123 protein-coding genes, 5 tRNA genes and 3 pseudogenes (1 of these 131 cut by a window edge) are annotated in these 111724 nt (G+C 45.5%); 62 read left to right on the top strand and 69 right to left on the bottom strand.

Annotated features, from left to right (window positions below):
- From ABIO93_RS20890 to ABIO93_RS20830, 13 genes are all read right to left on the bottom strand, one after another.
- Nucleotides 1-310: the 5' portion of a TldD/PmbA family protein gene (locus tag ABIO93_RS20890; RefSeq protein ID WP_348071225.1), read on the bottom strand. 1028 nt of this gene lie to the left of the window's left edge; 310 of the gene's 1338 nt are visible here — the first part of the coding sequence; its start codon is at nt 308-310; the stop codon falls past the left edge of the window.
- 84 nt (nt 311-394) lie between these two features.
- Nucleotides 395-2032 (bottom strand): TldD/PmbA family protein, encoded by a 1638-nt coding sequence (locus ABIO93_RS20885; RefSeq protein WP_348071223.1) that lies wholly within the window; start codon nt 2030-2032, stop codon nt 395-397.
- A 139-nt stretch (nt 2033-2171) separates the two neighbouring features.
- Nucleotides 2172-3488, bottom strand: coding sequence for a TldD/PmbA family protein (locus ABIO93_RS20880; protein ID WP_348071221.1), 1317 nt, complete (start codon nt 3486-3488; stop codon nt 2172-2174).
- A 49-nt stretch (nt 3489-3537) separates the two neighbouring features.
- On the bottom strand, nt 3538-5181 hold the full coding sequence (locus tag ABIO93_RS20875; RefSeq protein WP_348071219.1) for a TldD/PmbA family protein: 1644 nt from the start codon (nt 5179-5181) through the stop codon (nt 3538-3540).
- A 183-nt stretch (nt 5182-5364) separates the two neighbouring features.
- Nucleotides 5365-5721 carry a response regulator gene (locus ABIO93_RS20870; protein WP_348071217.1) on the bottom strand — a complete coding sequence of 119 codons (357 nt, stop codon included), beginning with the start codon at nt 5719-5721 and terminating at the stop codon, nt 5365-5367.
- Between the two features lie 127 nt (nt 5722-5848).
- Nucleotides 5849-6631 carry an alpha/beta hydrolase gene (locus ABIO93_RS20865; protein ID WP_348071215.1) on the bottom strand — a complete coding sequence of 261 codons (783 nt, stop codon included), beginning with the start codon at nt 6629-6631 and terminating at the stop codon, nt 5849-5851.
- Nucleotides 6632-6723: 92 nt separating this feature from the next.
- Nucleotides 6724-7188, bottom strand: a complete 465-nt coding sequence (locus tag ABIO93_RS20860; protein ID WP_348071213.1) for an SRPBCC family protein — start codon at nt 7186-7188, stop codon at nt 6724-6726.
- Nucleotides 7178-7510, bottom strand: coding sequence for a metalloregulator ArsR/SmtB family transcription factor (locus tag ABIO93_RS20855; protein ID WP_348071211.1), 333 nt, complete (start codon nt 7508-7510; stop codon nt 7178-7180). The genes ABIO93_RS20860 and ABIO93_RS20855 overlap by 11 nt, the downstream gene beginning before the upstream one ends.
- Before the next feature lie 121 nt (nt 7511-7631).
- On the bottom strand, nt 7632-9326 hold the full coding sequence (locus ABIO93_RS20850) for a hypothetical protein (RefSeq protein WP_348071209.1): 1695 nt from the start codon (nt 9324-9326) through the stop codon (nt 7632-7634).
- A 220-nt stretch (nt 9327-9546) separates the two neighbouring features.
- Nucleotides 9547-9633 (bottom strand) — tRNA-OTHER (locus ABIO93_RS20845).
- Between the two features lie 47 nt (nt 9634-9680).
- Nucleotides 9681-9754: transfer RNA gene (locus ABIO93_RS20840), tRNA-Arg, on the bottom strand.
- Nucleotides 9755-9811: 57 nt separating this feature from the next.
- Nucleotides 9812-9885: transfer RNA gene (locus tag ABIO93_RS20835), tRNA-Pro, on the bottom strand.
- Between the two features lie 64 nt (nt 9886-9949).
- Nucleotides 9950-10036: transfer RNA gene (locus ABIO93_RS20830), tRNA-Ser, on the bottom strand.
- A gap of 129 nt (nt 10037-10165) precedes the next feature.
- Here ABIO93_RS20830 and ABIO93_RS20825 point away from each other — a divergent pair.
- From ABIO93_RS20825 to ABIO93_RS20770, 12 genes are all read left to right on the top strand, one after another.
- Nucleotides 10166-11128, top strand: a complete 963-nt coding sequence (locus ABIO93_RS20825; RefSeq protein WP_348071207.1) for a VWA domain-containing protein — start codon at nt 10166-10168, stop codon at nt 11126-11128.
- Nucleotides 11129-11167: 39 nt separating this feature from the next.
- Complete coding sequence (locus tag ABIO93_RS20820) at nt 11168-11887, top strand: hypothetical protein (RefSeq protein ID WP_348071205.1); 720 nt, start codon at nt 11168-11170, stop codon at nt 11885-11887.
- 16 nt (nt 11888-11903) lie between these two features.
- Nucleotides 11904-12836 carry a phosphoribosylaminoimidazolesuccinocarboxamide synthase gene (locus ABIO93_RS20815; protein WP_348071203.1) on the top strand — a complete coding sequence of 311 codons (933 nt, stop codon included), beginning with the start codon at nt 11904-11906 and terminating at the stop codon, nt 12834-12836.
- Nucleotides 12837-12893: 57 nt separating this feature from the next.
- Nucleotides 12894-13316, top strand: a complete 423-nt coding sequence (locus ABIO93_RS20810; RefSeq protein WP_348071201.1) for an STAS domain-containing protein — start codon at nt 12894-12896, stop codon at nt 13314-13316.
- Between the two features lie 408 nt (nt 13317-13724).
- Nucleotides 13725-18299: a glutamate synthase large subunit gene (gene gltB / locus ABIO93_RS20805; protein WP_348071199.1), complete on the top strand. Its 4575-nt coding sequence runs from the start codon at nt 13725-13727 to the stop codon at nt 18297-18299.
- Between the two features lie 63 nt (nt 18300-18362).
- The gene (locus tag ABIO93_RS20800) at nt 18363-19871 is read left to right on the top strand and encodes a glutamate synthase subunit beta (protein WP_348071197.1); all 1509 of its coding nucleotides are present in this window, start codon (nt 18363-18365) and stop codon (nt 19869-19871) included.
- Nucleotides 19872-19999: 128 nt separating this feature from the next.
- On the top strand, nt 20000-20623 hold the full coding sequence (locus tag ABIO93_RS20795; protein WP_348071195.1) for a polysaccharide deacetylase family protein: 624 nt from the start codon (nt 20000-20002) through the stop codon (nt 20621-20623).
- A gap of 15 nt (nt 20624-20638) precedes the next feature.
- Complete coding sequence (locus ABIO93_RS20790) at nt 20639-21640, top strand: glycosyltransferase (protein WP_348071193.1); 1002 nt, start codon at nt 20639-20641, stop codon at nt 21638-21640.
- A gap of 4 nt (nt 21641-21644) precedes the next feature.
- Nucleotides 21645-22415, top strand: a complete 771-nt coding sequence (locus tag ABIO93_RS20785) for a TatD family hydrolase (protein WP_348071191.1) — start codon at nt 21645-21647, stop codon at nt 22413-22415.
- Nucleotides 22412-23485 carry an asparaginase gene (locus ABIO93_RS20780; protein ID WP_348071189.1) on the top strand — a complete coding sequence of 358 codons (1074 nt, stop codon included), beginning with the start codon at nt 22412-22414 and terminating at the stop codon, nt 23483-23485. Before ABIO93_RS20785 ends, ABIO93_RS20780 begins: the two co-directional genes overlap by 4 nt.
- 93 nt (nt 23486-23578) lie before the next feature.
- Nucleotides 23579-23665, top strand: a tRNA-Ser gene (locus tag ABIO93_RS20775).
- 88 nt (nt 23666-23753) lie between these two features.
- Entirely contained in the window at nt 23754-24890 is a 1137-nt protein-coding gene (locus tag ABIO93_RS20770) for a site-specific integrase (protein WP_348071187.1), read from the top strand.
- Between the two features lie 432 nt (nt 24891-25322).
- Here the strand turns inward: ABIO93_RS20770 and ABIO93_RS20765 are convergent, their stop codons facing one another.
- The 18 genes from ABIO93_RS20765 to ABIO93_RS20680 form a co-directional block, all read right to left on the bottom strand.
- The gene (locus tag ABIO93_RS20765) at nt 25323-27440 is read right to left on the bottom strand and encodes a hypothetical protein (protein ID WP_348071185.1); all 2118 of its coding nucleotides are present in this window, start codon (nt 27438-27440) and stop codon (nt 25323-25325) included.
- A gap of 33 nt (nt 27441-27473) precedes the next feature.
- Nucleotides 27474-29987, bottom strand: a complete 2514-nt coding sequence (locus ABIO93_RS20760) for a right-handed parallel beta-helix repeat-containing protein (RefSeq protein WP_348071183.1) — start codon at nt 29985-29987, stop codon at nt 27474-27476.
- A 26-nt stretch (nt 29988-30013) separates the two neighbouring features.
- Nucleotides 30014-30229, bottom strand: coding sequence for a hypothetical protein (locus tag ABIO93_RS20755; RefSeq protein WP_348071181.1), 216 nt, complete (start codon nt 30227-30229; stop codon nt 30014-30016).
- The gene (locus ABIO93_RS20750) at nt 30226-30603 is read right to left on the bottom strand and encodes a hypothetical protein (RefSeq protein WP_348071179.1); all 378 of its coding nucleotides are present in this window, start codon (nt 30601-30603) and stop codon (nt 30226-30228) included. Before ABIO93_RS20750 ends, ABIO93_RS20755 begins: the two co-directional genes overlap by 4 nt.
- 138 nt (nt 30604-30741) lie before the next feature.
- Entirely contained in the window at nt 30742-31308 is a 567-nt protein-coding gene (locus ABIO93_RS20745; RefSeq protein ID WP_348071175.1) for an N-acetylmuramoyl-L-alanine amidase, read from the bottom strand.
- On the bottom strand, nt 31308-31844 hold the full coding sequence (locus ABIO93_RS20740; protein ID WP_348071173.1) for a phage holin family protein: 537 nt from the start codon (nt 31842-31844) through the stop codon (nt 31308-31310). Before ABIO93_RS20740 ends, ABIO93_RS20745 begins: the two co-directional genes overlap by 1 nt.
- Nucleotides 31841-32371: a lysozyme gene (locus ABIO93_RS20735; RefSeq protein WP_348071171.1), complete on the bottom strand. Its 531-nt coding sequence runs from the start codon at nt 32369-32371 to the stop codon at nt 31841-31843. The genes ABIO93_RS20740 and ABIO93_RS20735 overlap by 4 nt, the downstream gene beginning before the upstream one ends.
- 5 nt (nt 32372-32376) lie before the next feature.
- Nucleotides 32377-32736, bottom strand: coding sequence for a hypothetical protein (locus tag ABIO93_RS20730; RefSeq protein WP_348071169.1), 360 nt, complete (start codon nt 32734-32736; stop codon nt 32377-32379).
- Nucleotides 32733-33164, bottom strand: coding sequence for a hypothetical protein (locus ABIO93_RS20725; RefSeq protein WP_348071167.1), 432 nt, complete (start codon nt 33162-33164; stop codon nt 32733-32735). Before ABIO93_RS20725 ends, ABIO93_RS20730 begins: the two co-directional genes overlap by 4 nt.
- A gap of 26 nt (nt 33165-33190) precedes the next feature.
- Nucleotides 33191-33451 carry a hypothetical protein gene (locus tag ABIO93_RS20720; RefSeq protein WP_348071165.1) on the bottom strand — a complete coding sequence of 87 codons (261 nt, stop codon included), beginning with the start codon at nt 33449-33451 and terminating at the stop codon, nt 33191-33193.
- 28 nt (nt 33452-33479) lie between these two features.
- On the bottom strand, nt 33480-34025 hold the full coding sequence (locus ABIO93_RS20715; protein ID WP_348071163.1) for a hypothetical protein: 546 nt from the start codon (nt 34023-34025) through the stop codon (nt 33480-33482).
- A gap of 90 nt (nt 34026-34115) precedes the next feature.
- Complete coding sequence (locus ABIO93_RS20710) at nt 34116-34292, bottom strand: hypothetical protein (RefSeq protein WP_348071162.1); 177 nt, start codon at nt 34290-34292, stop codon at nt 34116-34118.
- Between the two features lie 123 nt (nt 34293-34415).
- Nucleotides 34416-35021 (bottom strand): hypothetical protein, encoded by a 606-nt coding sequence (locus tag ABIO93_RS20705; RefSeq protein ID WP_348071160.1) that lies wholly within the window; start codon nt 35019-35021, stop codon nt 34416-34418.
- Nucleotides 35022-35058: 37 nt separating this feature from the next.
- Nucleotides 35059-35409, bottom strand: a complete 351-nt coding sequence (locus ABIO93_RS20700) for a hypothetical protein (protein WP_348071158.1) — start codon at nt 35407-35409, stop codon at nt 35059-35061.
- 4 nt (nt 35410-35413) lie between these two features.
- A complete protein-coding gene (locus ABIO93_RS20695) occupies nt 35414-35872 on the bottom strand; it encodes a hypothetical protein (RefSeq protein ID WP_348071156.1) in 459 nt (152 codons plus the stop codon).
- Nucleotides 35869-36450, bottom strand: coding sequence for a hypothetical protein (locus ABIO93_RS20690; protein WP_348071154.1), 582 nt, complete (start codon nt 36448-36450; stop codon nt 35869-35871). The genes ABIO93_RS20695 and ABIO93_RS20690 overlap by 4 nt, the downstream gene beginning before the upstream one ends.
- Nucleotides 36450-37049 carry a hypothetical protein gene (locus ABIO93_RS20685; RefSeq protein WP_348071152.1) on the bottom strand — a complete coding sequence of 200 codons (600 nt, stop codon included), beginning with the start codon at nt 37047-37049 and terminating at the stop codon, nt 36450-36452. The genes ABIO93_RS20690 and ABIO93_RS20685 overlap by 1 nt, the downstream gene beginning before the upstream one ends.
- Nucleotides 37046-37543: a hypothetical protein gene (locus ABIO93_RS20680; RefSeq protein ID WP_348071150.1), complete on the bottom strand. Its 498-nt coding sequence runs from the start codon at nt 37541-37543 to the stop codon at nt 37046-37048. Before ABIO93_RS20680 ends, ABIO93_RS20685 begins: the two co-directional genes overlap by 4 nt.
- Before the next feature lie 188 nt (nt 37544-37731).
- On the opposite strand from ABIO93_RS20680, the gene ABIO93_RS20675 reads away from it, so the two are divergent.
- Entirely contained in the window at nt 37732-37905 is a 174-nt protein-coding gene (locus ABIO93_RS20675) for a hypothetical protein (protein WP_348071148.1), read from the top strand.
- Between the two features lie 779 nt (nt 37906-38684).
- On the opposite strand, the gene ABIO93_RS20670 is transcribed toward ABIO93_RS20675, so the two are convergent.
- From ABIO93_RS20670 to ABIO93_RS20620, 11 genes are all read right to left on the bottom strand, one after another.
- Nucleotides 38685-39200, bottom strand: coding sequence for a hypothetical protein (locus tag ABIO93_RS20670; protein ID WP_348071146.1), 516 nt, complete (start codon nt 39198-39200; stop codon nt 38685-38687).
- A gap of 72 nt (nt 39201-39272) precedes the next feature.
- Nucleotides 39273-39593: a single-stranded DNA-binding protein gene (locus ABIO93_RS20665; RefSeq protein ID WP_348071144.1), complete on the bottom strand. Its 321-nt coding sequence runs from the start codon at nt 39591-39593 to the stop codon at nt 39273-39275.
- Between the two features lie 28 nt (nt 39594-39621).
- A complete protein-coding gene (locus ABIO93_RS20660) occupies nt 39622-39882 on the bottom strand; it encodes a hypothetical protein (protein ID WP_348071142.1) in 261 nt (86 codons plus the stop codon).
- Between the two features lie 8 nt (nt 39883-39890).
- Entirely contained in the window at nt 39891-40094 is a 204-nt protein-coding gene (locus ABIO93_RS20655; protein ID WP_348071140.1) for a hypothetical protein, read from the bottom strand.
- A gap of 9 nt (nt 40095-40103) precedes the next feature.
- Nucleotides 40104-40238 carry a hypothetical protein gene (locus tag ABIO93_RS20650; RefSeq protein ID WP_348071138.1) on the bottom strand — a complete coding sequence of 45 codons (135 nt, stop codon included), beginning with the start codon at nt 40236-40238 and terminating at the stop codon, nt 40104-40106.
- A gap of 112 nt (nt 40239-40350) precedes the next feature.
- Nucleotides 40351-40524, bottom strand: coding sequence for a hypothetical protein (locus ABIO93_RS20645; protein ID WP_348071136.1), 174 nt, complete (start codon nt 40522-40524; stop codon nt 40351-40353).
- 9 nt (nt 40525-40533) lie between these two features.
- Entirely contained in the window at nt 40534-41823 is a 1290-nt protein-coding gene (locus tag ABIO93_RS20640) for a VapE domain-containing protein (RefSeq protein ID WP_348071134.1), read from the bottom strand.
- Nucleotides 41801-42679, bottom strand: a complete 879-nt coding sequence (locus ABIO93_RS20635; protein ID WP_348071132.1) for a toprim domain-containing protein — start codon at nt 42677-42679, stop codon at nt 41801-41803. The genes ABIO93_RS20640 and ABIO93_RS20635 overlap by 23 nt, the downstream gene beginning before the upstream one ends.
- 20 nt (nt 42680-42699) lie before the next feature.
- Nucleotides 42700-43035 carry a hypothetical protein gene (locus ABIO93_RS20630; RefSeq protein ID WP_348071130.1) on the bottom strand — a complete coding sequence of 112 codons (336 nt, stop codon included), beginning with the start codon at nt 43033-43035 and terminating at the stop codon, nt 42700-42702.
- A 5-nt stretch (nt 43036-43040) separates the two neighbouring features.
- The gene (locus ABIO93_RS20625) at nt 43041-43283 is read right to left on the bottom strand and encodes a hypothetical protein (RefSeq protein ID WP_348071128.1); all 243 of its coding nucleotides are present in this window, start codon (nt 43281-43283) and stop codon (nt 43041-43043) included.
- Between the two features lie 97 nt (nt 43284-43380).
- On the bottom strand, nt 43381-43725 hold the full coding sequence (locus tag ABIO93_RS20620) for a hypothetical protein (RefSeq protein ID WP_348071126.1): 345 nt from the start codon (nt 43723-43725) through the stop codon (nt 43381-43383).
- Between the two features lie 104 nt (nt 43726-43829).
- On the opposite strand from ABIO93_RS20620, the gene ABIO93_RS20615 reads away from it, so the two are divergent.
- From ABIO93_RS20615 to ABIO93_RS20605, 3 genes are all read left to right on the top strand, one after another.
- The gene (locus ABIO93_RS20615) at nt 43830-44219 is read left to right on the top strand and encodes a helix-turn-helix domain-containing protein (RefSeq protein ID WP_348071124.1); all 390 of its coding nucleotides are present in this window, start codon (nt 43830-43832) and stop codon (nt 44217-44219) included.
- Between the two features lie 21 nt (nt 44220-44240).
- A complete protein-coding gene (locus ABIO93_RS20610) occupies nt 44241-44546 on the top strand; it encodes a hypothetical protein (RefSeq protein ID WP_348071122.1) in 306 nt (101 codons plus the stop codon).
- Between the two features lie 633 nt (nt 44547-45179).
- On the top strand, nt 45180-46223 hold the full coding sequence (locus tag ABIO93_RS20605; RefSeq protein ID WP_348071120.1) for an NAD(P)-dependent alcohol dehydrogenase: 1044 nt from the start codon (nt 45180-45182) through the stop codon (nt 46221-46223).
- A gap of 50 nt (nt 46224-46273) precedes the next feature.
- Here the strand turns inward: ABIO93_RS20605 and ABIO93_RS20600 are convergent, their stop codons facing one another.
- The 4 genes from ABIO93_RS20600 to ABIO93_RS20585 all read right to left on the bottom strand — a co-directional run bounded on the left by ABIO93_RS20600 (nt 46274) and on the right by ABIO93_RS20585 (nt 50597).
- Nucleotides 46274-47047, bottom strand: a complete 774-nt coding sequence (locus tag ABIO93_RS20600) for a LytTR family DNA-binding domain-containing protein (protein WP_348071118.1) — start codon at nt 47045-47047, stop codon at nt 46274-46276.
- Nucleotides 47040-48776 (bottom strand): tetratricopeptide repeat protein, encoded by a 1737-nt coding sequence (locus ABIO93_RS20595; RefSeq protein WP_348071116.1) that lies wholly within the window; start codon nt 48774-48776, stop codon nt 47040-47042. The genes ABIO93_RS20600 and ABIO93_RS20595 overlap by 8 nt, the downstream gene beginning before the upstream one ends.
- Nucleotides 48700-49155, bottom strand: a complete 456-nt coding sequence (locus ABIO93_RS20590; RefSeq protein WP_348071114.1) for a hypothetical protein — start codon at nt 49153-49155, stop codon at nt 48700-48702. Before ABIO93_RS20590 ends, ABIO93_RS20595 begins: the two co-directional genes overlap by 77 nt.
- Nucleotides 49156-49289: 134 nt before the next feature.
- The gene (locus ABIO93_RS20585) at nt 49290-50597 is read right to left on the bottom strand and encodes a hypothetical protein (protein ID WP_348071112.1); all 1308 of its coding nucleotides are present in this window, start codon (nt 50595-50597) and stop codon (nt 49290-49292) included.
- A gap of 151 nt (nt 50598-50748) precedes the next feature.
- Between ABIO93_RS20585 and ABIO93_RS20580 the strand changes: the two are divergent.
- The 11 genes and pseudogenes from ABIO93_RS20580 to ABIO93_RS20530 all read left to right on the top strand — a co-directional run.
- Nucleotides 50749-50850: pseudogene (locus ABIO93_RS20580) on the top strand (XRE family transcriptional regulator); the annotation flags it as partial.
- 92 nt (nt 50851-50942) lie between these two features.
- A complete protein-coding gene (locus ABIO93_RS20575; protein ID WP_348071110.1) occupies nt 50943-52901 on the top strand; it encodes a DUF1800 domain-containing protein in 1959 nt (652 codons plus the stop codon).
- A gap of 12 nt (nt 52902-52913) precedes the next feature.
- Nucleotides 52914-54182, top strand: coding sequence for a DUF1501 domain-containing protein (locus tag ABIO93_RS20570; RefSeq protein WP_348071108.1), 1269 nt, complete (start codon nt 52914-52916; stop codon nt 54180-54182).
- A gap of 257 nt (nt 54183-54439) precedes the next feature.
- Nucleotides 54440-55456, top strand: a complete 1017-nt coding sequence (locus ABIO93_RS20565) for a histidine kinase (protein WP_348071106.1) — start codon at nt 54440-54442, stop codon at nt 55454-55456.
- Complete coding sequence (locus ABIO93_RS20560; RefSeq protein ID WP_348071104.1) at nt 55453-56229, top strand: LytTR family DNA-binding domain-containing protein; 777 nt, start codon at nt 55453-55455, stop codon at nt 56227-56229. The genes ABIO93_RS20565 and ABIO93_RS20560 overlap by 4 nt, the downstream gene beginning before the upstream one ends.
- 111 nt (nt 56230-56340) lie before the next feature.
- Entirely contained in the window at nt 56341-57201 is an 861-nt protein-coding gene (locus tag ABIO93_RS20555; RefSeq protein WP_348071102.1) for a sterol desaturase family protein, read from the top strand.
- On the top strand, nt 57198-57590 hold the full coding sequence (locus ABIO93_RS20550) for a hypothetical protein (RefSeq protein ID WP_348071100.1): 393 nt from the start codon (nt 57198-57200) through the stop codon (nt 57588-57590). Before ABIO93_RS20555 ends, ABIO93_RS20550 begins: the two co-directional genes overlap by 4 nt.
- Before the next feature lie 50 nt (nt 57591-57640).
- Nucleotides 57641-58690 carry a hypothetical protein gene (locus ABIO93_RS20545; RefSeq protein ID WP_348071098.1) on the top strand — a complete coding sequence of 350 codons (1050 nt, stop codon included), beginning with the start codon at nt 57641-57643 and terminating at the stop codon, nt 58688-58690.
- Between the two features lie 5 nt (nt 58691-58695).
- On the top strand, nt 58696-59787 hold the full coding sequence (locus tag ABIO93_RS20540; protein WP_348071096.1) for a serine hydrolase domain-containing protein: 1092 nt from the start codon (nt 58696-58698) through the stop codon (nt 59785-59787).
- A 94-nt stretch (nt 59788-59881) separates the two neighbouring features.
- Nucleotides 59882-60160, top strand: a complete 279-nt coding sequence (locus ABIO93_RS20535) for a hypothetical protein (protein ID WP_348071094.1) — start codon at nt 59882-59884, stop codon at nt 60158-60160.
- A 128-nt stretch (nt 60161-60288) separates the two neighbouring features.
- The gene (locus ABIO93_RS20530; protein WP_348071092.1) at nt 60289-60798 is read left to right on the top strand and encodes a VOC family protein; all 510 of its coding nucleotides are present in this window, start codon (nt 60289-60291) and stop codon (nt 60796-60798) included.
- A gap of 1006 nt (nt 60799-61804) precedes the next feature.
- On the opposite strand, the gene ABIO93_RS20525 is transcribed toward ABIO93_RS20530, so the two are convergent.
- Together ABIO93_RS20525 and ABIO93_RS20520 are read right to left on the bottom strand one after the other, a co-directional pair.
- On the bottom strand, nt 61805-63226 hold the full coding sequence (locus ABIO93_RS20525) for an alanine/glycine:cation symporter family protein (protein ID WP_348071091.1): 1422 nt from the start codon (nt 63224-63226) through the stop codon (nt 61805-61807).
- Between the two features lie 201 nt (nt 63227-63427).
- Nucleotides 63428-63589: pseudogene (locus ABIO93_RS20520) on the bottom strand (OmpA family protein); the annotation flags it as partial.
- A gap of 97 nt (nt 63590-63686) precedes the next feature.
- On the opposite strand from ABIO93_RS20520, the gene ABIO93_RS20515 reads away from it, so the two are divergent.
- Nucleotides 63687-64574 carry an alpha/beta hydrolase gene (locus ABIO93_RS20515; protein WP_348071089.1) on the top strand — a complete coding sequence of 296 codons (888 nt, stop codon included), beginning with the start codon at nt 63687-63689 and terminating at the stop codon, nt 64572-64574.
- A gap of 12 nt (nt 64575-64586) precedes the next feature.
- On the opposite strand, the gene ABIO93_RS20510 is transcribed toward ABIO93_RS20515, so the two are convergent.
- Together ABIO93_RS20510 and ABIO93_RS20505 are read right to left on the bottom strand one after the other, a co-directional pair.
- Nucleotides 64587-65075 (bottom strand): YdeI/OmpD-associated family protein, encoded by a 489-nt coding sequence (locus ABIO93_RS20510; protein WP_348071087.1) that lies wholly within the window; start codon nt 65073-65075, stop codon nt 64587-64589.
- 39 nt (nt 65076-65114) lie between these two features.
- On the bottom strand, nt 65115-68996 hold the full coding sequence (locus ABIO93_RS20505) for a response regulator (RefSeq protein WP_348071085.1): 3882 nt from the start codon (nt 68994-68996) through the stop codon (nt 65115-65117).
- A 416-nt stretch (nt 68997-69412) separates the two neighbouring features.
- Here ABIO93_RS20505 and ABIO93_RS20500 point away from each other — a divergent pair, with 416 nt between their 5' ends.
- The 8 genes from ABIO93_RS20500 (at nt 69413) to msrB (ending at nt 74170) form a co-directional block, all read left to right on the top strand.
- Nucleotides 69413-69961 (top strand): YceI family protein, encoded by a 549-nt coding sequence (locus ABIO93_RS20500; protein ID WP_348071083.1) that lies wholly within the window; start codon nt 69413-69415, stop codon nt 69959-69961.
- A gap of 147 nt (nt 69962-70108) precedes the next feature.
- The gene (locus ABIO93_RS20495; RefSeq protein ID WP_348071081.1) at nt 70109-70552 is read left to right on the top strand and encodes a YHS domain-containing (seleno)protein; all 444 of its coding nucleotides are present in this window, start codon (nt 70109-70111) and stop codon (nt 70550-70552) included.
- Between the two features lie 80 nt (nt 70553-70632).
- On the top strand, nt 70633-71370 hold the full coding sequence (locus ABIO93_RS20490) for a hypothetical protein (RefSeq protein ID WP_348071079.1): 738 nt from the start codon (nt 70633-70635) through the stop codon (nt 71368-71370).
- Between the two features lie 25 nt (nt 71371-71395).
- Nucleotides 71396-71824 (top strand): DM13 domain-containing protein, encoded by a 429-nt coding sequence (locus ABIO93_RS20485; RefSeq protein WP_348071077.1) that lies wholly within the window; start codon nt 71396-71398, stop codon nt 71822-71824.
- 77 nt (nt 71825-71901) lie between these two features.
- Nucleotides 71902-72159, top strand: a complete 258-nt coding sequence (locus ABIO93_RS20480) for a DUF1223 domain-containing protein (protein ID WP_348071075.1) — start codon at nt 71902-71904, stop codon at nt 72157-72159.
- On the top strand, nt 72156-72881 hold the full coding sequence (locus ABIO93_RS20475) for a cytochrome b/b6 domain-containing protein (RefSeq protein WP_348071073.1): 726 nt from the start codon (nt 72156-72158) through the stop codon (nt 72879-72881). Before ABIO93_RS20480 ends, ABIO93_RS20475 begins: the two co-directional genes overlap by 4 nt.
- The gene (locus ABIO93_RS20470) at nt 72865-73632 is read left to right on the top strand and encodes a molybdopterin-dependent oxidoreductase (RefSeq protein ID WP_348071071.1); all 768 of its coding nucleotides are present in this window, start codon (nt 72865-72867) and stop codon (nt 73630-73632) included. The genes ABIO93_RS20475 and ABIO93_RS20470 overlap by 17 nt, the downstream gene beginning before the upstream one ends.
- Before the next feature lie 49 nt (nt 73633-73681).
- Nucleotides 73682-74170: a peptide-methionine (R)-S-oxide reductase MsrB gene (msrB, locus tag ABIO93_RS20465; RefSeq protein ID WP_348071069.1), complete on the top strand. Its 489-nt coding sequence runs from the start codon at nt 73682-73684 to the stop codon at nt 74168-74170.
- Between the two features lie 75 nt (nt 74171-74245).
- Here msrB and ABIO93_RS20460 read toward each other — a convergent pair whose 3' ends face one another.
- From ABIO93_RS20460 to ABIO93_RS20450, 3 genes are all read right to left on the bottom strand, one after another.
- On the bottom strand, nt 74246-75088 hold the full coding sequence (locus ABIO93_RS20460; protein WP_348071067.1) for a DUF6544 family protein: 843 nt from the start codon (nt 75086-75088) through the stop codon (nt 74246-74248).
- A 33-nt stretch (nt 75089-75121) separates the two neighbouring features.
- Nucleotides 75122-75583, bottom strand: coding sequence for an alpha amylase C-terminal domain-containing protein (locus tag ABIO93_RS20455; RefSeq protein WP_348071065.1), 462 nt, complete (start codon nt 75581-75583; stop codon nt 75122-75124).
- 142 nt (nt 75584-75725) lie between these two features.
- Entirely contained in the window at nt 75726-76817 is a 1092-nt protein-coding gene (locus tag ABIO93_RS20450) for an exo-alpha-sialidase (protein WP_348071063.1), read from the bottom strand.
- Between ABIO93_RS20450 and ABIO93_RS20445 the strand changes: the two genes are divergently transcribed.
- The 5 genes from ABIO93_RS20445 to ABIO93_RS20425 all read left to right on the top strand — a co-directional run bounded on the left by ABIO93_RS20445 (nt 76805) and on the right by ABIO93_RS20425 (nt 80262).
- On the top strand, nt 76805-77146 hold the full coding sequence (locus ABIO93_RS20445; protein ID WP_348071061.1) for a DUF1016 N-terminal domain-containing protein: 342 nt from the start codon (nt 76805-76807) through the stop codon (nt 77144-77146). The two genes, ABIO93_RS20450 and ABIO93_RS20445, sit on opposite strands and share 13 nt — an antisense overlap.
- Nucleotides 77147-77313: 167 nt before the next feature.
- Nucleotides 77314-78150, top strand: a complete 837-nt coding sequence (locus ABIO93_RS20440; RefSeq protein ID WP_348071059.1) for an AraC family transcriptional regulator — start codon at nt 77314-77316, stop codon at nt 78148-78150.
- An 81-nt stretch (nt 78151-78231) separates the two neighbouring features.
- Nucleotides 78232-79020, top strand: coding sequence for a hypothetical protein (locus ABIO93_RS20435; protein WP_348071057.1), 789 nt, complete (start codon nt 78232-78234; stop codon nt 79018-79020).
- A 16-nt stretch (nt 79021-79036) separates the two neighbouring features.
- Nucleotides 79037-79480, top strand: a complete 444-nt coding sequence (locus ABIO93_RS20430; protein ID WP_348071055.1) for an ester cyclase — start codon at nt 79037-79039, stop codon at nt 79478-79480.
- Nucleotides 79481-79710: 230 nt separating this feature from the next.
- Complete coding sequence (locus tag ABIO93_RS20425) at nt 79711-80262, top strand: dihydrofolate reductase family protein (RefSeq protein WP_348071053.1); 552 nt, start codon at nt 79711-79713, stop codon at nt 80260-80262.
- Nucleotides 80263-80296: 34 nt separating this feature from the next.
- Here the strand turns inward: ABIO93_RS20425 and ABIO93_RS20420 are convergent, their stop codons facing one another.
- On the bottom strand, nt 80297-80728 hold the full coding sequence (locus ABIO93_RS20420; RefSeq protein ID WP_348071051.1) for a DUF1801 domain-containing protein: 432 nt from the start codon (nt 80726-80728) through the stop codon (nt 80297-80299).
- 74 nt (nt 80729-80802) lie between these two features.
- Nucleotides 80803-81369: a dihydrofolate reductase family protein gene (locus ABIO93_RS20415; protein WP_348071049.1), complete on the bottom strand. Its 567-nt coding sequence runs from the start codon at nt 81367-81369 to the stop codon at nt 80803-80805.
- Between the two features lie 235 nt (nt 81370-81604).
- Between ABIO93_RS20415 and ABIO93_RS20410 the strand changes: the two genes are divergently transcribed.
- The 3 genes from ABIO93_RS20410 to ABIO93_RS20400 all read left to right on the top strand — a co-directional run bounded on the left by ABIO93_RS20410 (nt 81605) and on the right by ABIO93_RS20400 (nt 83811).
- Nucleotides 81605-82351 carry a type II CAAX endopeptidase family protein gene (locus tag ABIO93_RS20410; protein ID WP_348071047.1) on the top strand — a complete coding sequence of 249 codons (747 nt, stop codon included), beginning with the start codon at nt 81605-81607 and terminating at the stop codon, nt 82349-82351.
- A gap of 79 nt (nt 82352-82430) precedes the next feature.
- Complete coding sequence (locus ABIO93_RS20405) at nt 82431-83414, top strand: sugar phosphate isomerase/epimerase family protein (protein WP_348071045.1); 984 nt, start codon at nt 82431-82433, stop codon at nt 83412-83414.
- 106 nt (nt 83415-83520) lie between these two features.
- A complete protein-coding gene (locus ABIO93_RS20400; protein WP_348071043.1) occupies nt 83521-83811 on the top strand; it encodes a hypothetical protein in 291 nt (96 codons plus the stop codon).
- 48 nt (nt 83812-83859) lie between these two features.
- Here ABIO93_RS20400 and ABIO93_RS20395 read toward each other — a convergent pair whose 3' ends face one another.
- Nucleotides 83860-84819 (bottom strand): quinone oxidoreductase, encoded by a 960-nt coding sequence (locus ABIO93_RS20395; RefSeq protein ID WP_348071041.1) that lies wholly within the window; start codon nt 84817-84819, stop codon nt 83860-83862.
- Nucleotides 84820-85121: 302 nt separating this feature from the next.
- Here ABIO93_RS20395 and ABIO93_RS20390 point away from each other — a divergent pair, with 302 nt between their 5' ends.
- From ABIO93_RS20390 to ABIO93_RS20370, 5 genes and pseudogenes are all read left to right on the top strand, one after another.
- A complete protein-coding gene (locus ABIO93_RS20390; protein WP_348071039.1) occupies nt 85122-86102 on the top strand; it encodes a hypothetical protein in 981 nt (326 codons plus the stop codon).
- Nucleotides 86103-86325: 223 nt separating this feature from the next.
- On the top strand, nt 86326-86778 hold the full coding sequence (locus ABIO93_RS20385; protein ID WP_348071037.1) for an SRPBCC domain-containing protein: 453 nt from the start codon (nt 86326-86328) through the stop codon (nt 86776-86778).
- Complete coding sequence (locus tag ABIO93_RS20380; protein ID WP_348071035.1) at nt 86759-87082, top strand: metalloregulator ArsR/SmtB family transcription factor; 324 nt, start codon at nt 86759-86761, stop codon at nt 87080-87082. Before ABIO93_RS20385 ends, ABIO93_RS20380 begins: the two co-directional genes overlap by 20 nt.
- Before the next feature lie 15 nt (nt 87083-87097).
- On the top strand, nt 87098-87472 hold the full coding sequence (locus tag ABIO93_RS20375; RefSeq protein ID WP_348071033.1) for a SnoaL-like domain-containing protein: 375 nt from the start codon (nt 87098-87100) through the stop codon (nt 87470-87472).
- Between the two features lie 45 nt (nt 87473-87517).
- Nucleotides 87518-88258, top strand: a pseudogene (locus ABIO93_RS20370) (NAD(P)-binding domain-containing protein); the annotation flags it as partial.
- 31 nt (nt 88259-88289) lie between these two features.
- On the opposite strand, the gene ABIO93_RS20365 reads toward ABIO93_RS20370, so the two are convergent.
- Nucleotides 88290-88763 (bottom strand): DinB family protein, encoded by a 474-nt coding sequence (locus ABIO93_RS20365; RefSeq protein ID WP_348071031.1) that lies wholly within the window; start codon nt 88761-88763, stop codon nt 88290-88292.
- 89 nt (nt 88764-88852) lie between these two features.
- Here ABIO93_RS20365 and ABIO93_RS20360 point away from each other — a divergent pair, with 89 nt between their 5' ends.
- A complete protein-coding gene (locus ABIO93_RS20360; RefSeq protein WP_348071029.1) occupies nt 88853-89098 on the top strand; it encodes a hypothetical protein in 246 nt (81 codons plus the stop codon).
- A 94-nt stretch (nt 89099-89192) separates the two neighbouring features.
- Here ABIO93_RS20360 and ABIO93_RS20355 read toward each other — a convergent pair whose 3' ends face one another.
- Nucleotides 89193-89624 carry a VOC family protein gene (locus ABIO93_RS20355; RefSeq protein WP_348071027.1) on the bottom strand — a complete coding sequence of 144 codons (432 nt, stop codon included), beginning with the start codon at nt 89622-89624 and terminating at the stop codon, nt 89193-89195.
- Nucleotides 89625-89718: 94 nt separating this feature from the next.
- On the opposite strand from ABIO93_RS20355, the gene ABIO93_RS20350 reads away from it, so the two are divergent.
- Complete coding sequence (locus tag ABIO93_RS20350) at nt 89719-90093, top strand: DoxX family protein (RefSeq protein ID WP_348071025.1); 375 nt, start codon at nt 89719-89721, stop codon at nt 90091-90093.
- Here the strand turns inward: ABIO93_RS20350 and ABIO93_RS20345 are convergent.
- Nucleotides 90090-90779: a hypothetical protein gene (locus tag ABIO93_RS20345; protein ID WP_348071023.1), complete on the bottom strand. Its 690-nt coding sequence runs from the start codon at nt 90777-90779 to the stop codon at nt 90090-90092. The two genes, ABIO93_RS20350 and ABIO93_RS20345, sit on opposite strands and share 4 nt — an antisense overlap.
- A 366-nt stretch (nt 90780-91145) precedes the next feature.
- On the opposite strand from ABIO93_RS20345, the gene ABIO93_RS20340 reads away from it, so the two are divergent.
- Nucleotides 91146-91619 (top strand): hypothetical protein, encoded by a 474-nt coding sequence (locus ABIO93_RS20340; RefSeq protein ID WP_348071021.1) that lies wholly within the window; start codon nt 91146-91148, stop codon nt 91617-91619.
- 112 nt (nt 91620-91731) lie between these two features.
- Nucleotides 91732-92358: a hypothetical protein gene (locus ABIO93_RS20335; RefSeq protein ID WP_348071019.1), complete on the top strand. Its 627-nt coding sequence runs from the start codon at nt 91732-91734 to the stop codon at nt 92356-92358.
- A 31-nt stretch (nt 92359-92389) separates the two neighbouring features.
- Here ABIO93_RS20335 and ABIO93_RS20330 read toward each other — a convergent pair whose 3' ends face one another.
- Both ABIO93_RS20330 and ABIO93_RS20325 read right to left on the bottom strand, forming a co-directional pair.
- A complete protein-coding gene (locus tag ABIO93_RS20330; protein ID WP_348071017.1) occupies nt 92390-92560 on the bottom strand; it encodes a hypothetical protein in 171 nt (56 codons plus the stop codon).
- 62 nt (nt 92561-92622) lie between these two features.
- Nucleotides 92623-93450, bottom strand: a complete 828-nt coding sequence (locus ABIO93_RS20325; protein WP_348071015.1) for a GNAT family N-acetyltransferase — start codon at nt 93448-93450, stop codon at nt 92623-92625.
- A 162-nt stretch (nt 93451-93612) separates the two neighbouring features.
- Between ABIO93_RS20325 and ABIO93_RS20320 the strand changes: the two genes are divergently transcribed.
- Together ABIO93_RS20320 and ABIO93_RS20315 are read left to right on the top strand one after the other, a co-directional pair.
- Nucleotides 93613-94494 carry a pirin-like C-terminal cupin domain-containing protein gene (locus ABIO93_RS20320; protein ID WP_348071014.1) on the top strand — a complete coding sequence of 294 codons (882 nt, stop codon included), beginning with the start codon at nt 93613-93615 and terminating at the stop codon, nt 94492-94494.
- 97 nt (nt 94495-94591) lie between these two features.
- Nucleotides 94592-95632: an alpha/beta hydrolase-fold protein gene (locus tag ABIO93_RS20315; RefSeq protein WP_348071012.1), complete on the top strand. Its 1041-nt coding sequence runs from the start codon at nt 94592-94594 to the stop codon at nt 95630-95632.
- A 15-nt stretch (nt 95633-95647) separates the two neighbouring features.
- On the opposite strand, the gene ABIO93_RS20310 is transcribed toward ABIO93_RS20315, so the two are convergent.
- The 5 genes from ABIO93_RS20310 to ABIO93_RS20290 all read right to left on the bottom strand — a co-directional run bounded on the left by ABIO93_RS20310 (nt 95648) and on the right by ABIO93_RS20290 (nt 99387).
- A complete protein-coding gene (locus ABIO93_RS20310) occupies nt 95648-96406 on the bottom strand; it encodes an oxygenase MpaB family protein (RefSeq protein WP_348071010.1) in 759 nt (252 codons plus the stop codon).
- Nucleotides 96403-96804: a DUF2809 domain-containing protein gene (locus ABIO93_RS20305; RefSeq protein ID WP_348071008.1), complete on the bottom strand. Its 402-nt coding sequence runs from the start codon at nt 96802-96804 to the stop codon at nt 96403-96405. Before ABIO93_RS20305 ends, ABIO93_RS20310 begins: the two co-directional genes overlap by 4 nt.
- 123 nt (nt 96805-96927) lie before the next feature.
- Complete coding sequence (locus ABIO93_RS20300) at nt 96928-97332, bottom strand: response regulator (RefSeq protein ID WP_348071006.1); 405 nt, start codon at nt 97330-97332, stop codon at nt 96928-96930.
- Nucleotides 97333-97377: 45 nt separating this feature from the next.
- Nucleotides 97378-97881: a PH domain-containing protein gene (locus ABIO93_RS20295; protein ID WP_348071004.1), complete on the bottom strand. Its 504-nt coding sequence runs from the start codon at nt 97879-97881 to the stop codon at nt 97378-97380.
- 48 nt (nt 97882-97929) lie between these two features.
- Nucleotides 97930-99387 carry a phospholipase gene (locus ABIO93_RS20290; RefSeq protein ID WP_348071002.1) on the bottom strand — a complete coding sequence of 486 codons (1458 nt, stop codon included), beginning with the start codon at nt 99385-99387 and terminating at the stop codon, nt 97930-97932.
- A 207-nt stretch (nt 99388-99594) separates the two neighbouring features.
- Here ABIO93_RS20290 and ABIO93_RS20285 point away from each other — a divergent pair, with 207 nt between their 5' ends.
- Both ABIO93_RS20285 and ABIO93_RS20280 read left to right on the top strand, forming a co-directional pair.
- Nucleotides 99595-101259 carry a T9SS type A sorting domain-containing protein gene (locus tag ABIO93_RS20285; protein ID WP_348071000.1) on the top strand — a complete coding sequence of 555 codons (1665 nt, stop codon included), beginning with the start codon at nt 99595-99597 and terminating at the stop codon, nt 101257-101259.
- 128 nt (nt 101260-101387) lie between these two features.
- On the top strand, nt 101388-101825 hold the full coding sequence (locus ABIO93_RS20280) for a VOC family protein (RefSeq protein WP_348070998.1): 438 nt from the start codon (nt 101388-101390) through the stop codon (nt 101823-101825).
- 70 nt (nt 101826-101895) lie between these two features.
- Here ABIO93_RS20280 and ABIO93_RS20275 read toward each other — a convergent pair whose 3' ends face one another.
- Complete coding sequence (locus ABIO93_RS20275) at nt 101896-104709, bottom strand: VWA domain-containing protein (RefSeq protein ID WP_348070996.1); 2814 nt, start codon at nt 104707-104709, stop codon at nt 101896-101898.
- Nucleotides 104710-104945: 236 nt separating this feature from the next.
- Here ABIO93_RS20275 and ABIO93_RS20270 point away from each other — a divergent pair, with 236 nt between their 5' ends.
- Nucleotides 104946-105764, top strand: coding sequence for an SDR family oxidoreductase (locus tag ABIO93_RS20270; RefSeq protein ID WP_348070994.1), 819 nt, complete (start codon nt 104946-104948; stop codon nt 105762-105764).
- Nucleotides 105765-105881: 117 nt separating this feature from the next.
- Entirely contained in the window at nt 105882-106772 is an 891-nt protein-coding gene (locus ABIO93_RS20265) for a helix-turn-helix domain-containing protein (RefSeq protein WP_348070992.1), read from the top strand.
- Nucleotides 106773-106791: 19 nt separating this feature from the next.
- Here ABIO93_RS20265 and ABIO93_RS20260 read toward each other — a convergent pair whose 3' ends face one another.
- On the bottom strand, nt 106792-107211 hold the full coding sequence (locus ABIO93_RS20260; protein WP_348070990.1) for a hypothetical protein: 420 nt from the start codon (nt 107209-107211) through the stop codon (nt 106792-106794).
- Nucleotides 107212-107349: 138 nt separating this feature from the next.
- Here ABIO93_RS20260 and ABIO93_RS20255 point away from each other — a divergent pair, with 138 nt between their 5' ends.
- Nucleotides 107350-108465 carry a Fic family protein gene (locus tag ABIO93_RS20255; protein WP_348070988.1) on the top strand — a complete coding sequence of 372 codons (1116 nt, stop codon included), beginning with the start codon at nt 107350-107352 and terminating at the stop codon, nt 108463-108465.
- A gap of 29 nt (nt 108466-108494) precedes the next feature.
- The gene (locus ABIO93_RS20250) at nt 108495-109469 is read left to right on the top strand and encodes a DUF1080 domain-containing protein (RefSeq protein ID WP_348070986.1); all 975 of its coding nucleotides are present in this window, start codon (nt 108495-108497) and stop codon (nt 109467-109469) included.
- Between the two features lie 11 nt (nt 109470-109480).
- On the opposite strand, the gene ABIO93_RS20245 is transcribed toward ABIO93_RS20250, so the two are convergent.
- Nucleotides 109481-110242, bottom strand: a complete 762-nt coding sequence (locus ABIO93_RS20245; RefSeq protein WP_348070984.1) for a DNA alkylation repair protein — start codon at nt 110240-110242, stop codon at nt 109481-109483.
- A gap of 148 nt (nt 110243-110390) precedes the next feature.
- Here ABIO93_RS20245 and ABIO93_RS20240 point away from each other — a divergent pair.
- Nucleotides 110391-111724: alkaline phosphatase family protein (locus tag ABIO93_RS20240; protein WP_348070982.1), on the top strand; the 1334-nt coding region annotated here is incomplete at its 3' end.

Genomic DNA, 111724 nt, shown 5'->3' with positions numbered 1-111724 from the left:
CAAGCACACTTACAAATTCCGGATTTTCAGGAGCAAGCCGGGCAAGTTCCTCGGATCTTCGCACCACTTTTTCGAATGATTCTTCGCTAAACTCGTCAATAGTCGCGATACCGACTCTTTTACCAAAAGAGGATTGTACCTGCAAGTTCTGATTGACCAAAGAGCCGCTGGTAGAAACTTCATTCCGCGCATATCGCAGGTTACCCCTTTCCTCGCCCAGAATGTTGATTTCGCATTCATCCGCTTTGGAATAACCCAGCACTTTTTGACACAATGCTTTTGCTTCTGATTCAGATAATATGATTGACATGGGATTTGAATTTTGAATGACTGAATGAGTGATGACTGAATGACTGAATATTTTTTTGACATTCACTCATTCAAAATTCACTCATTAGATTTTTCTTGCTGTATTGATCACATTTACTCCATTGAAACGGGTGGTCGCGCTGCCGTGCGATACGGCGCTCGACTGCGAAGGCTGGCCTTTCCCGTCAAAGAATGAGCCTCCCAAACGATAGTCGCGGTCGTCGCAAACCTGTGCGCAGGAGTTCCAAAACTCCTGGGTGTTGGACTGGTAAGCCACATCTTTGAGCATACCGACGATTTTCCCGTCCTTAATTTCGTAGAACAATTGCCCGCCAAACTGAAAGTTATAACGCTGCTGATCAATAGAGAACGAGCCGTCGCCAATGATGTAAATGCCTTTTTTCACATCCTTGATCATGTCATCAACTGACAATGGTGCTTTACCAGCAGCCAGAGAAACATTCGGCATTCGTTGAAACTGAACTGAACTCCAGCTATCCGCATAGCAGCAGCCGTGAGACTCTTTTTCACCAATAATGTGCGCCTGGTCCCGAATCGCCTGATAGTTCACCAGCACCCCGTCCTTCACCAAATCCCACTTCTTAGTATTAACGCCTTCATCGTCCCAGCCTACTGCGCCGAGCGACCCTACCTGCAATTTGTCTGCGATCAGGTTCACTTGCTTGCTGCCGTATTGGAAGTTTTTCGATTTCCATTTATCCAAAGTAGCGAATGACGTACCCGCAAAATTGGCCTCATAACCCAGTACCCGGTCCAGTTCCAGCGGATGGCCGACTGATTCGTGGATCGTAAGCCAAAGGTGTGATGGGTCAAGAATAAGGTCATACTTACCAGCTTCGACTGATTTGGCAGTGAGCTTTTCCTTGGCTTGCTTGGCAGCTGCGGTGGCATCTTCCAGCATGTCATAACCTTTATTATAGCGCGTAGTGACACCGGTTATTTTATCGGCAGGATTAGCCTGAAGATAGTCGTAGCCCATGCCCATTGGCGCGCTCAATGCATTTCTTGTTTCAAATTTTCCGCTTTTAGGATCAATGCATGTTACATTGAAAATAGGCCAGATCCGGTGTACGTCCTGGTCAACATATGACCCGTCGGTAGAGGCAAAATACTTCTGCTCATTGACCAGGAAAAGAATTGAATTCACATAATTAGCCCCGTTCTTCATCGCTGCGTCATTCACGGAAAGCAGCAGGTCTACTTTTTCTTTAATGGGTACTTCAAATGCGTTTTGCTTGATCGGGGCTTTCCAGCTTACTTCTCCAAAACCTTTCTGGGGAGCCAGTTGAACAGGTTCTTTCATCAGCTTTGAATTAGCCTTCGCGATCGCCACGGCATCTTCCGCAGCCTTTGCCATTTGCGCCTCGTTCTTCGCATCCACTACCGCAGCAAAACCCCAGCAACCATTAGCAATCACCCGCACACCAACCCCATAGGATTCAGTATTGACGATATTCTGGACTTTGTCCTCCCGCGTGATCACGTACTGATTGAGGTAACGTCCGATCCGTACGTCCGCATAGGAGGCTCCTTTGGATTTGGCGGCATTCAACGCGGCGTCCGCCAGTCGTTTTTTAACGGCAACGTCATCGCCGGGCGCCAGAAATGCTTCGGGTGAAACAGTCCTGCCCATTGCAAAGCCCGGTAACATGAACGCACCCGTTCCAAGGCCAGCCATTTGAATAAAATCTCTTCGTTTCAAAGTATAGTTGTTTGCTAATCGTGATGAAATTGAATGAAATGATGCAAAAGCGCAATTCATAAGATAGTTAAAACACCTTTTACAGTCAATTCACTTTTTATATAAGGCTGCAAATTCATTTGAATGGTTGCGCTACTTCTTACACTGCGTCAGACAAGCTGGTGAATGTAAAGTCCCTGATCTTCAATGGCGGAACGAGGCTGCCGTTGGCGCGTACCGGTTTTCCGATGGCTTCCAGGTTATTAAGCATGATAACCGGGCTTTCGTTAAAGCGGAAATTCTTCACCGGATATTTGATCTGCCCGTTTTCAATGTAAAAAGTACCATCCCTTGTGAGGCCGGTATATAGCAGCGTTTGCGGATCTACGGCACGTATGTACCAAAGTCTGGTCACCAGAATGCCTTTTTCTGTTCCTTTGATCAGATCGGCGAGTGACTCAGTGCCACCCTGGAAAATAAATCCCGACGGCGCCGGTATGGCTTTGACACCTTGTTTTTCTGCCCAAAAACGCGAGTAAGACATGTTTTTCACTACACCGTTCTCTATCCAAACTACTTTTTCCTGTATCCTGCCATCACCCGCAAATGGTGATCCCGGAATTTCGAGATTGGAAGGATCCGAATAAATATTGACACGCTCATCAAAAAGCTTTTCGCCGAGCCTGGTACCACCTCCTTTTTTACCCAAAAAACTCCTGCCCTCGTCTGCATTGCGCGCATCCATGCTCCGCATCATATTTTGCAGCAAATCGACACCCGCAGTAGGTTCAAGTATGACGGTATATTTACCAGGTTCCAATGCTTTTGCACTCGCCGATGCCAGTGCCTTTTGCATGGCAATGTCAGTCGCCGACCTCGTGCTCAGTTTCGCCGAATCATTATAGTCCCGCGCCGCGTAACCGGAACCTTTGCCGTCTGCCGTACGGACGGTGATTGAAAAGTCAATGGAGGTTGCTTTGTTGTATCCAAACAAGCCTTTGTTGTTCCCTATCGCAGTAAATCCAGTGGCATCTTCCATATAACCTGCGGCCGTCAGGTTTTTCTGCACGCAGGGATCAATGCTGTCAAAGGCGGCCTTGGCCCTGTATTCAGGATTAATGGCGGCAGTACTTTCTGCGAAAGAATTGGTTTCAATGTACTTCTGTGGGCCGAGCATTGGAACATACTCCGGATTGTCGGGAGCCAGTTTTGCAATTTCTTCTGCCCTTCTCACCGTCTTTTCCAGTGAGGCATCGTCAAATTCATTAATGGTCGAAGTACCTGATTTCTTGCCAAAAACCGAAGTTACCGCCAATGCAAGATCAATGGTTTCGCCACTGGTCGATACGGAATTTCGGGCATAACGAATGTTGCCAGTCCTGTTTCCCGTAAGTTCAACACTGATTTCATCGGCTTTTGAAAATGCCAGTACCTTATCTATAATTTTCTTTGCTTCTTCTTTGGATAGTATTGCCATGATTTTTAAGGTATTGGGTGTTGAATCTGGAAACCTTGTCATATTGCAATTAAATCTTCCGTCCCGTATTGATCACATTGACACCATCAAAACGGCTGGTAGCACTGCCATGCGACACAGCGCTGATCTGGGCTGGCTGCCCTTTGCCATCAAAAAACGAACCGAATGTGCGGTAATCGTCTTTGTCACATATTTGTGTGCAGGAATTCCAGAACTCCTGGGTGTTGGACTGGTACGCCACATCGTCGAGCATACCTACAATTTCCCCGTTTTTGATCTCGTAAAATACCTGCCCGCCAAATTGGAAGTTATAACGCTGCTGATCAATGGAGTAGGAACCTCTACCTATAATGTAGATGCCTTTTTCAACGCCTTTGATCATATCCAGTACACTGCGCTTTTCGGTACCGGGTTTGAGGGAGATATTCGGCATCCGCTGGAATTGTACCGAGTTCCAGTTATCCGCATAGCAGCAACCGTGCGACTCTTTTTCGCCGATTATTTTTGCCTGATCACGTATCGCCTGATAATTGACCAAAATACCATCCTTAATAATGTCCCATTCCTTGCAAGGCACGCCTTCATCATCATACCCTACCGCGCCCAGGGTGTTGAGCTGTGTTTTGTCCGCAACAATGTTGACGAGCTTGCTGCCGTAAGCGAATTTTTTGGACTCCCATTTATCCAAAGTTGCAAAGCTGGTACCGGCATAATTGGCCTCGTAGCCCAGCACACGGTCCAGCTCGGTCGGGTGACCTACCGACTCATGCATCGTAAGACCCAAATGGTTCGGGTCTAACACAAGGTCATACTTTCCTGCCAAAACAGTTTTCGCGGTCATTTTCGCTTTCGCCTGCTTTGCGGCAGCGATCGCATCCTCTACCATATCGTAGGAATTCCGATATCCTACCAGCCCGTTCGGCCCCGCAATTTTCTCCGAAGCCAGTCCGTCGAGGTATTCATAACCCATCCCCATCGGCGAACTGATTGCATCGCGGGTTTTGAATTTTCCGGCCGCCTTATCCGTCACGGTCACTGTAAAAGTAGGCCACACACGGTGAATGTCCTGATCAATGAATGACCCATCCGAGGAAGCGAAGTATTTCTGCTCATTGACGAAAAACAGATTGGATGTGACGAAGCTGGCGCCGTTTTGCATGGCAGCCCCATTGACATTCATCAGCAGATCGATTTTTTCCCTGACAGGTATTTCAAATGCATTCTTTTTCAGCGGGGTCTTCCAGGTAGTGTCGCCAACCCCTTTTTGTTCGGCGAGTACAACCGGTTCTTTCTGGAATTTGGAATTCGCTTTCGCTATTTCAACAGCAGTAGCGGCACATTTGGCGATACCTTCCGGCGTTACATCGCTGGTAGCCGAAAAACCCCAGGTACCATTGGCTATCACCCTGATCCCTATACCGTAAGATTCAGCATTGACAATGTTCTGCACCTGCTTTTCCCGGGTGAACAGATATTGCTGCAGGTACCGTCCTATACGTACGTCGGTATAGGTAGCGCCTTTGCTCCTGGCTGCGTTGAGCGCGATTTCGGAGAGTTTCTTTTTGGCCGCAGCGTCCATCCAGGGTTCGAGCAGGTGCTCAGCGGCCACCGGGTTTCCAATGACTGGTACAGAAGGCATCATTAATGCGCCTATTCCCATACCGGACATTTGCATAAAATCTCTTCTTTTCATGGATTAAGGTTTAGCCATAAGGCAGCGGATGAAGGAATTTCAATAGTTTGATATCACAATGTAATGAATATATTTTCAACAAATATTCGTGTGGCAATTTTTTTATCACCGGCCTTTACGACAGAATGCGATGGAAATCTCGTAACCAGAGATTCCATCGCATTCATTTTATAATCTGAAAATTTAAAACAAATAAGTGATCATCAGCCGCCTCAGCTGCTGCTCATCCCACGGTTTGTTCACGTAACTGTGAAAATATCCTTTTCCGGCAGCTATTTTAAACTCATCGGTATATGCATTGCCAGTCAGGATAATCCTGATGCTGGTCGGGAACTGGTTCGAGGCAAGTTTCAGAAATTCCAGGCCCGTCATCTCAGGCATCTGGTGGTCTGCAAATATTACATCGATCTTATTCTCTTCAAGAATCTTTAATCCCTCCTTTGTTGAATCTGCCACGAATACCGTTGCATCGCGGCGAAAAGTAGCTTTAAAAGAGTTCAGATTGTTAATTTCATGATCAACGTAGAGTATGGTCATCATACACTAATAGTAAATGGGGTTTACGCAAAAGTGTAATTCAAATTAGAATTACAGACCCCGAAAATAATGAAATTATCAATGAAAAATGTAAATAATTAAATATCAATCGGTTACAACATAAATTCATCTATTTCTCCAAAAACTCGCCTACCAGGGCCACCGTCACCTCCGGCAATTTACTCCCAGCTTTGATGCTCCCCACCTCACCGATATAGGAGCCATGACCACCTGGCAGAACCGCCAATTCCGCAACTGGGACCAGCTTTGACATTCTGACTGTATGCTCAATGGTGATCACATCCTTGTCGGCAACCATGAACAAAGCCGGGGCTTTGATGGACTGCACGGATTGATCCGGAATGTCCTTAAAATCGATCATCCGCTGCTTATCCTTCTTAAACATCACGATCAGCTGGGTTTTGTCAGGCGCTACTTTTTCATAGGCTACCTTTAATTGTTGCGGCATGTTGTCCAGCGTAGCATGCTGCATACCTTCAAAAAAACCCGTGATAAATCCTTCACGCTGATACGCTCCCGCTACTACGATGATTTTATTGACAACTTCCGGGTGCCTGATGGCGATTTGCAGAGTCGTCGTCCCGCCATTACTAAAACCCAAAATGTTGGCTTTATCCACTTTAAGATACCGCAGCAAAGCCGCCACGTCATCAGCATCCTGCTCAAATGATTCAGGCGAGTCCCGGTCATTGGTGCGGCCGTGAGCCTGCAACTCGACCGCTATCACCTTATGATGAGCCGCAAACAATGGCAGAATGTTACCAAATGATGTTTCAATGGTAGAGCCTCCACCGTGTATCAGTACCAATGGTGTGGTACCGTTGCCGTGGATCTCGTAGTACATTTTCAGGCCATTGACCGGAGCATAGCCTGTTGTTTTTGATGTTTCCATTTTATTGATTTGCTGTGCAGTTAAAGAAATTGGCAACATCCACGCGCATAGGATCAATGACGCGCCAAAGGATTTGGTTAGGTTCATGATCGTTAATGCGTTTTCATTCCTTCGAGGTACACATTCAATTTGCCGATATTTTGTTTCAATCCTTCGTCCGCTTTGAAGGTTTTCACGACCTGGATAAATTGCTCCTTACTCTCAAACAGCATTTGCCAGTTGATCAGCGTCTTTTCGCCCTGCTCCTCAAACTCGATCGTTGCAGTGAATTTGGGACTAGAGACGTGTTCATAGACGATCTTTTTGAAAGGGATAATTTCTTTAAATATGTTTTTGTTCTTGTAGTCAGTTCCATCAGGCCCGTGCATCACCAGATTCCACTCACCACCGACCGTCATATCCATTGTCGTGATCGTATTTGTAAATCCGTCGGGGCCCCACCAGTTGGCGATGTGTTCGGGATTTGTCCAGGCTTCCCACACGAGCTCAACAGGTGCATTCAGCATTCTTGACATAATGAGCTCTCGGCCCTCTCTGCTGTTCTGATCATTTTCCATATTTTGCCTTTTTAAGCATTTCCAGATATGTTTCCAAAGAATCCAATTTACTTTCCCAATGTTGCTTGTATTGATCCACAAAGGCAGCTACCTCACTGAGCTGGTCTAGTTGTGCCTCACAATACCGGTCCCTGCCGTGCTGCTTAATTTTCACAAGACCGCAGTCCGTCAAAATCTTTACATGCAATGATATGGCCTGCCGCGTTATATCAAACTTTTCGGCGATGGCATTGACATTATGCGGCCGCGAAGCGATCATATTGATAATCGCTCTGCGGGTAGGATCGGCTATCGCCTGATAAACATCACGTCTTGTTTTCATAAATGCGCAAGTAAGTACTTGCAAATATAAGCGCAAGTGTTTGCTTGCGCAAATGTTTTTGTTGGAAAATTTGTGCGGTAGTAAAACTTTGAAATGGCGGTCAACTTAAACTAGAAAGAGGCTAGCCCGAAATGATGTAATTTATTCTCCGTATTTGTTCACTTTCGGTGGGGCAGAACAAAGCAAGTTTATATTGTTTGTTTGCATTGAGAAAGTCTTGCAGATTTTCTTCCCAGTAAAATCCGTCTTTAAAATAGCTGCCATTCTTAACCATGTTAATTCTGCCGTTTCTTTTAGGATTTGCTGCAAAAAGAAAAATGTTATGCTCATCGTAGATCACCACGTAAATACCGTTGTGGAAGTTTTGGAATGAGGGATAAGTTTCCGACGTGATATTAAGCCATTTATCGTCTTTCGAACCACTTCTGTCGGCACCTTTAACCAAGACTCCGCCTAATATTCTAGCCTGATTGATCGACCTTAAATTAAGTTGTGGAAATACGGATTTGAACTGATACACAGGTTTAGAATTATACTTAACCGAATTTGTTAATATCAAACTAGCTTTTTCATAATAGGCCGTATGCCGATATATGATCCATTGCCCATTTTGGTTATAATTATAGAGCCCTGCGAGCAATGAAGATTTGTAATTTGAAAATTTGCCGTAGTAGCAGTAATAATTAAAGATCAGAAGACACAGTGTGAATATCCCAAAAATGATACCGAATCGTCTTCTAAACTCGAAGAATAATAGACCAGACAAGTAAAAAAGTATGAGGAACACCATTGAATATATTTTGTAGCGACTTGCAAGTGTATTCATCGATGCATCAAGTGTTCGGGAATAGGCCATCGCTATGGCAGTGATCCCTATGAATATGACCATTCCTGCCCAGACGATTTTAAAACGACTCTTCTCTATCGCGATATCCTCCTTTCTAATGAATTCGAAATAAACAATGGCGGACAACGACACAGCCAACACAAATCCGACAACAATGGCGGGAATATTATCCGGGCTTAAGGTACCATTGGTATTTTCTGTGTACTCAAAGATCCCTCCGATAAAGGCAAAAAGATTATAGAAGAGGTATTCCGGATGTTTAAAATGTTCAGTAAAACCAAATGCATTAGTCGCGCTGAACACCTTGAAATTTCTGAAATATTCTAGTATCATGATCAATGACAGCAAGCCCCAGGTAGCCGCGCGAATAAACCTTCTTTGATATAGGAGCAAAATGATGCCGGTTATCAATGAAAACATGCCATTTCCGAAAGAGAACGTTGCAAGAAGGCCGGCTGCTACAGCCGGAAGAAAACTCCAATCCGAAGGGTGACACAGCAAATAGACTATCAACAGACCCAGAAAGCACACTGGCATATAAACTGTACTTGCACCGGACCATAGGTTCCCCTCGTACATAACCGGACTAAAGAGTATCAACATAATAGGGATGACGTAATACGCGGACATTCCTGCATGTCTGATAATTTTCCAAAAAACAATGGCAAATCCGATCAGCGACAGATTACCTAAAATACTGATTAACAAAAAATTAACCTGACCTGTAAACCAAAAGGAAAGCAATGCAACAAAACGAGAATAAAAAATCCTATGCTCAACCCACTGGCCCGTCAAAAGTTGAAGCCGCTCCATAGCACTCTGTGCATCCTGGAAATTTTGTACAAATACCAGCATGCAGTAGAGATCATCGCCATTGGGAATGTCAACGGCATTCGATATGATGAGAGAAAGATAGGAAGCTACAATTATTAAAGAAACACAAAACGTCAAGGCATTAGATACTTTCATTCTTAAATCCAAATTGGTTGTGGATTCAATTTGAAAGCCGTTTATGAATTTTATGGAAAGCGTTTTTCTTCCGGCTATTTCCCAATTATCTATCGGCAGATTAGAAGCGGAAGACCTGCGGGCTACGTGGCGCGGGCTTCGCGCCACGGGCTACTGTCATTTTTATGGTTACTAGCAACGAAAAAGGGTTAGCCAAATAGCTAACCCTTTGATTTTGAAGTGATCCGGATGTGATTCGAACACATGACCTGCTGCTTAGAAGCGGACGCCGCGCGGGCAGCTGCTCTATCCAGCTGAGCTACCGGACTGTGTCGCACAAAAAAGCACCTAGCAAAAAGCTAAGTGCTTAAAACGTGATCCGGATGTGATTCGAACACATGACCTGCTGCTTAGAAGGCAGCTGCTCTATCCAGCTGAGCTACCGGACCTCAAAACAGAAAAGGCAGTGAGCAGTATCTGCATACGGCTTACTGCCTTTTTTCTCGTCGGGGAGACAGGATTCGAACCTGCGACCCTCTGGTCCCAAACCAGATGCGCTACCGGGCTGCGCCACTCCCCGAGGTACTATCAGCTCCTGATTTCGTCAGTTATAGAGCCATTTTCTTAAACTTCCAGATGACGTGTAGAGGAAGCGGGATTCGAACCCGCGGTACCCTTGCGAGTACGGCAGTTTAGCAAACTACTGGTTTCAGCCACTCACCCATCCCTCCTTCTTTCCGTTCTGGGTTGCAAATATAGAAGGTTGCCGTTCAGAAAAACAAACATTTCGGCAAAAAAACTTTATCAGAAGCTACAATTGCCTATTTTTGAAAAAGTTTTAATTACCCAAAGCGTTCATTATGAACTGGAATTACCCCTTTGATACCACTGAATTTTTTTTTATATTTTTTTTCATTCTTGCATACACTGCCTACATTATCCGAACAGTTCGCGTTGCCAGACAATTACAAACCACTGCCCGGACACTCATTATTAAACTCTTTTTAAGAAGCATTACTTTCTCTTTGCTAATCATTAGTCTGCTCGGTCCGTCATTTGGAGAAGCCGACAGGGACGTTCAGGCCAAAGGCAAAGATATTTTCCTGATCGTCGATCTTTCGAAGTCCATGGATGCTGCCGATGTAACTCCGTCACGGCTTGAAAAAGTAAAATTTGAGCTGAACCGGTTCGTGCAAAATGAGCGCGCCAACCGAATAGGTATCATTATTTTTTCCAATGATGCATTTATTCACGTCCCTCTCACCTACGACGTGGCGGCTCTCGAACTTTTTATTCAATCTCTTCAGACAGATCTCTTACCTACCAGCGGAACCAACATTTGCGCTGCCACGGAGCTTGCCTATAACAAACTTATGAATGCTGCCGACCCTACCGGCCGCTCCAAAATGATGGTATTGTTCACGGATGGGGAAACAGGCTCAGGGTGCAGTAATGCACTATACAATAACATTCGCCGCTTTGGAATAGGCGTTTACACAGTGGCAGTAGGTTCCAAAATAGGGATCAGCATTCAGCAGGATGGGAAGCCGATGATGGATAAAAACGACAAGCTGGTAATCAGCAAAATGGACGAAACCTTCCTGCGGAACATGGCCAGCGCTGCCAGAGGCACTTATTATGAGCTTAATAATGCTAAGAACGACATTCCCAAGCTTATTAACGATGTGAATGTCGCCGAAGGTACCCTCGTAGATTCCAGAACGATCACCGTTGTCAGCAATAAATACTATTACTTTCTCGGTGCCGCCCTCATTTTAATTCTCCTTGATGTTTTAATTACCATTGGAACGTTCCGGTTGTAAGGATCAATTCCTATTTTTGCGTTTCCAACGTGACCCGATATGACCGCATTGATTCTTTACGTCCTGCTTTGGCTTTGGGATAACCGGACATTCGACTCGATTACAAAGGCCAATGAGCGAAAGCTGGCAGCTGAAAGGGCCTTTAATTTGAAACAATATGCAAGGTCTGCGGACCTATACCAGCAGATCACCTACGGCTCCATTTTTTCGGATCCCGCAGCAAGGCTTAATCTGGCCCATTCTTATTACCTGATGGGCGATTACAAGAAAGCTTTAAAGCATTATCAGTTATTGGATCAAATAGACAACAATACCATCGCTTCGATAGCGAATAGCCAGATCGCGCTGATACTTGTGCTCGAAAAAGATACTGCCAGCGCGCTGGGCAACCTGAAAACCTCGCTCAGGCTGGAACCGGGCAATAACCAGGCAAGAACGAATTACATTGTCCTGAAAAAAGCATTTTCGGGTAGTGAGCGTATTCCGGAGACGAGTGCGGAAAAGCAAAGGGCTAAGCAACAGGCTACCTCGGGGAACAATCAACCGCCTCCGCCGGAGCAAAAACCGGAGACCCGGGAAGTGGCGGAAGATATCCAGAAAGAAGAATTGCTGAAAAGCCTGAAAGCAATGAATATGTCAGAAGATCAGGCCAGAGCCATATTGGATGCCATGAAATCAAACGAATCGCAATATATTTACCAGCTCAGAAGAAAGCAGTTTAGCAAAAAAACGGCACAACCAGGCGAAATCGAATGGTAATTTTACCTAAAAACCAATGAATAGCATACCAGAAACCAATTTTCAATTTCCTGGTCAGACAGGATTTTACAAAGGCAAAGTCCGGGACGTATACTCTTTTGAAAAACGCCTGGTCATGGTGGCCACAGACCGGATTTCCGCATTTGACGTCATCTTGCCGAGGGCGATTCCATACAAAGGACAGGTGTTGAACCAGATAGCCGCGCACTTCCTGAATGCGACCTCGGATATCGTCCCAAACTGGCTGCAGGAAGTACCTGATCCGAATGTGAGCATTGGTCTTAAATGCCAGGCTTATCCGGTTGAGATGGTCGTACGGGGATACCTCGCAGGTCACGCCTGGCGGGAATATGCTGTTGGAAAAAGGTCGGTTTGCGGTGTATCGCTGCCCGATGGCCTGAAAGAAAACGACAAGTTGCCCTACCCTATCATTACGCCAACGACCAAAGCGCACGAAGGACATGACGAGGACATCAGCCGTGAAGAAATCCTTGCGCAGGGATTGGTAAGCGAAGATGAGTATGAGCATTTGGAAAGGTATACCCTCGCATTATTTGCCCGTGGCACGGAAATGGCTGCGGATCAGGGACTGATTTTGGTAGACACGAAATACGAATTCGGACAGCTGGACGGGATTATTTACCTGATCGATGAAATCCATACGCCTGACTCTTCCAGATACTTTTATAAGGATGTGTACCAGGAAAATCAGGATGCAGGTCTGGTACAGAAGCAGTTGAGTAAGGAATTTGTAAGAGAATGGCTGATCCAGAATGGTTTTCAGGGAAAAGATGGCCAATCCGTACCCGAAATGAACGACGAACGCGTGCAGCTGATCTCGGATCGGTATATTGAGTTATTTGAAAAGGTGACAGGAAATAAATTTCAAAAAAATAACCTGGATAACCCGTTGAAAAGAATTGAAGCAGCCATTACCAGAGCATTATAACCAATTGATCTGTTCGTATTTTATTAAAACTATTGTTTTGACAAAACAAAAATCGCAATGAACTATAAACTGGAAAAAAAGGAGCAATACGTTTACATTGATTTAGAAGAACCCGCATTTGCAGACGATATTCCCGCTTCATTTGAAGAAACCGCCAGATTGCTTTTCAAAGAAGACTACCATAGTCTTATTATTAATATGCAAACGGTTAAATCCGTAGACGCAGCCGGAATTGCCGTTTTGAGGAAGGTCAACTGGTTGTGTGCCAATGACCTTGGACTGCTGGTCATCGTCACCAGAGATGACGATTTCATCGACTACCTGGAAGGTTTGAAAATACCGGATCTCAATGTACTTCCTACGAAAGAAGAAGCCATTGACGCGGTGTTCATGAACAACCTGGAAAATGAATTCGGGGCCGGTGATGATGATTATGATGACGAAGATTATGAAAATGTAAGCGAGTCCAAAGAGCCCTGATCATTGCTTTGAACATATACTTTTACTCCATTGAAACGTCCCGCCCTAAAAAGCGGGACGTTTTTATTCATGAGGTTTCAGAGAATTTTATTACTTTAGTCAGAGGTGTTTTGTATTCTTTGAAGGTGCCTCCAAGCCGTTTTCCAGTTGCGAATTTTCTAATCAAAGTCATTAGTTTTTACACTATTATCAATATTTCTATAATAATTGTAACTAAACAACCAAAAACAGGTGGGTGATAGAAAATTTTGCCATTCGCATATTAAGCCAAATATTTTTTATGATTATCTTGCGAGGCTTTACCCTATTCATACTACAATGACGGTTTAGCATTTTTTTTAAACCGCTTATTTAAATAAATTCTAATTACGAATTTGTTAATTACTCTACAATCTCGAAATGTCGCAAATGTCTGAACCAATGGTAGAAAATCAGGGACTGTACCGTCCGGAATTTGAGCATGATGCATGTGGAATAGGTTTCCGGGCTAACATCAAGGGCCGCAAGTCACACCAGATCGTGGCTGACGCCATTCACATGTTAGAACGCATGGAACACAGGGGTGCTACCGGTTTTGACCCTAACACCGGTGACGGTGCTGGTATTCTCATTCAGATTCCTCACGAGTTTTTTGTAGAAGAATGCTCCAAGCTCGGTTTTCAGTTGCCGCCGGCGGGTGAATATGGGGTGGGTATGATCTTCTTTCCAGGAGACGAGACCGTGCGCGACGAATGCCGTGACATTCTTAACCGCAAGATCAAAAGACTGGGCCTGCATTTGCTGGGTTATAGAAAAGTACCTACACTGAACAATACGCTGGGCGAAGGCTCATTATCGGTAGAGCCGCACGTTGAGCAGGTTTTCATCAAGCGCCCGGACGACATTACTGACGACCTGGGATTTGAAAGAAAACTGTACATTCTGCGCCAGGTTTCTGCGCGATTGATCAAAGACACTGTGAAAGGTGGCGCGAAAAGCTTTTATTATTCATCGCTTTCATGCCGTACAATCTCTTATAAAGGACAGCTTACGACTGCCCAGCTTAAATATTATTTCCCTGATCTTGAAAACGAATCGGTGGTTTCTGCCCTTGCGGTGGTTCACTCGCGGTTTTCAACCAATACATTCCCGTCGTGGGAACTGGCTCAGCCTTTCCGTTACATTGCCCACAATGGTGAGATCAATACTGTGAAAGGGAATGTCAACTGGATCCGCGCCGGAGAAAAATCTTTCTCTTCCGAGTTTTTCAGCAAAGAAGAAATGGACATGGTACTGCCTATTTGTGACAGAAACCAGTCCGATTCCGCTAACCTCGACAATGCGATTGAACTCCTGCACCTTTCCGGCCGCTCATTGCCTCACGTGATGATGATGCTCATTCCCGAGGCTTGGGATGGCAACGAACAAATGGATGCGGAACGTAAGGCTTTCTACGAGTACCACGCTGCGATTATGGAGCCCTGGGATGGCCCGGCCTCTATTTCATTTACAGATGGTAAAATAGTGGGTGCTACCCTGGACCGTAACGGTCTGCGCCCTTCGCGGTACTGGGTTTTGGATGATGATACCATTATTATGGCTTCCGAAGCGGGTGTTTTGGATGTCGATCAGTCGAGAGTGGTTACAAAAGGTCGCCTGCAACCAGGACGTATGTTTGTCGTGGATATGGAACAGGGCCGTATTATTCCGGATGAAGAACTAAAAGCGGCAGTTTGTTCTGCTCAGCCTTATCAACAATGGCTGGACGAAAACAAATTGCATGTGGATCAGCTGGATCACCCCATCCGTACTTACCGTGCTTACGATGAAAATGCATTGCTGAAACGTCAGGTTGCATTTGGATATACTTCGGAAGATCTGAGAATGATCCTTGCGCCGATGGGACAAACGGGCGCAGAAGCGATCGGATCCATGGGTACTGATGTTCCTCTGGCCGTATTATCGGAGCAGAGCCAGCATTTGTCTACCTATTTCAAACAACTTTTCGCACAGGTTACCAACCCACCGATCGACTCGATCCGGGAGCGTGCGATCATGTCATTGATCTCATTCGTTGGTGGTACTGAGAATATCCTGACCGAAACGCCAAAACATTGCCGCCAGATCGCGTTGCCACATCCTTTACTATCAGTTCAGGAATTTGACAAACTGCGTTTTGTAGATAAAGATGGCTTCCAGGCCAAAACCATTAATACTTATTTCCGTGCCGACGAAGGCGGAAAAGCATTGGAAAGAGCATTGGAGCGCATCTGCCGCTATGCGACGGATGCCATTGACGACGGATTTGAAATTCTGATCCTGTCAGACCGCGCCATCGACTCCGACCACGCACCAATTCCTTCATTACTAGCTACCGCGACCATTCATCATCATCTGATCCGCGAAGGATTGAGAGGAAAAGTAGGGTTACTAGTGGAAGCAGGTGACGTTTGGGAAACGCACCACGTCGCCACATTGATCGGCTACGGAGCTGCTGGGATCTGTCCTTACATGGCATTTGAAACACTTTCAAACATGAACCACAAGGGCATGATCGAAGGTGAGTTTACAGACGAAAAACTGCATTACAATTATATCAAGGCTGTTAACAAAGAGTTATTGAAGATTTTCTCCAAAATGGGGATCTCCACCTTGCAGTCGTACCAGGGCGCACAGATTTTTGAATGTGTTGGTCTGAATAAAGATGTAGTTGATAAATACTTCACAGGTACCATCTCCCGTATCAGCGGAATGGGTATCTCTGAAATGGCGAGAGAAATTCTGGTGCGCCATCAGATCGCTTACCACGATACTGTCGAGCAAAAACCAAGGCTGGAAGTAGGTGGTGTATATCAGTGGAAGCAACGCGGAGAAGCGCACATTTTCAACCCACAGTCGGTACACTTGCTGCAACAGGCAACGAAGACGAATAGCTATGAAACGTTCAAGAAGTTTTCGAAACTGATTGACGATCAAAGCCACAAAGCGCTTACGTTACGTGGTTTGCTGCGTTTCAAGAAAGGAACCTCCATTCCGATCGAAGAAGTGGAGCCCGTTGAAAATATTTTCAAACGCTTCGCAACAGGAGCAATGTCGTTTGGTTCGATCTCCTGGGAAGCGCATACTACCCTGGCAATTGCAATGAACCGCATCGGTGGAAAATCCAACTCGGGTGAAGGCGGTGAAGACGAATTGCGTTACAAGCCGTTGCCAAATGGCGATAGTATGAACTCGCAGATCAAGCAGGTTGCTTCGGGGCGTTTCGGGGTAACCAGCCATTATCTGAGCAATGCAGGTGAATTACAGATCAAAACTGCCCAGGGCGCCAAGCCAGGGGAAGGCGGACAGCTTCCAGGCTTCAAAGTGGACGACTGGATTGGCCGGACACGTCACTCAACGCCAGGTGTTGGACTTATTTCTCCCCCGCCCCACCACGACATTTACTCAATCGAAGATTTGGCGCAGCTAATATTTGACCTTAAAAATGCCAACCGCCAGGCCCGTATCAGTGTGAAACTGGTTTCGGAAGCGGGTGTTGGAACGGTAGCTTCGGGTGTCGCCAAAGCCCACGCTGACCACATATTAATATCAGGATACGACGGAGGTACTGGTGCTTCCCCATTGAGCTCCATCCGCCATGCTGGGTTACCATGGGAACTGGGTCTTGCAGAAACGCATCAAACCCTGGTTCGCAACAAATTGCGTGGACGTGTAACGGTACAGGCTGACGGTCAGCTGCGTACAGGTCGTGACCTTGCGATTGCCGCCATGCTTGGTGCAGAAGAATGGGGAGTTGCTACGGCGGCATTGGTTGCGGCGGGCTGTATTATGATGCGTAAATGTCACTTGAATACCTGCCCGGTAGGTGTGGCTACGCAACGCAAAGAGTTACGTGCACTGTTCTCAGGTAAGCCAGAACACGTGGTTAACATGTTCACATTCATGGCAGAAGAGCTGCGCGAGATTATGGCCCAGCTTGGTTTCCGTACCGTAAATGAAATGGTAGGACAAGCTCAGTACCTCGAACTTCGGAACGATATCAAACATTGGAAATATAAAAACCTGAATTTCGACGCGATCCTTTACAAAGAAAGCGATCTTTCAGTGGCTCAATTCAAGCAGGAAGAGCAGGATCACGGTATCGATGCCATTATTGACCTGGATCTGATCAAAGCTGCAAAAGCGTCATTGGAAAATCAGGAAGAAATTTACGCCGAGTTCCCACTGAATAACCTGAATCGTGCGGTTGGAACCATGCTTTCCAATGAAATTTCTAAAAAATACGGCGGTGTAGGCCTTCCAAAAGGTAACATTCATTTCAAATTCCGCGGTACTGCCGGACAAAGTTTTGGTGCATTCAACACAGCAGGTGTTCGCCTGGAACTGGAAGGGGATGCCAATGACTACTTCGGAAAAGGGCTTTGCGGAGCTGAACTGATCGTTTATCCTGACAGAGATTCTAAATTCAAGCCGGAAGAGAACATTATCATTGGTAACGTTGCCTTTTACGGTGCAACTTCGGGCGATGCCTACATTCGCGGAACTGCGGGTGAGCGTTTCTGCGTGCGTAACTCAGGCGCCAAAGTAGTAGTAGAAGGTGTTGGTGACCACGGATTGGAGTACATGACCGGCGGTCTTGCTGTAATCCTGGGAGAAACGGGCCGTAACTTCGCTGCCGGTATGTCGGGTGGGGTAGCCTACGTGCTCGACAAAGCGGGGAATTTCGCTGAGAAGGTGAACATGGAAATGGTTTCACTTGATCCCCTTAATGACGAAGATCAAGGCATTTTGCGTGAATATCTGGATAAACACTTCCAGTATACAACCAGTAATGTTGCGTTCCAGTTGATCCAGGACTGGGAAGAATCCGTGAAGCAGTTTGTAAGAGTGCTACCTGCCGATTTCAAGAAAGCATTGGATGGCCGTGGTATTACACTTGCACAGCAGATTGCAGATAAGAATGTGGTTTACAAGGACATTGTTGTTGACGTAGTTCACCAATAATAGTCACAGCACATTCACAAAGGATTTTTTCACATTGAATAACGATTAAATAAGAAATACAGAATGGGAAAACCAACCGGATTTTTAGAGTTTGAAAGGGAGTTGCCAAAGAAAAGAAGTGTTGATGAACGTCTTCATGACTATCGCGAAATTGAAACCGCACCTACCGACTCTAATTCCAAACAGCAGGCAGCCCGTTGCATGGACTGCGGAATTCCTTTTTGCCACAATGGCTGCCCGCTAGGAAACATCATTCCTGAGTTTAACGACGCAGTATATGATGAAAACTGGGGATTGGCTTACGAAATTTTGGCTTCAACCAATAATTTCCCTGAGTTTACAGGCCGTATTTGCCCAGCTCCCTGCGAAGCTTCGTGTGTGCTGGGGATCAACAAACCAGCCGTTGCCATTGAATACATTGAAAAAGCGATCATTGAAAAAGCTTTTGAACTGAATCTTGTCAAACCTAAGATGCCAAAGACCAGCACGGGCAAGAGAATAGCCGTGGTAGGTTCAGGACCGGCAGGACTTGCCGCTTCCAATCAGCTTAACCAGGCTGGGCATACGGTTGTGTTGCTGGAAAGAGCCGACAAAATAGGTGGTCTGGTTCGTTACGGAATTCCTGATTTCAAGCTGGAAAAAGGCATTATCGATCGCAGACTAGCGGTGATGCAGGAAGAAGGAATTGAATTCCGTACCAACGTGAATGTAGGTGTGGATATTAAAGCCGACGAATTGCTGAATGAATTTGATGCCGTTGTATTGACAATGGGATCAACAGTTCCGAGAGATGTAAAAATCCAGGGACGTCATTTGAAAGGTGTCCATTTTGCAATGGAATTCCTGAGCCAGCAGAACAAGCGCGTGGCAGGAATCAATCCTGAATTTGACCATCGCGGAGCAGCCTACGTAAACGGACAGATCATTGCCAAAGACAAACATGTAGTGGTGATCGGTGGTGGTGATACCGGTTCCGACTGCGTTGGCACATCGGGACGTCACGGAGCAGCTTCTATTACGCAGATTGAGTTGATGCCAATCCCGCCGACAGACCGCGATGCAAGCACGCCGTGGCCTAACTGGCCGATGATGCTTCGTACATCTTCTTCTCATGAAGAGGGTTGCGACAGACATTGGTCTATTAATACCAAGGAATTTGTAGGCGACGAAGAAGGCAATTTGAAAGAATTGAAAATCGTGGACCTGGACTGGCAAAAGGATCCGGAAACGGGCCGTATGCAAATGAAAGAGGTGGAAGGCAGCGAAAGGAACATTCCTTGCCAGCTGGCATTCTTGGCGGCAGGTTTCCTTCACCCACAACAAGAAGGCTTATTGAACGACCTCGAACTGGAATTTGACGAACGCGGTAACATTAAAACCAATGGTTATCAGTCAACCAGCAACGAAAAAGTATTTGCCGCTGGTGACTGCCGTCGTGGACAATCCTTGGTTGTTTGGGCGATCAGCGAAGGACGCGAGGCTGCGCGTTCGGTGGATGAGTTCCTGATGGGCCGCTCATTCCTGGAAGCCAAGGCTGTATCGATGTTTAATCCTTCATTTGCGCATGCATAAAAAATACGTCAGGTTTTAACCGAGCTTTATATATGCTATTGGTAAGAAAGCTGCTCTCAATGGGCAGCTTCTTATTTTATATCCCTTTATATTTGACAAAGTTTAGGGCATCAACAGAATCGCAGTTAATGTTTTTACATCATTCCCCGTTTTGGCTGAAAGCATTTTTCCCGGGCTTTACCTGGCGCGTACCCACGCAGGAGAAAACAATTTTCCTGACTTTCGACGACGGACCGATCCCGGATATCACAGAATCGGTGGTAGACACGCTCAATCAATTCAATGCCAAAGCCACGTTTTTTTGTATTGGCGCTAATGTTCTCAAACATCCCGATATTTTCAAAAAACTGCTCGAAAATGGACATTCTGTTGGTAACCACACATTTAACCACATGAATGGATGGAAAACAGAGGATGATGTTTATCTGGACAACATTGCAAAATGTGACAAGCAGCTGAACCTCGATACCATTTTATTCCGGCCACCTTACGGGCGCATTAAAAAAAGCCAATCCAAAGTGGTACTGACAAAAAGGAAGATCATGATGTGGGATGTACTGAGCGGGGATTTTTCCCAAAGCATTACACCAGACGTTTGCCTGAAAAAATCCATTGAGCACGCGCGCCCTGGCTCAATTGTTTTGTTCCACGACAGCATAAAGGCCGCCAGAAATATGCAGTTTGCCTTACCCCGGTTTCTCGAACATTTTAGCCAGCAAGGCTATAAGTTCGAATCGCTGTCGATGCAATAACCAATTCATTATTCAATGCCCGAAAAAGACAATAGCATTCAAATCAGTATCCTCGTCGCAGCCCGCAATGAAGCGCACAACATTGAAAGGTGCCTCCGATCCCTGAATGCATTGAATTTTTCGAAAAAGAACATTGAAATCATCATTGGTGACGATGATTCGACCGACCGAACTGCGGAGGTTACCTGCGCCTACATTCAGGGAAAAAGTCAGTTTAAATACATTAAAATCACAGAACAACGCGCGGGATTGCAGGGAAAGGCGAATGTGCTGGCACAACTTGCGCATGAGGCAAAAGGCCAATATTTCTTCTACTGCGATGCCGATATAGCGGTACAAACAGGCTGGGCATCCGAAATGCTTGCTCACTTCCGGCCCGAAACTGGTGTTGTCGTAGGCGTAACCAGGATGAAACACACGCATTTACTCGCGGACCTGCTATCCATGGAATGGCTGTTCGCATTGAGTGCGGCGCGGTTTTTCTCACTGGTAAAAATTCCGATTACAGGCATGGGCAACAACATGGCCGTCACGAGAGAGGCTTATTTCAAAATCGGCGGTTACGAACAGATCGGTTTCTCAATTGTTGAAGATTACACCCTCTTTATGTCGATTGTCAGAGCAGGATATGGTTTTCGAATGGCCTACAAACCCGAGGTGATCAGCATTTCGGAGCCTATGAACAGTTTTGCTGAATTACTGGAACAGCGGAAAAGATGGATGCTTGGCATTATGCAATCGTTTTGGGTCAGCCGACTGAGCTTGTTTGTATCTTCGCTCATCGTGCCACTTTTATTATTTATATCCATTTTTTATCCGATCAATGCCTTCGCCGGCATTACGCAGTATTATTTACTCGTAACCGGAATATCTTTGCTATCCATCATAATCCTCAAACAATATGATCTCTGGAAAGCGGCCCTGCTTTTCTGGTTTTACATGGTAACCATTGGTTTAATAATGCTAATTAACTACTACCTGCCCAGCAAAACGGTCTGGAAAGGACGAGAATACTAAGAACATGATTGAAACCCACGCACATATTTACAGCGACGACTACGCCGACGACCGCACCCAAATGCTCAACCGCGCCTGGAATGCAGGTATAGAGCAGATATGGATGCCAAACTGCGACCATACCACCATTGAAGGAATGATGGCGCTGGCCGATGCATATCCCGGCAAATGCCTTCCAATGATCGGACTGCATCCGACCTATGTCAAGGACAATTTTGAGAAAGAATTGGAGATCATGGAAGAATGGCTCGGCAAGCACAAATTTATAGCGGTCGGAGAAATCGGGATGGACCTGTTTTGGGATGTTACGTTTCGTGAGCAACAGGAAAGGGCTTTTTTGTACCAATGTAAACTTGCCCGGAAACACGATCTATGGATCGACATTCACAGCAGGAGTGCGTTTTGGGAAACTGTAAAACTGATCGAAGAATTTGGTGACCCAGCCTTAAAAGGAATTTTCCATTGCTTTACTGGTACTTTGGAAGAAGCACAAAAGGCGATTGAACTGGGTTTTAAATTAGGTGTAGGAGGCGTGGCCACTTTCAAAAACGGAGGCCTCGACAAGGTCATTCCTTTCGTTGACATTGAACACATTGTACTGGAAACAGACGCGCCATATCTTGCGCCTGTCCCCTACCGCGGCAAAAGGAACGAAGTCGCCTACATTGATCTCGTGGCGCAGCGGGTAGCCGATCTATTGCATTTATCCAAAGCAGAAGTGATCCTCGCGACGAGTCAGAATGCCAGAAATATGTTAAGTACCTCATTGAGATGAACTATAATAAAATTCACATCAACCCTATTTCGCCAGAGCCCACCACAGGTTCCGTGCTCGTCATATACACGGGCGGCACGTTGGGGATGGTATATGAAAGAAAAAATAATCAACTAGTACCATTCGATTTTCAGCAGATCATTGAAAAGGTTCCGGAAATCAGCAGGCTTGACTTCGACATTACGTTCCTTTCGCTGTCCGAACCGATCGATTCTTCCAACATGAATCCTGAAATCTGGACCGAGCTTGCGGATATCATCGGGACCCATTATGATCAGTACGACAGTTTCGTGATCCTTCACGGCACCGATACGATGGCATATACTGCGTCGGCGCTGAGTTACCTGCTGGAAAACCTCAATAAACCCGTCATAATCACCGGCGCACAGCTTCCCATCGGTGTAGCGCGTTCGGACGCGCGTGAAAATGTGATCACCGCTTTGGAGCTTGCCGCAGCCAAAAATGAGGTTGGGCAGCCGATAATTACCGAGGTTTGTATTTATTTCAATTCGTTTTTATTACGCGGTAACCGCTCTAAAAAGAAAGAGAGCTCCGATTTCAATGCATTTCATTCCGAGAACTACCCGCCTCTGGCAACAGCCGGTGTGCGCATTGAATACAATCTGCCTTATATCAAACCCTACGAGCCTGAGCTTACATTGAATGTTTGCAAAACATTGAATAACCAGGTCGCATTTCTGAAAATGTTCCCGGGTATCAGCGCGTTGGTGGTGGAATCCCTTCTGAATATTAATGGATTAAAAGGCGTGGTACTGGAAACATACGGAGCCGGCAATGCTACCACAGAGCCCTGGTTTTTGAATGCGATCAGCAGCGCGATTGAAAAAGGAATTATCATTTACAATGTCTCCCAATGTGACGGAGGCCGCGTGTCGCAAGGGCAATATCAGACGAGCAAGTTCCTGAAACAGGTTGGTGTAGTAAGCGGTTCCGACATCACCGCCGAAGCCGCGATCACCAAAATGATGTACGTATTCGGAAAAGAGAGCGATCCGGCAGCCTGCGTCGAAATGCTTTCCAGACCATTGCGGGGAGAAATGAGTATTTAAGCCACTCCCAAAAGTCAAAATTTTACTTCCCTATTGCATTTTGATTTGTATTTAAGGTCAGAAAAACTATCTTTGCAGCCCTTACCACACCATAGAGAGGTGTCCGAGTGGTTGAAGGAGCTACCCTGGAAAGGTAGTATATGGGTAACTGTATCGAGAGTTCGAATCTCTTCCTCTCTGCATAGTGCCGTTCCTGATCATTGGAGCGGCATTTTTGATATCCGGGACAAATACCGGGACAAATTTCGGCCTATCAAAAGGGTACAATATGGACTTGCCCTACAAGCTGGCAGTACTCAGGGACAGAAAAAAAGACCTGTCCAAAGAATGGTACGTTGAATTCTACGCCTGGGACGCTGAAAAATGCGCCCTGGTAAGAAAGCGCATCAAAATACCCATGTCTTTCCAGGACGTAAAAAACCGGCAAGCGGAAGGCCGTAGGCTTGTGCTGGCCGCAAACAACCTATTAAAAAAAGGCTACCATTTCAAAAAGTCAGTACCGGAAGTTCAGGCGGGCGACCTGGTCACTATTACCGACCTGGTGACGGTCATGCAATTTATCTTGTCGGCCACCGCCGCCACGATTGCCCCGAAGACAATTGTTTCCTACCAGGCCGCAATTAACAAACTGCAAACGTATGCAGGAAAGCGGCAATTGGACATTGCCAGCTTCACGGCCAAAGACGCTTTGGCGTTCCGTGACCACATGCTCAACACCCTGAAAAATTCGACCCGTACGGCAAACAATACTATTCAATTCCTGCTTTCGATGTTCAACCGCTACCAGGAACGTACCGGCGTGGAAAGCAACCCATTTAAAATCAAATCCCTACGCGAACCGGCCACATTTAAAAACGTGGCATTCACTAGGGAAGACCGGGATATATTGGAAAAGGAATTGATTGTCAAACACCCTGAACTATACATTTTCACCAGGCTGATTTATTATGGCTTCGTGCGGCCTGGTGAAATCCTAAAATTGCAGTTCGGTCACCTGCACATGCAGGAAAAGTATATTTCTATTCACGGTTCGATCAGCAAGAGCGGGAAAACCGAAACTGCGCAAATCATACCCGCGCTGGCCGCTGACCTGAACACGTACCTACCCATGCAAAAACCTGACTGGTTCCTTTTTTCGGAAGGCATGAAGCCAGGCAAACGTGGCCTGTCCAAACAGGTACCATTCAGGAGGCACGAAAAAATATTGAAGAATCTGGGACTATTGGAAAAAGGGTACACCCTATATTCCTGGAAGCATACCGGCGCGGTCAACGCATATAAATCGGGTGTAGGTATTAAAGAACTGCAAGGACTTTTAAGGCATTCGTCCGTTCAGATCACTGACATTTATTTGAAATCTTTGGGGCTTCGTACCGATCCAAATATTAAAAATTACGACTGGTAACAAAATAATATTCCGAGTTTCACTGATCGGATAGCTGATCAGCATAAACACGGAATATTATTTTGTTTTGAAAGTGTGGGCGTTACTACTGGACGCCTCGTTGTTATCTTTCACCAAGTTCTCCGGCACGGGGTACATAACCTTCCGTAGAATCCTTTCAGACCCGGTACGCTTTGCGAACTCCCTGACCCTTTGTAGCAGAAAGACTCACTTTCAAAACATTATTTCAAAATTACAAAATTTTATATTGAGATCCGGAGCCTGGCCAGCTCGATTGGCGAAATATAATTTTGTATCGACTAATGTGAATTAAAGATAGTGATGATTGTCCTGGCGCTTGCGTAGCCAGGACAATCACACAAAAAAAGCCGCCCGGAAACCAGGCGGCTTTAAACATTCGCACTCACTCAAACTAACCCTTGCAGTTAAGTCTTATAATGGTATCATGTAGGTCTTGCGGCCAAAGGCGCGGAAAGATTTGCCTTTACATACTACGTCCTGGTATTCATGTGAACAGAGAAACCCGTTATAGAAGTAAATAAATTCTCCATCGCCGCCAGCACAATGCAGGGATACCGCTTTCTTCTGTTCAACCAAATCACGTGCCGTAAATTGACGGTAATTGATTGGACCGTGTCCGGCTATATGGTAACCTGTTTCCCCTGGTGTCGGGTTGAAATCGCCACGGCTGCTGGTATAAGCTACGTGCTTAATGGACTCCATCCGGTTACGTACCGGCCATATTGCTTCCATGCCCGCCGCTGATGCGTCAATTGGTGCCGCCAGCAATGTATTATTTAATCCGTCTGGGCTGTTAACCGGCGCGCCGTTTTGGCCTGATACGTACGGTTGCCAATCATTACTACCATTAGGCATCCATTCCATTGGCTGCGTATTTGGATTTTCCGGCGTGTCATAGATAAATACTTTGTTCGGATCGGTTCCTAAACTTGCGCCTGGTGAATCCCAAGTGGTCATGCCCGAAAGTATAAGCGTTGACGCTGCCCCCATCGTTAGGAATTCGTCCCAGGGTGCTGCCGGGTGCGTGTTCATCCGTGCCTTAAATTTACCGCCCGGAAACTGTTGAACCTCCCCGGTCAATGTTTCTTCAATATTAATTTTATTGCCTTGGTTATCCATGACAAAACTTTCAATGGCCGGTGCGGAAAATATGACAATGTCCCGGTTATAACCAATGTTCTGCCAAGTCTTGCAACCCAAAATACCCTTTTCGTTCAGGTTTAAGAATTCGTAAGGCAATAGGTAGCGACGGTTCCACATATAGTACTTGGAATTCATTCCACCGTATTTGATCAGGTCTTCACGGTAATATTCATGATCTAACGCGCTGAAACCAAAAACTCCGCCGCCCTGGTTCCCCCATCCTTTGTGCAGGTGGGTCGTTAAATTTTTCTCGTAATCCGGCCGCGAACACTTCACAAAGTCAGGCCCCCAGAACCCTGTAAAATCAAAGCTGCCATATTCATAAAATTGCCCGACACCTTTTACCTCTGTGATGCCATTGGCATTGAGTACATCCATGTATCCTTTGCCAGCAAATTTTGACTTTATGAACGTGTCAGGGTCTTTCCCTTGCGCATTTTCCCCGAACTCGCTGGTATAGAATGCCCGCTTAGTTTTGCCAAGCCTTACCGCCCAATTCCTACCCTGCTCATACCATTCAGACTCATTCATTACTTGCCCTTGTCCTACTTTGGCCGTCATAAACGTTTCAGGTTGCGGTGTCATCTTGCCCCAATCGGTGTGCGGGAATGCGCCTACGGCCTGGTATCGGCTATGCGCGTCTCCACGGTTGTACTGACCGTGCCCAAAGAACTTATCCCATTGTGCCCAATTTTTGGGTTGTAATGCGGATTGGAAAATTAATGTGCGTGACGGAACCAGCCATTTAGGGTCAATGCTGACACCTACCCTAGTCTTACTGTGAATAGAAAAATTTATCCGGCTGCAATGCGCGTTCAATTCTGTGATCCCATCGTTGTAACCGTCATACTGATCAATGAATGCCGCCAGGGTTGGCGTATGGGATTGGTCGCAAACATACTGCGTCAATGTACCTATACCGTCCTCAAACCAAACATTCTGCAATTTGCTGTATGAATTGTTGGTCATGTTGTAGAACGGTGCCCCGCCTTGTCCGTAAAACACGTTCTTGCCGTTGAGCGTGTTAATCGCCCCGCTGGTGTTAAGTCCCGGCGTGGTATCTGAAACAGTGCCGTCCGCATTCATCACCAGCACAAATTCTCCGGTATGGTTAGAGGTTAGCGTCCGTTCGTCGTTCGCGCTTTTCATTTGGTACACACCTTTTGCCCCGTCCGCGTTGACCACGATTTCAGGGAATGAGGTACCGCCTGTTGCCGGTGGTGTTGGTTTGACAGTGCCGAAAACAAGTTGAGAGTAACCCGCCGTGCTGTCTTCTTCTTTGGCCTTGTTCTTCACATAGAAGTACCAGCATACCGCGCCCAAGATCAGAAACGCTATGCGCCTGTTCTTTTTCTTTTTGAACCACAATTCTATTTTATTTGACATGATATTGTCTGTTGGGAATAACTTGATGAAGACTTAAAACACAATACGAACCTCACCGGTCGTAGTCCGGTAAACCGTTCCCGTCGCCAGCCCGCCAGTCGTTGCCGCTGCATTATCGGCGAAAACAGGAACAGAGGAAAGCTTAACCACGCCATTCAACCAGCTGGTACCCACCACGGTAAACCTATTATTATTTTCTGCCGGTGCAGCCCCTGGTGCCTGCACTACCAAATTTCCGGTAGTAGCCTGGAAACGGGCTAATACGCTGGTCGTTATACCCTGACGTATGTCCACCGCGCTGGCCGAGTTGGTAGTGCCCATCGAAAAGCCGCTATTGCTCAAAATGGTCTTGGTGTACATTTCTGCGTAATTACTGCCATTGCTTCCCATTACTGACGTTGTAGGTACCGCTGGTACAATGCTCCCCTTTAATGAAACACTTCCTAGGGTAGTTATTCCTGTAAATTCTGTGTTGGCATTAAAGCCGTCGTTCTCGTAAACGGTAGGTGTTGCTGCCAGTGTAAAATAATTCTGATTACGTACCAGGTTCAAAGGGTTCCCCAAAGCAATGGTGGATTTGGTGTTGATCATCGTATTGCCCACCACATTCAACCGGTTGATATATCCCAGCAACACCAATGAATAATGCCTTGCATTCAAAACCTCGTTATTACGAACGGTCACGTCCGTAGAATAATCAGAAACCCCTGTACCTCCCGTCACCATCACCCCTACCATGTACGGGTTAATGATCTTGTTATTGTTCACAGAAAACCCCGTCAAGTTGTTGCCGGTCGCCGCAATGATCGGATAGTGCCTGATGCCATACCCGGTCAAACTATCGGATTGCAGTGAACAATCTATAATATTTCCCTCTACGGATGAATACCGATTGATCAGGCCGTTCATTAAAATTCCCTCTGTCTTGCTGCCTACAATGGTATTGTTGCTAATCTTTGCCCTTAATAGCGGCGAATAAATCACCATGCCGCCAAATTGCGGGTTTTCAATATAGTTGCGTTCGATAACCAAATCAGTACCAGCAAAACCAACGCCCGGCACGTGGTCGCCCGAATCGCCAACAATGATACCCGTTGCATAATTATTGACCCCGGTCAGGTTGGTGTGGGAATAGCCTATTATCCGGTTCCCAATGATCTGCGTTCCCCGTCCACGCATGATAATGCCGCCGCCGCAATCCCGCATCATATTATTGAGCACGGAAATGTTTTCAGAACCGCCATGCGAACTAAACGCCGACGCATCACAGTCATTTGCGATATTGCCGGAAAGCTGCACATTCCTGGAAATGTACCCACCCGTAATATCTACTGCGTGCCTGGATTCTGAAAAGAAGTTATTGGCAACAATCCCGTTTAACATACCGGTAATCTGGATTCCGTAACCTGTACCGCTTGCCTGCGATTTGGAAAAGTTGCATCCTTGTATATTAACATTCACAGAATTGTTAATACCTACGCCAATGATCGCAAAGCCCTCTACGGTCACATTTGTGAGCCTTAGATTTCTAACCCGGTCAATACTAATACCTGCTGCCTGCCCTGCCAGTTTACCAGCACCTTTAAAAGTGATGCCTTTGATGCTTAAATTCTTATTGTAGGTCATTTTATAGACCTGTGTCGTCGTGGCTGCATAACTATCCCAAAGCGTCCCTTTAATGGTCACAATTTTAGTGCCGGTGTCAACCCCCGTAACCTCCGCAAACTCTGTTTTAAAAACATTGCTAGTTGGTCTTTGGATATCGAATACTTCCGATGTGCTACGTATTAGAATAAAGTCACCTACCTGCATACCGCCCACATCGTCCAATGTAAACTGGTAAGCTCCTTTTGCTGCCGGTGATGCAAACAACTTAACAGTCGGGTATCCGGCCAAAGTGTTGCGGACGCTGATAATACCATTTGATGTGGTGGTCCCGTTTTTCATATCGAAAACCACATTATCCCCTTCCAGGTTAATATCGCTGACATTAGTCAAACTCATATCAGTAATATTGTAGGCCGCTGCTTTCGGTTTTGCAACAAACAATTTTACTTTCTGTGATGAGGCGTAAAGGATTGCTTTTTTAAGGATCGCCGTCTCGTTGGTTCCGCCGCCGTTTCCATCGCCATCACCGATCAGCCCGAACCAGGATGCATTGACGGTTTGGCCGTCGTACTTTCTTTTGTACCGTTTACCGGAATTGATAATGGTCATAGAACTGTCGTCAGCGGTTGAAACGTCGCTTGCGTCCAGCACAAACTGGCCTTCCCTTCCCACGTCGGTCACATTAATTACCCTGGCCGTGTCTGCTTTTCCTTGCCTGACAGATTTCATAGAAAGGTATGGCACACGGGTAACTGAAATGTTAGCAAGTTCATTGAACGCGTTCCTGAAATCGATAGGTGTAATTGCCCGTACTGAATTGTCCCTGATCCTGCCTATTTTCCAGCGTGCGTTCTTTTCTGGTGTCAGCGTGTCAGGTACTTGCGCGAATGCCTGCATAAATAGCAAGCTGCATAATAATAGTCCAATTGACTTTTTCATGATAGGTTTTTAGTTGTTGATTGAATTTATGCGTATGGTGACGTTTCCAGGTATTCCAGCCTGGCCAAAAGCAAATCATACCGTTCTGTAAAGTCCCGTCGTAGGATTGCCGCCTCATTCGAAAGGATAGGTAGCGGTGGAGCGGCAATGGTGCCGGTCGCTGGTGTGGCTGCTGCCCGGTTCTGGCTGTAACGGTAGACCATATACAGGACAATAAAGAAAATGATTTGCTTTGCTTTCATTGGTTTAAAATGGTTAATGCGACCATGACCACGACGGGCACCAGGAGTGCCACTATGATCTTACCGCGCCTTTTGATTTTCACTATCAATTTTTCAGCCTCTTTTTCTTTCTTTGCCCGCTGCATACTTTCAGCTGTTAATTGAAATTTAAGACTGGTAATGTATCCGGCCTGCGCGTCCCGTTCAAGCTTTACCAACTCACAAACCTGCAAATCCCTGGCTATTTCCTGGACGTGCGCGTTTAGGTCAATCCCCGGCGCGTACGCCTGGCTTGCCGTACTTTTCTGACATGTACCGCTGAGATTCAACGATACCAGGAAGCACGCGGTTAAGAGTATCCTGTTTAGCGCGGATTTCAGAGATTTCACTTTCATATTGCTGATTGGTTACAATGAGGTTTACGGGCTGTTTTGATTCGCACTTTGTGACCACAAAACCGCCAATTATGGCAAATACGAAAGGCTGCAAAGCGGAAAGAACCGCCGCCCCTGTTTTGATAATCTTTGGATTGATCATTGTTTTGCAGCGTTAAAAATGGCGGTTGCAAGTTGGCCTACCAGTCTCCACTGGTTGGCCTGGTAGCTTGCTACGTCATTTCGATTGGAAATAAAACAGACCTCCAATAGAACGGCCTGCACTTTGGTATTGTCCAAAATTCCAATCACCTGGTGCTGACTGAATGCGGGCGACTTTACGCCCCGGTTCGAAATACCCAGCACTTTCGAGGTTACCTCACATAATGCGGCGGCTGTCTGCTTTTCGTAGTCCGTGCCGTGAAGTTGTACAAAAGCCTCCGTACCAGATGGATAGCTTAAATCTGTCGCGTTGAAATGCAATTCAATCAGTAGGTCGTTTTCCTCGTACTGATCGTTTACCCAGCGGATCACATTACCGGTGCGCTCGTGGTCAGAATCATTGGTGACCTCTAAGCCTTTTTTGCTTAATGCTGCCGTGATTTTGTCGCGTAGCTTAATGGTTTCGGTTCCCTCGTCGAACCATTCCCGCCAGGCTCCGGTATGAAATCCCTGGTGCCCGGCTGTCAGGATAACCCGACGTTTTGGTTTTGGTGTTGTTGCCATTATATGTTTGGTTTTTGTGAATGCTCGTCTGGTGCCTTTGGCTCTTCGTCGGTGGTCAAGTCAGAAAGTTTCCCCGTTTTTTGAAACCGGTTTAGCCTGTCAATCAAAAAAGGTGGAACGTATGCTGGTGAATTCGAATTGATATTGCGGGCTACGCTTAAAGCCTCTTTGGTAATAAGGTAGAAATACAAAAAGGTGTCAACCCAGGTAAAAAATGAATAATCGTTTGCTTTGCCGTGAATAGTGAAATTTCCTAAAATATGGGATAATGAAAGTACCCCGAAATACAAAAAAATCTTCACTAAAAATTTTTCTGCTTCCTTAAAGCTAAGTGACCGCCAACCCGTGGCGCGGATCACTTTTAGGGTTGCAAAAAAAGTATCGAACAGGATCAGCGCAAACAAGAAACCGACAAAATCCCAATCCTTGAAAATGTACCTGGTGAACAATTCACGGAATATTGTTAACCAAACAGCCGCGACGGCATAGCCTTTTTCGAACATGGTATACAGGTAGTATTTGAGGGTATCTATCATTTTTTCTTGCGCTTAATGATCCAAATGAGTGCTACTACCAGGATCAGCCAAAAAAAATTTGTGTTGGCAATTGAGCCGTTTTTGTACAGTGCTATTTCCTTTTCCCTACGGTTTTTAAGTCCCTGGTTTACTTTGCCCCCGGCGTTGATCCACCTACGAAACTCGTAGCTGATCGCCTCGTAATTCAGCGGGTTTTCATTGATCCTTTCCAGTAGTCCAGAACCAGCAAACGCGTCCGCCCCAAAGTTGTAAACAAAGGAAACCAGCGCATCAAATTGGTTTTGGGTGATATTGGACTTTACGTACTGGTTGACGCTTGCGCCCCGGCTTGGTGCATCCCTGGCAAGCATTTGTTGCGCCTGGTCTTTGGTAACGACATCGCCAGCTTTCACCGGCCTGCCGCTTGGCATGATACCGGTCCCGTATCCTATTGACCACTGCTTGTAGTCCCAGAACGCTTTTAGGGAAAGCCCTTCCACGTCCATTAAAAAGTTAAGTGTGCTGTTTTGAACGGCTAAATTTGACATGGTCGTTAGAAGATCAATTGACCATTTTTAAGGAGTTCTGCCACATATTCAGCAAGCTGGTACCCGGCTAATTTGCTGGTTAATTCCTCTGTCATGTTGCCCCGATAAGTGGCATTGTAGGAATCCCGGACGGCCTGGTAATTGTGTGTATTGCGTGCCAGGTAGATATAAAGCGGAACTCCGTTGTACATCAAAGGGCGGTTTTCCGGTGTACTAGTCGTGATCAAATCCCGGTAGCCCTCAATAACAAAATCACTGTCTACGTCAATTGTTTTGCCTCCTGTTACTGCCTTACTGGAAAGAAGTAGAATGCCCGCGATAATCCCACCAACAATTAACAGGTCGTTTTTTTCTTTCTTTTTCATTGGGCTAACAGGTTGATAAATTTAGCGTAATCCTCTGTCGATAATTCTTGCTGGAGGTCGGTGGTCAGGTTGCGTTTAAATGCTGTTTGGTATGCCGCGAAAACGTCCCGGTAGTTTTGTGGTAAGGCTGCGGTTTTGAAAATTAAATCTTCGTTGGTGCCGTCCAATTCAATGGTTTGCAGATACCCGGTAGGGTTCATGGCCTGTTTGTAAAGTGTCGCTATTGCGTTGGCATTTAATCCGCCTCCTTGTTGTTGCAGATCAGAAATAGCTTTATCTGCTGCCGCAACTGCCGCCCACTTTTTGAGAATGAAGTACACGACAATTGCCAATATCCAGCGTTTGGTATTTCCCTTGAATAGCTTCTCGCTTGTCCCTATGAACAGTGGGATCACAAGTGCCAGGATATTGATAATTGACGCGAACATATAATTTTAGTTTGTTGATGAGATTTTTACTTTCCGAATGATCCGATCAGAGGCGCGTACATAGCTACCTGTTCAATCATTTCTTTTGCCTCCAATACACCTGCTGGTGTTAACAGATTGGCGAAAACGGTAGGGTTTTCTGAAACCAGGGTTACGATTTCCTGCATGGTTTCCGGGCACTGTTGGGCGAAGTTTGTAACGGCCTCCAAAAAGATCGTTGTGTTTTCTTCCCCGATTGCGGCCTCTACTGAGCCAGCGAATTTTTTAACAAGTTCTAATGCGTCCATTGGTTTTTTTTACAGGGTTATGATTGAATTAAAGTGCTGAAAATTTGCCTGGTGTCACGGCTACTGCTGTCTTTGCTGCTGCCGCTGCTGCGTTCTTTTGCATGGCAGAACCAAACATGCTCATAAGGAAATCAAGTGCCTTATTGTCGTCTTTATCGTTGTCAGTGGTTTTGGCTAAAATATAGTCCCCAATCGCATCTATTTTTTTTTCGATCCGTTCCAGGGACATTTCAATTTTGACATCACGTTGGACGCGCTGGTATATTTCGCCGTAATCGTTGGGCTGTGGTCTTGTGAATCCGCTCATAGGTCGTTGCGCTGCATCAATTGTGAAAAAATGTTTAAAAGCCGACTTGTCCCCATTAATATTCCGGAAGACACTAACCCTGTATTTTCCAGGGTCGTCCTGTCTGGACATTAGTTCGTCTTCAAATAATTGCGCGGCTACGTCAATAGATGCGGTTGGGTTTTCATCCCCCCCGCATTCTGCGATTTTGTCCGATCCTATGTAAAGTTTCCAGTATGGCAACCGCCTGGCTTTTACCTGATCTAGTACGGTTTGCAAATCGTTCATTTCGTGCGAAGTTTTTAAATAGAGTAAGGATAAAAAGCGGCTGATTCTTTCGGATCAGCCGCTTTCGTGCTGTCTAATAGACGGTTGTTTCTATCGCTTGCTTTTGATCGCCTGAACGGATTTTTTGACAGCCTCTTTTTTCTTTTTGTCCTGAGACAAGCTTGCGTTGTACTTGTCAACGTCCTGGCATTTTTTCTTGTAATTTTCCCAGGTTGTAAGGCTTGCGCCTGCTTTGGGCGACTTTCCGTATTTTTTTGGTTTGGCCATTTCAGTAATTAAAAAAGATGAATGATTTTTTTATTTTAGGCTACCGGTGCCCTGGTACGTTTTACCAGGGACTTACCCATATCCGCCTCGCTCTCGGTTGTGGTTATCTTTCGAAACCCTGGTTTAGAATAACCAGAGTGGTTTTTTCGCCTTGTTGCCTTTGCGGATGAAATAAATCACACCCAAAACAATCAATACGAAAATCATGTTGTCCTGCACGAACTTAATCGGGTTGGAAAACAGGGTACTGAAATCTGCGGGAATGATGCCGCCCAATGCGCCGGTTGCCGGTGGTGTGGTCGTTCCTGGTGTGGTGGATACAGGTACCGGCAAGCCTGGTGTAGTCGTTTTCAGCTTCTCAATATCGCTTGTTACAACGCCCTCACCTTTCAGTGTATACGCAGGTTGCAAATCATACAATCTTGGCGAAGTTCCCAGGTTTGTAACAGTCGGAATAATCTTGAACGCAATGCTGCTTGCGGTCACAAAGTCCGGATTCTCAGCGTCCGTGAACAGTGACAAATTTAAGTCACTTTGCAGTGCTATGCTACCGTCTGCGAAACCGGACTCGACTTGGCTCTTACGGTAGTAGCGTGATGTTGTCACACCGCCTTCCAGATGCTGAACCAGGAACAGGTAAGGCCCGTCTACCGCCTTGGCAGCGTAGATAACACCGTCGCCTGCGTAACCCTTTTTTACGCCGACGTTTGCAATAATTTTTACGTCCATTTGATTATTATTTAATTGGTTTTTAGTTTGTTACAGATTATTTTTTATTCATTATCAATAGTATGACCACTGCCGCAATTGCGATAATAATCATGGTGCTGTTGCCTCCTAGTCCAGACGTGGTGTTGGCTGGTTGATACGGGTAATTGGTTCCGGTCTGTTGCTGCGAGTTGTTGCCCAGGATGCTTCCCAAAATTGCCGGTAGTATTCCGATAGCAGTTTCCCACCATTTTTTTCCAGTGCTCGTTTCGTAGGAACCAAATGTGCCCCCTACCCCGTTAGTGTAACCTCCCCCGGTTTGTGTCTGGGTGTATGTATTGCTAGTCCCGCTTGAATAGCCTACTGTCACCGTTCCATCACTGTTATAGGTGATATCCTCTTCGTCCATGGTATTATAATTTTGGTAGATTGAAGCGTAACGGGAATTCCTGGTTTACGTAAAATCCTTCTACGTTGAGCGTTCCCCTGAATAAGAAATCAACCGCCTGGTCGTGCAATCCTGCTGCAATGCCTGGAATAGCCGCCGCCAAATCAACCAGGTTTATGAATACCTGACTGTTCAGTACTGATTGTCCAAAGGGTAATATTTGCTGATTTCCAGATGCGAAAGCCCTACCGATAACCCTTTTTTCGGCATATATGCGCAAGTCAATTCCGCCAATATTTAATGTGCCGTTACTTCCGTTGAAAGCGTTGAAAGGAAGGTCAAAACTTAAATTTGAAATGCCGTTCAGTTTAAAATTTCTCGGGAATGTAGGCCGCAATTCCATACTATCCAATGCCCTCTTTTTGTTTAAGAAGATCATTACCAGTGCTACAATTGCGATGATTAAAAGTTGATTTTTTTTCATTTTCTGGTAAGGAAGTATAGTAGCCCGCCGCCTATGATCAAATATTTTAAATTGCTTGGTTTGGTTGCCTGTGTTGCCGGTTCTCCCAGCGTTGGTAAGTTGGGGTCAGAGTCAACATAATTGGGCTGTGAAGTAGGGAAATTAGGATACTTGGCAAGTATCAATTCTTTGTCATCTAGCAGCCTTGCTTGTTCAGGTGTGTAACCTTTTAAAATCAACTCTATGACCGCAATGATATAATTGAACCGGTCTTCTGCCGTCTGGTTTGCTTTCGATGAATACCCGTATTTGCTTTGATTTTCCAGCATTTCCAGAATGGCTACCAGATCGCTATCAGAAACGAGTTCCGCACTTGCTATTTTAAGGTTCTGCCAAACCATTACAAATTGTAAATACGGCCTGATCTTTTCCAGGATTTGCGCCCTGGTTAGTGTCTGTGTTTCCGCTGTCTGATCTGAATCGGTCGTTGTGGTGCGGGTCACGTAAAACGTTTCCGGTAATTGTATGCTAACATCCTTAACCCTAATGATTGGGATTAATGGCTGTGGTGCAAATCTGATCGTTTGGTAAGTTGCCATTATTTCTTCTTTTTCTTTTTCAGGCTTAATACCAATGCCGCCGCAATTGCTCCATATCCTAATGTAGTGGTGTCAATTCCGCCGCCTGATCCGCTGGTAATAATAGGCTCGTCCATTGTACCGCCCCCTCCGCTGGTTTTGTCTTCTGGTGTCTGGTAGTTTTTCTGCCAGTCTACCTTGCTGACATTTACAAAACCCGTCCGTGGCTGGTTTACATTTTGATCGGCTTTTAAGAAGTTGTGGTCAACGTATGAATTGAGCCATTCCACGCCAATAAATACGCCGTTGACAGTTGTTGACACTTGGCCGGTTGCTACCCCTACCAATTCGCCACCAGACCGAGAAGGGTCGTTTACCTGTCCGCTTGACCTGCCTACCAGTTGCGTACCGTTTGCGTCCTGGTAAAAGAATACGGTTTGCCCTGGTTTGGGATAAACGTAATCTCCTTTTATAATCCCAATGGAATTCCCGGCTACATAAGTGGATCGTGGTACACTGATACCGTGTACTACCTGCGTCTCAGGGTCAATATTATAAACCCTTATTGATCCGCCACGGCTGCGGCGTGCTGTTGTGGTGTATCCTTTGGTTTCGCTCATATCCGGTTTCGTATTAAATATGCCGCCGTCGCAAAAAGCACGATTGGCAATAAATTTATTTTTTGCAATTCGGCCTCGTAGTTATCCAGGTAGGTTTTTATTTGTCCCATGTCTAATTGGATTTGCCGAGCCTGTCCCGATAGTTGTTGTAGTGCCTTACTATCTTTTTTCTTTTCTGCCGCGCCAACGATCATTCCGGCAACATTCAGTACAACTCCGGCAATTTGTGTGTACCCGGTCGGTATGACCATGGCTACACTTCCTATTCCAGTCAGCCATTTAGCCGCATCGCTTTGGCCGTCGAGTTGCGCCCCTTGCTCAATCAATTTTTGCATCTCAGATACATAATTGTTGATCGCAGCTTTCAAGTTTATTATTTGCCCGTTAAGCCATTGTTTGCGGTCGGTTGATGGGTTGTAGTTGTATTTTAATGCCTCTAACCTGAAAAATTCCGGGTTTAACTTTACGGACGTTTTGACGGTTTGGTAGGACATTTAATTTTATTTCTATCTTATTGTGATACAAAGATTATCCATTTTGTTTACTTCAAAAATATCCGTAAATTGTATTACATTCTAAACGTAACAAATTGATTATGAGCGAACAAACTTCATTATTTACCAATGTAAGCGAACGTAAAACGGTGCGTTTTTCGACTCATTTTTATTCAAAATCAGACATCATGAAACTGTGGAATATTCAGGATCATAAACAATTCAAATCATTTATTGGTGAAAAAGGGATTGAAATTCTAGGATGGAAGGATGGTAAGCAGAAATTCACCCCGAAACAGTTCCGGGAATTGATCGCGCTGGTAGGTTTACCAATACAGAAAGAGGAATTGAGCCTACACTGAATGCTTTTTGCGGGCTAAGAAAAAAGGAGAATATCAAATCCGGCGTTATTGCTGGATTTTTTTTTGCCAGAGTTTGGAAAACAAACCTACTACACATTGCGGACTTGCTGAAAATTGCACTGTGTGGTAGGTTGTGTAGTAGGTTGTAGTAACTTCGATTTTCCGAACCTACTACACAAAAACCGGCAAAACGGTAGTGTTAAGCCTTATTATTCTATTATTTATTAATGTAGTAAGTAATAATATATTCTAAAAAGGCAAAACCGGTAAGTAACTGAAAATCAGCTCCTTTTTTCTTAGCCCGCAAAAGTTACCACAAACCAACCTTGTATTATTCCGTGTAGTAACTTTGTAGCAACTTCGAAAAAAAAGGCCTGTTTTGTAGTAACTAACCGGCCAGGCGCATATTAAAAGGCCGCAAAATGATAACCACTGTATAATTGATACGGCCATACAAATATAAAATCAAACCGAAAAGGCATTAAAAAACCGTGTTTTTGAGCGATTAAACCCACAAAACACGGTGATAATTGATAAAAACGATAGCGATTTTTGACCGATTCCAGGCGGATCACAAACCGATTATAGACCGATAACTTTAATTTGAACCTGGATCAATTCGATGAATATCCAAAATTGTAAATGCCCACTTAATTTGATTCTCAATATCTGTCAATTCGTCTTGGTTAGCAATGCCACATCTTACTAACATTTCCAGATACCTGCGATAAACTGCCAATTCAAGTATAAATCGAATTACTGACGCTGCAACCTTAACATCAATTTTTTCCATAACCGTAGGCAACGCCCGATTGAATACTTTCTGGATTTGAATAAAAACCCCGGCCTTTGGTCTGGTGCTGCTGGATATACACCACATGCCCGCCCAATGCCGCCGCCTCCCGTTTGATACGTTCGGTAGCCTTGCGGTCGCTTCCTTTGGTGGAACGCATAGACCAATACCCGCCCGCCTTTGATTTTATTTCTCCGGCTCGCTGCAATCCTATTACCTCGTTCGGGTTATTTGTTATAACAACATTTTCCCACCCGTCCCGGCCAGAAACATTTACCATGTCTGAAAACTTTTCAATACGACCGGAAGCATAAACAATTTTAGCCACTGCCGCCCGGCCAATGGAACGGGTTACAGATTCGCCAGGATAAGCGTACTTAATGCTGTAATCGTCAACGGAAACCACGCTGACCGTACGATCCGGCGCGCCGTGGCTCACTAACAAATCCTGACTTAATGCAGGCAAAGAAAGAACTAACAAAGCAACTGATAGGATTTTCATAATTGTACAAGTTAAATACTCATCAATATTAAGAAAAAAAATGCCACTGGACTAACCAGCGGCATTTTATGGTTAGTCCTTTTTGTTGTTGAGCAACTGTATGTCCCGGACATTCACGCTAATTTGTATTTGAACGTCCCCGGCTCCGCTTTTGTAAATTTCATATTTAGGATAACCCTCCACATGCAATTGATGCCCTTTCTTTAAAAACTGCGCCAGGTGCGTTTTTTTGCTGGTACAATCGTACCATGTGGTGCGCTCGGTCTTATCCCCGGAATTGTTAGTAAAAGACTCCGTGCACGCGACCTTGAAGCTTAGAAAATCGTCTTTACCTGGTGATTGTCTAATTACTGCGTCTGCTCCTAAATTTCCTATCAATGTTAATTTTTGCATTTTGGTTGGTTTGATTAAAAGTAAAAAATTAATTAAAGTCTCTTTCCGCATAGGCACTCATTTGTATTATGTCAGAATCCCAGTCATTGAGCACATCTATTATCTCGTACATAGTACCGACTGATCCAGAAATAAAAAAAGAAAGTTCAGTATCTGAAAACTTATGGTGATATATTGGGCAATCCGCCGTCAAATCAGAAATCTTAGAAATAAGGTCTTTTTCTGCCGTCCTGGATTCAGAAATATTTAGAACCTTAAATACTAAATTCATTGGTGAAAGATTGTGCATAATAATTATTAATTTAAATGGTTAAACTCTTCTTTAATAAATTCCCTGAAATCCAATTCAGTAACAAACTCGTTTCGAAATATTTTGAAAAACTCGTGAAAAACAATTATTTTATCATTCACATTTAACATTCCGTTTCGCTCCCCTTCCTCGGCCACGAAAACAAATAGCCGGTCGTAATTGGTATATTTTAATCCCTGCTCTGAATCCATAGGATTTAGTCAATTAATGGCTATCGAAATACTAACCAGGTTATAATTATGAAGCCTTACCCGGTAGTACTTCTCAACGCTTTCCTTTGTTTTACTATCCGGGAATGGGAAGTTTGGCCAGTCAGAATTTTCGACCTTAGCCATTCCGTGCACTCTTTCGATGTTACCTCACCTTTTAGCATTTAATTTTGATTGTAATGCTTTCATTGTTTCTGTTGGTTTAATTGTGAAAATATAGGTTAGACTCTGTTAATGATTAATCAAATTGGTTGCGAAACGCGTCGAAACATTGTAGACAATGTTTATAACTATCATAACCTATTTCAATGCAAACCGCTTCAAGTGCCTGGGTATGCGTAATGCCTTTTTCTTTTTTCATTTTTTTTGCCAGCCGCTTAATAAATTCTAGCGTATGTTGTTTTGGTTTCATAAATTTCAATTATTTAAAAATTGTTTTTTTTAATTGTGTTTCCTGATCCTTCATTAATCTTTCCGGTTCTCTAACCCGGTCAATTTCTATCAAGGCGTATTTCTTAACAACGACTTTACCAGTCCTAACACTTAATTCGATCGCTTCCAGTGTTTTCAAAGCTTTACCAATTTTATTAGAGGAAAGTTGAATACCCGTTTTGCTCCGAATAAAAGCCTGAATTTCGCTGCTATTCATGGTAACATTGGCCTCCTCCTTCGTTTTTGGAATTTTGAAAAAAGAAGTCAAATGCTCCATTTCCTCACCAGCGAAAGCAAAAGATTGCATATCTGGAAAAGCCTCGTCTAATTCCTCCTTTGTCCACCAGTAGCGGTATTTACTGTTAAATAATTCGCCTGCGGCCTCATCACCATCTTTCCATTGCTTATGCAGGATTAAACCAGTTTTCCAAAGGCAATACGCCTCATGCCAGACATTGTTCATATCAATTGCCTTTGCACCGTTGATATTAATCGCTTGTACCCTGAACGGAAGAAACCGTCTATTTTCGTGTTCGGCCATAAACTCATCTCCGTTGATACTGGCAAGAAAATTTGCCATTCTAGCCAGTGTTTCCGAAAACTTTGCAAACGGCCTGCGTACTGAAACTTCCGGGTGCGTGATCAACGTTTTCATTGTTTCACTGTCCTTTTTCATAAGGTTACGTAGTTGATCGTCCAGGTTAATGATAAACTTGGTGGCAAGTAACATGAACGTGTCTTTATTGCCCAAATTCAGATCAACCTTGCCCGTCATAATCAAATCAGGTGCCAGTGACGGCGGGCAAAGCATAGAAAGCCAGGTAGTTTTAAATAATCCCATTCCGCCCGTCATTACAATACACGTATGGTTTTGGCATTCAACCTCTGTCAATCCATTGGCAACAGAAGCAACCAACCAACGCTTTAACGATAAGTACCACGTTTGCGGGTCTGGCACTGTAACGGTAGCAGCTAAACGTTCTATGTGTTCCGTGCTGCTCGTTTCCCCTAAGCCCGCCAAGTGAACATTAAAGTAATGTTGAACCGGGTGGTAGGACTCCGTAAAATCTGACATTATAATACTGTAATACATTGACTCTGTAATTGTATCGGCAGAATGCTTATCAATTTCCCTAATAATACTGTTCATCACGTAATTGGTGTGATGCAAATATTGTAGAGAGTTTTTTCGCCGGTAGTCAATTCCTCCCGTTAAAACATTATATCGGAATTCAAAACGTTCCGCAAGTGCCTGTTCAATGCGTTGTCGTTTTGTCATTGGTGCTAATCAAAAAGTCGTTAAAATCTTTATGTTTGGGGAACTGAAATGCCGAATAATTCCATGCATTAGGGTACTTGTTGCATAATTTCAAAGCCGCTTCTTTTCCTTTTTCGTCGTTATCCAATGCCAGGGAAATAATATCATACCTTTCTAAGTCCGGTAATGAATTAATTAATGAAATTGAATTGAGAATATAAAACGTCGTACTGATCAGTTTTTTAGGATTTTTCGCAATGAAAGATAGATAGTCTATAAACCCTTCAAAAACATAAGCACCAACACCATCACGGTTACCACGAATACTTATATCCTTTTTTCCGATTGAACCCTTAAATGATTGGTTTCTTAACTCCCAACCGTCTGAAATGTTTTTAAAGCCAAGGCTAAAAAAATCACCTTTTGAAGTTGTGTAATGAATTTCGGACAATGAAGAATTTGCAATATGAAATGGTATATGTCTAACTTTTGTAATATAATTTATCAATGCAGGATGTTTTAAATTTGCAATCCTTTTTATGAAACTTTGATATTGTGGTGATGCTGGCAAGTCCTGCATTAATTCAATTTCCTTCGAAAAATCAACTCTCATTAAAATATGAACAGCGGTAAGAAAATCGCAATTATCCAATTTCATTACCAGCTTTATATTGTCGGTTCCTTTTTCCGGCTCTGCAAAATCGTGGTAAATATTACTGGCAATATTCACGAAAAAAGAAGGTGTCTTTTCTTTTCGGAATGGTGAAAAATAACAATACTCTCCGCCCGATTGAACTACTGGTAAAATACCTTTACTTGCCAAATAAGCAGTAATTGGAATCATTTTTAATGATTGCCTTTGTTCAGTTGTGATCATAATTTTCAGGATTTTAACTATTAAATAAATAAATCAATATCTATATTGATAATAATCTCAACTGAGGATGTAAATTCAAAATCCCTGTCATTACACATTAAAATTAGGTCTGGCCTTTTTCGATTGGTGACAATAAAAAAGCTTTTTACAGCTACCACCTGACTAACTAAAAATGACCTCAATTCAGGGGTATCTACAAATTCTTCAATGACGATAAAATCAGTATCATTTCTAACATGTCGTAATACACTTATTAACTTACCCGGTGTGGTCAGAATGAATGATTCACGTTTTACTATACCCCACAAATACCTTCTTTTAGCTGCTGCATTCCCGCCTTTAACTATAACGATCATAATGATTATGGATTAATGTTTAAAAAATCTGTAAATGTTTCAGTTGCTTTATTGAATGCTTTTGCAAATTCTTCCCGCTCAATTGGTTTGCAAATGTGCTCTGGTGGAAGTGTTGCAAAACGCATGGCATTGATCAGGCCGCTAGGTGCAATGGCAACCGAAACAACATAACTGTAATCTGGTTGCTGTGCGTAGTAATAGCTTAAACCAGCGTCGGTAACTTCTTTGAAATACTTCATTGTTTGCATTGAGCAAGAAGGTTTAGTAGCGTTAAAACGATAATCCAAATAGAGGAACCGGCCAGGATTACGGTACCGACCAGTCTAATGAAAGTGCCCGGTTTCATTAGGAAATAGATTTTGAAAGCCCAAACATTTTTGCACCTTCTAGTTCCTCGTTTTGCTTAATCAAATCGTATTGCCTTCGATCCAGAAAAAAGCCTTTCTCCTTATAATCGAAAGCGATTCCATATTTATTAAATAGAAAAAGCAAATCGCTTTTCAAATTCATAAATGCCTCATTTTTAAGGCGTGCGTAAACATTTGGTACCGATATTCCCCATCTACCAGACAATTCGTTAATAAATTTCATTTTTGGAAAGGAACCCGGTAGATCATTGTTCCACATACCCCAAAATGACAAAGCGTTGTGAGGTTTTTCACCGCTAACTAAATCCGTTTTGTTTTTCATAACATGTTTTTCGTTATTCGTTAATTAATTTCTATGCAATAATAACTTAACTAAAAGGATATTTACAAACCTTTTTGATACTTTTTACCGATAAAATTTCACAAATGGACAATACTATTCACTTTGGGCTCATTATCAATCAGTTACGCGAGGAAAAAAAATTAACAAAAGAGAAATTTGCTAAACTTGTTGGATACACCCCAGCCAATCTTGGGAAGATTTTGAATAAAGAGGATGTAGGAACCGATATTTTAAAGAAAGTCTGCGAAGCATTTGACCTAGATATGTCATTTTTCCTAGTAAGAAAAGGCTATATCCATCAAAAAGGGAATGCAAACATTGCAGGAAACGGCAATGTCCAATACAAGGGAGAAAACAACTCGATAAATGCCGACAACAATAAGATGGAATTTGTGCTCAACGAAAATGAACATCTAAAAGCCAGGATCAAGCTTTTAGAAGAAATGGTGGAAATTCTAAAATCTAAAACGTGAGTACAAACAAACCCTCTATAAATGAAAAACCTTACCCTATGCGTGCTTTTACATGTTTTCGGAAAAACAACAACACTTTGCAGATGCCCACTAAACGACGAACAGGAAAATGAAAAACCACCCACCACGATCAACATCACCTACATTGAGCAAAAAGGGAATGCCAATATTGCCGGTGACGGTACAGTACAATTCAAAACTAGCCAGGATCATTTAGCCCAGGTCGAACGCCTAAAAAAGGAGAACACACTACTATCTGAATTATTGGGAATGTTGAAAAACAAACCAGGTTCCGGGACAAATACCGGGACAATTAAGCCAACATAAAACGCGGGACAGATGCGAAATTACGTAACTGACTGTGCAATAGTACGATTAGAGCAACTAAGTACAGACTCTCTTCCTCTCTGCGAGTAACAATCCCAAAAAGCATTAAAAGCCTGTAAATCATACATTTACAGGCTTTTTTGTTTTTCAGATTTAACCAAAATATGCAAATATTCGCAATATCTGGGTGAGCGTCGGGTGAGCAGTTGATTGGTACGGCACACTTTCGCAACAACCGTGACACTGACTAACGGTGTCCCGCTGGAAAGCGTATCGAAGTACAATTGTCGGATAAATGAATCTTGATAGCGAGACTGACCTTGACAAATTGCTTTGCTTGATGGACGTAGACTTGAATCAATACAGTTTACCATTCCTTAACAGATTCGAGCAAACTAACGACATTTTGAATGAACTGCCGACTAACGAATACTCGGAACGGCTTATTCCATTGTCCAGGACTAATCAACAATTGAGGGCAAAGACCTTTCTTGATGATGCAATTTAAAAGATCAAATATGCTCGTCAGGTTGTAAAAGATTTTGTATTATCTTTCAATAGCGGTACGCACGGACAGATTATCGCCGGTGCGTACCGGTTATCAAATCGCTTTTCTTTTAAAAAACCTATATAATGATTGAAACAAAAGGATACGCTGCGCAGGCTCCCGCAGCTGAGCTCGCCCCATGGACATTTGAGCGCCGGGAAGTTGGCCCCCATGATGTGCAGTTTGATATTTTATTTTGTGGTGTGTGCCACTCCGACCTGCACCAGATTCGGGATGAATGGTTCCCAGGGATATTTCCCATGGTACCCGGTCATGAAATCGTAGGCAGGGTGATCAAAGTCGGCGATCATGTGAAGAAATTCAAAGTGGGAGACCTGGCCGGAACCGGCTGCATGGTCGACTCCTGCCAGGAATGCGAGAATTGCAAAAAAGACCTTGAACAGTACTGTTTAGAAGGCAGCACCCAAACTTACAATGGTTTGGAACGGGATGGAAAAACGCCCACCTATGGCGGCTACTCCAATACGATTGTGGTAAGGGAAGAGTTTGTTCTGCATATATCAGAAAAACTAAACCTGGCTGCTGTTGCTCCGTTGTTATGCGCAGGCATTACCACTTATTCCCCTCTTAGACATTGGAAAGTGGGAAAAGGCCACAAATTAGCCGTGCTGGGTCTCGGTGGATTAGGTCACATGGGTGTCAAGTTCGGGGTAGCATTTGGTGCGGAAGTAACTGTGCTGAGCACATCACCTAAAAAAGAGGCTGATGCCATGAAGCTGGGCGCACACCATTTTGTTGTCACTACCGACGAAGCACAGGTAAAGGCAGCTAAGGTCACTTTTGATTTTATATTGGATACGGTCTCTGCCGAGCACGATTTCAATATGTACCTGTCATTACTGAGAACGGATGGCACCTTAATTTGCGTTGGTGTACCGCCTAAGCCAGCTGAAATTGCTGCTTTTAGTCTGTTGGGTGGCAGAAAGAGTATCGGCGGCTCAGGTATTGGAGGTATTGCCGAAACCCAGGAAATGCTTGATTTTTGCGCGGAACATGATATCGTTTCCGACATTGAAATCATTGATATCAAAGACATTCAAACTGCATACGACCGCATGCAAAAAGGCGATGTCCGTTACCGGTTTGTCATTGACTTGGCAACATTGTAGTTATTGGCGGGTTGTAGATGAGTAAAGCCTGCCATTGTCGATCATCACGATTAGTTGCCTGAAATGATTTTTTTTAATAACGATTCTTTCCGGCTACGCGACACATTGACAATGGAGGCGTCACTCATCACCAGATACCCTCCTTCTCCTTTGACATACTGTTCAATTTCGTTGATGTTTACCAGATAGGAATTATGCACCCGGATGAAGGGATAATCTTCAAGCATCTCCTCCATGTCTTTCAGATTTCGGGAGGCTGTTATTTTCGATTTATCCCTCAGGTACAAGTGTGTGTAATTCCCATCTGCTTCGCATCTGACAATAGATTCGGCCAATACCATTTTAAAGCCTTCCAATGTGGGTATAGCGATCTTATTCACTGCAATGGCAGGTTGCCTGATTTTCTCCAATAACATTTCCAATTGTTGTGGCAACGGATTTAAGCTTTTTTGAACGGCCTTTTGAACGGCGAACCGGAGCTCTTCCCTATCAACTGGTTTTAAAAGATATTCCAATGCACTGAACCGGATGGCTTTGATCGCGTATTGATTATAACTCGTGGTAAAGATCAATTGGAAGTTGACCTCGCCTAATTTTTCCAGCAATTCAAACCCATTGAAAAAGGGCATTTCTATATCCAGAAAAAGTATTTGGGGCGGATTTGCCCTCAATGATTTCAAGGCAGTTTCAGCAGAATAACAGATATCAATGACCTTTACATTCGGGCAGTATAATTCCAGTAACGTGGCCAGCGATTCGCAACAATCAGGTTCATCGTCAACAATAACTGCCGTAACCAACCCATCTGTTTTGAAACTATTCATAAGCCTCCATCAGATTTTTATACTGCATTTTTAAAATTACTTTTGTTCCCGAATTGCTACCTTTTTCGTCCAGAATGTCTTCAATATCGAAAAAAGTATTTTCGCCAGCTAGCTGATTGAGAAGGGCCAGCCGGTCCACAGTAATTTGCATGCCCATGGATTTATTTCCTTCTGCCGATTTGAGTTTCAATTTGGCAGCCTGTTGCCTCCCCAGGCCATTGTCTGTAATAATGCAATTTAAAATTTTGCCATCAATGCTGAGGGCGATTTCAAGATCCCCGACGCCTTCTTTATGCATCAAACCGTGCCAAATCGCATTTTCCGCAAATGGCTGCATGAGTAACGGTGGAATAAATATCGTGGCCGAGTCAATGGTATTCATGAAGGTAATACGGTAATTAAATGCATTTCTAAATCTGAGCCTTTCCATTTCAAGATAGAGGCGCAGCATATCCAATTCGGCTTCCAGTGTGATTAATGTCTTTTCGGAATTCTGCAAAACCAATCTGATAAGCCTTGAAAATTTAGTGAGGTAATCTGACGCTTCTTCCCGATTATTGACAAGAATAAATCTGTTAATGGAGCTCAGGCAATTGAAAATAAAATGCGGGTTCATTTGAGCTCGAAGCGCTTTCATTTCAAGCCTCTCCGCTTTCTGCATTAATTCGGTTTCCTTACTGTCATTTTCCATTTGCTGTACTTGTAAATCTTTTTTAAAACGGTCAGCTTCTAGTTTGACATTTTTTCTGGAAAGCGTAATGTTCCTGAATATGACGATCGCAAGCAGCAGTATGGTGATGATACTGCCGATCAAGATCTGCCTGATGAATGAGGCTTTTTTAAGCTCCTGCTCGCTGATTATTTTCTCTCTATTCAGCAATTCAATCCTTGCCTGGTTCCTTTCGTACTCGGCCCTGCTTTTAAATGCATATAGTTTTCCCTTAAACTGGTCATTCAATACTTCCGATTTAAGTTTTGTGTACAGAGAGAGGTAGTGATAAGCACTGTCGGCTTTACCCAGGCCATTGTAGATATCAGAAAGCACGCCACTTGCGTCGCGGATTACCGGCCTGGCCCCCGCAGCATCAGCTATCGCGTAGGCTTCCGAAGCATAGCCAAGTGCAATTTGATGCTGTTTTTTACCGATGAAGGCCCTCGAAAGGTTAAGCAGGTTGATCAGCACATCTTCCCGGCCATTGTTATTTGCCGCTACAATCATCGATTTTTTAAACTTCGGTATGGCTTTGTCGTAGTGGAATTCTTTCAGATCTATTTCACCGGAAACAGTATTTCCGTATTGGCCCTGTGATAATTGTAACGCCTTATTGACGTAGATATGTGCGGAATCCGGGTTGCTGGTATTGCTGAAAAGGCGGGCCATATCCGCATACAGGGGTAATGGCTCAAATATTGTTTGATATAAACGCAGGGCCTGTCGGTAATAATTTAATGCTGTTTCATGATCGCCGACCTGGCCATACAAGCCGCCCAGGTTGTGTAAGGAGCAGGCTATGCTGACGTTATCGCCGGTTCTTTTTCGTATCGTGTAACTTTTTTGTGCCCTATCCAGCGCAGTTTCGTAGTCTCCTTTTGCACCATAAGCAAGGCCAAGCAATGTAAGCGCCCTTGCTACGCCATCACCTCCTGGTTTATCATGGATACGAAGTATAGCTATGGAAGCTTCCAGTAATGTGATGGCAGAATCGTATTTGCATTGGTGGGATAACAAATCTGCTAAATATAGCTTGGCCCACCCCGGTATGATAAGCGTCCACCCCTTCAAATGCTGCCAGCGAACGGCGCATTAGTCTTTCGGCTTCCACGTTTTGAAGGTTTACTATTTTGGTCGTTCCAATAGAAAACCATGCAATGTCAATCCCTTTCTGGTAATGAATAGCGGAGGCTTCTTGCAATGCTTTTTGTGCATACCATGCTACGGAGTCGGATCTTGTCCATAAACAATGTTCGCCTATTTCATTGAGACAATCTATACGGAGCCTGCCTTTTAATGTGGGTAAGATTTTTAAAAGGCTGTCCACACCGGCCTGCTGTGCCTTGGAAATAAAAGGTACCAAAAAGATCAAGAGTATAATCCATTTTTTTTGCATCACTCTTTTTATGAAAAATTGAAATAGCGGGGATAACTTCGGCGGTCGGCAATCGGCGGTCGACTTTCGGACTATTTAAAGAAACGAAATTTTAACGATTGCTGAAAGCCGACCGCCGATTGCCAAGGTAACCCTCAATATTTTATATCTAATTTGACAGCCATTTCTCCGATTTGCCTTCCTTGCACTAAGCCTGTTGTAATGGAAGGTGAATAATGGAGCCCGCCAAGCAGCCTTGACCTTCCGGCTTCTTTGGCAGCGGCATCAAACGAATCATAAGATCGGGTACCATAGCCATTCGGGTATGTGGCGTCGCTGAATTTATAATCCTTCCCAAAAATGTTTTCCAGTACAGTCGCACATGCAGCACTCACCACAGCGTGGGCAGCTGAATATTCGCCGTGGGGCGGAGTAGGTATCACCGTATTCCAGGTGGCGTGGCCCATTACGTTACGAATGTAAGAGATGGGACGTATGAGTGTGTAGGTATACTTTGTTTTCATTACAGAAATAGAAGCAGCATACATCGCAACACCCTGCGCAGCATAAGCAGCAGCGGCTTCGTACAAATTCAGTTTTTCCTTGACAATAAGTTGCGCAAGAATATTAGTCGAATGGGACGGGACATTCAGGTTGCCTGGCTGGTCACCCCAAAACTTAACAGTGATGGAATCCTCGTGGGTCAAGGACAGGGATGTGGTGTAAAGCTCATTGACCATTTTATAAAAAGCGGAGTTGGGGTCCTCAGAATAAGGTGTTGGCGGGCCAGGCTGCGTGAGTGTGACACTGCTAGCGATGAAAGACCTGTTTTCCCCCCAATGCGGATGAACAGGAGCAGCAAAAGCAGGAGGCGTTGGTATCCACAAGCCAGGCCCAACGGGTGGAATGTAGGTCGGGTCGGTAAGATGCTTATAGGCCTGATCACCGCCGTCGGTTTTGGACCATTCAAAAATCGACGTGGAAACCAGCCTGCCAAAATTTTCAGCATTGGTTATTTTTTCCGCGCTAGACTCCGTAGCAAATTGTGTTTTATACGCCGCCTCCAAAGAATCAATCGCAGTCATATTTGCCGGAGAAGTACTTTCAAAAAATTTTCTTGTCAGGTCCGCCATGGCGGCGTTAAGGGAAGCTGGCCAATAATATTCCTCGGATTGTTTGTTGGCGAGCAATGCTTGTCCTCCAATCTGAGATAATAAAGAACTTGCCCCTGGTATCGCGGGCAACACAGATTCATACATGGTAACACCAGCATAACCAAAAGAGCGGTTTGAAACAAAGGAATTGTAGCCAGGTGTGGTTCTGGTCAATCTGATCTGCATGCGCATCCATGCATTGGCGACATCCGCCGGGAACTCCGTCTCCGGAAGGGAATGATCTTTCAGTTCGCATTGAACAAACAGAACAGAGAACATCGCAGCTGTTAATAGGCGTTTGAATTTCATAGCAAAGGTTTTTATATATTTTTAAATCCTTCACTAATTTATTTGCCTATTAACAGGCCTCCTAAGCACAATGTGTAGTTGGATGAATGGATGTACAGTTGCTAGGTTTCGGTGCTTGGTTTGATTTTTATTTTGATGAATTATTTGATCAGAATTACTTCAGCTTCATGAGGAGGAGATTACTTTGTACAAGCGGATGTTGAGGGAGAAGGATGAGATGATGGGGAGATTGGAGCGGTTGATTGGGGAGTAATTATGAGATAACTACTTGAAATAAAGTTACGCAATGGTTTAAACTTATTGCAAAATTTCTGGTCGAATCCATGCATCACTGATAATCAGATCATGGAAAAGATAATCACTATTTCGGCCTATTTACTGTATACGCTTTGCGGATGGATGTTGCTTTCTTCATTTCTGAACAAAGATGTTTCAGTAAAACCCGACTTGCATTTCCCTTACAAGCAGGAAGGTCTTACGGAAAAGCAGGCCGCAGCACATCTGTTAAACCGTTTTACATACGGTGCAACGCCGGGACAAATTGATCAGGTTGTGCATCAGGGACTGGAAAAATGGTTCAGATCGCAATTGACGGCTGACTTTTCCGATGATACGCTAACAAGTTTACTGAAGGATTATGATGCCCTGCAATTGACCAATACGCAGGTTTCTTCTATGTATCTCAAGCCTGGCCAGGTGATTAGGATGGCGGTTAAGGACGGACTTATAAATAAAGATTCTGTAAAAACGGACTCAAAAGAATACAGGGCAATGCTGCAGAACTACATGCAGCAACAAGGATTGAAACCAGTTCAGGAGCTTTACAGACAGTTTGTTAGCCAGAAAGTGCTGAGGGCAGCTTATAGCCAGAATCAGCTTCAGGAGGTTATGACGAGCTTTTGGTTCAATCATTTTAATGTTTCAATTACCAAAAACGACTGCGCTCCTTTTATACCTGCCTACGAGCGTGATGTGATCCGACCGAACGCTCTTGGGAATTTTGGTGGTTTGCTGCTGGCAACGGCCCAATCCCCGGCCATGCTTTACTTTTTGGATAATTTCAGCAGTTCGGTAGAAAATAATGATGCAATGGCAAAACGTAATAGTGCTTGGCCAAGGCAGAAAAAAAGGGCAAATCTTAGGCAAAATGGCAGTTCAGTGGACAGCGCTATGGCAGCCATCCCGCCAAAACCAAAACGGGCCAGAGGCCTGAACGAGAACTACGCGCGTGAGGTAATGGAATTGCATACGATGGGTGTCGACGGCGGATACAGCCAGCAGGACGTTACCCAGGCTGCCCGAATTTTAACCGGCTGGACGGTGTATCCGATGGGAGTGTACGTGAGGGGCGCTCAGAAAGCAATGGATAATCTGGGGGGTGAGCGGCTCAAAAATCGTGGAATGATTCATGACGGCGACTTCTTATTTATTGCTAACCGACATGATCGGGGCGAAAAAACAGTTCTGGGAAGGAAATTTGGCCCGGACGGGGGTTATCAGGAAGGGGTGGACTTACTCGACATGCTGGCGCATCACAATGCCACAGCGAAGTTTATTTCTAAAAAACTGGCTGTTAGGTTCGTAAGCGATACACCGCCGGAGGCTTTGATAGATAAAATGGCAAAAACATTTCTGGACCAGAGAGGAGACATCAAGGCCGTTTTGACAGCGATGGTGAACTCAAGGGAGTTCTGGAATAAGACTGCTGTACGGCAGAAAACCAAATCTCCATTTGAACTGGCCATTGGCGCGGTTCGTACCCTGAATGCCGAAATAAGGCAGCCCTATCAATTGTACAGCTGGGTTACTAAGATGGGCGAGAAAATGTACTATTATCAGGCACCTACCGGCTTTCCTGACCGTGCCCAGTACTGGATCAATACAGGTGCGTTGCTCAACAGGATGAATTTTGGACTGGCGTTGGCATCCGGGCGTATCCCAGGCATCCGCGTCGATCTGGCTGACCTTAACAATCACAGGGAACCTGAGAGCGCGCAGGCCGCATTGGTATCTTACTGCAAACTCATTATGCCTGAACGGGATCTAACACAGACGATTGAGAGACTTTCGCCAATGATGAACGATCCATTGCTGATGGAAAAAGTGGATAAAGCCAGCCATGAGCTTACTACCGCAAATACGGAAAACCAACAGACGGACCATACAGCGATGAAGTCAAAACAGAGGGAAAAATTCAAGAAAAAAAACAATTATACCGCCCCCCAGACCACCAATGGGAACAACACGGTACTGGCACAGGCGGTGGGTGTGATTATCGGATCACCGGAATATCAGAAACGTTAACCTGGAAAAGCTATGATATCAAGAAGAGGATTTTTAAAAGCAGGCGGGCTGTCACTTTTTGGCACAGGCCTTATCGGTGGCATTCCTTCCTTCATCGCAGCAGCAGTAGCGGGGAACAAGTCGACGCCGTTATATAAGAAAAGAAGAACGTTGGTATGTATATTTCAGAGGGGAGCGATGGATGGACTAATGGCCGTGCCCCCTTTTACAGACCAAAACCTAAAAGCAGCAAGACCAGGCCTATTGATGTCCGCTGCTCAGCAGTCGATTGGAGCTTCATTGATTGATCTGGACGGACGCTACGGACTGCATCCTTCCATGAAAGAGTTTGAGCCGATGTTTCGAGAAAAGCGGCTTGGCATTGTTCATGGCATTGGCTCGCCCAATGTGACACGTTCACATTTTGACGCCCAGGATTACATGGAATCTGGCACACCTTTTAATAAAGGAACTTCAAGCGGCTGGTTGAACAGGGCAGTCGGGTTGCTGGGACACGAAGCGCCGACGCCTTTTACTGCCGTCAGTCTCACATCGGCTATGCCGCGTTCTTTTTATGGAGACCAGCCGACCGTTGCCATCAGCAGTCTGCAGGATTTTGGTATTCAAATGCGTGGCAACCAGGCCGGCGCTAATCTGGCCGCCAAAAGTTTTGAGGATCTGTATGACCAGACTGCTTCCGGTTTGCTGAAAGATACCGGCAAGGAAAGTTTTGAGGCGGCGAAAATGCTGCAGCAGACGGATGTTAAAAATTATAAGCCGTTCGACAACGCGGATTATCCAAAGTCTGCACTTGGCAATTCCCTGAAACAGATTGCGCAGTTGATTAAAATGGATGTGGGCCTGGAAATAGGTTTTGCCGAATCCAACGGCTGGGATACACATTTTAATCAGGGAAAGGAGAACGGAGTCTTTGCCCGAAATGTGGCAGACCTCAGTAACAGCATCATGGCTTTCTGGACGGATCTTGGTGGCTATCAGGATGATGTGACCGTGATGACGATGACCGAATTCGGGCGTACTGTACATCAGAACGGGACCGGTGGCACTGACCACGGTCGAGCTTCCTGTAACTTTATTTTGGGCAATGATATCAATGGAGGGATCGTTCACGGGAACATGCAGCCTCTGGCCAAAGAAAACCTGGAAGACGGACGCGACCTGGCTGTGACAACAGATTTCAGGAGCGTGTTCAGTGAAGTGGCCGACAAACACTTGCGACTTAACAATGACAGCGTTCTGTTTCCGGATTGGAAGGGAGAAAAGATTGGCGTCATGAATTAATATTTTTGTTTTAAGAAGAATCATTAAATCGAGAAGGATTCGATGGCTATTCGATTCAAACATTACGGTTTGTGAGCCAGTGCAGATTGTTTTAAATAATACTTTCGCCCTTTCAATTCAGGGAAGGTCAGGATACAAATGGTTGCTCACCTAACTAAAATTAACCTGGAAATTTCGCCATCTCAACTCCTGATTTTTCCAGCTAAGCGGTTGCCCGGCAAAGCACCGTTACTTTTTGGGTAAATTTAAAAATGGATATGAACGAGCGCAGAGTATGTTGGCTGAGCAGCCTGCTGATTGCCCTGATGGTCAACTCTCCAAAGCTGCTGGCTTTGCGGGAAAATGGGATTATGGCCCAGTATTGGCACTTTGACCCGCTTGAATTGTTGTTTCAATTTGCATTCAACCTGCTTTTTTGCAGCCTTCTATTCCACATTAATCTAAGAAAGGGAAAACTGCTATCCTTATACAGGGAACAAAAGAGATATCCCTCGTATTTTGGCTTGAATTTACTGGTTCTTCTGGCATTTCTTATGCTGGGTACGGCATTGCAGCGCTTCCTTTTTGACAGTTATCAGCTACCGAGGATTCTATTGTCCGGTTACTTTTTCCGGTTGGGGTTAAGTTCTGTTTTGACCGGTATTCTAATAAAGATCATGCTGCTCATGCGCGAATCCAGCACGATGGCAGCAGAAAACCAGCAGTTAAAAACTGCTTACCTGTCCTCAGAACTGCAGCTACTGAAAGACCAGGTCAATCCCCACCTGTTGTTTAATTCATTGAGCAGCCTTTCGGCAATTGTACGGGAAAACCCGGATCTGGCACAAAAATACATTCTCGACATGTCTGCTGTTTTCAGATATGCCTTAGTGGGTTCCCGTACCGACTTGGTCTCTGTGGCCGACGAGCTCACCATGCTGAGATCTTTCGCCAAGCTGATCGCCATGCGTTTGGAGGATGCTTTTGAGCTTAGCATTGAAATTGCCGATGTGTACCTGAAGAGCAAAATACCGCACCTATCTTTACAGCCGCTAGTGGAAAACGCGGTGAAACACAATGCCGCTACGGCTGAAAGGCCATTGAAAGTACACATAGAAGCAAGAGATAACCAGTTGATTTTCAGCAATAGCTTATGGGAAATACCAAACCCGGAGCCGAGTAGCGGCATTGGCCTTGCAAACCTGAATGAGCGTTTTAAGATCATGACCAGACAGGAAATACAAGTGCACAGGTCCCAGACACATTTCACCATCACGCTTCCCTTAAATCGATGATTAGCATCCGCATTGTTGTGGTAGAAGATGAAGCCGCAACGGCCCGCAATCTGGTCCACTTTCTGACGCAGACAGATCAAAACATCAAAGTCGTAACGGTCCTCGGTACCGTGGCCGGTGCTGTTGAATGGTTTGAGGCAAACCAGGATGCTTATGAGCTGATTTTTATGGATATCAGGCTGGCAGACGGCCTTTCTTTTGATATTTTCAAACAAACCCGTATTTCCCGCCCTGTTATTTTTGTCACAGCCTATAACGATTATGCAATTGCTGCATTCAAAAATAATGGGATTGATTATATCCTCAAACCATTTGATCCAGCTGAAATCGAGCGTGCTTTGGGTAAATATAAAAACTGGATGGCCGCGCCGGAGAAAAAAATCAAGCCGGTATTTGACGATTTGCTTGCTCAACTTGGCAGCCTGACCAAATCATTTAAAAAATCCTTTTTGGTCCACTACCGGGGCAAACTATTCCCTCTGGAGACTGCAAAAATAGCCTGGTTTTATACTGCTGCAGAAGTTGTGTACGCCCGCACTGTCGATGAGAAACAATATATAGTCGAGTTTACCATGGAGCAGTTGGAACAGCAACTGGACCCTGATTCATTTTGTAGGGTAAACCGGCAGTTTATCATCAACCGACTCGCAGTTACAGAAGCCGAGCAATATTTCAACGGGCGGCTTTTGGTGAAGGTAACCCCCCAGGCCGATGAGCATATCATTATTAGCAAGGCCAGGACAGCGGAATTTAAAAATTGGATGAACCGATAGTTTAGCTCACCCCTTCATTTTTCCATTTGACCGGCCAGTCGATTTTCCGGCATTTGAATTCAGTCCAATTTTGTATCGTCCAGTCAGGATCATCAAAAAAGGCTTATCAAAATGAAAAACCACATCGGCCCATACCGGATTTACATTCTGCTTTTTTTAGTTGTGCTGATCACTGCCGAAATGATCTGGAGCTGGAAAAAAGATAAAGGTGCTTACCAGGTCAAAGAAACAGTTTCCAATCTCGCCGTCTTTGCGGGCTTCCAGTTTTCCAAGTATTTTTTTGCAGGTTACCAACTCGGTGTACTTGGTTTCCTTGCAGTGCTGGCACCATGGAAATTGCCTCATAGCGCATGCGTTTTCTGCCTGACTTTTTTAACAGCCGATTTTATCTACTACTGGTTTCACCGCATTTCGCACAGATACAAACCGCTTTGGGCATTTCATTTGGTCCACCATTCCGCGATGCGCATGAACCTGACCACCGCTTACCGGCTCAACTGGTTTTCTGCGATCATAAGCCCTTTGTTTTTTATTCCTGCCGCAGTGCTTGGCTTGCCGCCTGACTTCATTGTCATTTCCTACACCCTGAACCTGGTTTACCAATTTTTTCTGCACACAGAAGCTGTCGGTAAGCTCGGGATCATTGAACACGTCCTTGATACACCATCCTCGCACAGGGTTCACCACGGCAGCAACCCTATCTACCTCGACAAGAACTTTGGAGGGGTGTTGATTGTCTGGGACAAGCTTTTTGGCACTTATCAGCCAGAAACCGAAAAAGTAAAATATGGTTTAGCGACAGGCTTTTTAAGTTACAATCCATTTACGCTTGTTTTTCATGGGTTTGTCAGCTGGCTTGTAAATCCTGTTAATCTAAAAGATGCTCCAATCCAAAATAACTCGGATTCCACGGAATTTAAACATTTGGCCCCGCCACCGATAACATCAAATCATAAAAATCAGAACAAATGAAAAACGCGAGCTTATCAGTCCTATTTGGACTAACACTGATTCTTGTGCTGGCTGCCAGCATGGCAAAAGCACAAGCGGGTATCGACCTAAAAAATAACACCCCGCAACAAAGGGCGCAGAAGCAAACAGGACTTATGAAAGAGAAACTTCAACTGGACTCTACACAAACCGGTCAGGTGCAGGCAATCAATCTGAAATATGCGCTGCAGATGGAACCGGTTATAAAAAGTCAGGACAGTAAACTTTCACGCCTCAAACAGGCAAAGGCAGTACAAAAAATGAAAGAAGCCGAACTGAAAGAAGTGCTAATACCTGATCAGTTTCAAAAATATCAGGCTTTTAAAGCAGAGATGCGAGAACTGGCCAGAGAAAAGGCAGGGAAACGCTAGATCTAAAGTCCTGTTCCAAAAGGTTATACACATTCAAAAAACCACAAAAAATGAAGGCACTGACCATAAAACGAATGCTGTTGCTGCTGGTAATTTTAACCGGTTGTTCTGACAGCAATGAAAATCCGGGAAACGATCCGATGGACGATGATCTTGCCGGACCGATTTCCAGGCCAACATCGGGCTATGGTGCGGACGGCATTAACCAGGTTGAAGAGGTAAACTTCCCAAATCCGCTTTACGATGGCACCGAAGTTAGTATCTTTTATCCGTCAAAGATCACGAGCGGAAAACCAACAGTTTTCTTCTCCCACCCTTATGGAGGTGAGAACAAAAACTTCAATAAAGGCCTATTTGAGTTTATTGCAAAAAAAGGATTTGTGGTCGTTTTCGTTCCCTATCCTACATTGAGTGTAAGTATTGAAGACCGTTACAATACCTTATGGGCAGGTTTTACTAAGGCGGCCAAAGATTACCCCAATCTGATCGATACAACCCGGGTAGGTTTCATGGGTCATTCTTTCGGCGGCGGCGCCTCCATTGGGCTGGCTTACAAAGCATTCACTGAAAACGGCTGGGGGAAAAGCGGACGCTTTCTTTTTACGATGGCACCGTGGTACAGTTTTCAGATCACCCCTGAGCAACTTGCAAACTTCCCGACCAATACGCAGATGATTACCCAGGTTTATGATCAGGATGTAGTAAACGATTCCAGGATGGCCATTGACATCTTTAAGAGCATCAGCATTGAGGCTAATGAAAAGGACTTTGTTTACATCAGGTCTTCTACCGTAGATGGATACACGTACCTGACCGACCACGTGCTCCCCAACACCAGAAGCGCTTATGATGCGCTCGACTATTACGGTATTTACAGACTGTTGGACGCGCTGATGGATTACAGTTTTAATCACAATGCTGCGGCCAGGGATGTCGCCTTGGGAAACGGTTCGGTGGCGCAAATTACGATGCCTTCCTACAACGGCAAGGCCATGGCCCCGCTGGAAGTCACCGATGCGCCCAGTCCTCAATACCAGCAGGGCAAGTATGAATTCAGATGTGACAGTATCATTAACCCACGGATTGATCGTTGTAATTAGCACCCATGAAGACGATAAAACAATTACTTGCATTGGCTGTACTACTTTGTTACAGTGCAGCGAATGCCCGGCCAGATTTCACCAAAGTAGATCGCTGGCTGGCCCAACATGCCCCGCAAATGGGCGGCAGACTGTTCCTGGTCTTATATAAGGACGGCCGAAAGGTTTACAGTCATGGTGAAAACCAACTCAGTGGCAGGCAGCGGCTACTTTTAAAAAGGATTGCTACAAAACAGGGCAAGACGCCGGATTACGGTGATTACACTGCGGACACAAAACAGCCAATAGCAAGCTGTAGTAAATGGCTCAGCGCAGCATTGGTGATGACTTTCGTTGATGAAGGTAAATTGTCTCTCAATGATACAGTTGGAAAGTTTTTGCCGGTTCTTTCAGCCCATGGCAAGGGCGGCATTACCATCACTCAGTGCCTGTCACATTTGACGGGCATACGTTCGCCAGATTTAAAAGAAGACGTTGGTGAGATACGTCAGGCAAAAAGTATGGACGAAGTAATCGGGAAAATAGCCTTGCTGCCTATGGAAGGCAAGCCGGGCAGGGTGTTCCGATACAGCAATACAGGCTTGCAGATTGCTGGTGCTGTAATTGAAAAAATTGGTCGCAAGCCTTTTCAAGCGCTTTTTGATCAACGTATTGCCCGGCCATTGGAAATGACCGGCACCGACTTTGGTTCCCACAAGGTTGCAATGCCTGCCGGAGGCGCAGTAAGTACGCCTGATGATTACATGAAGTTTTTGGTGATGATACTAAACCAAGGACTCTTTAAAGGAAAGAGGATTCTTTCTGAAAATAGCATAGCTCAAATGCAGGTTAACCGGATATCTTCTGAGGTTCAGGTTACTTACAAGCCTGAGCAATCCGGTGCCTTAGGGTATGGGTTTGGGGAATGGATTATGCCCGCGAGACCAGACCGAGTTACTAGTTCTTCGGTTAGCAGTCCAGGACTATTTGGTAGCTATCCCTGGGTTGATAACCAAAATGAGACAGCAGGGTTTCTGATGGCATTTTACCTGGACCACAGTCATAGGGCCGCCGATTATCAAGAATTGCGGGCTCTGGTCAATGATGCTTTGCAATAAACCGCCGATTAACTGACCCAATGCAGTAATGGCCGAGATCGTTACCAGGAAAGTTGTTGAAATAATTTTTAAATTCATTTGATCATTTTCAAATATGAGTATTGAGAAGTTATTGTCCTGGATCACGCCTCTTATGCTGGGAGCATTATTGGGTCTGTATGAAATCCTGCACGGCCTGTTTTATGTGATTTATGGAACACCGGACCAGAGGCGAGACTATCCACTCGAAATTGTTCTCGGGCTGCCCATCATGGCTGTATGCCTGGGAGGCCACTGGCTGATTCGACGGATCTCGCATTCGAACACCCGCAACATCTGGATCATTGAATCAATACTGTTGGGCCTCATCATATACGGTTTTTATCGTTCGTAAGAACAATCAGAAACTCAGATCAGGAACAACAAAGTCCCGATCTGCCCCCACGGTTGTCTTATTTCACCCACAAATGTCAATGCCGCAACTGGTAGCTTTGTAAACCATTCATTTCACAACAAACCAATATGGAAAGCATTGACAATATCATTTCAAAACTTGAATTCGCTCAAATTTGCTGGGTGGTGAAGGACATTCAGGCTGCTTCGGACTTCTTTTCAAAAAGTCTGCGCATTTCCGGCTTTCCTTCACCGGAACTGGTTCGGGCACAGGACTTAGGCATGAGTTACCTGGGCGAAGTGGTGGCCGCGGAATGGCTTACGACGCAGGCATACAATGGTCATACTTTCGTCGAACTCGTTCAGCCTCTTTCAGGCCAAAGCATGTTCCATGATTATTTGAATCAGTATCCAGCAGGAGGCGCACAGCATTTTGCCTATCGATTGTCAGTTGAACATTTCGAAGAGGTCGTCGGGGAATTTCGGGCAAAAGGTTATGCAATCATCAGCGAAGTGGATCATCCTATTGCGAGAATGGCTTTTTTCGATACTTATGAAACAATTGGGGCAGTTACCGAAATCATGGGAATTACGCCCGAAGGATGGAGCGCGGTTAAACAAATGGAAAAAGGGAATTGAAGAACTTCCTGCCGAAAGGAATCGATTGAAAGCCATCAGATGAAGCCCAATGAAAGTGGTTACGCCGATGTGAAGGATATTACCCAGGCACTCCGCCCGGCGCGGGCCGCCCGGTAACATACATTGAAATGCCCGTAAGATATCCGGGCACTTCCCGACAGATTTACATAAATTGCTTTTTTTAACCAACACCCTTTCCACATGGCACATACTACCTCGAGGCCCCGCTGGGGCCTTTGTTATTTACCTGTTTTGCCTTTCTATAAACAGGGAGCCGCTCTGCGGCTTAGCTAAAATCATTTTTCGTAAATTGTATAGCACTGCCCGGATCAAACGGATTTCAGCAAAAATTCCCGGCTTTACCAGATTGCGCGCTATTGCCACGAGAGGAATATATCGGCATCGTTCAGGCTATTGAAAGTGCATTTATGTCAGGTTGCTTTATCTCGGGTAACAATCTTGAGAAAAAAAATCAGAAAGGCAGCTATTGAAAAACCCAGGAGAACATATTTAAACGAGCCATTTATGAACATAGCTGCGGCGAAGGTGACCAAAGCTAGCGATATAATTACGCGATCATTTTTCATACGCTGTTTTTGAGTAGAAGCCCAAGATCATTAAATCTACTTAAAGTGCACAAAAAGTATCCCTTATTCATGGCAACGCATTATCCTGGACAGGCTACTTAGTAGCAATGGGAATCCAGCCTAAAATACGTCCAGGCTGGTGAAGTGATCATGCGGACCGGCCAGTATAACAGTATCCAATGGCTGAATACCCAATAAGTTACTCGGATCCAAAAAACATGAAATTTCACACGCTTTTGACCAAATAGAAAATCCATAACACACTAACAATGAAAATAGCCGCGGTCATCAACTGAACCAAAAGGCCATTATGTGGTTAAAAGCAGATGCAGCTCGTGATAGATTATTTCATCTTTGGCCCTGCTTCAAACGAATGGATATAGTCGAGGTTCAGTAGCGGGTTACCTGATCGCTTATTCTTAATCCCACTCTTCTGCGTTTTTCACACCTAATTTAGTGGCACTGTAAACAGGGTCCTTGCCTTCTTTTTTCTGCTGCTGGTAATCTTTTAGCGCGTCCAGAGCTGGCTTTCGCAGCAGGATGATTGCTATTATATTGAGCCAGGCCATTAATCCAACTCCAATATCCCCTACTGTCCAGGCCAATTCCGCTGTCTTAATGGAACCGTAAAAGGTGGCGGCCATGATCAGTCCTCGCAATCCCCACAAAAGAGCCTTACTATTTCCTGATTTCATCAGATAGCTTAAATTAGTTTCTGCAATGTAGTAATAGGCCATAATGGTCGTGAATGCGAAGAAAAGCAGTGCGATGGAAACAAATCCACTCCCCAGCGAAGGAAAATGGCTATTAATCGCCTCCTGCGTAAATGCTGCCCCGATAGCCATCCCTTTTACATTTTCGACCAGAAAACCACCCTCCGGATTGACAACATTGTATTTGCCCGTAAAAAGGACCATCAATGCGGTAGCAGTGCAAACGAATAAAGTATCAACATACACTGAAAATGCCTGGACCAATCCTTGCTTCACGGGGTGACTGGCCTCAGCGGCCGCAGCTGCATGTGGGGCAGTGCCCTGACCCGCTTCATTGGAATAAATGCCTCTCTTGACACCCCATGACACCGCCATACCGAAAATACCGGCAAATGCGGGCTCCATATCGAACGCCGACCGGATGATCAGGGCGAAAACCGAAGGCACCTGTGTGATGTTCATCGCGATGATCACCAGGGCCATCAATATGTAGGCCCCAGCCATAAAAGGCACGACCAATTCGGCTACTCTACCAATCCTCTTCACCCCTCCGAAAATGATCAGGCCCAGCAGGATGGTAACAGCACCGCCCGTCAGCTCAACTGGAATATCAAATGCACTTTTCGCGCTGATCGCGATGCTATTGCTCTGCACGCCGGGCAAAAACAATGCGGTACTTAGGATAGTTGCGATTGCAAAAAGGACGGCATACCATTTAATTCCAAGACCTTTTTCAATATAAAAGGCAGGACCTCCGCGGTACTGCCCATCATTAACCTGCTTGTAAATTTGCCCCAAAGTTGCCTCTACGTACGCGGATGCAGCACCGAGAAATGCAATAGTCCACATCCAGAAGACCGCACCGGGTCCACCCATTGCAATTGCTGTTGCCACGCCGGCTATGTTTCCGGTCCCCACCCTTCCCGAAATCGCAATTGCAAAAGCCTGAAAGGAAGACACTCCTTTTGCAGAACCTTTATTCCCGAAAAGCAGGGTTACCATATCTTTTAAATAACGTACCTGAAGAAACCGGGTAACTATGGAAAAGTAAATGCCCGTACCCAGACAAAGAATGATCAGTGCGTTACTCCATATAACATTGTTGACGGCATTTATGATTTGTTCCATTAAAAAATTACAGAGAAGAATTTATGGTAAGTAATTTGGTATATCGTCATTAAATAAAATGAAAATTGCGTTAACTTAGCACAATACCAGTCAAAATAACTAGAAAATCTCTTTAAAGTTCAATTTAAATTCGATGTTGGTTTCGCGTTAAGATGACTTTATCCACAGAAACAAGTCAGCCACATTCGAGCAGCAAGTCTTTCAAAGTTTTGTAAATTCTACCCGTCTGTTGTTCGCTTTACCCACTGCCGTATCGTTCGAGTCGGATGGTTGATTTTCTCCTTTTCCATCCGTTAACATTCTCGATTCATCAGCTTTAAACTCGCCCGACAACATGTTTTTCACGGCTATTGCTCTCTTTTGAGATAAAACAAGATGTTTAGAGTGTTATTCATCATGATTTACCTATTGCAGATCCAGAGCGATCTGACATGACCACGGAATTGTTTTGTACCAAATCATGACATCAACCATCAGTAAGCTCAAAAAAACAGCATCATGGGGCTCGGTGATTTCCCCTTTCCTGCTCCTATTCTTAACAAGTTGTATATCGTTTAGAAAAACCGATCAGGAGATCGCCGAATACTTTAAGGATTCACCGGTAAAACCTTCCTTGCGTACCATTGAGGCCGACGGCAGGAAAATCCACTATGCCGAGATTGGTGATGATTCACTCCCTCTGGTTGTTTTCGTACATGGCTCTCCCGGCTCATGGACTGCCTTTATAGACTTTTTCAAAGACTCCACACTCTATAACCATGCGCATTTGATCTCCGTTGACCGGCTGGGTTTCGGCAAATCAGGGCTGGGAAAAGTGGAACCCTCGATGCATATGCAAGCCCTGGCAGTTGCAGCAGTTATAAAAGCGAACGGACTCAGTTCCAAAGCTATATTGGTCGGCCACTCGCTCGGAGGCCCGGTCATTGCCAGGGTTGCAATGGATTTCCCTGCACAGGTAAGTACGCTGATTCTGGTAGCCGGTTCCATCGACCCGGACCTTGAAAAGAAAGAATGGTTTCGTCCGATTATAGGTTCATTTCCAATGAGGTACCTTATTCCTGTCGACCTGGATGTAAGTAATCATGAAATTCGCCCGCTCAAAGGCGAATTAATTCAGATGCTGCCGTTTTGGAAAAGCATTCGCATTCCGGTAACTGTGATCCAGGGTGAGGTCGACGACCTTGTACCACCAGGTAATGCTGCATTTGCAAAGAAAATGCTCGTTAACGTGCCGGTCAGTGTACAGATGATTCCTGAAATGAACCATTTTATACCGTGGAGAAGGCCGGACCTGATCCGGAGTGCGGTGTTGGAACATTTACGAAGAACTGAGAATGTTTCATATTAATAAACAGCCGTCCTATTTGCTTTTGTTTCCCCGCTTCTTAATTGTGTCCAGCGTTTGTGATATGCGCCGGACCTTTGTTTCATCGGTCTTAGCGGAATAGATCCAGTCGATCATCCTTTTTTGTTCTCCATCGGAAAATCCGCAAAAAGTTTCCAATGCATTCCATTCACTTTCCAGGCAGATTCTGAACTCCTCCGGAATTTCGGTCGGGAAGTTATCTGGGAACAAAATTACATAGACAGAGTCGCCAGCCTGCTTTTTAATCGCTTTCCTGATCTCGGCTTTAACGGGCAGAAATAATTTACCGTTGCCCATCGGCATCAAGTGATAATTCTTAAATTCAAATCCGTCAATCGACCCGCGGACCCTCACCCAGCCAAAATAAGATTGCTTGTCCTGCATGATCTCTGGGATTTGAGCGTACGTCCAGCCTCCTTTGCCCGGAAATTTTTCCAGCTGATATTCTTTGTCAACCAGAGGAAGTGCTATCCCGGCATCCATAGCTTTAACATTTATATTTGGCAAATATGTTTACTAAAATCACAGCGCCCTATCAGCATGCCCGGCCTCTGTTGAAACCTTATCTAAATACTCCCTGATCCTCCTCATATCAAATTCCCCCGCCCACTTACGCATCAATTTTACAAAAGCAAAACGCTCAGGATACTCCGATTCTATTTGATTCAACGAATCCAAAATCCCCTGAATGTCGCCTTGCATGGCAAATTCCCTAAGAATTTCCAATGCTGCATTCGGCGGCAGTTGCATGGCTGACTCCTGAAAATCGTCCGTTTGCGTCGCGGAAACGGGCGTTTGCAGATTCGCATAAGTCCATTCCAGGCTCAGCAGCTTTCCGATCGAACAAAGCAATGCAGCTACATCGATGGGTTTGGACAGAAAATCGTCGAACCCTTCATTCAGGCTCCGTTTTTGGTTAGGCTCAAAAACATTGGCCGAAAAGGCGATCATCTTTGTATTGGCCAATGCCTGATTTCCCTTCATTTGGGAAACCGCCTCGAAACCATTCAGACGCGGCATGACCAGGTCCATGATCACCAGATCGGGAACAGATGTAACTGCAAGTTCCACCGCATCCTTCCCGTCGGAAGCTTCCAGCACAAGGAACCCCAGCGACGCCAGCAATTCATGCACGACCATCCGGTTTTCGGCATGATCATCCACAATCAGTACCGTTTTTCGGGCCCCTGCATATCCTATAATGTCCCGTTCCGACAATGCCATTTCGGACTCTTCCGCTACCTGCCTGAACACCAGCCCCAAAGTGAAGACACTACCGTGCCCTATCTTGCTGGTCACATCCAGTGTGCCATTCATTAAGCCCACCAGATTATTTGCGATTGCCAGCCCGAGGCCGGTACCTTCCGAAAACAGCCGCCGGTCCCTTATCTGGTGGAAAGGAAGAAAAATTTCACCCAAATATTCCTCGGAAATACCGATACCTGTATCCTCCACTTCGAATTTCGTCTTATAAAAATCAGCGTTCAGTTTTTCGCCGGTAACCCTAAAGATCACCCCTCCTGTTTCCGTGAATTTGACCGCATTACCAAGCAAATTGTTCAGTACCTGGGTAATGCGCTTTTCATCACTCGCTACCATTTCGGGCAGGTCACCGGCCATGATCAATTGAAATGAAAGCCCTCTTTCTTCCGCCCTCGATTGGAACAGGCTGGTCGTATCATGCAGCAATCCCGTGAGACTGAACACCTTGCTTTGAATTTCAAGTCGTTGGGCCTCTATTTTCGAAATATCCAGGACCTCATTGATCAGGTTCAGCAAATGTTCACCGCTTTTTCGGATAATGGTAAGCCCCTTTTCCTGATTTGGATTTAACGTTGGTTCACGCTGAAGTACCTGTGCAAAACCCAGGATCCCGTTCAACGGTGTCCTCAATTCATGGCTCATATTCGCTAGAAACTCACTTTTGGCATGATTGGCCTTTTCTGCGGTTTCCTTCGCCAGCTGCAGGCGGGCAGCCTGTTCTATCAGCTCTTCTTTTTGCATGACCACCTCGGCCGTCCTGCTATCCACCAGGTTTTCGAGTTTGGCCTTTTCGTTACTCAAACGCCTGGTATACCACCAGATCAGTATGCAAACCACTATAATCGCTCCAATTACATACAACAGATACGCCCACCAGGTGCGAAACCAAGGGTCCAGAATATCGAATGCAAAGCTGCTTTCCTGGCTCAGCTCGCGGTATGGGTTTCGGGCCATGACATGGAAAACATAATGTCCCGGCGGCAGATTGGTGTAATCCTTCCAGCTTTCCTTCGACCATCGCGACCAGACAAGGTCCGTGGGCATAACGCCGTCCCCGATGAGCATGTATCGAAACTCGTTTCCGGTTTCACCCACATAACTGGTTGCCGCAAACCGGAAAGAAATGTCACGCAAATTGTAGGGCAACGGCGTTTTCAGCACATTCGCCTGATTCAGTTTTTGACCCGAAATATTGAGGAGTGAATCGTTTAGGAGCAAACGAACTTCCCGGATCAGGACTGGATAAGAAGGGTGCATCGCCATCTGTATACCGTCATACCGGTATAGGCCCTCGTCATTTCCAACCCACACAATCCCCGTTTTTTCAGGATAAATGCAGTAGCCAGTCCGCTGGATCGGCATCAGGCTCAGGCTGTCCCACTCCGTTTCCCCACCGGGCATCTGCCTCAAAACGCCCAGCGGGCTTGCAAACCACCAGTTTCGCGCGCTGTCTTCCACAAAGTAAGGTGCACTGTTCACCGAGTCGCGGAGCAGATTTTGAAAACGGGCTATTTCTACAAACTTCTTGCTGTCGCGATTGAATTCGTAGAGATGCTTTTTGGAGGTAAACCGGGGCGCGCCCGCGGTCGGGAAAACGTAGTTCCATGAAAGGTCATTCAGCCCCGCACCAATGCGGATGTGAGACAGATCCGTTTTCGGGGCATTTTTTAGATCAATCCTGAAAAAGCCGTTTTTGTTCGTGCCTGCCCAAATCGTGCCATCCGGATCTTCCGCCAATGACCGGCAGTCGGCAGCCAGCCCTTTTATGCTGCCTACTTCCTGCCAGGAACCGTTTTTCATTCCATATAAAAATACCCCATTTGAAAGCGCGGCAAAGAGCAGGTCTCTTTGAGATTTTGGCCTTAACAACCCATAAACAGACTCTCCGCCGGTGGATAGTACCTGAATCACTTTGTTGTCGCGTATCCTGAAAATACGCTCCGATGTACCTGCATAAAGGTCTTTGCCATCCGAAAGCAGAGTCCGGCAAGCAGAAGTAATGGCGGCCACGGGCTCGAAAGAATCCCTCGAATCGTTCCAGCCCAGCAATCCGATCCCGGTACCGACATATAGGCGACCTTCATGGCGGACAATGCTCCAGACCGTCGAATTGATATTCTTGCTATACCCAAACTTACTGACCGGCAGGTTATAGCCGATCTGGCAGATCCCGCTGCCGGTCATCGCCCAAAGGGATAGCTGCTTGTCCAGGTATAGGGATGCGATGCTATTCTGGTTAAATCCCGTCGACGCGTCCAGCTGCATTTGTACAGCCCCATGCTCATTGAGGATACGGATCCCGCCAAACTGGCTCGCAATGAAAAACAGGTATGATTTCGACTCGGCATTGTAGGAGCAAATGGCACTGGTTATCCCCGAAGTTTTGAGCCAGTCGTCCGATGCCGTTTTTAATGGCTGCAGGCTGGAAGCAGGTTTTTGGGGCGAATAAACAAACAGTCCGTTTTTCGCGGTTAAAGTCAGCAACCGGCCATCTGAATATTCAAGCACTGCCTGAATTCTGAGGTTCACAAACTGCTCACCGCCGGGTGCCGGTTTGAGCTGATCGGAAACCAGTTGCATGAGCTTGCCCCCAGACTCCTGCACATACAAGGTATTTCGGATAAAATTCGCGGTCAGAAACTGGTCCCGGGCCGTCCATATCCTGAAATCATTCTTCCCTCTGTAACGGTATATTTTTTGGGATGTACAAAAATAAATCCCAGTTGAATCGCTGAATAAACGACTGACAGGCAAAATGTTGCGTTCCGCCACGGATAATTTCTGACTGAGCGACATGTACTGGATTTGTCCGCCCGGCCTGGTCTGCAAATATCCAAAATCCGTGGACGTACCCACATATACGATCCCATCTTTACCGACGCCGATTGCCTTAACTGCCGTCCCCGGTACTTCGATCAGCTTCCATTTGCTTCCGTCATATTCCAATACGCCACTTTGGTTCCCCACATAAAGGATCCCTCGCTTATCCTGCACGATCGCCCAATTCTCAGGATGCCCGTTATACTGCTTCGGGCTAAAATGCTGGATTATTGGCGTTCCAACACCCTGCGCAACAACGGCCCTACAAAAGCCCGGCGCAATGAAGAGTAATATTAAAAACAGCCTGTTACAAATTTTCATAAAATCCCAGAATCCTGATCGGTCACTCATCTTAGTATACAATAACTACCTCAATATCTGTTCCTAACCCTGTGTTAAACTGACTTATTGCAAATATCGCTGATTAAGGCGCGCATTGCTGCCATTTCAACTCTCCATCGACCTCTGCATCAACCCGCGGCATAGCGGCTTTTGTTACGAAACAGCAGGAAGGTTACGAAATATCGTAATTCTGGCTTCCTGGCACAGCACCGGAAAATCCGTAAATATTGCGAAACCGGCTCCGTAATGCCCTTTTCAATCAACTTCACTTTAAAGGCATATCCTTTGAAGTAAAGGATTAAGAGAGCGCAAGTCAAAACATACTTTGAAGCTATGAAATTACAAGATGTTTCCATCGGTATTTAAAGTGTAACATAAACGAATTGACCTAACCTATGATAAAGTACTTGTTGCTTACCGCCTGCATCGTCGCCCCAATCCTGCTGAAGGCGCAAACATGGAACGTGCAAACGGCCAACACGGCCTTTCAGGCCAGCATGTTTGGGGCTGATGTGGACGGAACCTTCAAAGGTTTTAAAGGGACTATCGTTTTTGACCCCACCCATCCAGAAGCGGCCAGTATTTCGGGAACTGTGGATGCGGCTACCCTTTCCACCAACAACAGCCTGAGAGACCGCCATTTAAAAGAAAAAGACCAGTTTTTCGAGGTCGCCAAATATCCCAGGATTGCGATGAAGTCTACTAAAATTGAGAAAACAGCTGCGGGATACACCGGAACATTTGATCTGACGCTCAAAACGGTTACCAAAAAAGTGACCATCCCTTTCACATTTACGAAAACGGGGCGCTATGCTGCCATCAAAGGAATGGTCGAAATCAACCGGAAGGACTGGAAATTCGGTGGAAACACGCTCGGGATGTCCGACAAAGTGAAGCTCGACTTTGAGCTCAACCTATCGGTCCCGCTTTCTGAAAACAAATAACCAAAATGTCCCAATACCATGCACAGGGTCATTATAATTCTATTTCTGACGATTATCAATACGCCGAGCCGGGGCTAATAAAGAAAGCAGACGCCAACTGGATCAAATTATCTTAATAAAACATTCCACTTTTTCCAAAACATTCTTATGAAAAATTCAATTTTAGTATCGCTGTTCTTCTTTTTTACGGCTGCGGCAGCATTTGCGCAAAAATCAGAGATCTTCGAAAAGGAAGGCATGGCGATCAAGGGATACGACGTCGTCGCATTCCACACCGAGGCAAAAGCCCTGAAAGGCAGCGAAACATTCACCTACCGCTGGAAAGACACCAACTGGCTTTTTGAAAACGAGGCCAACATGGATATGTTCAAAAAAAACCCTGAAAAATATGCCCCCCAATACGGCGGCTACTGCGCCTACGGAACCGCCGACGGCCACAAAGCACCCACCGAAACCGATACCTGGACGGTAAAAGACAACAAGCTTTATTTCAATTACAACAAGAAAGTGCAGGAGATGTGGAGCAAGGATATGCCGCGGTACATTGAGAAGGCGGATAAGAATTGGATAGATATCAAAAACAAACCATAAGCTGCAACGTCACAAAAACCTAAAAGGCCAAAAGGCCGGAATATTCAAAAACTGATTCAATCATCATTTCATCAATCAGTATGAAAACAAGCATCGCCTGCCTTTTCTGTTTGCTTGCTGGCCCAATGACCTTGCACGCCCAGCAAATTGAACCTGCCAAAGCAAACCAGTTTATCGATCTCGCCGGAACGATTGGCAGCTCGCAGGGTTCCGGGGCTTTGTCCTATGTTTACAATTGGCGCATTGGCAAAAAGAGAAAAATCGAAGCTGGCCTAGGCCTTCGGTTGACAAGCGTTGCGGGTACAAAGCTCACTTACACTACTGCCGGCCCAGCCAGGCTTACCCGCTCATTTACAACACCATTTTTGATTTTCTTTGCCGGGCAAAAAACCGAAAACTGGGATACCCTGACCGTTCAACGCCCATTCGTCAATGCATTGAATGTAACCATTAACCTGGGCTACCGATTCAGCCCGAAGTTCAGTGCAGGGTTTAATATTGATCTGATCGGGGCGACATTTGGGCAGAAGTCTTCCTCCGTTTTTCAAAGCAATGGCCGGACCAGCACCGATGCTGCCTCAAAACCAACCGCATTCAATCTCTTACTAACGGGCGACCATGACCAGGGATCATTGAATTCCGAGTTTTTTCTCAAATATCAGATCAATGACAAATGGGGCGTCAGGGCAATCTACCAGTTTTTGTTCACCGAATACGCGACCGGAAGTGTGAGGCAAACTGCCGCTGACGGTACTGTAATTGACCGGTTCAGGAACAAGGCCAACAATTTTGGCGCGGGTGTTTCTTATTCGTTTTAATGTTCAAACTAAAAAATCTGAAAGCATGAAAAATATCATTTTAGTTTTAGTACTCGGGTTGACTTTTGTCGGTTGCAAAAGAGAAGAAAACACGCCGGTCGAGCCTTTGATGGAAACGGTAGACAGTTTGGCTGTCGTTAATGTGAAGGGAAGCTTTACGGGAATAGGTGGAGAAACTGTGTCAGGTACGGCGAAGATCATTACTGCTGACGGAAAATATAGCCTGGTCCTCGACCAATTCAGTACCAATAATGGCCCTGACCTGCACGTGTATTTGTCGAAGCAGGCCACGCCAAAGGATTTTATCGACCTGGGTTCATTAAAATCTACGCGGGGAACACAGGTTTACGAAATAAACGGGACGCCTCATTTTGCCGAATATAAATATGCATTGATCCATTGTCAGCAATTTAACCACCTGTTCGGATCAGCGCTTTTGAGTGAACCAAATTGAACTTGCTGCAACCAATTTCCGGATACTAATCTGGCCACAGGATCATTTCGTATATTTATTATTAAAACTTCATAACGATGAAAACACTTGCAGTTTCATTTTTCATATTGGGCCTCGGTCTGTTCTTCGCGGCCTCTAACCCGGACAGCAGTACATACAAATCCACCAATAGTAGTGAAGTCAATCCTGTTTTTGCCGTCGTAGAATGGTTCACCTCGGAAGGTTGTGCGAGCTGCCCGTCTGCCGATAAACTGGCTGCCCGAATTCAGAAAGAAAACGCGGAAAAGCCGGTGTATATCCTCGCTTCTCACGTCGATTATTGGAATTTGCTATGAAAGTCATCAAAGAGAAACATGCTTTTGCGATGCGGTGGACGCATTGGGTGAATTTTCCGGTCCTGGCGATCATGATATGGAGCGGCCTGCTCATTTACTGGGCAACCGGCGTTTATACGATCAGCATTTTCGGGTACACTTTGATCAAGTTCTTTCCTGCTAAATTTTACGAATTTTTCAATCTGCGCAGGCGGCTGGCGGAAGGAATGGCTTTCCACTTTCTTTTTATGTGGTTCTTTGCCGTCAACGGTTTTCTGTATATCCTTTACACAATCATATCAGGAGCATGGCGCGAGCTTATTCCTAAAAAATCGTCTTTCAAAGAAGCCTGGTTGGTTGTTCTGCACGATCTGCATATCAGGAAAACTACGCCGCCGCAAAACAAATACAATGCTGCGCAACGAATTGCATATACTTCCATCATCATCATGGGATTTGGGTCGCTTGTTACCGGTCTTGCGATTTACAAACCCGCGCAGTTTTACTGGATAACCTGGCTTTGCGGCGGGTATCATTTTGCGAGAATCTTACACTTCGCGCTGACGATGGGCTACATGCTGTTTTTTGTCGTGCATGTAGTACAGGTGATCCTGGCCGGATGGAACAACTTTCGATCGGTCATTGCCGGATTTGAGGTTTTAGAAGTTTCAGCCGTGCCGGAGTTCCAACCACTGCCAGAAGAACCCAATCTTAAAGTTGATCCCAATGAGCCAGAAAAATAGCACCATCGAGCAAAAGATAAAAAGACGAAATTTCATCTCCTTCGGCACTTTTGCCGTCTTCTCGGCAGCTGCATTCGGAGGCTGGAAATGGCTGTACAATTCCGAAAAAGAGGAAATGGGCATTACTGCTCGTGCACGCCTGCCTCTACGCAAAGCCATGAATAAAACCGAGGTGTTTTTCAGGAATTTTTTCAGCAATAACCATCTCGTCAAAACTTACCCGAAATCGTGGGCTGCGAAAAATGTGCGGGTAAACAGTCAGATTGGCCTGGAAAAGGATGGTTTCAATCCGGAAGAATGGGAGCTTTCAGTAATAAAAGGCGACAAGGACATCCTCAAACTAAGAATGGCGGATATTAAGGCGCTGCCTAAAACCGAAATCATTTTCGATTTCAAATGTGTGGAAGGCTGGGACCAGATACAGCATTGGGCCGGGGTGCGGTTTATTGATTTTGTTTCTTACTACCACCTCGAAAACCAGTCGAAAATGCAGTATGTTGGCATGAAAACACCCAATTCAAAATATTATGTTGGACTGGATATGCCCAGTGCAATGCATCCTCAAACCATCCTCGCCTACGAAATGAACGGCGAGCCACTGACGCTGGACCATGGTGCACCGCTCCGTCTGATCATTCCGGTCAAGTATGGCATCAAAAACCTAAAAAGGATCGGGACCATTTCGTTCAGCGACAAGCGCCCAGGGGATTATTGGGCCCGGCATGGCTACGATTACTATTCAGGGCTATAAAATGCTATTTCCATACAGATTTAAAACAAACACTTTAATCAGCAACATTATGAAAGTCTTACCGATTATTTTCTCACTTACCGTGCTATTCGCAACCATAGCGTGCAGCCAGGACCAGCAAAAAAAGGCAGTTGAAAAAACAAAGTACCCTGTCTCAAAAACAGACCAGGAATGGCAGAAACAGCTATCCAAGGAAGCCTATGCCATTATGGTTAAAAAAGGTACTGAGCGGCCCTATCAAAACCCTTATTGGGATAATCACAAAAAAGGGTATTACGTAAGTGCGGCAACGGGGGATACTTTATTCACCTCAGACACAAAGTTTGAGTCGGGCACAGGCTGGCCGAGCTTTTACAAACCTTACAATGAAAAAGCGGTGAAAGTGGTAACGGACAATACACTGGGAATGGTCCGCGATGAGGTAGTGGAAAGCAAAACAGGCTTGCACCTGGGACACGTTTTCGACGACGGCCCCAAGCCCACCGGCAAACGCTATTGCATGAATTCGTATGCATTGAAATTTATATCGGCGAAATAACGGGGTTCCGAAGCCTTAACTTGCTGCTACTTATTTTGACGCAAAAATGACAACCTGGCCTCCACCCGGGGCTGCCTAGCAGTTATATGCTACACCCACAAGTTCGAATGTGCCGTAGGTAAGGTCCCGGTCTGGATAGGTGTAAATGGTCTGCGCATTTCGCATCAGCTTATATCCATTTATTTGCTGATAGTCTTTCAGCGGTGTTGCCCATGGTAATTGTTTACCTGCATCGGCCGAAAAGCGGTCTTGCGAGATAAAATTGCTGAGTGCCCCGTCATCATTGAAATATAGCCAGGCCGAAATAGTGATGTGATTGTTTGTAAAGGAAGCTTTCACCTGATTGCCTTGCACTTCCAGCCATTTGATGCGCTTGTCGATCAGCGTTGCAGGCGCCAGACAACACATATCATTGAAAAAGGTAACCGTCTCCGACAAATCCATCTCAGGCCCTTGTTGATATTGTACCCTGAAAAGTGAGAATAACCTAATGTCCATGAATGCAACCCCATTCCGAAAGCTGTGATAACCAGCAACAGGAAGCCTCTTCATGGAAGCTTTCATAAAAAACAGCCGGGTCGGGGTTTGCATGAAGTTATACTGCTGGGAAGTAAATGGCATCCATTCCGCTTGCTCGTCCTTGCGGATTTTGCCAGTGAATTCTATCTTGAAATTGTTGACTTTGGGTTTACCCAATGAACCGCTGAATCGGAGGTATCTTTTGACGGGCTCCGGCAATGTCTGAATGTCCGTTTCTGTCAATAACGAATTTCCAAAATAGGTAGGCTGCTGCAAACCGGTTTTAACATCGCTGCGATATTGGTTTTGGTAACGCCATAAAGCATATCGGGTGATAGCTATCCCAAGAAGGATCAACCCAATTGCCAGGAATCCAAATTGATAAATTGTTTTGTCCATATTTGAACTAACGCTACATTAACCTCACCGGTATCAACCGTAAATGACCAACGCCCGTGTAGGCAAGGTTAGCCGAATGGATTTTCCATTTCTATCTTCCACATTCAACTCTTCCGGGACTGACCCTGAGCCATACAAAAGCTTCATTTTGGAACCGGTACCATGTAGGTGCTCATCAATGGTTACATATACGACTGCTTGCTTGTGAGGGTGCAGGTTGATTGCGCACAACACTTCTGTCCCATTGAAGATGCGCGACCAGGCGATCACGTCATTAAAATGGTTGATCCCTGCATTTGGTGTGCTGAATTCAATGCCGTTTTCAGATATTGATCTCCAATAATGGTTACCAAATTGCAAAGCCGGATGGGCTTGAACAGACAGCTGCAGACCTTCCATCAGAGCGGTCTTTTCATGATAGTCTTTCCAAAAATCCAGAACGGCGGTTTGGTACAGAGGTGATGCCGATAATAGGTCAGATGCTGTCTCCATCATTGATGCGTAACGGTTATATGCCCGGGATAATACCCGTATAATCGAAATCGTAATAAATTTATGCCATGGCACCCAGCTTTCCGAGCTTTTTATTTATTTACCCAAACCGCGGAGCGTTAACAAGCTCGGCAGCCAATGAGCTCTATAAGAAAGACTTCACCATAATCTGCCCATCAAGCTCATACACACACAGTATTGATCCCCGATCGGGACTCCATGCAAGCTTGGGATACTGTCCGTTTCCAAGTGAAACCGTTTTTTGCTCGCCCGGGCTTTGAAATTGAATAACCCCATCCTGATGCCAGGCGATTGCTACACCTTTTTTGGTCTGGAGAATAACAGGCGTACGGCCATTTCCCAATTTAATCTCCGGTTTTGAAGGCTCAGCTACATACACATCCATTTGGCGCCTCCATACAGTGGTTACCTTTCCATCTGCATCAACGGACAGGTCTCCGCCGTCCATAGGACATCCATCAATCATAAAATCGCCCGTTCCGAGTCTCTGAGGCTTATTAAAATGCTCGCCATTATCTTTTGAGCTGATCAGGTACATATTTCGGGCTCCATCGAGCTTATTTCGAAACATGACGTATAACTCCCCCTTCTGATCGATTGCAACCGAAGGTTTGCAGCAATCACAAACCCCTTTTTGCTCGCCTTTGTAAATCAATTGGTTCTTACCCCAGGTTAGCCCTCCATCCTTCGAGAGCGAGCCGTATAAATTATTATTCCCCAGCCTTGTATCGAGCCAGGCGGTATAAACCAGGTTATCCTTGCCAGCGCTGATTCCGGACAATGCTTCCAGTGCGGTCGTGTCGGCATCGTTGACCCTTACCGGGCTTGACCAATGATTTTTTGCATTTGAAAGACGCATGGCATACAGGTTGCCGAAGTGATCGCCGACAGTGACCACGGTGTAATCCTTTGTAGTGGTAATTTGCGGCCCCCTACCCATTCCAAGGCCCATTTTTGAAAAATTGCCTAACATCAACGGTTCTGCATACGACTTTCCACCGTCATTGGAGGATGTATAATACAGATCCCGTTCGTTCCCATTTTTGACGCCGTACACAATATGTATCCTGCCTTTGCCATCGACACTAATTTCCGGCTGGCTGCCTGCTCCCAGCTTGTGTTCAGTTTCAATGGTAATCACCCCTCCTATATCATGGTAGCCTGCCAGGGATATAAAAAAGGTTAGAACGGTGGTTAGAAATTTTGAGAACATCATGGTATAGTTTAAGAAAACTCGGAAAGAGTGGACACTTCTTTAAAGGAATAAACCCAGTAATTTACCTAGATGCAGTCGGTGAATTATCTGACCCGCTATGGACGTACAAACTTAAATACAATTACTATGAAAAGTATAGTACTAAACAAAATGCCATCCAATCCGTTAATACAGCACTGATCAATCTTTACTGGCTGATTGGCCAGCAAATCAGTCGGCGAATTTCTGCTGCTTCCTGGGGTAAAAAGACAATAGATGAACTGGCCAATCACCTTAAAGTAAATCAACCTGAGTTGAAAGGATTTAGCCGCGTGGATTGTATCGGATGAAGCAATTGAATGAATGGAACCTTACATCTGTCAAACGAAATTGAGCCCCCGCCAAAAATTACCATCTACTCAAAAAATACGCAGCCGGCTCAATTATTTGACATTCAATAGCTTGTAAATATTTTTATCTTCTACATTCAATGTTGTTTCCCTACAACATTAGAACCATGATTTATAAGAAGATAGCGCCCTGCATTTTGTTGAAGCCATTCGTCGAGACATTTTACGTATGGGAGACCTCGATCAATCACGCCGTTATTTCAAAAATAGAGTCACCGCCAAGTGGCTTTGTTTCGATGGTATTTAACTACGGTGAAGCCTACAAGGTCGATAATGATAAAAAAGGCGAGATCACCGTTCCTGCCAGTTTTGTGACAGGCCAGGCAACAAAAAGGTACCAGCTCCGCCTGAACGGAGATCTTGGGATGATTGGCATTGTTTTCAAACCTTCGGCATTGTTTATGCTTCTAGGCATACCGATGTATGAATTCAACGACGAGCGCATTGATCTGACCAACATTCTGGGACGCCAGGCACACACTTTACTGCAATGCATCCAGGATAGCCCAGGCCATATTCAGCGGATTGAAATCCTCGAAAAGTTTCTGATCACGCTTATTCGCAAGTCTCCGCGAGCACAGGATAGGACCGATCATATTGCCAATCTGATTCATGAAAGACACGGCGTGCTCTCGACCCAAGATTTAATGAAAGAACTTTGTGTTTGTCAGCGCCAATTTCAGCGGTTGTTCCTGATGAAAGTGGGTGTCAGCGCGAAATACTTCGCCAGGATTTCCCGGGTAAGCGACTTATGTGCACGGATGGCCGTAAAAAAATGGAATATCGCTGATTGGAATGATCTTGTCCATCATTACGGCTACTACGATCAATCCCACTTTATCAAAGAGTTCACCGAATTTGTCGGAAAGTCGCCGTCGGGATATGTCAGGTCCAATCAGGAACTGGCGAACTATGTCGATACCTCAAAAGTTCGGATGGACTAAGTACAATGTCGTTTTTTTACAATACTATCCCTCTTGCTCCCGGTAGTTTTGCAATCACACAAATCAATCATTTACAGGGACATGAAAAAGTTATTAGTATCATTTTGCCTGCTTTTTTTCGCAGGATTTACAGCATTCAGGCCGGTCAGTAAAGTTGACGGCGTATTTATCAGGTCGGCCTTCAAATTCGGCGACATGAAAGATTGGGGGAAGGACGATTCCTTAACGGTCATCAAGGTATTGCGGGACGGCTTTTGGATGGTCGCTTATTACGACGACAACAGAAAGGGCCGCGCTTCCTTCAACGGCCTCGCGGGAGGCACATACGAGATCGCAAATGGAAAATACGTGGAGCATATCAGCTTCTATTCCTGGGATTCGACGGCCGCTGGAAAAACTTTTGAATTCGATTTTAAGGTTGGTGACCAGTCATTTGAGCAGCACGGCAAGATCAATTCCGATAAGTACAAAGATTACCCGATCCATGAGAAATTTACGCGGCTGCAGGCTGATTCGCCATTGGCCGACAAGCGGCTCGAAGGTATCTGGAAAATGAAGCAGGGTGAATGGGGGACGCAGCGGCTTGGAGAAGGCATTTATAAAAATACGACCGTTATCAAGATGTATTCCTACCCGATTGCTGTATATGCCTATTATAATGAAGCGACTAAAAGTTTTCTCGGCGGAGGCGGAGTTCGCTATCACTTCAACGGCGATACATTGACCGAAACCAATGAGTTCTGGTCATGGAAACCGGATGGAAGCCGGAAAGGACTGAAGCAGGACCATCAGATTACTTTTGATAAAAACAACATCACGCAAAAAGGCTGGTCAGGTACGTTGACTGAACAATATGAAAAAATACGGTAGTCAAATAAACGAAAACATGGAAACCATTAAAAAAGAAAACCTCTCGGAATTGACCCGCAAAGGAACTTGCATTGCATTCTTCTCGGCCTACCAGGACCTGGATGCGGACCGGATGATAGGCCTTGCCATACCGGAAGCGATGGTATCATTTATTCCGCTGGGCGAGGACGGAAGGGGACTATTCCGTGAATTCGGGAAAGGAGTGTGGAGCTTGCTCATGGATTGCTTCCCCGACCTTGACAATACGGTGGATGCGATGATTACCAGGAACGAAGCCATCGAATGTAATGTCCTGATCTTTGGCACACAGAAAAAAGACTTCCTGGGCCTCCCGGCAAAAGGGTTGCGGTTCGAGAGTGAGCATATTTTTGTATTCCGGTTCAACGCCGATGATCAGATCGTTGACCTTACCATTGACTGGGATCATGCAGGTTTTGTTGCCCAGCTGAGCGGACAGTAGCAAGCCATTTGGAGGGTTGTTGTTTGGTTCGCAGTACGGCCTGGGTGTGATCAATATTCATGCCCAGGTTTTGTTCCCTTAAAAATCTCCCCCTAAGAGATCTTAACCGCCGACGAAACCAAACATGTCCCAAATGCCCCCTGTAATTGTTCAATATCGCTTCACAACAAGGTGTGAAGTTGATCTATTTTTGTATTATTCAATGTGTGTTCATTTAGATATCAGATAACATGAGAAAAATAATTGCAGCGATCAACATGACTGTCGACGGGTTTTGCGACCATACGGCAGGGATTGCGAATGAGGAAACACATCAACATTACGCTGACCTGCTAAGTGATGCGGATCTCATTCTATATGGAAGGACTACTTTTCAACTGATGGAATATTGGCGCGATATCGTCGCCAATCCTACGGGCATTAAAGCAATGGATGAGTTTGCCGTGAAAATGGATCAGATCCCCAAAATTGTTTTTTCCCGCACACTGGAAAATGTTGACTGGAAAAATTCGGAATTGAAACGGGAGATTAATGAAGAAGAAATTCTTGAACTTAGGCAACAACCGGGTAAGGACATTTTAGCTGGTAGCCCAAGCTTGATAGTAGCGCTGACACAACTCGGCTTAATTGATGAATACCAACTCGCCGTACACCCGGTTATCTTAGGCAGCGGTTTGCCGCTATTCAAAAATATCACGGAAAAAATCGGCCTTAAACTCTTAAAAACAAAAACATTCGACTTTGGCGTAATCATCCTCTACTTTGAACCAGTAAAGGAATGAGTTCCAGACCAATGGTTTTCAACTGAATGTGGCGCTATGCATGGAGTGAAATCTCAACCCCATATCGCATAGCCGATTCAAGTATTTCAACGTTTATTTCTTTTAAAGTTTTGAACTTAATGCAGTACCCGGTTACGCTCGCCTTCCCAATTTCTTTTCCATAGGTTTGATTTAAGTATGCCTTATCGTTGATTCCAAAGATATACACAGAGATTCCGGTTTTGTTTGCACTTATACCGATTTGATAAAATGCCCTGGTTGCGCCATCAGCATATTTCATGGTATGCAGTCCATATCCTATATTGGGATTAGAAACAGTTTTATTTTCACTGTTTTTACCATCAAGGAACCATAATTTACATGCCGGCATTACGCCTAGAATGAGGCGGTGCAACTCTTGCATGTCGCTTCGTTTTGGTTCAGGCTGACTAGTAATATACGCTTCGATTTGCTCTTGTACGTTCATACGAAATATAAAATTGCGGGTTCCTATCACCTCTGGAATTCAGGCGCTCACTAAACTTGGAGCCTGTCAGCGGTTCATTTCGTCGTGTAATGTAATGCAACGACACCCGAACCCAGCGTTTTCGATTCCAGCAATTTCAAATTGCTTAGCTGCGTATTGCCATCGAACAAACTGATTCCTTCTCCCAATATCACGGGATGTAGGGTCAGCCTGTACTCGTCTATCAGCCCGAGATTCATGAAACTTTTGGCGAGACCAGGGCTGCCGAATATCACCAGGTCTTTGCCCGGCTGCTGTTTCAGTTTGTTCACCTCTTCCACAATGTTGTCTTTGATCAATGTGGTATTATTCCAATCTGCGCTCGTCAATGTCGTCGAGAAAACGATCTTGGGAATTTCCTGCACCCATTGTGCATGTTCAAGTGTCTGCCCGCTTGTATTCGGGTCGTTCAATACGGTAGGCCAGTAGCCTTCCATTAAATGGTAAGTGTTTTTGCCGTACACAGGCGCACCCACTGTTTTAACCAATTCTGCCGCGAATTGTTGCAGCTCACCATCATAGGTCAAAAAGGCAAGGCCACCATTCTTGTCACCGGCAAAACCGTCCAGGGACATGTGCGCAAATAAAACCAGCTTTCTCATTGTAAGTGCATTTTGTTTTTTGAATGATAATTAATTCCTGACACAAAACTACTGTCATCGCAGCAGAATATTTGCGGGGGTTCGCGACAATAAAGGGGGGCTATGAGGCCAATCGAAAATCAATTCGTGTCGGGATCTCACCGCCAAATCATCTCGGCCCTTTACAAAAGCTTTACATATAGGAGCAATGCTTGTAAATTTGGCTTAACTACACTCCATACGATATTCCCTCTCCATGACCAACGACGAACTCAGACCTGTATGGAAGAAAATATTTGACTTCAACTGGAAGTTTGGCCTATTTCTGATCATTATCATTTGCGTACCCCGGTTCCTTTTAGTACTTCATGCAAACACTTCCGGAAATTATGGATCGATTGGCGCTGTCATGCTGGTTTCTGCCATCGCGCCATTCGTATTCCTGACCAAATTGGGCAGAAGAGAGATCGGGATCATTAAACCAAAAAAATACCAGGCACTTGTTGTAGCTTTTATTGCAGGGCTCGCATTCAGTTTACTTTTTCATTGGCTGGGAAAAGGCCTGTATGGAAACACGTTTGAAAACTGGTATCAATACATTGGCCGCTCCTACAAAATACCAACGAAAATAAGTCCCCGGGACAAAGAAATCCTTTTCACCATCATGGCGATCACCGGAATGATATTTAGTCCAATCGGGGAAGAATTGTTTTTCAGGGGAATTGTTCATGCCAGCTTTGCCCAATCCATAGGGGATAAAAAAGCCTCATTGGTGGACAGTTCTGCATTTGCACTCACACATATCTCACATTTTGGACTTGTGTTTATTGATGATCAATGGCGACTGCTATTAGTTCCGACTTTAATATGGATATTGGGTATGTTCATTGTAAGTCAGTTATTTCTAATCTTCAAAAGGTACGCGGGTTCTATTTTAGGAGCAATTTTCTGCCATGCGGCTTTCAACCTGGGCATGATCTATTGTATTTTTTATTTAATGTAAAGTGAAAAAATAGCGAAAACAGTGTCACAACGAAGCGAAAAGCTTATTTTGCCAAAACTATCGCTAACCACTTAACTTTATGATGGAAAATTCTAATGCGCCTGAAACCTCGGGTTCAAGAAGGAACTGGCTCAAAAAATCAACATTGATCGGGTCTGCATTGCTTACCGGCTCGCTTGCCAATGCAGCGGAGCCTGTCAACAAACCGGCAGTTGTCACCAGGCGACTACCCATCGCCGTTTCAACTTACTCGTACTGGCCGTTGCAAGGCGCCAAATATCCGATCAAAAACGTGATCGAAGACGCGGCACGCCTTGGTTTTGACGGCGTCGAGATCCTGCACCGCTCGATGGAGGAGGAAACGGTGGCCTACCAGAACAAATTGAAACGCATTGCATTCGATAACGGCATGACGCTGCCTTTGCTGTCCATCCACCAGAACTTCCTGCAACCGGACGCCGCCAAACGCAAGGCCGACATTGAGCATACGTACAAATGCATCAACATGGCCGTGCAAATGGGCATTCCCTGCGTCCGCATGAACACCGGCTCATGGGGAACAGTCAAAAACAAGCGGCAGGGAGACTACTACACCCACGGCATTGAGCCGCCCATTGAAGGCTACACCGACGAAGACGGCATCAAATGGACGATCGACGGTATGGGAGAATGTTTGCAATATGCCGAAAAAGCAGGCGTCGTGCTGGCCCTTGAAAATCACTGGGGATTATCATCCAACATTGACTACCTGCTGCGAATGTACAATGCATTAAAAAGCTCACCATCAATGGGTTTGAATGTAGATACCGGGAATTTCGTAGGAGAACCTTACGCCGGACTGGAAAAACTGGCACCTTACGCGACGATCGTACAGGCCAAAACCTACTACGGCGGCGGCACATTTTACAATAAAGAAATGGATTACGAACGCATCGGCAAGATCTTCCAGAAAGCCAATTACAAAGGGTTCGTATCCCTGGAAATGGAGGGAAAAGAAGACCCTAAAACCTCGGTACCGAAGAGTTTGGAGATGCTCAGAAAGGCATTTACGTTTACGGCGTGATTGAAAAAGCCCGGGCGAAGTCTCTCCGGCTTCGCCCGGGCTATATATGTTTTTCGTCACACGCAATGTGCTACATTGGCTACTTATTCAGCAACAATCCTTCCTAATGACACTCTTTTGGATCCTTTGGATTTTCTGCGCCGGTATATTGGTAGCTCTCCTTTACTATTTCCTCGACAGCGTGTACACAACACCTGGCGGTCCGCCAGCCGCTTTCTTCAAGGCAGCCGTGCCTATTATAGGTTTACCGATCACCATGTTACTGGTAAGTCCACTGCTGGCAAGCAATGGTTTTTATGTACTCGCAAATTGTTTGCTGGCCATACCTGATATACTCGGGCTGTTGTACCTCCTGTGGCTGCTGATATATGCTACCTCGGGCGGACGTAAAAATTAAGATGTTCAAAGCTTGTTTTTGCCCGCTCCACGATAACGGGTTGGTTCCTTATGGCTCCATCAAAATCTTCCCCGTGCTCTTCCTTCCTTCCATCAGATCATGTGCTCTTTTCCCTTCGGAAAGCTTGAAAATGGTTGGTGGGGAAACTTTTATTTTTCTGCTAATGATCCATTCAAAAAGCTGCTCCGACCTCCTGATCCGTTCCGATCCTGATGTGAGGTAATCCCATAGGTCGCCTCCCGTAATCGTTCTGGAATAGGCTATAATCCCTAATGGATCACCCAGTTCCAACTTCCCGCCTGCCAGGCCAAACAGTACTATATTGCCCAGCACTTTTGTTACCGCAATGCTGGTCGCCATGGTAGTGCCAATGCTTTCGTACACCACATCCACCCCGTCCGGGTACATTTCCAAGACTTTGGTTTTCCAATCGTCACCGTATAAAAAGACGGCATCTGCCCCTGATGAAAGTGCTGTTTCCTGCTTGTCCTTGGATGATACCAGGCCTATCACATTGGCGCCAAGCATTTTACAGACCTGAGTCAGCAACTGCCCCACGCCACCCGCTGCGGCGTGAACAAGTGCAACCTCACCGGGCTTTATTGGATGGCTGTCCGCCGTGAGGTAATGCGCTGTGAGCCCTTGTAACATGACCGAGGCAGCGATTTCGAAGCTAATTTCGTCAGGCAGTGGAACTGCATTCTCCACGGGCACCGCCACCAGCTCCGCATTCGCAAACGGTACATCCGCAAATGCAACCCGGTCGCCAGGTTTGAACTCCGGATGATGATTGGAATCTTTTACAATTCCGGCCCCCTCATAACCATTGATATAAGGCGCATGACCTCTCACAGGATAGTCACCGCTCCTGCGCATGAGATCCGCGAAGTTGAGACCAATGCTCTTCATCTCTACCAGTATCTTCCCTTTTTTCAGTACCGGGGCATTTACTTCCTGGTATTCAAGCACATCCGAACCGCCGAATGCTGAAAATGTGAGTGCTTTCATTACTAATTGTTTACGACTTCATGGCTAATAGATTCCCAAAATTCCCACCCGGACAGGTCTTAAAATTGTATAAATCGGAACAGGTAAGTATTTCGAACAAATATACGCCTGCCAGCGAACCGATAGTATATTGTAACCGTTCGCCGCTTTTTGTTGGATAACTCACTGATCTTATTTTGGGGTGACCCGCGTATTTGACTCACTGCCATTCAAAATGGTAATGGTTGAATATATTTTCCTGCTTGGCATAAGCAGGATCGATAGCGATTTACAGATCAATTAAATAGATAAAGTGAGATTTTATGATAACCAACGAGAATTTAGACGGCGTACCGGGATGGATCGGCGGATTTGAACAGTCAGATCCTGCGTTCGCCTATCCCGACCCAAACCTTACATCGTTGCCCATGCTCGGCAACATGGACAACATTGATCTGCTGGAACGCCAGCAGCCTGTAAAATGGCCGGAGTTCAGCTGGGAAACAGAAAGAGGCCAGCCGGACCCGAAGCGGTGTTTTCAAATGTTCGCCCCTTACATTTCCAGACTCGGTTACACAGATGAAGGAAGAATATACTCCATTATCTGTCCCCAGCAGGGTGTTTGCTACCCGAATGTAGGCTGCATGAATGTAGAAGTTTCCGTTACAGGACAGCGGGGCTGGGTAGACGAAACCACCAAAACACTCGCTGCTGACATGACGGTTGAAGGCAAAATCTGGTTCAGTCCAAGCGCCCTTCAAGATTTGAAAGTTAAGTTTTTGTGGGACCTTTTCAAAAATACAGGTCTCCCCTTCCCTGCCGACAAAGCGAATGCGATTATCGTCACAACCCACCATAATCAAAACCCGCTGCAACCCATTTTCCCGGTCCGTACCGGGCAGACAACCCTATTCAAAAGTCCGGACTTTGCGATTCACGACGAAGCATGGGCGGTGGGCAATATAGAAGTAGAAATCGGACCGATCAAAAAAACAGGTAATACGCTCGTCGATGACTTTAATCAGCTCATCATGGATGTTTTTAACCTGGCTTCTGGCAATATGTTACAGCCGGGCAACCTGCTTTCCTGGAATGTCTGGTTTACGGAACCGGAACTTGTGGACAAAGAGGAATGGCGGACGCACGCCGAGCGCTGGCGTGATTCCATCGACGAAGATCATGGAAGCCCGTGCGGCGACGGCACAACTGCACGCTATTTTGATGGTACTCCTTTTAATGCCGCCGAAGAACTCTTCGAGGAAAAAATCAAAGAGATCGTTGCCTGGATTTGGAAACATCTTTGAGGCAATGTTGAGATTTATATATAGAAAGAACTTGCCCTAATAACTTAAAACGGTAAGTCAAAAACCGGCACGGGATGTATCTGTGCCGGTTTTTCCATAATAATGCGTCTTTAAGAAACTTTTCCGGCACTCCCCTTTTTAAATGATATCTAAAATTTCTTGCAAAAAAATTGCGTAACTCAAAAGTTACCTATACATTTGGGTAACCTAAAAGTTACTCATTATGACAAAAACAATCAAACACCAGTTTTTCTTCCCGCATCCGCCCGAAACGGTTTGGGAATATCTCACCAAACCCGAACTTATGGGTTTGTGGCTAATGAAAAACAATTTTCAACCTGTCCTCGGTCATGATTTTCAATTCAGGACCAATCCTATTCCCAGCCTCAATTTCGACGGGATTTTTCATTGCACTGTATTAGAGATCGATCCGGCCAGGAAGCTTTCTTACTCATGGCGGAGCGGGCCAGGTGATGGCGAGATCACACTCGACTCGGTGGTGGTGTGGCAGTTGCAGCCAACTGACAAAGGCACTGAGCTTTTCCTCGAACATAGTGGTTTCGAAAGAGAAGAAAATCTGAACTTCTACAATGGTCTGATGGACGGCTGGCTCAAAAACTTGCACAAGATCGCTAATCATTTAAACGCTGCACCCAATGGCAACACCAACGCTTGACGCATTCCAGGTGATCGGGGATCCGAGCAGGAGGAAGATGTTAATGCTCCTTTCTGAGGATAGTTTAACGATCAATAGCCTGGCTGACAATTTCGACATGAGCCGCCCGGCTGTTTCAAAGCATGTCAAAATCCTGCACCATGCAGGGTTTATCTCCATCGAGGACATTGGTCGTGAACGGTATTGCACGCTGAAACAGGATGGATTTAAGGAGTTGCAGAACTGGATATCCTACTTTGATCAGTTCTGGCTATCGAAACTGAAAACACTGGAAACATTATTAAACAACAGATTACCAAACTAATAAAATCAGATTTTTATGACAGCTAACAACACAATGACTACACATGAAGTCGCTGCACGGTTCAATGAGCTTGCTCAGCAAGAGAAATGGTTTGAAATTCAGGACGAGTTTTTTGCAGATGATGTAAAGAGCCTTGACCCTCCAAACTCTCCCTATTTTGGCTATGCCGAAGGCAAATCCGCTGTCCGCAGGAAAGGGGAAGATTTCGTAAAACGGATAACAGCAGCACACAAACTGTTTACATCCGAACCCCTTGTGAGCGGTAACCATTTTGCAGTCGGCAGAGAAAAAGACCTCACTGTGGACGGATTTGGAAGAATTCAGATCAGTCAGATCATGCTGTATGAAGTAAAAGACGGCCAGATTATATCCGAACAATTCTTTTATTGAACTCCATTTTTACAATATCAGCTTAACGCTTTCAGTAAATCTAAACCATCTATGAACATTGGGATCATTGGCTCAGGCGCGATAGGAAGCGGCCTGGCCGCTAAATTGACTAAGCTGGGACACCGTGTTTCGATTGCCAACTCCCGCGGCCCGGCTTCTTTAAAACAGCTCGCAGCGGAAACCGGAGCGGAGGCGGCTACAGTTGAAGAAGCTATTCAAAATAAGCAGGTGATCATTGTTTCGATCCCGACGAAAAACATACCGGATCTTCCGAAAAATCTGTTTCACGCTCTTCCAAAAGACGTAGTGATCATCGATACCTGCAATTATTACCCGCTACTCCGCGATGGGACCATTTCCGGACTTGAAAAGAGTGGCATTGATAGCTTATGGGTTCAGGAGCAGCTCGGCGTGCCAGTTGTTAAAGCATTCAATTCTATTTTCGCAACAAGTCTGAATGATTTTAGCAGGCCCAGGGGCGAAAAGGATCGCATAGCTCTTTCTGTTTCGGGTGATGACGCCAAGGCAAAGGATATTGCTTCCCAGCTGATTGATGAACTGGGTTTTGACACCTTTGACATGGGTACCATTGCTCAATCGTGGAGACAACAGCCAGGCACGTCTGTTTTTTGCCGGGATATTAATGTGGCTAAGCTCAAAAAACGAGTTGATGCAATGGGAACCGAATGGTCGGAAAAGCGTGACCAAATCATCGCACAACACCATGCCGACGAGTCATTTATAGCGGTAGACCATTCAGGCTGGTTGAAAAGTTTGCAAGATTAAAATCGCGCTTGCAGGCAGTTAGATCGTCACTTTAACTAGCCCGCTCAGTCGGAAAAATCTTAGCAAAAAGCACATAATCCGTTGTGGGTGGCGTGAAACCCAGCTCCCGGATACGTCTCGCAATCTGACCACGATGATAAGTGGCGTGGTTAACAACGTGTGCCAGCAAGTCCTGAACGTTATTTCCCAGTGGTTGCCCGGCCAGATTGTTGTAATTCCGCCATTCGACAAAACTACCGGAATGCAGCTTTTGAATGTATTCCAGCCAAAGTTGCCCATTACTATCCAGCTCGCTGAGCAGCCGAGGAAGTTCCAGGATCTGCCATACCGGCTGATCTTCCTGCTGACCTACTATCCGTTTATACCAATTGGATTGGGCCAATTGCAGGTGGCTCATTAGCCTAATGCAGTCATGATCGTCTATACCGTTGTCGATCATACAATCTCCAATCGTGCGGTTTGCCCAGTTATTAAAGCGAAAAAGCCTGTCGAAGTAGTCGTTCATTAATGTTGATGGATTTGAATTAAAGTTATGTGATTTTCGTAAAACCGATTAAAACAATCGCGAAATTTATTTCACTCATCAATTACTTCATGAAATCGTTCCTACACGAAGGCAGGATATATTACAGCGCAGTCGAGTTCGCGATGGCGCATAGCGGTGGTAGGTGGAAAATCCCTATTTGGAATGCGTTACGCAATGGTCCGGCCAGATATGGCGACCTGAAAAAATCGATACTGCCTATTTTGGATAGATATGTAAAGGCGGCGCTTCGCAGCAAAACTTCCAGGTCTGCTGCGACAAAAAAACGCAAAAAAATGGAGCTCCAAAAACATTAAAATCACTGAATTACTGTGATGCCGGTCTTTGGAGCTCATTAATTTTCTGAGTCTTTCCCAAATGAATTAGCGATCGAAACGATCACCGATCCAATCAAATCTTCCCCATGTTCCCCAACTTTAAAATTGGCTTGAAAATCTCCCAATGATGCCCGAATGGATCCGAGAGGTGTCCTAGCCGGTATCCATAGTCCTGGTCGGCGACGGGATAAACGATCGTTGCACCAGCAGTTACGGCACGCTCAAATAATTCATCAGGATCTGTTACTTCCAGGCCGATCCTGACGGGAGTACCATTCAGGCTTTGCGGACTCAGATTACCATGTTCTACCGACTCGTCCGCGACCACGAAGCGTGCCCCTCGCAGCGTCATTTCGGCCACCAACGACCCGTCCGGATCTGTATTGGACATCAGAACAACAGCGCCAAACGCTTGCTGATAAAACGCAATAGCATTCGATCCGTTGTTGACGGCCAGCGTAGGAACGATCACGGCGTTGCCAGTTTCCCCGGTATTTGTTTTCATAAGTTCTCGTGTTTTGACAAGCCTTTTCTTACTTTAATATAAATAACGGTTTATTTACGACAATGTCCGTTAAACCCAATCGAAATCTAATATCATGACGATCCCCGCAAAAATTGGCCTTTATAGTATGGCCGCGATTTACATTGTTGTCGGGATCTTGCATTTGGTAAGGCCAGATCCGTTCAGGGCCATGATGGCGCCGTGGTTACCGGTGCCCATGCTGTTGATCTATGTCAGCGGGGTTGCAGAAATTGTGTTGGGAATGTTGCTTATTCCAGTCAAAACCAGGCCAATATCTGCCAAGCTGATTATTGCGATGCTAATCGTGTACTTCTTCGCTTTTCACATTCCACAGTCTATTGAGTACTATCATTCAGGTCACAAATATTTTATCGTGACCCTCGTTCGTCTGCCGTTGCAGTTTTTATTAATTGGCTGGGCGTGGCTGTATGCGAAGCCTCTGCGCTAGTGGTGTACCGGATCGAGCTCATCAACAGCTCGCCGATAGCGCTTTTCCTTTTCCCCTGCGGCATAGCGAGCCCACCAGAAGCCTAGTACGGTCAATAACATCGTGTAAAACGAGCCTTTAAGCACTCTGCCATTGCCCATGCTCACTACAAATTCCGCAATCACTGCCACTGAAAGTACAACCAGCCATAGCAGCATATAAGAATGTAATAAAAAAGGAGTTCTGCGCACCACTTTGTTGGCCACATCGCGGTTATAGACTATCAATACCCGTTCGAAATGGTTACAAAACCTTTCGAATTCACCCGGGTCGCTGTAAATGCCATTGGCGCCCACTTTGAGCTTGCTTCTTCCGTCGCGAAAATGCAGCGTTAGCGTTGCGCCGTTGTGATGGTCTATCCGGTATGATTTCAAGTCAAAAAAGTTAACATTTTCTTCCCGGCCCTGAATGGCGATCCGGACAAAGTTATCGCCCAATTCAGCCTCGCCTTCTTTCACTACCCGGTGGCGCTGACCGTAAAAAAGGAGAGTCGGGGCAGCGACTGTGAGCAGTAGGGCAAAAATGTTCTTCTCAAAAAATGACTGCCCCATTACAATGAAGACCGCCGCGAGAAATACCACCAGGCAACCCGCCATCATGGTGAGAGCTGCCCTTTGGCTATAATATTGGAAATGATAATGATGCATGGCTAGAACAGTGACGTCAGTTTCCGGTTGATGCTTTATGACTTCCAGAAACATAAAGGAGGACGGTGCGCCGTCCTCCTCATCGTTAGCTCATGAATTTGCTTTTTGTAACCGCTCGAATAAGAGGACCAGATCGCGGAAAAGCATCAAAAGGTTAAACAAACCGATTGAAAAGGGTTACCGGACATTCCTTCAACAAAAGTGCTCTTTCGTACATTTCGAGTGCTAAGGATGAGGAAAAGCGAGGGAAAAATATCTTTTGATGTTATACAATCTGTATAATTTTCCATATCTTAGTTAATGGTAATTTAGATGAATGTCAGTGTAATAAGCAGGCGAAAAACTGATTATTAAATTCCTGGAACAATGAAGAAAGCGAACAATGAAATTGAAGTAGAAGACATTTGGAATGACCAGAAAAAGGCTGGTCTGAAAGAGTTTGTCCTTTCAGAATCGGCTAAGCAGTCGGAGGAAAGGAGGCTGAGAAACGAGTTGCTGGCTATTCAGTATCGAATGCAGGATTACATTGAGAGTGAAAATCCTGCTAACATGCTGCGATTGATAGATTTCGTAAAAATGTACCTCCATACATTGAACGTGACACAAAAAAAGCTGGCGGAATTGTTCGAAATGAAGGATAGTAACCTTCATAAATATCTCGTTGGAGAAAGAAAATTGAATGCCGATCTTGTTCTCAAGCTCAGCTCGTTTTCACATATTGACCCGGAATATTGGTTCAGAGTAGAGGTTAAAAATGAACTCATCGAAATCAATAAAGAAAAGGCTAAGGCGAAAGATTATCAAAAGTATGATTATCGTAATTTGTTGGCGGCTTCTTAGTGATTTGAGTTCTCAATTTGAACATTCAACATTTCCGGTTTTGGTAAAAAAGTTGTCAATCATCGTCCTGCTTTCCCTTTTCGGTCACCTCTGCGCCGGACAACCGAAAATTATGTCCATTCCGGTAAATACCAATGGAGATACTTCTTTTTGGAATAAATATCAGTCAGAAAAATTTGCTGAAATCGGGTTATCCAACCTTGCTCAATCCCGAGACAGTTTGATCCTGCGCATTTCGACTGAGATTCAGTCGATTGAGATCCGTACGACAAATTTTGAAACATTTTCAGGCAAGATTTACAACTTCACCAAAAAAGTTTCGCTAAATCCTGACCAGCAAAGCAAGGAAGTGCAGAACAAATGGCTTTCTAACAAAACAGCTATCAAACCGACTACTGCCCGGCAGGTTTACGAGCTTTCCAAAAAGCTTTCCATTGATACCATACCCAGCGAGGAGCAAATAAAACGTTGGCCAATTGGTGCGGATGGCATGTCTTACATCATTGAATATGCTACACCTTCCACTTATTCCTTCAAATCATATTGGGAACCGTCGACTTCGAGATACACATTGAAGGAAGCAGCCGCCATTGATAATTTCACGAAAGAGCTCAAAGCAACGCTGGAACTGTATACCTGCTTCGACACTTTTATCAATTCCCTGCCAGCAGGTACCTACCATGCCGGTGGGATTTTGGCGATAACTACAACCAAGAAGCGCTTGTGGAAGAGGCGGTAAAAATCGTCCTTCCAGTTTTAGCACATTCTCATTACAACCGCACGGAATATAGTGGCTTCATAATCCGTGGTCTTTTGCCTGTTTTTTGCAATGCATTGTTTGCATTGTTTTTGGAGAATGGGTTGGTGTGTTCGGCAGACAGATTGGCGTCATCAAATAAACCTGGATATTCTGCTTCGATATTTTTTGCTGATGATTTCATTTTGGTTTTTGTTTTTGTTTGAAACCATTGGAATACAAAATCGTGCCAGAGTAACCGCACGTTTATCCTTTTTCCGGTCCCGAACTTGCCCATATGAATTCGACAATATCCTGGATGCGTTCGCCGCGGCACATTCTCACAAATGTGCGCTGTTTCACAAAATCATTTGCTTCCGCCCAGTGCACGGCGGGGACATTTTGTGAAGGAATATCTACAAAAATCCTTCGTCCCTGCAACTGGGAAGCCATTTGATCCAGAATATGACGACCTGCATCCGCATTTGCCGCGATCGCCGGTCCGATCTGAATGGCTGACGCTCCTTCGCGGGTGAAGGCGTAACCTTCGACCATTTTCTTGCCATTGTTAAGATAAAAAAACGGTGACCCCTGCCCTACCACACTATGGAGCAGCATTGCCCGGTCAACCCCGGTTGCATGGCGATCAAGTTTCATAATATCTCGCATTACCTCCTCATCAATAGGCTTTTGAAAATATGAAGATGTAGCTTTTCCAGATTCAGGCTCGCGCACGAATCTGGTCACTTCATATTCCTCTTCGAAACCTAATTTTTTATACAATCCCTGTCCCAATACCGTCGCATCCAGCCGGATCGTGGTCACCCCTTTGCGTTCCAGATAATCCATGGCGTGCAGAAGCATTTGCTTGGCTATCCCCCGATTTCGGAATGCGGTATCGACCAGTACCATGGCTATCCATGCACATTTTTCGAAACAGCAGGTCGTAGCGGTGGCAACTGGAATTCCTTCTTTTTCTGCCATGAAGCAGCCGTTTGGTTCTAATTTCATGGTTCGAAGCCAGTCTGCCTCGGACTGGTTCCAGCCTGCCTGCTGCACCAGGTGCCTGCAAACCGGCAGATCTGTCCTTGACATTTCTCTTATTTCCAACAAAGTTGACTGATCTTGCATTACCTCAGTAACTATCAAAATGTATAGTGCCGCCGATGGATTGCATGCCCGGATATTTTGTTCTACCCATGCGGCCATCCTTAAAAGCAAACGGGTATCGCATTTTAATGAATAATACTTTGAAACATGGAAAACCAACCTATTGCCAGAAAAATAGTTACCGTTCACACTCCTGATGCCCAACAAGGATTTCTTGGGCCTGACCACACTGCCCGTGCCGTGATACAGACCGACTTTACTAACAGCGATCCGTTCATTTTACTGATGGATGATGTGCTTGATAAAAAGAATGATGAACCCGTTGGCGGGGCTCATCCGCATGCCGGATTTGAGACAGTATCCCTGCTATTGGAAGGAGAAATCGGCGATACCGGACATTGGATGAAAGAAGGAGATTTTCAAATGATGACTGCCGGAAGCGGCATTGTGCATACGGAATCCATTGAGCGTAAATCTAAAATGCGATTGCTGCAAATGTGGCTGAACCTCCCCAAGGCGGATCGCTGGACCACCCCGCGCGTGCAGGACCTCTCATTTGAAAATGCGCCCCTTTTGTCGGAGAATGGCTTCAAGATCAGGCTGTACAGCGGCTCTTTTGCTGGACTGACGTCTCCCGTCCAAAACTACGTCCCGCTCATTGTTGCAGACATTCAGTTGCAGCCAGGGACTACAACGGTTCAGCAATTGGGCAGTTCTTACAACGCATTTTTATATGTGATCGAGGGCAGCGTAAAGGTGGGTGAGGATGCCCGGGCCTTGCAAGCAAATCAGGTGGGCTGGATGGACCAGCCGGTGGGTGACGCACAAACCGACCTGGTATTAACAGGCGGAGAAGCTGGGGGCAGGGTCATTTTGTACGCAGGAGAGCCGCAAAATGACCCTATCATATCTTACGGCCCATTTATCGCTGATGATCAGGACAAAATCAAGGATCTTTACCGGGATTACCGTCAGGGCAAAATGGGGCATGTATCGGGATTGCCAGCGGCGCAGAGATTTAGTTACTAAATGTATTTCCGGTTCGGGACTTTGTAATAATTGGCGCGGGGCAGAGCTTCGCGCTGACTTATTTGATAACTTGCCAAGAAGCAAATCCTAAACGACAATGAAAAAAATCATCCTGCTCATTGCGCTTGTTATTGCGGTACATATACCGGAAATCGTATCAGGCCAAACTACCCTGCAAGGCTCCGTAGAACGTATTAAGGTGCACGGAAAAGGATTGGAAGGTAACCTGGAAGGAAATTCAGCCGACCCCGATGTATCCATATATCTGCCGCCTAGCTATAGAAAAGATTCAAAACGCAGGTATCCCGTGGTGTACCTGCTGCATGGCTTCACCGACAATGATGCGCAATGGTATGGGCTTGTGAAGCATTGGATCAACTTGCCGCAGATCGTAGATAAAGTCTTTGCCGCCGGCCAGGTGCAGGAAATGATCATCGTAACACCCAATGCTTATACGCGCAGTGGCGGGAGCTTCTATTCCAACTCGGTGACGGTGGGTAACTGGGAAGAATATGTCGCAAAAGAGTTGGTCAGCTATATTGATCAGCATTACCGTACCATTGCGAAAGCTGCCAGCCGGGGCCTTGCCGGTCATTCTATGGGTGGTTATGGAACAATTCGCATTGGTGAGCGATATCCAAACGTTTTTTCGAGCCTTTATCTTTTGAGTCCGTGCTGTATGGCGCCGGGTGGTAACCGTTCGCCCGAATCCCTGGCAAAAATAGAAGCGCTGAAAGATCCTGCTGATTTCAACAAGGCGGATTTTGGGACAAAGGCTGCCATTGCGTCCGCAGCTGCATGGTCACCTAATCCAACGAAACCACCTTTTTACACAGACCAGATCGTAGAAAATGGCCAGTTACAAAAAATGACTGAAACAAAGTGGGCGGCTAATTCCGGATTGGCGACGCTTGACCAGTACATTTCAAATCTCAAACAACTCAAAGGGATCGCTTTTGACGCTGGGGACCGCGACCAACCCATTGCAGCGAATATCAAAATACTGCATCAAACACTGGATAACTATAAAATCGAGCATTCCTACGAAGAGTATCAGGGCGACCATTTGAACAAAATCGGGGAAAGGATCGAGCAAAAGATGCTTCCATTTTTCTCCAAAAAATTGGCAGGGAAATGACGATCGGGCACTGGTTTATTTCGAATCCAGGCTCACTACCTGGGCCTTATGCTTTTCAGGCAGGATCAGATTTCGCATCAAATGGTGTACCCCGAAAATCCGCATCAATTTATAGGTTGGCAGCATAACAGCCAGGGCCGGGCCGTGGCCGAGTGCGAGTTGCTCATTCACTCGCTGAGGAGCAATGCGAGCCTGTACCTGGCCTAGCAACATATATCTGCACCAGCCCAGGTGCTTTCGGTATCGTTTATACAGGTCGATGGAAAAATTACTTTTTTCGAGATTTTCGAGCAAATGCTCCTCCCGCATTTTTTTCCAGTTGGGATAATCGGCAGGCAGACCGGGTATCTGCATTCTCGCACCGACCTGACAAAAAACATCAAAAGCTTCCGCTTTTTCGTCGTCTGTCATTTTTCTTTCCAATAACTCAAAGGAGCGAATCGAGTAGTCAACCAGCATGAATAACACATCGCGGTACGCCCAATCGGGAATTTTTGCACCGCGTTTGTTCTCAACCTCCTTGTGAATGGCGGTGATCTGGTCAATGGCTTTCATTGCCGCGTCGTATTCCGAAAACACAATTTGCCGGGCGTACGCTACCGTTGAAAACAACCTTCCCAGCGGATCAGCGGGGAGCTTGCCAGTAAAGTAAAGCCAGTCTACCGATTTATTCAGGGCAAATTCCGCAGACGCACCGGCAAAAATAAAGAGAATCGTGTCCGCCTTTCCCCAAATCTCCCGCACGATCGAACCCTCTTTTACAAACCATTTCATATTTCCTGAAAGCTTGCCGCTCTATTTTCGATTAATAAAATAAATACAATACCCAACGTGTAAGCGATTATGTCCGACCAGGAAAAACGGGTACCCAATACGATACTAGCCGCCACATTGGTTTCCAGCCCCAGCATTTTAACAATTTGAAAAAACTGTAAGGTTTCAATCAGGTACGAAAAAAGTAGAACGACTACTGCTGCAACTTGTACGGAAGTACAGCTAGTACCTCTCAGCAGGCAGTAAAGCAGGATCACGACCAGAAAATCCCCTCCCCAGGGACGAATGAAGGAATCGTGCACAAACAATGCGATCATAACCTCAGTGAAAAAGAGCACCAATGCGAGGATCAGATAACGTTTGTTAAATCTTAAAGTAAATTGATTATCCAGCTTCATTCGAGAATTCCATTCAAAAGTAAAAAGTACTTTGAAATACAAAGTACAAGTTAAGTTACGACTTCTCCAAACGAACCATTGTGAAGTTGGGTCTTTAATAAGTTGTGATCAGGGTGGCGCAGTTTATTTTTGACCTAAAAACCTTGATACAATTCTCCTGGCAATGTCCAGCAGTGCTTTGAAGTTATTTGGTTTTACAAAAAAATCATTAGCCCCGGCAGCGAGGGCTTTCTTTTTGAGTTCCGGATTATCGGAAGTAGACAGCATAACTGCCGGAAGATCCGCAAGCTCCGGTTCCGACCTGATCTCCTTGATAGCCTCGATTCCGTTCATTCTGGGCATATTCATATCGAGCAGCACGACGGTTTCAGAAAGGTCATCGGAGTTTTTTACGTTTTCGACGAGTTCTTTTCCGTCTTCTGCTTCAATCACTGTCAAATTTGGATTCGCCTGCTCCAAAGCGTCCTTGATCAACATTCTGTCGTCTTCGTCATCATCGGCAAGATGAACTGTCTGGCCTTCTCCCATATCATTGTAGCAAACTGAAAGACAAATATATTAAATGATCCGCGTTTATGGTATTGCGGTGTGGTGAACCTCGAACTGATTCACAAAATCATCGGCGTCATCGGGTGTAACGATGATACTTTTACCTTGGCTGGTTTTGATCAAAACCGTCTTCCTTCTTCGCGTAGCATACCAGGTCATGCTTCCGAGTTTGGAGTTGGCGAATTTGCCAAAGTAGCCAAACAACCCTCCCACTCCAAAAGTCCGGAAAGTCCATTTCAGCATTTTATCATCCAGCAGCTCTACACTTTCCATCTGTTCACGGCTCAGCGACACATCACTCACTGGCCTGTGAATGATCAGCTTATCTTTTGTCACAATATAATGAACTGGCCGAAGCGCATAACAAACCGCGTAGATTGCAACGATCATTACCGCTATAAAATAACGGCCAGCTACGCTGTTCCCGCCATCATCCATGAACGTAGCAATGATGATCGCGATGAAGAACACCGTTATCGCGACGGTAATAATTTTGGTAGCGTTATCCCAGGAGGCTTTGTACGTCATATCATGAGGGTTAATGAATGTGAAAATAATCATTTTGTCCCATTACTCTCACATGAAGGAAGCCTTTTTGGGGTGGGGTTCGGGTTTCCGTTTCTGGGCGAATAGCCAGTCCATTAAGCCCGGCTCGGCGCGGACGTCGTTCCAGATGTCGTGGCCTGCGTAGGTGAATTCGGAATACTTAGGATTACCGCCAGCTTTTCTAATCGCTTCAATGATCGCGCGCGTCCCGCTCACAGGGGCAAGGCGGTCGCGGGCACCGTGAAATGCCCATATCGGCATATTTACCAGCGCTTTTCCGAATTTGGCGTCACCCCCACCGCAAATGGGTATGGCGGCGGCGAACATTTCGGGGTGTGTACTGATAAAATGCCAGGACCCATAGCCGCCTCCGGAAATACCAATCACGTAGCGTCTTTCCGAGTCGATCAGATACTCTTTTTCAATGGACCTTATCGTACTAAAAACGAGCGTATCAATCGTTGGATACCCATCAATACCGCCAAAACCGTAACCTTCCGGACATTGCGGCATAAAAATGAATGCGGGATATTTCTTTCGGTTTTCATCGCTGGACAAAAACGGCGCGGGATCAGCGCCAACCTGCCTCACATTATCAGTCCCGTGGGCACCTCCGTGATGCAGGCATACGATCAACGGATATTTTTTTGTAGCGTCGTAATTGATCGGCATGATCAGTCGGTATCGCAGCGTGTCACCGCTGCCGTTCACATAATTTCTTGCGCCAAACGCTTCTGCCTGTTTCTTTTCCAGCGGGGTGGGTATGTATGCCTTATGGCTCCCGGACCGAAAACCTTCACCAGCGAACTTCATTCCCAAAAATAGGAGGCCCAATATAGCCAGCACTTTGGCAAGCTCCCGCCAAACCACGGGCTTCGTCTTTTCGACGGTATCCGTCACCAATTTCGCCTCATTTCGCAAATTCAACAAAAACAGCACAGAAGCCAGGATACCTACCACAGAAGCCCAACGGTGGATCTTTTCCAGTAGCAATTTCAACGAGATGTCCTGTACATTGACACTCCATAACATCGTCGCAATCATGATTGGCCCGATGATCGCAGATACCACGCCGGCCCATTTAAGCAAGGGCTTTTTGTTCGTTTTAGAGAAAACCAAACTGAGCCCGTACAACGTGCCGGTACTCAGCACTATGACACCACTGGCGATGTAAATCTTTTGTAAGTCTCTATATATCATTACATTATAAATCAAAATATACATCCACAAATTGACTATGGTGGAGATCAGCCCGAATACAAATGCGGTACGATACGATTTGTACCAGAAGTATTGGAGCAAAGCGAATGAAGTGATAATGAAGATGAATGCACAAAGGACTATCCACGGATAAAATGATCCGAGCGTCAATACCCTGGCCCCGAGAGTGAGACCGGCAATACTTTGAATAATAGTTACAGTAATGCTGAGCGCGGTAAAAAGCACTGCGAAGGAGTAGAAATCGCGGGATAGCACGGACTTTTGCATATTCGGAAAGTGGTTAGTCAGCGTTCGTCTTTTTCTTTAATGAACTAAAACAGAGGCGGGTAGGAAACTACTTTTCTGATTTACAAAGGTTACATAACTGGTTAAATGGGTATTTGTATGGTTTGCGATCAGGAAAAACCACATCATCATGCGATTGATCAGGGATAGGAACTGACGCAACTTTGTCCTGTTCTAAACACAATCGACATGAAAACTTTTTTCACACTCATCTTTTGCCTCGCAACTACTTTTCTGGCTTCCGCAGGGATCAAAACCGATATCGCCGTAGAGAATTATCCGGGCGCCAATAATGTGGTCAATGGCCGCTACGCTTACGATGGGCTTGGCGCAGCAGGATATCCCCAGTACCGCGCCAATCGCTCGGATGACACATTCATAGCCCCACAGATTATCCGTTTTAATCCATTGGTGAACCGTTGGGAACTGTACATCACCAAAATGGTTTCAGGAACGCCTACTTCGCAGCTCGCAGCCACCAGCCCAGGATCCGGGACGGGTATTGTTGGCAAAAAATGGACTGTTTTTTATCCTTACGGCAATCCATTGGGGCTTTACACCGCATTGAACGTCTACGAAACAGTGGTACATACGACGGTTCCCGGGTGGGATTACAGTATCTGGAGTGACGGGCGGTCGTGGTCATCGGGCTTTGTTCCGAGAACGTATGATAATGTGATCATCACCAAGTCTTTTAATGTAAATATTGAAGCAAAATGCAATAACCTTAAACTAGTGGAAGGAACTTCCGGCTCATTCACTGTCCTCACCGGCGCGTATGCCTATTCGGCCGTCAGGATACATGGCAAATTGGAACAGGATGTGTATACGATGATCGATCTTCCCGAAATCGAATTCAGGGGAAACGAATTGCAGACCGTCTCTGCAGACCTCAGCAGAGGTTACTCGATGCGGGTAGATCGCGTTTTGATCAATAATCCAAAAAATATTCAATTGCTGACATCTATCGGTTTTATGGCACGTGTAGGCTCCAAATGTGAAACTCGGCTGGTCAAAGGAAAAGTGCTCATCGGAGCCCATGTACTTACCTGCCAAAACATCACTGGGGCTGATGCCAGCAGGTTTTTCGTGACCAACGGAACAGGCGCACTGTACCTCACCGCCCGGACGGGCACCGATCCAAACTTCCAATTTTTCCCGGTCGGTCCTTCACCGGAGCGGTATACGCCGATGTGGGTTTACTTTGGCTCAGCCAACAGGGATTATTCCAATTTGCTAGCGAGCGCTGCCTACAATCCATCGTTATTCCTGCCCGGCCACCACGTGAATGTAATGTACACCGTCAACCATGGATCAGTAGTTCCCGCGCCGGGAACGTTATTATCCTGGGTTTATCAATTTCAATGGAATGCCGGAGACGCTACCACCGGATTTGATTATTCAGACCGCATTGAATCCAGAAAATGGAATGGTACCAGTTGGTCGGCAGGTATATCAGAAGGCGTAGCAACAGGCTCAGGCCCTTACAAATACACTTTCGGATCCCGAGAAGGCCGGGTAGTGACATTCGGGATACATGCAGTTACGAAACGATTGGCTGGAGAGCGGATCGGCGCAGAGGAAGTTGAAATGAATAAAAGTGAAATTGAACTGGACTACGCACCTTTCCCAAATCCTGCTCCCGCGTCAGGATTCCGCGTGCATGTAAACGATCCCGCGACTGCGCAACTCCGCATGCAAAGCCTTTCCGGAACAGTCATTGACATTGCTACCCGCGTCGATTCTGAACATCAGCTGGCCGTGCAGCCAACCCGGAATATTACCACCGGAATCTACCTTTTACAAGTTAAAGAAGGCAGTAACACCAGGGTTCACAAAGTATTGATCAGATAAGCTCATTTCTGTCCCGATCCCCCCCTTCGAATGTCCGTTTTCGGGAGTATTAGTATTGTAAAAAGCAGATAATTTTGAAACATCAACTTGATAGCAACATCATTATCAAACCTAAAACACTTTTCACAATGGCAAAACTAAACACCTACCTCAATTTCGACGGAAATACGGAAGAGGCTTTCAATTTTTACAAATCAGTCTTCGGCGGCGAATTCCTGGCTGTTAACAGAATGTCGGAGATGCCTGGCGCTGAGCAACTTCCCGACAACGAGAAAAACAGGCTGATGCACATTGCATTGCCTATCGGTCATGGCGACATTTTGATGGCGTCGGACACGGTGCCGTCAATGGGACACGTTCTGAAAGTGGGAAACAACTCATATATCTCTGTTTTCACTGAAAGCCGCGAGGAGGCCGACCTCCTGTTCAACGGCTTATCCGCCGGTGGAGAAATAGAAATGGCGCTGGACGATATGTTCTGGGGCGATTACTTTGGCAGTTTCCACGACAAATTCGGCGTAGGGTGGATGATCAACTTCCCGCGCCAAGGCCAGGGACATTCCTGACAAGTAGAATTAACGGCCCCGGCAATCCTTGGGGAATAGTTACTGAAAAGAAACACAAAAAAGCAAATCACTATTTAGCGGTTTGCTTTTTTGCTTGTGCTTCCAGTACCAATTGCAAATCGGCACTTTCTGCGGTCACATGCGCGTAGGTACCCTGGCCGAGCTCGCTCAGTTTCCTCAACCGCTGTCCGGTCTGCGCATTTCGTCCGAATGTGAATATGGTGAGGTACACATCCTGCCGGGCATTTTCACCGATCAAATGCATTACTTCATCGCTCACCGGAAACTCGCCGTCCGTCGCCAGTACAATGCGATTGTTACCGCCGCGGATATAATCTTTGTTCGCTACTTTATATGCGAGCCGAATTCCTTCATTACCATCCGTATCTCCATCCGATTGCAGGAGGTCAATCTGCCGGGCGATTTCTGCCGCCTTGGATCCGGAAGTCGGTTTCAGCACAACGCGCGCCTTACCGGAATATAAGACAATGGAGATCTGATCCTCTGACCGAAGTAGGGTAAGCAACGATTTGATGGATCTTTTCAGCAGCGGCATTTTGAATGGCGAATTCATCGATGACGACACATCCAGCAACAATACCATATTATTAGGCGCAAAACCTTCCAGCGAGCGGGTTACATGTTCGTTCGAAACCGTGCGATCTACATATACCGTGTCTACACGTACGCGCTCGACAAAAACCGTATCTTTTTGCGTAACGATAAGCCGATCTGCCTCTTTCACAATGGGTTTTGCGGACTCACTGACTGGGGTTTCCTGCTTAATGGGTTCCGAATTTGTCCTTCCGGCGATAACTGGCGGGGGTTCCAGAGGAGTTTCTTCCCTAGGTTTGAGTGGGAGCCCCACCTGGGGCTCGGTTTTCTTCGGCGCAATGCCGTCAGGCTTTTGGGGTGTGAGACGGCGGAAAGTAAAAATATCAGGCTGATTGATCATTTTAAGCAAGCCTGCATTGGCCAGCTCGACAAATTTATTGTACTGATAAACCAGCTCGTTGTTGTAGAAATAGTAAAAAGGTTCAAAAGGATGTCTTGTCACATTGGCTGATACAGCTTTCACTTTCTGGACCATTTCAGCAAATCGCAAAGAGTTGGAGGCCAGATCCTCGTAGGGCGAATATGGGCAGAGGCCATTACTACGACCGTACCGTTTCAGTCCCTTCATGTTTTGGTACTCGTCTGCAATGAGTTGTTTCGCGTCCGTTTCCAGTTGGCCAGTTTCTGGCAGTTTAGATTTCTCGTCTTTCAGGAAATCTCTTACACCAAAGAAATCCTCCCTGCCATTGTCCATTGTTTTCAACATGGCATTGCCCGAAACGTACCATGAACTTGCCGTGTTTGCATGCGGGTAACTTTCGTGAATGCGCCGCACATCTTTATAAAGCTGTTCCTTTTTCTGGTCAAACACATCAAAAAGAACGGCATAACGATCCAGAATGGCATCAGACCGACGAAGCTGGTCTTGTATATATTGTTTTTCGGTAGTGTAGGCAATCAGTTCTGCGCTGAGCCCGTCCATTTCCTGCAATACATTCAGCAACACTTCGGCCTGGGTATTGATGCTGGCACGGTAAGGCTGGGGAACAGATGCGCTGGCACTCAGCAAAAGTTGGTATACTGAAACGGGGACTTTATAATCATCATAGGAATACGTCAGGTTCGCCCGTTTCTGAGCACGGGCCTGGTCACGGTAGTACTCGGCGGAGGATTGATAGTTGCGAACCAGTACTTGCATCAAATGCATTTGCCGAAGCGATTCATTGATAAACTCCACATAATCATTCAATACGCGCACCATAGCCACGGAAGGTGGAGACGACGCTTTTTTAGTATTGAATGTCGTTAGCGGTTTATCCCCAAATGCAGGAGTCTTCGTATTTTTTGGTGTCGTCGCCGAAGCTGGTTCTTGCGCTATTACCGGACTGAATGCAGGATAATCCAGCATTCTTCTGGCAGAATTACTATAATTGATAAAAGCCTTATGGTTAGCCAGTAAATCCTGATTATACCGGTTCATGAGCGATACATATACCTCATTGCCATGACGAGCAGACTGTTTTGCAGCAAAGTTATAATCGTCAATGGCGCTACTTTTAATGCTTTGCATCGCCTGCAAAGCCGATTTGAAAGAACCTACCATATCAGAGGCCGGATAAGCCAGCCTGGATTGCAACTTCCCGAAATCAGCAAGCAGTTTTTCATCGCGGAGCATACTTTGCTGGACTCTGGCGACCGGCCACTCGAACCGGTTTTCCTCATTGAGATAAAAAGGTAATGAATCGAGTAGTTGCTGCTGGCTTATCAATATCTGCTCCATTTCTTTTTCAGTGCTGAGATACGGGTCCGACGCTGAATAAGGTTGGTAGCGATGGTATATGGATTGAATTTGCTGGTAGAAGACCGCCTTTTCCTTTCTGAATTTTCCAAAAAGCGATTGCATTTCCGAGACGAGCGCGTCCGATTTTTTCAAATTATCATCCTTATATGCATTCAGTCGAACGTAGGTTTCCAGCGCTTTACCAGTGTCATCCAGCTTGTTCAGCAATTCCCAAACTGACCTAGTCGCTGTATTGAGCTGCTGCTTTTCGCCGGCAGTTAGGGCCTTCGCCTCCAATGCTTTGTGATAATAGAACTCTTCTAATGGGCCGGAAGAAGGCAATCGCAGCGATAGATCCGGCTTTTTTCGGTACCGGATCGTCTCTTCCTGGTACTGCCGCAACATATTGAACCGGCTCGTCACTTCATCAGCTGATTTGCTCAAAAACTCGACATAATGGTTCAGGGTCTGCTGCGGCGCCTCCTGTTGCGCACGCACCTGATTCAATAGGCATGTAAAAATGAATAAGAGGAATAAACGCGGTCTCATAGCTGGATCGTAGGATGAATGTAGTGTATAGCATTTGCAGCCAGGCGAATGTCGGGATTTTGGAGCAAAAATGACAACGCCGCCTTCCTGCACTTATTCATCGTATCAAACTAATGATAACCCGGTCGGGATTATTCATGCGAGGTCAATATGTATCACCTTTTCAGACTTTTGTATAACATCCGCGAAGCAGCACGGATATAGCTTTGCATTATCAATTTTTAACAAAAACAGTAATGACAAAGACCATATTTATTACAGGAGCTTCCCGGGGATTTGGAAAAATCTGGGCAGAAGCATTTCTTAAAAGAGGTGACAAAGTAGCCGCCACAGTAAGAAACCTAGACACATTGAACGACCTGAAAGCACAGTACGGCGACGCGCTGCTGCCGATCAAACTGGATGTAACCGACAGAGCCGCGAGTTTTGCGGCAGTTCAGCAGGCAAAGGAATATTTCGGACAGATCGACGTGTTGATCAACAATGCAGGTTACGGTTTATTCGGTGCCATTGAAGAAGCGACCGAGCAGGAAGCACGCGACCAGATCGAAGCCAACGTGTTCGGTTTGCTATGGGTGACGCAGGCCGCTATACCCATCATGCGCGCTCAAAAACATGGGCATATCATTCAGGTATCGAGCGTATTGGGAGTAGCTACCTTGCCGGTACTTGGACTGTATAATGCCTCCAAATGGGCGGTAGAAGGCCTGAGCGAAAGCCTGGCCAGCGAAGTAAAAGACTTTGGGTTGAATGTTACCCTGGTAGAACCTAACGGATTTTCGACCGACTGGGCTGGCGCATCCGCTACGCATTCGGAACCCATCGACGCCTATGATCAGGTAAAAGCCAATTTCCAGGCCGGCCTGACTGACGAGAGCTTCGGTGACCCGGAAGCAACATCCGACGCCATTCTCAAACTGGTGGATTCTACCAATCCTCCGCTACGTCTATTCCTAGGAAAAGTGGCCTTGCCGTGGGTGAAACAGGTTTATTCAGACCGGTTAGCAACCTGGGAAGAATGGAGCGAAGTTTCTACGCTAGCACACGGAATTTAATACTTTCGTAAGCTGTTTACACATTGTCACACTGAGGGCAGTCGAAGTGCACGTGCACTCTGCAAAAACACTTCGACTGCGCTCCTTGTGACAATGCTAACACTCAATCCGCCAATCATGGACCATTTCAAAAATTTGAGCGATATGCACCGGTACAATGGCTTTCCGGTACCGGAAAATTCCATGCTGAGCCTCATCCGTTGTAACCAGAGCTGCTCGTTCGGCGACAGGGAGTTTACGACTGATTTTTACATGATCGCTTTAAAGAAAATGAAGTCCGGCGTGATCGTGTATGGCAGAACCAAGTATGATGCCGACAGTGGTTCCATGTATTTCACAAAACCGCGGCAAGCGATTCAAATGCGTGATCTGCAACTGGAAGAAGATGGTTTCGCGATCTATGTTCATGAAGATTATCTGAACGGTCATCCATTGCATGCCGAAATCCAGAATTATAATTACTTCGATTACGAGACCAACGAGGCGCTGCATTTATCGCCCAAAGAAGAACAGATACTGTGGGACCTTTACGCCAAAATTGAAATTGAGTACAATAATAATCAGGACGAATACAGCCGTGAGATCATTCTGGCGCACATTGATTCGATACTGAAATATTCCCAGCGATTTTACAAACGCCAGTTTATCAATCGCACCGAGATTTCCGGTAAGGTAGTATCCAAATTTAACCACTCACTGTCTGAATATTTCCAAAGCGGGTTGATGACCAAGCAGGGCTTACCAACGGTGAAATTCATGGCCGATCAACTAAATACCTCTTCCCGCTACCTGAGTGACCTTTTGAAACAGGAAACCGGAAAAACTGCGATCGAACTGATCCATTATTTCCTTATTTCAGAAGCCAAAAACCTGCTGAAAGGCGCTGACATCAATGTGGCAGAAATCGCATATACATTAGGCTTTGAAAACCTTCCCTATTTCTCACGGTTGTTTAAAAAAGAAACGGGCGTGAGTCCGGTACAGTTTAAGAAGCAGTACCTCAATTAACGGCACCATTCGTGTAAAGCTATCGCTTGTATTTTTTCACATCTGTTGCCAGACACCCCGTCAGGATCAGTTCACCATCCGTGTAGGTAATCAGCCACGTTTGACATCTGTTGCAGGCAGCTGCACAGTTATTATTTTTGGGTACAATGAATGATTTTTTGATTTCAATGATGACACCATTGACCACAAGCGAAGAAGGGTTACAACAAATCTCTTCCTTTTTATAATCCAGAATCACCCCGTCCGCCCGGAATTCAATATCATTTTGTGAAAAATAAGGAACATCCTGCCAAACCTGCGAAGTCCCGTCCTGTACCTTTATCTGCGAAAGCTTCCATACACCTTTGAGCGGTTTGAGTCGGGCATCCGGTTCAGGTATATCCTTTTGACAACCTACAAAAACCCAAAAAACGAGTAAAAATCTAGTCAAGATTCGCATTTTGGGACGTATTGATGAAGCTGAGATAATCCATAAATTAGTAAATGCCGCTCACTTTCCCAATTATGAGCCGAATAATGATGCTATTCGGCTCATAAATTTGCTATATTTGAGCCGAATAAAGAATTTAATCGGCTCATGTATTACAATTGGCAACTACCAGACTGGCCTGATTTCAAATATGAACTTGCTGATTCTATCGATCAGCTCATTGCATTTGCTGAGGAAACAGGAAATGTAAGCGGTTTATTGAAAGCCGCCCCCGATGTTGTAAAAGTAGAGACCCTGATTGATATCATGGTTGCCGAGGCTATTAAAACATCTGAAATTGAAGGCGAATACCTGAGTCGCCAGGATGTGGCCTCATCTATTCGAAACAATCTTGGAATAAATCAAAAAGCAGAGCCCGTAAAGGATAAAAAAGCACAAGGCGTTGCGGAATTAATGGTGGACGTACGCAAGTCGTACGAAGATGCATTGACCGAAAAAAAACTGTTCGAATGGCACAAAATGCTGCTGAAAGACAGCCGTACCATCAATACCGGGGCGTGGCGCAAAGATACTGCCCCTATGCAGGTCGTCTCAGGTTCGATTGGGAAAGAAAAAGTCCATTTTGAGGCACCGTCATCAGCGATAGTACCAAATGAAATGGAGCGCTTTATTCAATGGTTCAACGAAACAGCGCCGGGCGGAAAGCATGAGATCAAAAGAGCACCGGTACGCTCCGCCATTGCCCATTTATATTTTGAATCCATACATCCTTTTGAAGACGGAAACGGGCGTATAGGACGCGCCATTGCGGAAAAAGCATTATCCCAAACACTGGGCCGGCCGGTCATGCTGAGCATTTCCCGGAAAATTGAAGCCGATCGCAAAAGTTATTATCAGTTTCTGGAAGTGGCCCAGCGTAGCAATAACATTACGGGCTGGATCATCTATTTTGTTCAGGTCATTTTGGATGCCCAAATTGAAGCCCGGGATATACTGAATTTCACATTACATAAAACCCAATTCTTTGACCTTTTCAAAGACCAATTCAATGAACGTCAGTTGAAAGCGATTAAAAGAATGCTGGATGAAGGGCCCCAGGGATTTGAAGGTGGTATGACTGCTCAGAAATACATGTCCATCACGAAAACCTCCAAGGCAACCGCGACGCGCGATTTGCAGGCTTTGGCCGAAGCGGGGGCTCTGGAACCGCAAGGTGGCGGGCGAAGTACCAGTTATAAGCTGAATATTAAATTTTATCCATAAATTGACGCCTTCTTAATACCTAAAAATTTATGAGCATCAAATTCCAAACCAACCTGCGCCGGGCTTCCCGGAAACTGGCATTATCTGCGCTGACATTGCTGACAGCTACTTTTACAACCAACGCCGATCCATCAAAACCACTGGCATCCACACTGGAAGGCCGCTGGGATATCACGGTTGACGTAGCCGGAAAACCTTTACCTTCCTGGCTGGAAGTGAGGCATTCGGGCACGCACACATTGGTAGGCCAGTTTACGGGATTTTCCGGCAGCGCCCGTCCGATCTCAGAAGTACATTTCAAAGATGGCAAACTGAACTTCGAAATTCCGCCACAATGGGAAAAAGGCGACAAAAACCTGACCGTAGAAGGTACGCTTGCCGGTGAAAAAATTTCAGGATCATTAACAACACCGGAAGGCAAAACGCACAGCTGGACAGGCGTACGCGCCCCGGCACTACGCAAAACCACAGAACCGGCATGGGGAAAAGCCATTCCATTGACCAGCGGTAACGAAATCAAAGGCTGGCATCCGGCAGGTACTACCAACCAATGGATCGCCGAAAATGGCATTCTGCGTAGTCCAAAATCAGGTGCTAACCTGATCACCGATGAAAAATTCAATGATTTCAAACTGCATATCGAATTCCGTATCCCCAAAGGAAGCAACAGCGGCGTGTACCTGCGCGGACGCTACGAAGTACAGGTAACCGACAGCAAAGGAATGGAGCCTGCATTGGATCAAAGTGGCGCTGTTTATGGATTTCTTACCCCAAGCGAAATGGTTGCGAAAGACGCGGGTGAATGGAATTCTTACGACATTACACTGATAGGCAGAATGATAACAGTGGTTGCAAATGGCAAAACCGTGATCAGTAACCAGGAGATCCCGGGCATTACCGGCGGCGCGCTGGACAGCAACGAAGGCGAGCCAGGCCCACTATACATTCAGGGAGATCACGGCCCGGTGGAATATCGTAATATCACCATTACACCAGCCAAATAGTAACAAAAAACTTAACCTGCGTGCTTCAATGCCATATAATGGCTGCGCGAAGGTTTGTCGAAATGTTCCAGAGAGTAGCGTAAAAGTGTCCGGGGCATAGTAGCAGCATATTGATCGAGGAAGTTGAGCAGTTGCGGGCGGTGAATCTGTCCCGCACTGCGCAACATCCAGCCGGTAGCCTTATGAATGAGGTCGTGCTTATCATTCAGCAGCAGTTCTGCAATTTTAAAAGTATCCGCAATGTCGCCCTGCCGGATAAAATAACCGGTAGCCACAATAGCCGTCCGCCGCTCCCAGACGTTATCCGAAGCCGCCAGCTTGAAAAGCACATCCCTTGGCTCTCCTGACCTGTACAGGTAGCCTCCCACCACATGCGGAGCGCAAATGTCCACCAGGTCCCAATTGTTGATCCGGTCGGTTCGTCTCAAATAGAAATCATAAAGTGCCTTCCGCTGGCTCAGTGATGTCTTTTTATTTCGCGCCTGCTTGTCGATAATGCTCAGTGCACCCGTGCGGATTTCGTGAATGGGGCTTTCCAGCAGTTTTTCAATTTCTTCCAAAGGCATGTTGATATAGGCTTTGGCTAATTCAAAAATCTGGCCCATGCGCACGCCCATGAAAATATCGCCCTCCCCGTACTCCCCCACTCCGGTCTTGAAATAACGCATCAGCTTCATCGCCTCCACCGGCGAGCGGTAGCTCTCCATTCGCGCTGCAAATTCCGCGGCAGTCGGATGAGCGGGTTTTTCAGAAATAACTTCAATGGCGGCCATCAATTTCCGTGTAAAAGTGCTTTTCAAATATAACCATATAAAAAAGATCAAATCATAACTGTCAGGTAACATTACCCTGCATTTACTGAAATATATTTGACGCCAATATCCTTTTATTTCAATAAATATTAACCTGGTAATTTTTTAAATGGATTCACGGAGAGACTTCCTGAAACAAGCCGCCTTGCTGGCTGGTACGGGTGCTATGGCCAACATGTTGCCGCCTGTCATTCAAAGAGCAATGGCTATTAACCCGGAACCGGGAAGTACATTTTACGACGCTGAGCACATTGTATTTCTGATGCAGGAAAACCGCTCCTTCGACCATCAGCTGGGTACATTGCAGGGCGTGCGGGGGTATAATGATCCGCGTGCGATACAATTGCCTGATAAAAATAAAGTCTGGTTTCAGTCCAATAAGAATGGAGACACCTATGCTCCTTTCCGGTTAAATATCAAAGATACCAAGGTAGCATGGATGGGTTCCGTTCCCCACGGCTGGACCGACCAGACGGACGCCATGAACAATGGAAAGTATGACAAATGGCTGGACACAAAAAAGCCAAGAAACAAGGATTATGGCCATATCCCGCTCACCATGGGCTATTGCGACCGTACCGATTTCCCTTTTTATTACTCGCTAGCCGACGCATTTACAGTTTGCGATCACAACTTTTGTTCCAGCATCACCGGTACCCACCCCAATCGATACTATTTTATGACGGGTACCGTCCGCGAGAAAAATGAGGCGGACGGAATTGCACATTTGTGGAACATCAGCAACTACGAATATCCCGAACTGGAATGGAAAACATATCCCGAACGCCTGGAAGAACACGGCATTGCCTGGAAAGTGTACCAAAACGAGCTGACGATGGGTTACGGCTTGAAAGGCGAGGAAAGTGCTTGGCTGAGTAACTTCGGAACCAATGTTCTGGAATATTTCAAAGCGTACAATGTGCGGTTCCACGAGGGAGGCATTGCCAATCTTCAGAGCAAAAGAGAAAATATTATGAAAACCATTGCCGATCTGGAAAAAGAAGCAGGTGATGAAAAAATAGCTACGCGAATTGCAGCTGCCAAAAGGTTGCTCAAAAACATTGAAACTGCTCAGACCAAATTCAACAAAGACACATTAGCCAGCCTTTCAGAGAAAGATAAAGCACTGAACAGTAAAGCATTTAGCACCAACATTGCAGACGAATTTTTCCATGAGCTTACTGCCATCCAGTACAATGATAATGGCACCGAAAGAACATTGAATGTTCCGAAAGGAGACGTTTTTCATCAGTTCCGTGAAGATGTAAAGAATGGTACGCTGCCGACTGTTTCCTGGCTGATGCCTCCCGCCCATTTCTCGGATCACCCCGGTCAGCCTTGGTTTGGACCTTGGTACGTGAGCGAGGCGATGGAAATATTGTTGGAAAATCCGGAAGTGTGGAAGAAAACCATTTTCATCGTGACTTATGATGAAAATGATGG

The organism is Dyadobacter sp. (assembly GCF_039919315.1).
In the GTDB taxonomy this organism is placed as follows: domain Bacteria; phylum Bacteroidota; class Bacteroidia; order Cytophagales; family Spirosomataceae; genus Dyadobacter.
This window is presented reverse-complemented; position numbering and strand designations above follow the sequence as displayed.

Excerpts from the sequence above, each read along its gene's own strand:
- ABIO93_RS20625 (WP_348071128.1), bottom strand. The coding sequence starts at position 43,283 with ATGCAAACAATGAAGTATTTCAAAGAAGTTACCGACGCTGGTTTAAGC.
- ABIO93_RS20375 (WP_348071033.1), top strand. The coding sequence starts at position 87,098 with ATGACAGCTAACAACACAATGACTACACATGAAGTCGCTGCACGGTTC.
- ABIO93_RS20500 (WP_348071083.1), top strand. The coding sequence starts at position 69,413 with ATGATAAAGTACTTGTTGCTTACCGCCTGCATCGTCGCCCCAATCCTG.
- ABIO93_RS20305 (WP_348071008.1), bottom strand. The coding sequence starts at position 96,804 with ATGAAGCTGGATAATCAATTTACTTTAAGATTTAACAAACGTTATCTG.
- ABIO93_RS20515 (WP_348071089.1), top strand. The coding sequence starts at position 63,687 with ATGACATCAACCATCAGTAAGCTCAAAAAAACAGCATCATGGGGCTCG.
- ABIO93_RS20490 (WP_348071079.1), top strand. The coding sequence starts at position 70,633 with ATGAAAACAAGCATCGCCTGCCTTTTCTGTTTGCTTGCTGGCCCAATG.
- ABIO93_RS20740 (WP_348071173.1), bottom strand. The coding sequence starts at position 31,844 with ATGATAGATACCCTCAAATACTACCTGTATACCATGTTCGAAAAAGGC.
- ABIO93_RS20345 (WP_348071023.1), bottom strand. The coding sequence starts at position 90,779 with ATGCATCATTATCATTTCCAATATTATAGCCAAAGGGCAGCTCTCACC.
- ABIO93_RS20495 (WP_348071081.1), top strand. The coding sequence starts at position 70,109 with ATGAAAAATTCAATTTTAGTATCGCTGTTCTTCTTTTTTACGGCTGCG.
- ABIO93_RS20265 (WP_348070992.1), top strand. The coding sequence starts at position 105,882 with ATGGACCATTTCAAAAATTTGAGCGATATGCACCGGTACAATGGCTTT.
- ABIO93_RS20270 (WP_348070994.1), top strand. The coding sequence starts at position 104,946 with ATGACAAAGACCATATTTATTACAGGAGCTTCCCGGGGATTTGGAAAA.
- ABIO93_RS20510 (WP_348071087.1), bottom strand. The coding sequence starts at position 65,075 with ATGGATGCCGGGATAGCACTTCCTCTGGTTGACAAAGAATATCAGCTG.
- ABIO93_RS20535 (WP_348071094.1), top strand. The coding sequence starts at position 59,882 with ATGAGTATTGAGAAGTTATTGTCCTGGATCACGCCTCTTATGCTGGGA.
- ABIO93_RS20715 (WP_348071163.1), bottom strand. The coding sequence starts at position 34,025 with ATGAACGATTTGCAAACCGTACTAGATCAGGTAAAAGCCAGGCGGTTG.
- ABIO93_RS20795 (WP_348071195.1), top strand. The coding sequence starts at position 20,000 with ATGTTTTTACATCATTCCCCGTTTTGGCTGAAAGCATTTTTCCCGGGC.
- ABIO93_RS20560 (WP_348071104.1), top strand. The coding sequence starts at position 55,453 with ATGATTAGCATCCGCATTGTTGTGGTAGAAGATGAAGCCGCAACGGCC.
- ABIO93_RS20400 (WP_348071043.1), top strand. The coding sequence starts at position 83,521 with ATGACACTCTTTTGGATCCTTTGGATTTTCTGCGCCGGTATATTGGTA.
- ABIO93_RS20750 (WP_348071179.1), bottom strand. The coding sequence starts at position 30,603 with ATGAAAGTGAAATCTCTGAAATCCGCGCTAAACAGGATACTCTTAACC.
- ABIO93_RS20470 (WP_348071071.1), top strand. The coding sequence starts at position 72,865 with ATGAGCCAGAAAAATAGCACCATCGAGCAAAAGATAAAAAGACGAAAT.
- ABIO93_RS20410 (WP_348071047.1), top strand. The coding sequence starts at position 81,605 with ATGACCAACGACGAACTCAGACCTGTATGGAAGAAAATATTTGACTTC.
- ABIO93_RS20755 (WP_348071181.1), bottom strand. The coding sequence starts at position 30,229 with ATGAAAGCAAAGCAAATCATTTTCTTTATTGTCCTGTATATGGTCTAC.
- ABIO93_RS20590 (WP_348071114.1), bottom strand. The coding sequence starts at position 49,155 with ATGCAAAAAAAATGGATTATACTCTTGATCTTTTTGGTACCTTTTATT.
- ABIO93_RS20435 (WP_348071057.1), top strand. The coding sequence starts at position 78,232 with ATGAAAAAGTTATTAGTATCATTTTGCCTGCTTTTTTTCGCAGGATTT.
- ABIO93_RS20650 (WP_348071138.1), bottom strand. The coding sequence starts at position 40,238 with ATGGCTAAGGTCGAAAATTCTGACTGGCCAAACTTCCCATTCCCGGAT.
- ABIO93_RS20665 (WP_348071144.1), bottom strand. The coding sequence starts at position 39,593 with ATGCAAAAATTAACATTGATAGGAAATTTAGGAGCAGACGCAGTAATT.
- ABIO93_RS20570 (WP_348071108.1), top strand. The coding sequence starts at position 52,914 with ATGATATCAAGAAGAGGATTTTTAAAAGCAGGCGGGCTGTCACTTTTT.
- ABIO93_RS20405 (WP_348071045.1), top strand. The coding sequence starts at position 82,431 with ATGATGGAAAATTCTAATGCGCCTGAAACCTCGGGTTCAAGAAGGAAC.
- ABIO93_RS20310 (WP_348071010.1), bottom strand. The coding sequence starts at position 96,406 with ATGAAATGGTTTGTAAAAGAGGGTTCGATCGTGCGGGAGATTTGGGGA.
- ABIO93_RS20320 (WP_348071014.1), top strand. The coding sequence starts at position 93,613 with ATGGAAAACCAACCTATTGCCAGAAAAATAGTTACCGTTCACACTCCT.
- ABIO93_RS20745 (WP_348071175.1), bottom strand. The coding sequence starts at position 31,308 with ATGGCAACAACACCAAAACCAAAACGTCGGGTTATCCTGACAGCCGGG.
- ABIO93_RS20455 (WP_348071065.1), bottom strand. The coding sequence starts at position 75,583 with ATGATGGAGACAGCATCTGACCTATTATCGGCATCACCTCTGTACCAA.
- ABIO93_RS20725 (WP_348071167.1), bottom strand. The coding sequence starts at position 33,164 with ATGTTCGCGTCAATTATCAATATCCTGGCACTTGTGATCCCACTGTTC.
- ABIO93_RS20670 (WP_348071146.1), bottom strand. The coding sequence starts at position 39,200 with ATGAAAATCCTATCAGTTGCTTTGTTAGTTCTTTCTTTGCCTGCATTA.
- ABIO93_RS20450 (WP_348071063.1), bottom strand. The coding sequence starts at position 76,817 with ATGATGTTCTCAAAATTTCTAACCACCGTTCTAACCTTTTTTATATCC.
- ABIO93_RS20505 (WP_348071085.1), bottom strand. The coding sequence starts at position 68,996 with ATGAAAATTTGTAACAGGCTGTTTTTAATATTACTCTTCATTGCGCCG.
- ABIO93_RS20390 (WP_348071039.1), top strand. The coding sequence starts at position 85,122 with ATGATAACCAACGAGAATTTAGACGGCGTACCGGGATGGATCGGCGGA.
- ABIO93_RS20285 (WP_348071000.1), top strand. The coding sequence starts at position 99,595 with ATGAAAACTTTTTTCACACTCATCTTTTGCCTCGCAACTACTTTTCTG.
- ABIO93_RS20330 (WP_348071017.1), bottom strand. The coding sequence starts at position 92,560 with ATGAAATCATCAGCAAAAAATATCGAAGCAGAATATCCAGGTTTATTT.
- ABIO93_RS20815 (WP_348071203.1), top strand. The coding sequence starts at position 11,904 with ATGAATAGCATACCAGAAACCAATTTTCAATTTCCTGGTCAGACAGGA.
- ABIO93_RS20860 (WP_348071213.1), bottom strand. The coding sequence starts at position 7,188 with ATGGAAAATGATCAGAACAGCAGAGAGGGCCGAGAGCTCATTATGTCA.
- ABIO93_RS20335 (WP_348071019.1), top strand. The coding sequence starts at position 91,732 with ATGTCCATTCCGGTAAATACCAATGGAGATACTTCTTTTTGGAATAAA.
- ABIO93_RS20395 (WP_348071041.1), bottom strand. The coding sequence starts at position 84,819 with ATGAAAGCACTCACATTTTCAGCATTCGGCGGTTCGGATGTGCTTGAA.
- ABIO93_RS20870 (WP_348071217.1), bottom strand. The coding sequence starts at position 5,721 with ATGATGACCATACTCTACGTTGATCATGAAATTAACAATCTGAACTCT.
- ABIO93_RS20360 (WP_348071029.1), top strand. The coding sequence starts at position 88,853 with ATGAAATCGTTCCTACACGAAGGCAGGATATATTACAGCGCAGTCGAG.
- ABIO93_RS20355 (WP_348071027.1), bottom strand. The coding sequence starts at position 89,624 with ATGAAAACAAATACCGGGGAAACTGGCAACGCCGTGATCGTTCCTACG.
- ABIO93_RS20765 (WP_348071185.1), bottom strand. The coding sequence starts at position 27,440 with ATGTCAAATAAAATAGAATTGTGGTTCAAAAAGAAAAAGAACAGGCGC.
- ABIO93_RS20325 (WP_348071015.1), bottom strand. The coding sequence starts at position 93,450 with ATGTCAAGGACAGATCTGCCGGTTTGCAGGCACCTGGTGCAGCAGGCA.
- ABIO93_RS20720 (WP_348071165.1), bottom strand. The coding sequence starts at position 33,451 with ATGGACGCATTAGAACTTGTTAAAAAATTCGCTGGCTCAGTAGAGGCC.
- ABIO93_RS20415 (WP_348071049.1), bottom strand. The coding sequence starts at position 81,369 with ATGAGAAAGCTGGTTTTATTTGCGCACATGTCCCTGGACGGTTTTGCC.
- ABIO93_RS20460 (WP_348071067.1), bottom strand. The coding sequence starts at position 75,088 with ATGGACAAAACAATTTATCAATTTGGATTCCTGGCAATTGGGTTGATC.
- ABIO93_RS20810 (WP_348071201.1), top strand. The coding sequence starts at position 12,894 with ATGAACTATAAACTGGAAAAAAAGGAGCAATACGTTTACATTGATTTA.
- ABIO93_RS20770 (WP_348071187.1), top strand. The coding sequence starts at position 23,754 with ATGGACTTGCCCTACAAGCTGGCAGTACTCAGGGACAGAAAAAAAGAC.
- ABIO93_RS20430 (WP_348071055.1), top strand. The coding sequence starts at position 79,037 with ATGGAAACCATTAAAAAAGAAAACCTCTCGGAATTGACCCGCAAAGGA.
- ABIO93_RS20295 (WP_348071004.1), bottom strand. The coding sequence starts at position 97,881 with ATGACGTACAAAGCCTCCTGGGATAACGCTACCAAAATTATTACCGTC.
- ABIO93_RS20675 (WP_348071148.1), top strand. The coding sequence starts at position 37,732 with ATGAAACTGTGGAATATTCAGGATCATAAACAATTCAAATCATTTATT.
- ABIO93_RS20865 (WP_348071215.1), bottom strand. The coding sequence starts at position 6,631 with ATGGAAACATCAAAAACAACAGGCTATGCTCCGGTCAATGGCCTGAAA.
- ABIO93_RS20585 (WP_348071112.1), bottom strand. The coding sequence starts at position 50,597 with ATGAAATTCAAACGCCTATTAACAGCTGCGATGTTCTCTGTTCTGTTT.
- ABIO93_RS20340 (WP_348071021.1), top strand. The coding sequence starts at position 91,146 with ATGAAGAAAGCGAACAATGAAATTGAAGTAGAAGACATTTGGAATGAC.
- ABIO93_RS20605 (WP_348071120.1), top strand. The coding sequence starts at position 45,180 with ATGATTGAAACAAAAGGATACGCTGCGCAGGCTCCCGCAGCTGAGCTC.
- ABIO93_RS20275 (WP_348070996.1), bottom strand. The coding sequence starts at position 104,709 with ATGAGACCGCGTTTATTCCTCTTATTCATTTTTACATGCCTATTGAAT.
- ABIO93_RS20690 (WP_348071154.1), bottom strand. The coding sequence starts at position 36,450 with ATGGCAACTTACCAAACGATCAGATTTGCACCACAGCCATTAATCCCA.
- ABIO93_RS20695 (WP_348071156.1), bottom strand. The coding sequence starts at position 35,872 with ATGAAAAAAAATCAACTTTTAATCATCGCAATTGTAGCACTGGTAATG.
- ABIO93_RS20615 (WP_348071124.1), top strand. The coding sequence starts at position 43,830 with ATGGACAATACTATTCACTTTGGGCTCATTATCAATCAGTTACGCGAG.
- ABIO93_RS20565 (WP_348071106.1), top strand. The coding sequence starts at position 54,440 with ATGAACGAGCGCAGAGTATGTTGGCTGAGCAGCCTGCTGATTGCCCTG.
- ABIO93_RS20640 (WP_348071134.1), bottom strand. The coding sequence starts at position 41,823 with ATGACAAAACGACAACGCATTGAACAGGCACTTGCGGAACGTTTTGAA.
- ABIO93_RS20525 (WP_348071091.1), bottom strand. The coding sequence starts at position 63,226 with ATGGAACAAATCATAAATGCCGTCAACAATGTTATATGGAGTAACGCA.
- ABIO93_RS20825 (WP_348071207.1), top strand. The coding sequence starts at position 10,166 with ATGAACTGGAATTACCCCTTTGATACCACTGAATTTTTTTTTATATTT.
- ABIO93_RS20820 (WP_348071205.1), top strand. The coding sequence starts at position 11,168 with ATGACCGCATTGATTCTTTACGTCCTGCTTTGGCTTTGGGATAACCGG.
- ABIO93_RS20250 (WP_348070986.1), top strand. The coding sequence starts at position 108,495 with ATGAGCATCAAATTCCAAACCAACCTGCGCCGGGCTTCCCGGAAACTG.
- ABIO93_RS20380 (WP_348071035.1), top strand. The coding sequence starts at position 86,759 with ATGGCAACACCAACGCTTGACGCATTCCAGGTGATCGGGGATCCGAGC.
- ABIO93_RS20480 (WP_348071075.1), top strand. The coding sequence starts at position 71,902 with ATGAAAACACTTGCAGTTTCATTTTTCATATTGGGCCTCGGTCTGTTC.
- ABIO93_RS20575 (WP_348071110.1), top strand. The coding sequence starts at position 50,943 with ATGGAAAAGATAATCACTATTTCGGCCTATTTACTGTATACGCTTTGC.
- ABIO93_RS20790 (WP_348071193.1), top strand. The coding sequence starts at position 20,639 with ATGCCCGAAAAAGACAATAGCATTCAAATCAGTATCCTCGTCGCAGCC.
- ABIO93_RS20555 (WP_348071102.1), top strand. The coding sequence starts at position 56,341 with ATGAAAAACCACATCGGCCCATACCGGATTTACATTCTGCTTTTTTTA.
- ABIO93_RS20685 (WP_348071152.1), bottom strand. The coding sequence starts at position 37,049 with ATGAGCGAAACCAAAGGATACACCACAACAGCACGCCGCAGCCGTGGC.
- ABIO93_RS20420 (WP_348071051.1), bottom strand. The coding sequence starts at position 80,728 with ATGAACGTACAAGAGCAAATCGAAGCGTATATTACTAGTCAGCCTGAA.
- ABIO93_RS20425 (WP_348071053.1), top strand. The coding sequence starts at position 79,711 with ATGAGAAAAATAATTGCAGCGATCAACATGACTGTCGACGGGTTTTGC.
- ABIO93_RS20300 (WP_348071006.1), bottom strand. The coding sequence starts at position 97,332 with ATGGGAGAAGGCCAGACAGTTCATCTTGCCGATGATGACGAAGACGAC.
- gltB (WP_348071199.1), top strand. The coding sequence starts at position 13,725 with ATGTCTGAACCAATGGTAGAAAATCAGGGACTGTACCGTCCGGAATTT.
- ABIO93_RS20785 (WP_348071191.1), top strand. The coding sequence starts at position 21,645 with ATGATTGAAACCCACGCACATATTTACAGCGACGACTACGCCGACGAC.
- ABIO93_RS20245 (WP_348070984.1), bottom strand. The coding sequence starts at position 110,242 with ATGGCCGCCATTGAAGTTATTTCTGAAAAACCCGCTCATCCGACTGCC.
- ABIO93_RS20600 (WP_348071118.1), bottom strand. The coding sequence starts at position 47,047 with ATGAATAGTTTCAAAACAGATGGGTTGGTTACGGCAGTTATTGTTGAC.
- msrB (WP_348071069.1), top strand. The coding sequence starts at position 73,682 with ATGAAAGTCTTACCGATTATTTTCTCACTTACCGTGCTATTCGCAACC.
- ABIO93_RS20610 (WP_348071122.1), top strand. The coding sequence starts at position 44,241 with ATGAAAAACCTTACCCTATGCGTGCTTTTACATGTTTTCGGAAAAACA.
- ABIO93_RS20705 (WP_348071160.1), bottom strand. The coding sequence starts at position 35,021 with ATGGACGTAAAAATTATTGCAAACGTCGGCGTAAAAAAGGGTTACGCA.
- ABIO93_RS20680 (WP_348071150.1), bottom strand. The coding sequence starts at position 37,543 with ATGTCCTACCAAACCGTCAAAACGTCCGTAAAGTTAAACCCGGAATTT.
- ABIO93_RS20630 (WP_348071130.1), bottom strand. The coding sequence starts at position 43,035 with ATGATCGTTATAGTTAAAGGCGGGAATGCAGCAGCTAAAAGAAGGTAT.
- ABIO93_RS20260 (WP_348070990.1), bottom strand. The coding sequence starts at position 107,211 with ATGCGAATCTTGACTAGATTTTTACTCGTTTTTTGGGTTTTTGTAGGT.
- ABIO93_RS20780 (WP_348071189.1), top strand. The coding sequence starts at position 22,412 with ATGAACTATAATAAAATTCACATCAACCCTATTTCGCCAGAGCCCACC.
- ABIO93_RS20710 (WP_348071162.1), bottom strand. The coding sequence starts at position 34,292 with ATGGCCAAACCAAAAAAATACGGAAAGTCGCCCAAAGCAGGCGCAAGC.
- ABIO93_RS20475 (WP_348071073.1), top strand. The coding sequence starts at position 72,156 with ATGAAAGTCATCAAAGAGAAACATGCTTTTGCGATGCGGTGGACGCAT.
- ABIO93_RS20540 (WP_348071096.1), top strand. The coding sequence starts at position 58,696 with ATGAAGACGATAAAACAATTACTTGCATTGGCTGTACTACTTTGTTAC.
- ABIO93_RS20350 (WP_348071025.1), top strand. The coding sequence starts at position 89,719 with ATGACGATCCCCGCAAAAATTGGCCTTTATAGTATGGCCGCGATTTAC.
- ABIO93_RS20660 (WP_348071142.1), bottom strand. The coding sequence starts at position 39,882 with ATGCACAATCTTTCACCAATGAATTTAGTATTTAAGGTTCTAAATATT.
- ABIO93_RS20655 (WP_348071140.1), bottom strand. The coding sequence starts at position 40,094 with ATGGATTCAGAGCAGGGATTAAAATATACCAATTACGACCGGCTATTT.
- ABIO93_RS20440 (WP_348071059.1), top strand. The coding sequence starts at position 77,314 with ATGATTTATAAGAAGATAGCGCCCTGCATTTTGTTGAAGCCATTCGTC.
- ABIO93_RS20760 (WP_348071183.1), bottom strand. The coding sequence starts at position 29,987 with ATGAAAAAGTCAATTGGACTATTATTATGCAGCTTGCTATTTATGCAG.
- ABIO93_RS20700 (WP_348071158.1), bottom strand. The coding sequence starts at position 35,409 with ATGGACGAAGAGGATATCACCTATAACAGTGATGGAACGGTGACAGTA.
- ABIO93_RS20855 (WP_348071211.1), bottom strand. The coding sequence starts at position 7,510 with ATGAAAACAAGACGTGATGTTTATCAGGCGATAGCCGATCCTACCCGC.
- ABIO93_RS20365 (WP_348071031.1), bottom strand. The coding sequence starts at position 88,763 with ATGAACGACTACTTCGACAGGCTTTTTCGCTTTAATAACTGGGCAAAC.
- ABIO93_RS20800 (WP_348071197.1), top strand. The coding sequence starts at position 18,363 with ATGGGAAAACCAACCGGATTTTTAGAGTTTGAAAGGGAGTTGCCAAAG.
- ABIO93_RS20875 (WP_348071219.1), bottom strand. The coding sequence starts at position 5,181 with ATGAAAAGAAGAGATTTTATGCAAATGTCCGGTATGGGAATAGGCGCA.
- ABIO93_RS20730 (WP_348071169.1), bottom strand. The coding sequence starts at position 32,736 with ATGAAAAAGAAAGAAAAAAACGACCTGTTAATTGTTGGTGGGATTATC.
- ABIO93_RS20290 (WP_348071002.1), bottom strand. The coding sequence starts at position 99,387 with ATGCAAAAGTCCGTGCTATCCCGCGATTTCTACTCCTTCGCAGTGCTT.
- ABIO93_RS20645 (WP_348071136.1), bottom strand. The coding sequence starts at position 40,524 with ATGAAACCAAAACAACATACGCTAGAATTTATTAAGCGGCTGGCAAAA.
- ABIO93_RS20485 (WP_348071077.1), top strand. The coding sequence starts at position 71,396 with ATGAAAAATATCATTTTAGTTTTAGTACTCGGGTTGACTTTTGTCGGT.
- ABIO93_RS20620 (WP_348071126.1), bottom strand. The coding sequence starts at position 43,725 with ATGAAAAACAAAACGGATTTAGTTAGCGGTGAAAAACCTCACAACGCT.
- ABIO93_RS20530 (WP_348071092.1), top strand. The coding sequence starts at position 60,289 with ATGGAAAGCATTGACAATATCATTTCAAAACTTGAATTCGCTCAAATT.
- ABIO93_RS20280 (WP_348070998.1), top strand. The coding sequence starts at position 101,388 with ATGGCAAAACTAAACACCTACCTCAATTTCGACGGAAATACGGAAGAG.
- ABIO93_RS20880 (WP_348071221.1), bottom strand. The coding sequence starts at position 3,488 with ATGGCAATACTATCCAAAGAAGAAGCAAAGAAAATTATAGATAAGGTA.
- ABIO93_RS20385 (WP_348071037.1), top strand. The coding sequence starts at position 86,326 with ATGACAAAAACAATCAAACACCAGTTTTTCTTCCCGCATCCGCCCGAA.
- ABIO93_RS20850 (WP_348071209.1), bottom strand. The coding sequence starts at position 9,326 with ATGAAAGTATCTAATGCCTTGACGTTTTGTGTTTCTTTAATAATTGTA.
- ABIO93_RS20735 (WP_348071171.1), bottom strand. The coding sequence starts at position 32,371 with ATGTCAAATTTAGCCGTTCAAAACAGCACACTTAACTTTTTAATGGAC.
- ABIO93_RS20550 (WP_348071100.1), top strand. The coding sequence starts at position 57,198 with ATGAAAAACGCGAGCTTATCAGTCCTATTTGGACTAACACTGATTCTT.
- ABIO93_RS20635 (WP_348071132.1), bottom strand. The coding sequence starts at position 42,679 with ATGATCACAACTGAACAAAGGCAATCATTAAAAATGATTCCAATTACT.
- ABIO93_RS20545 (WP_348071098.1), top strand. The coding sequence starts at position 57,641 with ATGAAGGCACTGACCATAAAACGAATGCTGTTGCTGCTGGTAATTTTA.
- ABIO93_RS20255 (WP_348070988.1), top strand. The coding sequence starts at position 107,350 with ATGTATTACAATTGGCAACTACCAGACTGGCCTGATTTCAAATATGAA.
- ABIO93_RS20315 (WP_348071012.1), top strand. The coding sequence starts at position 94,592 with ATGAAAAAAATCATCCTGCTCATTGCGCTTGTTATTGCGGTACATATA.